Origin of the sequence: Kitasatospora sp. NPDC087271 (assembly GCF_044744605.1) — a bacterium.
Lineage (GTDB): Bacteria > Actinomycetota > Actinomycetes > Streptomycetales > Streptomycetaceae > Kitasatospora.
Genome location: NZ_JBIUYQ010000007.1, coordinates 282,043 through 362,912, shown reverse-complemented (window position 1 = coordinate 362,912; position 80,870 = coordinate 282,043). Strand labels below are relative to the sequence as shown.

Annotated in this window: 67 protein-coding genes and 2 pseudogenes (1 of these 69 running past the window's edge); 26 read left to right on the top strand and 43 right to left on the bottom strand. The window is 74.5% G+C overall.

Going from position 1 to position 80,870, the window contains the following annotated elements; all coding sequences use genetic code 11:
- The 3 genes from ACIO9K_RS15550 to ACIO9K_RS15540 form a co-directional block, all read right to left on the bottom strand.
- Positions 1-1,012, bottom strand: a 1,012-nt coding sequence (locus ACIO9K_RS15550) for a transglycosylase domain-containing protein (RefSeq protein ID WP_400330116.1), incomplete at its 3' end; no start/stop codon positions are given.
- Between the two features lie 234 nt (positions 1,013-1,246).
- Positions 1,247-2,638 carry a diaminopimelate decarboxylase gene (gene lysA, locus ACIO9K_RS15545; RefSeq protein WP_400330113.1) on the bottom strand — a complete coding sequence of 464 codons (1,392 nt, stop codon included), beginning with the start codon at positions 2,636-2,638 and terminating at the stop codon, positions 1,247-1,249.
- Positions 2,639-2,688: 50 nt separating this feature from the next.
- A complete protein-coding gene (locus tag ACIO9K_RS15540) occupies positions 2,689-2,892 on the bottom strand; it encodes a hypothetical protein (RefSeq protein WP_400330110.1) in 204 nt (67 codons plus the stop codon).
- Positions 2,893-3,271: 379 nt separating this feature from the next.
- On the opposite strand from ACIO9K_RS15540, the gene kdpB reads away from it, so the two are divergent.
- Together kdpB and ACIO9K_RS15530 are read left to right on the top strand one after the other, a co-directional pair.
- Positions 3,272-5,506, top strand: coding sequence for a potassium-transporting ATPase subunit KdpB (kdpB, locus tag ACIO9K_RS15535; protein ID WP_400330107.1), 2,235 nt, complete (start codon positions 3,272-3,274; stop codon positions 5,504-5,506).
- Positions 5,507-5,675: 169 nt separating this feature from the next.
- The gene (locus ACIO9K_RS15530) at positions 5,676-6,164 is read left to right on the top strand and encodes a universal stress protein (protein ID WP_363618480.1); all 489 of its coding nucleotides are present in this window, start codon (positions 5,676-5,678) and stop codon (positions 6,162-6,164) included.
- Positions 6,165-6,241: 77 nt separating this feature from the next.
- On the opposite strand, the gene ACIO9K_RS15525 is transcribed toward ACIO9K_RS15530, so the two are convergent.
- Positions 6,242-7,753, bottom strand: a complete 1,512-nt coding sequence (locus ACIO9K_RS15525; protein ID WP_400330103.1) for an ABC transporter ATP-binding protein — start codon at positions 7,751-7,753, stop codon at positions 6,242-6,244.
- A gap of 178 nt (positions 7,754-7,931) precedes the next feature.
- Complete coding sequence (locus ACIO9K_RS15520) at positions 7,932-9,119, bottom strand: alpha/beta hydrolase (protein ID WP_400330100.1); 1,188 nt, start codon at positions 9,117-9,119, stop codon at positions 7,932-7,934.
- A 599-nt stretch (positions 9,120-9,718) separates the two neighbouring features.
- Between ACIO9K_RS15520 and ACIO9K_RS15515 the strand changes: the two genes are divergently transcribed.
- Complete coding sequence (locus tag ACIO9K_RS15515; RefSeq protein ID WP_400330097.1) at positions 9,719-10,171, top strand: hypothetical protein; 453 nt, start codon at positions 9,719-9,721, stop codon at positions 10,169-10,171.
- 10 nt (positions 10,172-10,181) lie between these two features.
- Here ACIO9K_RS15515 and ACIO9K_RS15510 read toward each other — a convergent pair whose 3' ends face one another.
- The 4 genes from ACIO9K_RS15510 to ACIO9K_RS15495 form a co-directional block, all read right to left on the bottom strand.
- Positions 10,182-10,811, bottom strand: coding sequence for a hypothetical protein (locus tag ACIO9K_RS15510; RefSeq protein WP_400330094.1), 630 nt, complete (start codon positions 10,809-10,811; stop codon positions 10,182-10,184).
- Between the two features lie 134 nt (positions 10,812-10,945).
- Positions 10,946-11,389 (bottom strand): cupredoxin domain-containing protein, encoded by a 444-nt coding sequence (locus tag ACIO9K_RS15505; protein ID WP_400330091.1) that lies wholly within the window; start codon positions 11,387-11,389, stop codon positions 10,946-10,948.
- A gap of 20 nt (positions 11,390-11,409) precedes the next feature.
- Positions 11,410-11,895 carry a hypothetical protein gene (locus ACIO9K_RS15500; protein WP_363618470.1) on the bottom strand — a complete coding sequence of 162 codons (486 nt, stop codon included), beginning with the start codon at positions 11,893-11,895 and terminating at the stop codon, positions 11,410-11,412.
- Positions 11,896-12,196: 301 nt separating this feature from the next.
- Complete coding sequence (locus tag ACIO9K_RS15495; protein WP_400330088.1) at positions 12,197-13,819, bottom strand: purple acid phosphatase family protein; 1,623 nt, start codon at positions 13,817-13,819, stop codon at positions 12,197-12,199.
- 280 nt (positions 13,820-14,099) lie between these two features.
- Between ACIO9K_RS15495 and ACIO9K_RS15490 the strand changes: the two genes are divergently transcribed.
- Both ACIO9K_RS15490 and ACIO9K_RS15485 read left to right on the top strand, forming a co-directional pair.
- Positions 14,100-15,218 (top strand): NAD-dependent epimerase/dehydratase family protein, encoded by a 1,119-nt coding sequence (locus ACIO9K_RS15490; protein ID WP_400330085.1) that lies wholly within the window; start codon positions 14,100-14,102, stop codon positions 15,216-15,218.
- A 39-nt stretch (positions 15,219-15,257) separates the two neighbouring features.
- Positions 15,258-16,808 (top strand): AMP-binding protein, encoded by a 1,551-nt coding sequence (locus tag ACIO9K_RS15485; RefSeq protein ID WP_400330082.1) that lies wholly within the window; start codon positions 15,258-15,260, stop codon positions 16,806-16,808.
- 83 nt (positions 16,809-16,891) lie between these two features.
- On the opposite strand, the gene ACIO9K_RS15480 is transcribed toward ACIO9K_RS15485, so the two are convergent.
- Together ACIO9K_RS15480 and ACIO9K_RS15475 are read right to left on the bottom strand one after the other, a co-directional pair.
- On the bottom strand, positions 16,892-18,064 hold the full coding sequence (locus ACIO9K_RS15480; RefSeq protein WP_363618462.1) for a HAMP domain-containing sensor histidine kinase: 1,173 nt from the start codon (positions 18,062-18,064) through the stop codon (positions 16,892-16,894).
- Complete coding sequence (locus ACIO9K_RS15475) at positions 18,061-18,843, bottom strand: response regulator transcription factor (RefSeq protein WP_400330147.1); 783 nt, start codon at positions 18,841-18,843, stop codon at positions 18,061-18,063. The genes ACIO9K_RS15480 and ACIO9K_RS15475 overlap by 4 nt, the downstream gene beginning before the upstream one ends.
- Before the next feature lie 248 nt (positions 18,844-19,091).
- Here ACIO9K_RS15475 and ACIO9K_RS15470 point away from each other — a divergent pair.
- The 3 genes and pseudogenes from ACIO9K_RS15470 to ACIO9K_RS15460 all read left to right on the top strand — a co-directional run.
- Positions 19,092-19,805, top strand: a pseudogene (locus ACIO9K_RS15470) (glycosyltransferase family 2 protein); the annotation flags it as partial.
- 99 nt (positions 19,806-19,904) lie between these two features.
- Positions 19,905-20,432: a DUF2064 domain-containing protein gene (locus ACIO9K_RS15465; protein ID WP_400330144.1), complete on the top strand. Its 528-nt coding sequence runs from the start codon at positions 19,905-19,907 to the stop codon at positions 20,430-20,432.
- Entirely contained in the window at positions 20,429-21,085 is a 657-nt protein-coding gene (locus tag ACIO9K_RS15460; protein ID WP_363579898.1) for a class I SAM-dependent methyltransferase, read from the top strand. The genes ACIO9K_RS15465 and ACIO9K_RS15460 overlap by 4 nt, the downstream gene beginning before the upstream one ends.
- A gap of 115 nt (positions 21,086-21,200) precedes the next feature.
- Here ACIO9K_RS15460 and ACIO9K_RS15455 read toward each other — a convergent pair whose 3' ends face one another.
- The 4 genes from ACIO9K_RS15455 to ACIO9K_RS15440 form a co-directional block, all read right to left on the bottom strand.
- On the bottom strand, positions 21,201-22,457 hold the full coding sequence (locus ACIO9K_RS15455; protein WP_400330077.1) for an MFS transporter: 1,257 nt from the start codon (positions 22,455-22,457) through the stop codon (positions 21,201-21,203).
- Positions 22,454-22,615, bottom strand: a complete 162-nt coding sequence (locus tag ACIO9K_RS15450; RefSeq protein WP_400330074.1) for a hypothetical protein — start codon at positions 22,613-22,615, stop codon at positions 22,454-22,456. The genes ACIO9K_RS15455 and ACIO9K_RS15450 overlap by 4 nt, the downstream gene beginning before the upstream one ends.
- Positions 22,616-22,934: 319 nt before the next feature.
- Positions 22,935-23,543, bottom strand: a complete 609-nt coding sequence (locus ACIO9K_RS15445) for a cytochrome b/b6 domain-containing protein (protein WP_363579895.1) — start codon at positions 23,541-23,543, stop codon at positions 22,935-22,937.
- Positions 23,527-24,240 carry a molybdopterin-dependent oxidoreductase gene (locus ACIO9K_RS15440; RefSeq protein WP_400330071.1) on the bottom strand — a complete coding sequence of 238 codons (714 nt, stop codon included), beginning with the start codon at positions 24,238-24,240 and terminating at the stop codon, positions 23,527-23,529. Before ACIO9K_RS15440 ends, ACIO9K_RS15445 begins: the two co-directional genes overlap by 17 nt.
- Before the next feature lie 264 nt (positions 24,241-24,504).
- Here ACIO9K_RS15440 and ACIO9K_RS15435 point away from each other — a divergent pair, with 264 nt between their 5' ends.
- The 3 genes from ACIO9K_RS15435 (at position 24,505) to ACIO9K_RS15425 (ending at position 29,006) form a co-directional block, all read left to right on the top strand.
- A complete protein-coding gene (locus ACIO9K_RS15435) occupies positions 24,505-24,978 on the top strand; it encodes a hypothetical protein (RefSeq protein ID WP_363618449.1) in 474 nt (157 codons plus the stop codon).
- A 311-nt stretch (positions 24,979-25,289) separates the two neighbouring features.
- Positions 25,290-26,516: a glycosyltransferase gene (locus ACIO9K_RS15430; protein WP_400330068.1), complete on the top strand. Its 1,227-nt coding sequence runs from the start codon at positions 25,290-25,292 to the stop codon at positions 26,514-26,516.
- 90 nt (positions 26,517-26,606) lie between these two features.
- Complete coding sequence (locus ACIO9K_RS15425) at positions 26,607-29,006, top strand: HelD family protein (RefSeq protein WP_400330065.1); 2,400 nt, start codon at positions 26,607-26,609, stop codon at positions 29,004-29,006.
- Here the strand turns inward: ACIO9K_RS15425 and ACIO9K_RS15420 are convergent.
- Entirely contained in the window at positions 28,927-30,342 is a 1,416-nt protein-coding gene (locus tag ACIO9K_RS15420; RefSeq protein ID WP_400330062.1) for a glycosyltransferase 87 family protein, read from the bottom strand. The two genes, ACIO9K_RS15425 and ACIO9K_RS15420, sit on opposite strands and share 80 nt — an antisense overlap.
- A 113-nt stretch (positions 30,343-30,455) precedes the next feature.
- Here ACIO9K_RS15420 and ACIO9K_RS15415 point away from each other — a divergent pair, with 113 nt between their 5' ends.
- Positions 30,456-31,559: a molybdopterin-dependent oxidoreductase gene (locus tag ACIO9K_RS15415; RefSeq protein ID WP_400330059.1), complete on the top strand. Its 1,104-nt coding sequence runs from the start codon at positions 30,456-30,458 to the stop codon at positions 31,557-31,559.
- A complete protein-coding gene (locus ACIO9K_RS15410) occupies positions 31,559-31,981 on the top strand; it encodes a hypothetical protein (RefSeq protein WP_363579888.1) in 423 nt (140 codons plus the stop codon). Before ACIO9K_RS15415 ends, ACIO9K_RS15410 begins: the two co-directional genes overlap by 1 nt.
- Here the strand turns inward: ACIO9K_RS15410 and ACIO9K_RS15405 are convergent.
- On the bottom strand, positions 31,956-32,807 hold the full coding sequence (locus ACIO9K_RS15405; protein ID WP_363618437.1) for an S-methyl-5'-thioadenosine phosphorylase: 852 nt from the start codon (positions 32,805-32,807) through the stop codon (positions 31,956-31,958). The two genes, ACIO9K_RS15410 and ACIO9K_RS15405, sit on opposite strands and share 26 nt — an antisense overlap.
- Positions 32,808-33,050: 243 nt before the next feature.
- On the opposite strand from ACIO9K_RS15405, the gene ACIO9K_RS15400 reads away from it, so the two are divergent.
- A complete protein-coding gene (locus tag ACIO9K_RS15400; protein ID WP_400330054.1) occupies positions 33,051-33,689 on the top strand; it encodes a transglycosylase family protein in 639 nt (212 codons plus the stop codon).
- Between the two features lie 76 nt (positions 33,690-33,765).
- Here the strand turns inward: ACIO9K_RS15400 and ACIO9K_RS15395 are convergent, their stop codons facing one another.
- The 3 genes from ACIO9K_RS15395 to ACIO9K_RS15385 all read right to left on the bottom strand — a co-directional run bounded on the left by ACIO9K_RS15395 (position 33,766) and on the right by ACIO9K_RS15385 (position 38,113).
- Positions 33,766-35,769: an amino acid transporter gene (locus ACIO9K_RS15395; protein ID WP_363618433.1), complete on the bottom strand. Its 2,004-nt coding sequence runs from the start codon at positions 35,767-35,769 to the stop codon at positions 33,766-33,768.
- Positions 35,770-36,005: 236 nt separating this feature from the next.
- On the bottom strand, positions 36,006-37,604 hold the full coding sequence (locus ACIO9K_RS15390; protein ID WP_400330051.1) for a multicopper oxidase family protein: 1,599 nt from the start codon (positions 37,602-37,604) through the stop codon (positions 36,006-36,008).
- A 98-nt stretch (positions 37,605-37,702) separates the two neighbouring features.
- Complete coding sequence (locus ACIO9K_RS15385) at positions 37,703-38,113, bottom strand: DUF6153 family protein (RefSeq protein WP_400330048.1); 411 nt, start codon at positions 38,111-38,113, stop codon at positions 37,703-37,705.
- 197 nt (positions 38,114-38,310) lie between these two features.
- On the opposite strand from ACIO9K_RS15385, the gene ACIO9K_RS15380 reads away from it, so the two are divergent.
- The 4 genes from ACIO9K_RS15380 to ACIO9K_RS15365 all read left to right on the top strand — a co-directional run bounded on the left by ACIO9K_RS15380 (position 38,311) and on the right by ACIO9K_RS15365 (position 41,527).
- A complete protein-coding gene (locus ACIO9K_RS15380; protein WP_363618427.1) occupies positions 38,311-38,712 on the top strand; it encodes a hypothetical protein in 402 nt (133 codons plus the stop codon).
- Positions 38,713-38,715: 3 nt separating this feature from the next.
- Entirely contained in the window at positions 38,716-40,428 is a 1,713-nt protein-coding gene (locus ACIO9K_RS15375) for an alpha/beta hydrolase (RefSeq protein ID WP_400330045.1), read from the top strand.
- Positions 40,425-40,952 (top strand): hypothetical protein, encoded by a 528-nt coding sequence (locus ACIO9K_RS15370; protein ID WP_363618423.1) that lies wholly within the window; start codon positions 40,425-40,427, stop codon positions 40,950-40,952. Before ACIO9K_RS15375 ends, ACIO9K_RS15370 begins: the two co-directional genes overlap by 4 nt.
- A 173-nt stretch (positions 40,953-41,125) precedes the next feature.
- Complete coding sequence (locus ACIO9K_RS15365) at positions 41,126-41,527, top strand: YccF domain-containing protein (protein WP_063346584.1); 402 nt, start codon at positions 41,126-41,128, stop codon at positions 41,525-41,527.
- Positions 41,528-41,672: 145 nt separating this feature from the next.
- Here ACIO9K_RS15365 and ACIO9K_RS15360 read toward each other — a convergent pair whose 3' ends face one another.
- The 7 genes from ACIO9K_RS15360 to ACIO9K_RS15330 all read right to left on the bottom strand — a co-directional run bounded on the left by ACIO9K_RS15360 (position 41,673) and on the right by ACIO9K_RS15330 (position 52,263).
- On the bottom strand, positions 41,673-43,304 hold the full coding sequence (locus ACIO9K_RS15360) for an AMP-binding protein (protein WP_400330041.1): 1,632 nt from the start codon (positions 43,302-43,304) through the stop codon (positions 41,673-41,675).
- A gap of 139 nt (positions 43,305-43,443) precedes the next feature.
- Complete coding sequence (locus tag ACIO9K_RS15355) at positions 43,444-43,683, bottom strand: chaplin (RefSeq protein ID WP_363618419.1); 240 nt, start codon at positions 43,681-43,683, stop codon at positions 43,444-43,446.
- A 92-nt stretch (positions 43,684-43,775) separates the two neighbouring features.
- The gene (locus tag ACIO9K_RS15350; RefSeq protein WP_400330038.1) at positions 43,776-44,186 is read right to left on the bottom strand and encodes a hypothetical protein; all 411 of its coding nucleotides are present in this window, start codon (positions 44,184-44,186) and stop codon (positions 43,776-43,778) included.
- A complete protein-coding gene (locus tag ACIO9K_RS15345) occupies positions 44,183-46,750 on the bottom strand; it encodes an Hsp70 family protein (protein WP_363618415.1) in 2,568 nt (855 codons plus the stop codon). Before ACIO9K_RS15345 ends, ACIO9K_RS15350 begins: the two co-directional genes overlap by 4 nt.
- A 31-nt stretch (positions 46,751-46,781) precedes the next feature.
- Positions 46,782-47,561, bottom strand: a complete 780-nt coding sequence (gene grpE, locus ACIO9K_RS15340) for a nucleotide exchange factor GrpE (RefSeq protein WP_400330035.1) — start codon at positions 47,559-47,561, stop codon at positions 46,782-46,784.
- The gene (locus ACIO9K_RS15335; protein ID WP_350883251.1) at positions 47,558-47,983 is read right to left on the bottom strand and encodes a hypothetical protein; all 426 of its coding nucleotides are present in this window, start codon (positions 47,981-47,983) and stop codon (positions 47,558-47,560) included. Before ACIO9K_RS15335 ends, grpE begins: the two co-directional genes overlap by 4 nt.
- A gap of 128 nt (positions 47,984-48,111) precedes the next feature.
- Positions 48,112-52,263: a hypothetical protein gene (locus ACIO9K_RS15330; protein WP_400330033.1), complete on the bottom strand. Its 4,152-nt coding sequence runs from the start codon at positions 52,261-52,263 to the stop codon at positions 48,112-48,114.
- Positions 52,264-52,505: 242 nt separating this feature from the next.
- Between ACIO9K_RS15330 and ACIO9K_RS15325 the strand changes: the two genes are divergently transcribed.
- Positions 52,506-54,296, top strand: coding sequence for a protein kinase (locus ACIO9K_RS15325; RefSeq protein ID WP_400330030.1), 1,791 nt, complete (start codon positions 52,506-52,508; stop codon positions 54,294-54,296).
- A gap of 163 nt (positions 54,297-54,459) precedes the next feature.
- Here ACIO9K_RS15325 and ACIO9K_RS15320 read toward each other — a convergent pair whose 3' ends face one another.
- The 3 genes from ACIO9K_RS15320 to metF form a co-directional block, all read right to left on the bottom strand.
- Entirely contained in the window at positions 54,460-56,700 is a 2,241-nt protein-coding gene (locus ACIO9K_RS15320; protein WP_400330027.1) for a heavy metal translocating P-type ATPase, read from the bottom strand.
- Between the two features lie 210 nt (positions 56,701-56,910).
- The gene (locus ACIO9K_RS15315) at positions 56,911-58,074 is read right to left on the bottom strand and encodes a permease (RefSeq protein WP_400330024.1); all 1,164 of its coding nucleotides are present in this window, start codon (positions 58,072-58,074) and stop codon (positions 56,911-56,913) included.
- A gap of 103 nt (positions 58,075-58,177) precedes the next feature.
- The gene (gene metF / locus ACIO9K_RS15310; protein WP_363618403.1) at positions 58,178-59,116 is read right to left on the bottom strand and encodes a methylenetetrahydrofolate reductase [NAD(P)H]; all 939 of its coding nucleotides are present in this window, start codon (positions 59,114-59,116) and stop codon (positions 58,178-58,180) included.
- 251 nt (positions 59,117-59,367) lie between these two features.
- Here metF and ACIO9K_RS15305 point away from each other — a divergent pair, with 251 nt between their 5' ends.
- A complete protein-coding gene (locus ACIO9K_RS15305) occupies positions 59,368-59,700 on the top strand; it encodes a heavy-metal-associated domain-containing protein (RefSeq protein ID WP_400330021.1) in 333 nt (110 codons plus the stop codon).
- A 96-nt stretch (positions 59,701-59,796) separates the two neighbouring features.
- Here the strand turns inward: ACIO9K_RS15305 and ACIO9K_RS15300 are convergent, their stop codons facing one another.
- Positions 59,797-60,339, bottom strand: coding sequence for an MOSC domain-containing protein (locus tag ACIO9K_RS15300; protein WP_363618399.1), 543 nt, complete (start codon positions 60,337-60,339; stop codon positions 59,797-59,799).
- 64 nt (positions 60,340-60,403) lie between these two features.
- Positions 60,404-61,027, bottom strand: a complete 624-nt coding sequence (locus ACIO9K_RS15295) for a TetR/AcrR family transcriptional regulator (protein ID WP_400330017.1) — start codon at positions 61,025-61,027, stop codon at positions 60,404-60,406.
- A 105-nt stretch (positions 61,028-61,132) separates the two neighbouring features.
- Between ACIO9K_RS15295 and ACIO9K_RS15290 the strand changes: the two genes are divergently transcribed.
- Positions 61,133-62,710, top strand: coding sequence for an FAD-dependent monooxygenase (locus ACIO9K_RS15290; RefSeq protein ID WP_400330014.1), 1,578 nt, complete (start codon positions 61,133-61,135; stop codon positions 62,708-62,710).
- 149 nt (positions 62,711-62,859) lie between these two features.
- The gene (locus tag ACIO9K_RS15285; protein ID WP_400330011.1) at positions 62,860-64,089 is read left to right on the top strand and encodes a cytochrome P450; all 1,230 of its coding nucleotides are present in this window, start codon (positions 62,860-62,862) and stop codon (positions 64,087-64,089) included.
- Positions 64,090-64,165: 76 nt separating this feature from the next.
- On the opposite strand, the gene ACIO9K_RS15280 is transcribed toward ACIO9K_RS15285, so the two are convergent.
- Positions 64,166-65,374 carry a Dyp-type peroxidase gene (locus ACIO9K_RS15280; RefSeq protein WP_363585943.1) on the bottom strand — a complete coding sequence of 403 codons (1,209 nt, stop codon included), beginning with the start codon at positions 65,372-65,374 and terminating at the stop codon, positions 64,166-64,168.
- 31 nt (positions 65,375-65,405) lie between these two features.
- Between ACIO9K_RS15280 and ACIO9K_RS15275 the strand changes: the two genes are divergently transcribed.
- On the top strand, positions 65,406-66,770 hold the full coding sequence (locus tag ACIO9K_RS15275) for a right-handed parallel beta-helix repeat-containing protein (protein ID WP_363585942.1): 1,365 nt from the start codon (positions 65,406-65,408) through the stop codon (positions 66,768-66,770).
- Between the two features lie 42 nt (positions 66,771-66,812).
- Here the strand turns inward: ACIO9K_RS15275 and ACIO9K_RS15270 are convergent, their stop codons facing one another.
- On the bottom strand, positions 66,813-67,577 hold the full coding sequence (locus tag ACIO9K_RS15270; protein ID WP_363618389.1) for a hypothetical protein: 765 nt from the start codon (positions 67,575-67,577) through the stop codon (positions 66,813-66,815).
- A gap of 140 nt (positions 67,578-67,717) precedes the next feature.
- Complete coding sequence (locus ACIO9K_RS15265; protein ID WP_400330006.1) at positions 67,718-70,339, bottom strand: SdrD B-like domain-containing protein; 2,622 nt, start codon at positions 70,337-70,339, stop codon at positions 67,718-67,720.
- Positions 70,340-71,032: 693 nt separating this feature from the next.
- Between ACIO9K_RS15265 and ACIO9K_RS15260 the strand changes: the two genes are divergently transcribed.
- On the top strand, positions 71,033-71,407 hold the full coding sequence (locus ACIO9K_RS15260; RefSeq protein WP_363585965.1) for a helix-turn-helix transcriptional regulator: 375 nt from the start codon (positions 71,033-71,035) through the stop codon (positions 71,405-71,407).
- Between the two features lie 36 nt (positions 71,408-71,443).
- On the opposite strand, the gene ACIO9K_RS15255 is transcribed toward ACIO9K_RS15260, so the two are convergent.
- From ACIO9K_RS15255 to ACIO9K_RS15245, 3 genes are all read right to left on the bottom strand, one after another.
- A complete protein-coding gene (locus ACIO9K_RS15255) occupies positions 71,444-71,623 on the bottom strand; it encodes a hypothetical protein (protein ID WP_400330003.1) in 180 nt (59 codons plus the stop codon).
- A 39-nt stretch (positions 71,624-71,662) separates the two neighbouring features.
- Positions 71,663-71,959 carry a helix-turn-helix transcriptional regulator gene (locus ACIO9K_RS15250; RefSeq protein WP_363618383.1) on the bottom strand — a complete coding sequence of 99 codons (297 nt, stop codon included), beginning with the start codon at positions 71,957-71,959 and terminating at the stop codon, positions 71,663-71,665.
- 233 nt (positions 71,960-72,192) lie between these two features.
- On the bottom strand, positions 72,193-73,071 hold the full coding sequence (locus tag ACIO9K_RS15245) for a LysR substrate-binding domain-containing protein (protein WP_363618381.1): 879 nt from the start codon (positions 73,069-73,071) through the stop codon (positions 72,193-72,195).
- 124 nt (positions 73,072-73,195) lie between these two features.
- Here ACIO9K_RS15245 and ACIO9K_RS15240 point away from each other — a divergent pair, with 124 nt between their 5' ends.
- On the top strand, positions 73,196-74,248 hold the full coding sequence (locus ACIO9K_RS15240; RefSeq protein WP_400329999.1) for a bile acid:sodium symporter family protein: 1,053 nt from the start codon (positions 73,196-73,198) through the stop codon (positions 74,246-74,248).
- 308 nt (positions 74,249-74,556) lie between these two features.
- Positions 74,557-75,138 carry a hypothetical protein gene (locus ACIO9K_RS15235; RefSeq protein WP_400329996.1) on the top strand — a complete coding sequence of 194 codons (582 nt, stop codon included), beginning with the start codon at positions 74,557-74,559 and terminating at the stop codon, positions 75,136-75,138.
- Between the two features lie 224 nt (positions 75,139-75,362).
- Here ACIO9K_RS15235 and ACIO9K_RS15230 read toward each other — a convergent pair whose 3' ends face one another.
- The 5 genes and pseudogenes from ACIO9K_RS15230 to ACIO9K_RS15210 all read right to left on the bottom strand — a co-directional run.
- Positions 75,363-76,229, bottom strand: coding sequence for a DUF2079 domain-containing protein (locus tag ACIO9K_RS15230; RefSeq protein ID WP_400330140.1), 867 nt, complete (start codon positions 76,227-76,229; stop codon positions 75,363-75,365).
- A 103-nt stretch (positions 76,230-76,332) separates the two neighbouring features.
- A pseudogene (locus ACIO9K_RS15225) lies at positions 76,333-76,710 on the bottom strand (DUF2079 domain-containing protein); the annotation flags it as partial.
- A gap of 279 nt (positions 76,711-76,989) precedes the next feature.
- Complete coding sequence (locus ACIO9K_RS15220; protein WP_400329993.1) at positions 76,990-77,439, bottom strand: hypothetical protein; 450 nt, start codon at positions 77,437-77,439, stop codon at positions 76,990-76,992.
- Between the two features lie 349 nt (positions 77,440-77,788).
- Complete coding sequence (locus tag ACIO9K_RS15215) at positions 77,789-78,742, bottom strand: Gfo/Idh/MocA family protein (protein ID WP_400329990.1); 954 nt, start codon at positions 78,740-78,742, stop codon at positions 77,789-77,791.
- Positions 78,743-78,794: 52 nt separating this feature from the next.
- Positions 78,795-80,870 carry the 3' portion of a hypothetical protein gene (locus tag ACIO9K_RS15210; RefSeq protein WP_400329987.1) on the bottom strand. The gene runs 531 nt beyond the window's last position, so only the last 2,076 of its 2,607 coding nucleotides appear in the window; its start codon lies off the right edge, out of view — the gene reads right to left on this strand; the stop codon is at positions 78,795-78,797.

Genomic DNA, 80,870 nt, shown 5'->3' with positions numbered 1-80,870 from the left:
TGATGTCGCTGTGGCTCTCCACGTAGGTCCTGGCCATGTCCACCAGGTACCCGATCTGTCCGCTCAGCCCCGCCGACTTCGGCTGGGGCCTGGGCTCGGGGAACACCGTGTACTTGGCGCGCTCGGCGGCCGAGAGCTTGCCGGCCTTCACCATCCGGTCCAGGATCCAGGACCACCGGTCCTCGGCCCGCTGGTGGTTCTCCGCGCTGAGCGCCGGATCGAACTGCCCGGCCCCCTTCAACAGGGCCGCCAGGAGGGCCCCTTCACTCGGATCGAGCTGCGAGACGTCCTTGCCGTAGTACGCCGCCGCGGCACGTTCGATGCCGTAGCTGCCGCGCCCGAACCAACTGGTGTTCAGATAGCCTTCGAGGATCTCCTGCTTGCTCATCCGCTGGTCCAGCTTGATCGCGATGACCATCTCGCTGAGCTTGCGGGACATGTCCTGACGCTGGTTCAGATAGATGTTCTTGACGTACTGCTGGGTGATGGTCGAGCCGCCCTGGGTGTCACCGCCCGAAGCCATCTGGTAGACCGCGCGGCCGATGCCCGTGATCGAGATCCCCGGATCCGAGTAGAAGGTCTCGTTCTCGGCGGCCAGCACGGCCCACTGCACCGACTGCGGCACCCGGTCGAGCGGCACCTCCTGCCGGTTGGTCTGGCCGATCCGCGCCATCTCGGTGCCGTCCGCCCAGTAGTAGACGTTGTTCTGCTGGGTGGCGAAGGCGTTCAGGTCCTCCGGGACCTTGGTGGTCCGGTAGAACCAGGCCAGCCATCCCGCCAGCACCACCGCCCCCGTCCCCGCCACCAGGAGCAGCAGCCGCCAGGACGGAAGCCAACGGCGGACCCCGCGCCGCCCTCTGCGCGGGTAGTTGATCCACCGCGACGGACGCCATCGCCGACGTCCGGGCTTCTCGTCCTCGGCCCCGTCGCCTTGGTCAGCACACACAGTCCGGTCTCCGATTCGCTCGTGGGGACAGGTCCTCCGAACACTCAGACGCGATGGGGGCCGCATCACGGCAGACCGGAACGGGTGTGATCATGGTCATAAAGTCCGCGGCCCGCGACCTCAACCGAACGCCCTCGCAGAGCCGTTGACCCGGGCGCCGACACGTACGGCCGAAGGCGGGCGGTGGATCAGGCGGTGACGTGAACGACCGCGCGGATCGGGCGAACCGGGGTGTCGAGCCGGCGGGTGGTCAGTGCTGGGGGCCGGTGGCCGGGCGGAACGACGAACCGCCGCGCAGGCCTACCTCCCGACCTCACGGAGGCGGAAGTCCTCGACCGTCTCCCGGCGGATCAGCAGGCGGGCCCGGCCGTCCTTGACGGCGGCCACCGCCGGGCGGCCGACCAGGTTGTAGCCGGAAGCCATCGACAGCTGGTACGCCCCGGCCGCCGGGACGGCCAGCAGGTCCCCCGCACGCAGGTCGGCGGGCAGCACGGCGTCACGGACCAGCACGTCGCCGGCCTCGCAGTGCCGGCCCACCACGTCCACCCGGGCCGCGCCCGCCTCCGAACGGCGGCCCACCAGGCGGACGCTGTACGGCGATCCGTACAGCGCCGGGCGCGGGTTGTCGCTCATCCCGCCGTCCACGGCGGCGAAGCAGTGGCCGTCCGCGGAGTGCTTCACCGACAGCACCCGGTACACGGCGACGGCGGCCGGGCCGGCCAGCGCGCGGCCGGGCTCGACGATCAGCCGCGGCACCTCCAGGCCCGCCTCGGCGCAGCGCACCGCCAGCCGGTCGGTCACCCGGACGGCGAAGTCGGCGACGTCGAACTCGGCGTCCCCCGGCAGGTAGCGGATGCCGTGGCCGCCGCCGAGGTCCAGTTCGGGCAGTTCCACGCCGTGCTGCTCCCGGATCTCCGCGAGCAGCCGCACCAGCGCGTCCACCGCCTGGAGGTAGGGCTCGACCTCGGTGATCTGCGAGCCCAGGTGGCAGTGCAGGCCGGCCAGTTCGAGCCCGGGCTGGTCGAGCACCCGGGCGATCGCGTCGGCCGCGTCGCCGCCCTCGATCGGGAAGCCGAACTTCTGCCCGCCCACTCCCGTCTGGACCGCCGTGTGGTGCCCGGCGGCGATCCCCGGGACGACCCGGACGAGTACCCGCTGCGGGGTGTCGGCGGCCACCAGGGCGGCCAGCCGGGCGATCTCCGCCGGTCCGTCGATCACGATCCGCCCGACCCGCAGCCGCCGGGCCAGCCGCAGTTCCTCCGGGGACTTGGCGTTGCCGTGCAGCAGGATCCGCTGCGCCGGGAAGCCGGCCGAGGCGGCCAGCCACAGCTCGCCGGAGGAGCAGACGTCCAGGCCCAGGCCCTCCTCGGCCACCCAGTCGGCCATCGCGCTGCACAGGAACGCCTTGGCGGCGTACAGCACCTCGGCGTGCGGCAGCGCCCGCCGGTACGCCCGGGCGCGGTTGCGCACCTCGGCCTCGTCCAGGACGTACAGCGGGGTGCCGAACCGCTCGGCCGCCTCCGCCAGCCCCACCCCGCCGACCAGCACGTCGCCGCCGGGGCCGGGCCGCGCCGAGGCCGGCCAGGGGCCGCCGAGCGCGTCGACGGCCGGGGCGTCGGGGCGGGCGGTGGAGGTGCCGGTGGAGGGGGCGGGGACGGCGGAGGGGACGGACGGGGCGGTCAGCTGCGTCATGGCGGTACTCCTACGGGGCGGGGCGGGGGTGCGGCACGCGGTGGGCGGGGTCAGTCCTCGAACTGCATCGCGATCCGGCAGTGCGCCGGGCGGCCGCGGTCGCGGCCGACCGTGGGCGCGGGCGCCGGTTCGGGCGGCTCGGGGCTGTCCTGAAGCTCCTGCCGCTCCTGCCGGTCCTGCCGGACACCGGCGGGCACCAGGCGGACCAGGCGGCGCGGCGACTGGTCGACGGCGGTGACGATCGTGCTGCTCACGGAAGGCTCCTCGGGCTCGGGCGGGCCGCCGTGGTGCGGCCCTCGGTTCCAGTGGATGCCCACCGAACGCCGATCGCACCGGGCCTTGACGCGTGGCCTACGCTCCGCCGTGCGTCCTTGACGCCTTCCTGACATCCGCCGCCCCGGTCATCACCCGTACGGCCGCACCCGACCCCGAACGTCCGTACGACCGCCCGAATGCCCACCCGGTCCGGATGTCAGGGAGCCGTCAAGGACGGCCGCCCGCACGCCAAGCCCGCGTCAAGAGGCGCGTGGCGGGCGCGGATCCGGTGGTGGGCTGGCCGCCGTCCCCGCCGCCACCGAGTCCGCCGCCCCGTTGCCCCGCAGCCCGGGGCGGCCCGGAAGGTCTTCCGAGACGATGCGCCGTTCGGCCCTCACTCCCCCGGACACCACCACGCCCCGAACCGACTGGTTCCGCCGCCCGGAGGGCGTCCGCGAGCAACCCCCGCACGACCGACCGGACGACCGGCCGCACCAACCGCAGCACCACCCGAGCCACCACCCGAGCCACCGGCCGACCGGCCCGGACGGCGGCCGCCGCCGGCTCATCACCCGCCGCCAGCTCACCGAAGCCCTGCCCGCCGCCGTCCGCAAGCTCCACCCACGCACCATGATGCGCAACCCGGTGATGCTCGTGGTGGAGACCGGCTCCGCGCTCACCACGCTCAGCGCGGTGATCCACCCGAGCGTGTTCGCCTGGGTGATCGGCTTCTGGCTCTGGCTGACCGTGCTGTTCGCCAACCTCGCCGAGGCCGTCGCCGAGAGCCGGGGCAAGGCACAGGCCGAGTCGCTGCGCCGCACCCAGGCCGGGACCACCGCCCGGCGGCTGCTGCACTGGCGGGTCGGCACCCGCGACCACCGCCACGAGGTGATCCCCGCCGAGCAGTTGATGCTGCACGACGTGGTGCTGGTGCCGGCCGGCGAGGTCGTGCCGCAGGACGGCGAGGTGGTCGAGGGGGTGGCCTCCGTCGACGAGTCGGCGATCACCGGGGAGTCCGCGCCGGTGATCCGCGAGTCCGGCGGTGACCGCACCGGCGTCACCGGCGGCACCAGGGTGCTCTCCGACCACCTGGTCGTCCGGGTCACCTCCCGGCCCGGGCAGAGCTTCGTCGACCGCATGATCGCCCTGGTGGAGGGCGCCAACCGGCAGAAGACCCCGAACGAGATCGCGCTCAACATCCTGCTCGCCTCGCTCACCATCGTCTTCCTGCTCTCGGTGGTCTCGCTCCAGCCGATGGCGATCTACGCGCACGCGCCGCAGACCACCGTGGTACTGGTCGCCCTGATGGTCGCGCTCATCCCGACCACCATCGGCGCGCTGCTGTCCGCGATCGGCATCGCCGGGATGGACCGGCTGGTCCAGCGCAACGTCGTCGCCCTCTCCGGCCGGGCCGTCGAGGCCGCCGGGGACGTCGACGTGCTGCTGCTCGACAAGACCGGCACCATCACCCACGGCAACCGCCGGGCCGTCGCACTGCACCCGCTGCCCGGCGCGAGCACCGAACAGCTCGCCGAGGCAGCCCAGTTGGCCTCCGTCGCGGACGAGACCCCCGAGGGGCGCTCGCTCGTCGAACTGACGAACCGTCAGTACTGGGTGCCGCCCCGTGCCCCCGGCGAACTCGGCGAGCAGCGGCCCGTCCCGTTCACCGCGCACAGCCGGATGAGCGGCGTCGACCTGACCTGGCCCGACGGGACGAACTGCCTGATCCGCAAGGGCGCCGCCGGCGCCGTCGCCCGCTGGGTGGTGGAGTCCGGCGGGCGCATGCCGATGGAGGCCAAGCCGCTGGTGGACCGGATCGCCGAGGCCGGCGGCACCCCGCTGCTGGTCGCCGTCCACGACCGGCACGGCGCCCGCGCGCTGGGCGTGGTCGAACTCAAGGACGTGGTGAAGGAGGGCATCGCCGAGCGCTTCGCCGAGCTGCGCAGGATGGGCATCCGCACCGTCATGGTCACCGGCGACAACCCGCTCACCGCCCGCGCCATCGCCGCCGAGGCCGGGGTGGACGACTTCCTCGCCGAGGCCACCCCCGAGGACAAGCTCGCCCACCTGCGCCGCGAGCAGGCCGCCGGGAACATGGTCGCGATGACCGGCGACGGCACCAACGACGCCCCCGCGCTCGCCCAGGCCGACGTCGGGGTCGCGATGAACTCCGGCACCCCGGCCGCCAAGGAGGCCGGCAACATGGTCGACCTCGACTCCAACCCGGCGAAGCTGATCGACATCATCCGGGTCGGCAAGCAACTCCTCATCACCCGCGGCGCGTTGACCACCTTCTCGATCACCAACGACGTGGCCAAGTTCTTCGCGATCATCCCCGCGATGTTCGCGAACGCCTACCCCGGGCTGCACCACCTCAACATCATGGAACTGCACAGCCCGACCTCGGCGATCGCCTCCGCGATCATCTTCAACGCGCTGATCATCGTCGCCCTGATCCCGCTGGCCCTGCGCGGCGTCCGCTACCAGCCCGCCTCCGCCACCGACCTGCTCCGCCGCAACCTGCGGGTGTACGGACTGGGCGGGCTGATCCTGCCGTTCCTCGGCATCAAGGCGATCGACCTGCTGATCCAGTTCGTGCCGGGCCTCGGCTGAGGCGCACGGCGCGCCGGAGCTGTCAGAAGGCCGTCAAGAAGTGTGCGACCGGCGTCATGGAGCCATCAGCGGCGGTACGGACGGACCGGTTCCGGGGTTCACTGGAATCATCCGAACCAAGGAGTACGGAACCGGGAGTACCCGACCGGAGAAACGGAGGCGAACGGCCATGACCGGGACCACCCGAGTGATCGTCGGCCTGAGCGGATCACTGAGCAGTCTGGCCGCCCTCTACCACGCCGTCGGCGAGGCGGCCCGCAGCGAGGCCGTGCTGGTGCCGGTGGCCGCGTGGAACACGGGCGAACGCGACGGCCTGCGCCCGCTGTCCGAACTGGAGCACGCCGCCCGGCGGCGGCTGGACATCGCCTTCGAGCAGGCCTACGGCGGCTACCCGGCCGGGCTGGTCATCCACCCGCTGGTGGTCAAGGCCGAGCCCGGGCCGGCCCTGGTCGGCGCCGTCACCGGGCCGGAGGACCTGCTGGTCCTCGGCGCCGCCACCCGCCGACGGTTCGACCGGCTGCGGCACGGCTCGGTGGCCCGGCACTGCCGCCACCGCGCGGGCTGCCGGGTGGTCGAGGTGTCGCCCTCCGCGCTGCTGACCCGGCTCGAACTCCCCGCCCGCACCGGGGCACCGCTCCCGCTGCTGGGGCGCGCCTAGCTGGGGCGTGTCCCCCCGGATCTCGCCGGACAGGCCCTGACAGCAGCTCCCCCGAACCCGCCCGCCGGCTCGACGCGTCACCTCACCCACGCCGAGCCGGCGGGCGCCATCGCGCCCGGGCCCGCCGCTCCAGGCCCCTTGGTCCGAACCCGCCCCGGCGCCGCCCCCAACTGCACCACCGCGTCCGCGTGTTCGCGCACGAGCGGCAGGTCGTGGCTGATCAGCGCCAGCGCCACCCCGCGCTCGGCGCGCAGCCGGCCCAGCAGGGCCATGATGCCCGCGGCCGTGTCGGCGTCCAGCCCGGAGGTCACCTCGTCGCACAGCAGGACGTCCGGCTCGGCCGCCAACGCCCGGGCGATGGCGACGCGTTGACGCTGGCCGCCGGACAGCTCGGGCGGGTGCCGGGCGGCCAGGCCGGCGGGGAGGCCGACGGCGGCCAGTAGTTCGGCGACCCGGCCGGGGCACTGCTCGTGCGGGGTGGTGTGGTGCAGCCGCAGCGGACGGGTGAGGGTGGCGCCGACCGTCCGGGCCGGGTTGAGCGCGCCGAGCGGGTTCTGCGGGACGAGTTGGACGCGGCGGCGCTGCTCGCGGGTGCGGGCGTGGTGCGAGCCGGCCAGCGGGGCGCCGTCCAGGGTGAGGGTGCCGCCGGTGGGCGGGTGGAGCCCGGCGAGGACCCGGACGAGAGTGGTCTTGCCCGCGCCGGAGGGACCGATGATGCCGGTGCAGCTGCCGGGCGCGAGGTGCAGGTCGACCCCGGTGAGGATCCGGCGCCGCCCGCGCCCGTACCCGACGTGGGCTTCGACGCCGAGCGCGGCCAGCCCGACGGCGGTGCGCGCCGCGACCGGTCCGGACGTACGGCCGGCCCCGGCCCGGATGGCGCCGCCGTCCACCCCGGGGCGGGCCGGGGCGAGGACGAGCACCTCGTCGGCGCAGCGGGCGACGAAGGCGGCGTCGTGGCTGGCGAGCGCGACGGCGATGCCGTGCCGGCGGGCGAGTTCGCGCAGCAGGTCGGCGATCTCGTCCCGCAGGGCGGGGTCCAGGCCGGCGCCGGGTTCGTCGAGGAGCAGCAGGTCGGGGCGGCGGGCGAGGGCCCGGGAGAGGGCGACGCGGCGCTGCTGACCGCCGGAGGGGGTACCTGGGAGGGCGAGGGCGCCGGGGAGGCGGCGTTCGAGCCGCTGGTCGGCGGGCAGTCGGACCCGGGCGAGCAGGTCGCACACGGCTTCGGGGCCGCGGTCGGCGGCGGCCCCGGCGGGCGGTCCGGCGACCCGCGTCCGGGGGTTGGGGCCCGAACCCTGGTCCTGGCCGAGGAAGGCGAGCCGGTGACGGCGCAACCGGCGCAGCGCTTCGGGAGCGAGGGCGAGGACGTCCTGGCCGAGGACGGTGACCAGCCCGGTGGCCCGGGCGCCCGGGGGCAGGGCTCCGGCGAGGGCGTGCAGCAGGGTGGTCTTGCCCGCGCCCGGGGGGCCGGTGACGGCGTGCACGCGTCCGGGGCGCAGGTCGAGGCTGACCGGGGCGAGCAGCGGGGTGCCGTCCGCGAGGGCGATGGCGAGCTGGTCGACCCGGGCGGTCGGGTTCTCGGTCACAGTCATTCCGCGCGTCCTCACCCCCGAACCGAAAGCACTTAGGTTTGCCTATCCTGAAGTTGAGCCCCCGGCAACCCTCCTGCCACACAATGGCTCAGGAGTGACCACCCCGCCGACGTTCTCGGCCGCCGTCCGGCCGCCGACACCGGAACGAGCCCGGCGCGTGCCCGGCGCGCGGCCGGTGTCACTGCGGGTCGTGCAGGTGGTCGCTCAACCAGGTCAGCGACGGCGGGAGCAACCTGGTCCAGGTGGTGAAGTTGTGCCCGCCGGTCTCCACGGTGGCCTGGGCGACCACCAGCGGCGGGCGGGCGGCCGCGGCGAAGGCCACGGAGTCGGCGTAGCCGTGGCCGTCCTCCTTGCTGTCGGCGAGGAGCACGGCCAGGGCGGGCATCGGCAGGTGGGCGAGGCGCCAGTTCAGGTCGGCCTCGTCGCGCCGCTGCCGGCTGCCGCCGAAGAGGTCGCCGGTGGTCACGTCCTCGGCGGCCTTGAAGTAGCCGGACAGCGAGACCGCCACCGGGAAGGTCTCCGGGTGGACCATGCCGAGCTTGACGGCGCAGTAGCCCCCGGTGGAGTCGCCGATCACGCCGAGGCTGCCGGTGCCGTCGAGCACCCGGTAGGAGGCCCGCAGGTCGGCCGGCACGTCGGTGGTGAAGTAGCGCTGGGCCTGCGGGCCGTTCGGGACGTCCTCGCACTCGCTGTCGCGCGGCATCGACGGCGAGGGGCGCACCAGCACCAGGACGGTCGGCTTCATCACCCCCCGGCGCAGCAGGTCGAGTTCGTACGCCGGGTAGCGCAGCTTGGTGACCAGGTTGGCGGCGTCCCCCGGGAAGCCGGTCATCACCAGCGCGGCCGGGAAGTGCCGGGTCTCGGCGCCGGGCCGGAAGTACTGCGGCGGCAGGTAGACGTACCCGTCGGTGCTGAGCCCGGTGGTGCCGCCGGGCAGCCGTACCCGGTCGAGCCGCCCGATGGTGGCCGGGCCGCGGTCGGCCCCGTCCGCGCCGGTGATCTCGGCGGTGCCGAGCACCTGTACCCCGGCGGGCACCTCGGCCGGGGTGCCGCCGGGGGTGCCGCCAGGCCCTCCGGACGGAACGACGGTCGGGCTGGCGGACGGGCCGCCCACCTGGATGACGCCCGTCCCGCGGTCACGCCCGAACAGGTCGGACCAGCTGCTGTAGAACACGAAGTCGTCGTTGACGGCGAGCCCGAGGGTGGCCAGCAGGGCGAACTGGGTGACGGCGATCGTCCCGAGCCGCAGGAACACCGCGGGCCAGCTGCGGACGGCCAGCCGGGGCCAGACCCAGAGCGTGCCGAGCACCGTGCACACCGCGAACAGCGCCGCCAGCGCCAGCAGCTTGTGACTGGTGAGTCCCATCCGGCCTCCTTGGGCACGTCCGACGGCGCGACCCAGGGTAACCAGGGCGGGACCGAACGTCACTCCCGCCGGTCGGCCACCGTGTTCAGATCCACGTCGCTCCATCGCCCCCGGCCGGTCCCGTTCCTTCGGTACGGCGATTGAAGCGGCGGCGACCGGCCGGGCACGAGTAAGCCCGCAACCAGCCGCACCCGGCCCCACCTGGTCGATCGTCCAACGGCGGGCTCTCCTACCGGCGCCAACTTCGACAAGGGTGTCGAAGTTGGCGTGAGGGCCGGGCTATGCTGTCCCGAAGTCCGAGGATGACCCCCCCCTTGCCCCGTCGACGAACGCACCAGCATGGCGCGCCCGACCGGAAGGAGGCGAGACGCATGGACAGCAGCAGTGCGGGCCGCACCACCCGCCCCCACCCCCGCATGCCCCGGTCCGCCTCCGGCAGACGGTGAGCACGGTTGAGACGGTGAACACGCCCGTCGCACGGACTTCCTGACGCAACGTCAAGTCTTCTTGGCGCCACGTCCCACACGTCGGCCCTGCCGCCACCGCCGTCCGCGGCCCCTTCGCCCGCCCCGGTCTCCCCCGCCGAGGAGAGGTATCCCATGACGACGTCCCGGCCCTACCCGCGCCCCGCCGAAGCCGCGGTGCTGCTCACCGTCCTCGCCCTGCTCGTCGCCGAGGAACTCGCCCTCGGCCTGGCCGAGGAGGAGGACCGCCCGGTCATCAACGCCGTCCTGATCGGCGCCTCCGGCTCCGGCCTCCTGGCGGTCGGCGCGGTGCTGCTCGGACGCTGGCTCGACACCCGCCGCCCACTCCCGTTACCCCCGCCCGGCCCCAACGGCCGCGAGTACAGCGCCCGCGCCCTCGAAGACTTCCCGATGGACGCCGTGCGCCCGCTCCTCCTCACCCACCAGGCCCCGCAGCTGGGCCAGTTGTACTCCGCCTGGATGCTCGCCCGGGCCGGCCGCCCGGCCCCGTGGATCGCCCGCCGACTCGGCATCCCGCTCGACGCCGCCCACCTCCTCGTCGACGCCGCCCGCACCCGCCACGACTGAGCCGACGGCGTCAGCGGCGCCGGCCGGGCGCCCCCGCGCCCGCCTGCGCCAGCAGGAACGGCACCAGGCCGCGCTCCGCCAGCGCCGACCGCCAGGCGTCCCGCGCCAGCCCCAGCTCCCCCAGCACGCCGGTCTCCCCGCCGGACTCCGCCGACCTCGACCGCGAGGCCGCGCCCAGCAGTCCCAGTCCGCCCACCAGCAGGCTCAGCGCGGCCACCCCGGCCGCCACCCACCCGGCGCCGACCAGCGCGCGCCCCAGCACCTCGGCGTCGTCCGCCAGCCCCAGCGCGTACCCGAGCAGCAGGAAGATCGCGGCGGCCACCCCGGCGACGATCGGCACGATCACCCCCAGCACCCCCCACCACCCGGACACCCGCTGCCGCCCCGGCTCGTCCACCGGCAGCCGCGCCACCGCGTCCTGGTCCGCCCGCAGCGCCGCGTACCGCTCGTACTCGGGCGCCGCCGCCGCCAGCACGAACTCCGCGTTCTCCCGGGCGCTCCGCCGCAACCGCTCCACCCCCGGCCCCTCGTCCCCCACCGCCCGCAGGGCCGCCCGCACCTGCGACCCGGCCAGCGCCCTCCCCAGTTCCGTCTCGAAGTCGGCCCGATCCTGCTGCGGCAGTCGAAGCGGCCTGTCCATGCCGTGCCCCCGTTCGCTGTTCTCCTAGTTCTACAGAACTGTAGAACATGGCGGCGGATAGCAGCAGCCCCGTTCACCTGTGGGCTTGCGATTCAGGAGCGGCCGGCACCCGCGCGGCCGACGGACCGGTCGGCTCAGGACACCGTCAGGATCCCCCGCATGAAGTGGTGCAGGGTGCACAGGTACGAGGAGGCGCCCGGCCGGGCCGGCGCGGTGAAGGTCGCGGACGCGCCCGGGGCGATGGTGCCGGTGTCGAAACTGCGGTCCTGGGCGGTGAGGGTGTGGTCGACGGCGTCGGCGTTGCGGACCGTGACGACGGCGCCCGGGCGGACGGTGAAGTCGGCCGGCTCGAACGCGAAGTCCCTGATGGCCACCGCCCCCGGGGCGGGAGCGGTGGCCGAGGACGGCGAGGCGGCCGGGGTCGCCGAAACGGACCCGGTCGGCCCCGGGCCCGAGGTCGCGCCCGAGGTCGATCCCGAGGTCACTCCCGAGGTCACGCCTGAGTCCGGGCCCGAGTCCGGGCCGCCCACGCGGACGGAGCAGGCGGCGAGGGCGGCGCCGAGGAGCACGGCGGCCACGGCCCGGGCCCGCGGACGCATCAGGAGCCGAAGAGCGGGACCCGCCGGGCGTCGGAGGACGCGGGCGGGGTGGCGCCGAGGTCGGAGACCGTGGCGATCAGGACGGCGTCCGCGCCCGGGATCCAGTTGACCGTCTTGGACTGGACGACGAGCTGCCGCTGCCGCGCCGTGCCGTCGCAGATCACGTCCGCCTCGGCCGTCCGGCTGGAGCCGAAGGCCATCGAGGAGGTGTCCTCCGGGTCCCGCTGCTCGACCGAGACGGTGAGCGACCGGGCCTCCTCCGCGACCCCGCAGACGTACTCGACGTCGACCCGGACCCGGCCGGGCACCTTCGGGTCGATCCGGGCCTCACCGAGAGTGACGCCCGTGGGGGCCGCGTCCCCGTCCCGCACCCGGGCCGGGGCGGCCACCGAAGCCGCGGCCGGCGCCGGGTCGGCGGCCAGGGCGGGTACCGTGAGCCCGCCGAGGGCCGTGGTGAGGGCCGTCACAATGATCCACCGCTGCACTGCCAACCTCCCATAACTGAAACCGTGTTGCGGCCGACGCTAACCGCCCCGCCAGTGGCCCGCGCGCCGAGGCGGGCACCCGTCGCACGGACAGCCCAGCCACGGCGGCGACCCGCCGTCACCAACGGCCCAACCCGCCGCCGACCGACCGTCACCACCGGGCCGGGCCGCCGCGACGACCCTCCGTCACCACCCGCCCCGCATGGACCGGCGCCCCCTCGGCCGCCCTCCCCGGAGCCGCCTGAACGGACGAAGGGCCCGCCGCGCGGTACGCGCGACGGGCCCTCAGGGACGCGAGGCGTTACCGGCGCCCGGCGCCGACCTCGGAGCCGGTGTTCTCGTCCTCGCCCTGCTCGTCGTTCCGGTCGTCGCTCCGGTCCCGGTCGCCCCAGCCGTCGCTGCGGTCGCGGTACAGGGTGAAGCGGTCGAAGAGCACCGGCGTCGGGAACGGGTTGGCCGCGGTGGCGGACGGGGAGTGGTAGTAGCTGACGGTGATGGTGGTGCGGCCGCCCGGCAGCGGCCCGGGGTCGACGTCGAACACCGCGACGCCGTAGGGGAAGGCGGTGTCCGGGTCGGTGACCGCAGACCAGTGGGCCTTCTCCTTGGCGTCCGGGTCGGCCTTGAAGGTGAGCCGCTGGGTGCGCACGGAGGCCTGGCGGACGCCGTCCGCGTCGGCGGGCAGGTAGACGTCGTCGTGGCCGGCGGTGCCGCCGCCGCCGAGGATCAGGTGGACGGTGCCCTGCGAGGTGTCGATCCGGCGCACGTCGTCGTCGGCGACGGCCGGGGTGAGCAGGCCGCCCGGCTCGGTGCCGCGGACGGGGTGGGTGCGCTCGTAGTCGTGGTCGTGCCCGGCCAGGACGAGGTCGACGCCGTAGCGGTCGAGCAGCGGCAGCAGCTTCTCACGGATGCCCATGTCACCGCCGTGGCTGGCGGCCGAGGAGGACATCGCGAACTGGTGCAGGTTGACGACGACCCAGTCCACCGCGCGGCCGCGCCGGGCGCGCGCCAGGGTGCGTTCCAGCCAGCGGAGTTGGGCGCCCTCGCTGTAGTCGCTGATGTAGATGGACAGGCCGGTGGCCGGGTCGAGGCTGGCGTCGTCCTCGACGGCGATCTCGTTGCCGTCGAGGCTGACGAACAGCACCGAACCGACCTGGAAGCTGTACCAGTTGCCGCAGTAGTCGCGGGTGCCGTTGTCGGGCAGTTCGAAGCGCGTCAGGTAGGAGGCGTAGCCGAGGTCCCCGCCGCCGGCCTCGACCTCGTGGTTGCCGGGCGCGGGCATCCAGGGCCGGCTGGCGGCCGACTTGGCGAGGTTGTTCATGAACGCGTTCCAGCACTGCGGCTGGCGCTGCGGGTTGTTGTTGGCGTACGCGAGGTCGCCGTTGAGCAGGTGGAACAGCGGCGCGAACTGCTCGACCTGGCGGACGGCGGCGGCGCCGTGGATCGAGGACTTGCTGAACACGTTGTCGCCGGTGCCGAGATCGCCGAAGCTGGTGAAGCGGAACGCGGCCCGGCCACGCGCGGGCGCCGTGCGGAAGGTGCCGCGCACCGGGCCGGAGCCGTCGTGCAGCACCTCGTAGACGTACGTGGTGTCGGGCCGCAGGCCGTCCAGGCGGACGTGGTGGGTGTACGTCTCGACCTTGTTGAGCCCGTCGACGTAGGTGCGGGTCTCGGCGTCCACGGTGTGGCCGGCGCCGCCGCGGGGGGTGCCGATCCGCACCCGGGGGCGGCGCACGCTGGCGGCCGTCGCCCAGGAGACGGTCATCTCGCGGGACGGCTCGTTGCCCCACTGGAGGTGGATCTGCTCCGGTCCGGGGGTGCCCGCCAGGGCCGGCTGCGTCCAGAGGAGGGCGGACGCGGGCAGCGCGGCCAGCGCACCGGCCGCGGTACCCGTCCGAAGGACCGTTCTACGCGAGGGATGTGACACTGCCGCCTCCAAGGCTCCGGGAAACGCCCTGGAGAGTCCCAGCCGAACCGGGCGCCCGGGCCACCGGGGAAGGTTCTTCCGGCGAACGCCAGTTGAACGCCGGATCGGATCGGGCGGCGATCGACCGTGACACCGGCCAGGCCCGTCACACCGGTTACGCCGGTCACGCCGGTCACGCCGGTCAGGCCGGTCAGGCCGGTTACGCCGGGAGGATTACCGATCCCTGACGGCCGGTCCGTCCACGCCCGATCCGCCGCACCGCGCGGCTAGCGTCGGCGGCATGGAGATTCTGGTCACCGGCGGAGCCGGGTTCATCGGGTCGGCGGTGGTCCGCGCGCTGGTCGCGGCCGGGCACGGGGTGCGGGTGCTGGACGCGCTGCTGCCCGCCGTCCACCGCTCGGGGCGGGCCCCCGAACTGCCCGGGGGCGTGGCCTTCGAGCAGGGGGACGTCCGGGACGCCGCCGCCGTGCAGCGGGCGCTGGCCGGGGTGGACGCGGTCTGCCACCAGGCGGCGATGGTCGGCCTCGGGCTGGACCTCGACGACGCCCCCGCCTACGCGGGCTGCAACGACCTCGGCACGGCCGTCCTGCTCGCCGCGATGGCCCGCGCCGGTGTCCGCCGGCTCGTCCTGGCCGGCTCGATGGTGGTGTACGGGGAGGGCCGCTACCGCTGCCCCGCGCACGGCGACGTCGCCCCGGGCCCGCGCCGCCCGGCCGACCTGGAGGCCGGGCGCTTCGAGCCGCCCTGCCCGGCCTGCGGCCGCGCCCTGAGCCCCGGCCTGGTCGCCGAGGACGCCCCGGCCGACCCGCGCAGCGTGTACGCGGCCACCAAGCTCGCCCAGGAGCACCTGGCCTCCGTCTGGGCCCGGGCCTGCCAGGGCGCCGTCCTGACGCTCCGGTACCACAACGTGTACGGCCCGGGCATGCCGCGCGACACCCCGTACGCGGGGGTCGCCTCGCTGTTCCGCTCGGCGCTGGCCCGGGGCGAGGCCCCCCGGGTGTTCGAGGACGGCGGCCAGCGCCGGGACTTCGTCCACGTCGAGGACGTCGCCGCGGCCAACCTCACCGCGCTGGAGGCCCTTGCCGCCCGCGCGCCGGGCAGCTCCCGCGCCTACAACGTGGGCAGCGGCGAGGTCCGCACGATCAGCGAGATGGCCGGGGCGCTGGCGGCGGCGTACGGCGGCCCGGCACCGCTGGTGACCGGCGAGTACCGCCTGGGCGACGTCCGGCACATCACCGCCGACTCCTCCCGGCTGCGCGCCGAACTCGGCTGGCGCCCGCAGGTGCCGTTCCCCGCCGGGATGGCCGAGTTCGCGGCGGCACCGCGGCCCGGCGCCACACCTGACGTCCCGTCCGATATCGGCCGGAACTCACCGGTGAAGAGCGGAGGATGGGGCTAGCCTTGCAACATGGTTGCAAACTACAAGGAAGAAGTGGCCATGAACGACCAGGAATTCGTCAGCGCACCCGCCCTGATCCTCCGGTCCCTCTCCGCCGATCCGGAGCGGCGGGCCATCGTCACCGCCGACGGCGTCGAGATCACCGCCGGCGACTTCGCCACCGCCACCTACCGCCTCGCCCACGAGCTCATCGCCCGGGGCGTCACCCGCGGGGACACCGTCACCCTGCTCACCGGCAACACCGCCGAGGCGCTCGGCGCCCGCTACGCCGCGGGCCTCGCAGGTGCGCGGGTGGTCACCCTGTACGACGGCATGAGCACCCCCGTCCTGGCCGAGATCGCGGCGAGCGTCGACACCGCCGTCCTCCTCGTGGACGCCGAACGGTACGCGGAGGCCGCCGAGTTGCTGCCCCTGATCGCCGTGCCGACGGTCCTCCGCCTCGGCCCCGGACCGGACGCGATCGGCGAGGACGTGATCGCCGCCTCCGCCCACCGCCCCGCCGAGCCGCCCGCCGTCCGGATCGGCCCGGACGACGACCTCGGCATCCGCCACACCGGCGGCACCACCGGGGTCCCGAAGGGCATCCTCAGCCTGCACGGCCCCTACCGCGGCGTCTTCGACACCTCGTTCGGCTCCGCCGGCACGGCCGACGAGGCGCCCCGCTTCCTCGCCGCCACCTCGCTCGCCCACCTCGCCGGGATCTTCTCCGACCTGACGCTCCACCACGGCGGCACGGTGGTCCTCCAGCGCACCTTCGACCCCGGCGAGGTACTGGCCGCCGTCGAGCGCGAGCGCATCACCAGCCTCTGGGTGCTGCCGCCGCTGCTCTACCAGCTGCTCGACCACCCGGCGATCGGCCGCACCGACCTGTCCAGCCTGCGGCAGATCACGTACGGGGGCTGCGCCGCCTCGCCGACCCGGATCCGCGAGGCGCTCAAGGTGTTCGGGCCGGTCCTGGTGGGCGTCTACGGGATGTCCGAGGCGCAGCTGATCTCCTTCCTCACCCCGGAGGGGCACGACCGGATCGCGCAGGGCGGCCAGGTCTCGGTCGGCCGCCCCCTCCCGGGCGTCGAGGTGGTGATCCGGTCCGCCGACGGCACCGAGCTGCCCACGGGGGAGCAGGGCGAGGTCCACGTCCGATCGGCCGGGCTCATGGCCGGGTACTGGAAGCGGCCCGACCTGACCGCCGAGGTGCTGCGCGACGGCTGGCTGAACACCGGCGACGTCGGCTACTTCGACGCGGACGGCAACCTCTACCTGGCCGACCGGGTCAAGGACCTGATCATCGTGGTCGGCGGGCACGTCTACCCGTCCGAGGTGGAGGACCTCCTGCTCACCCACCCGGCGATCGCCCGCTGCGCGGTCTTCGGCGTCCGCGACGCGCAGGAGGCGGAGCACGTCCACGTCGCCGTCGTTCCCGCTCCGGGGCAGCAGCCCGAGTTGGCGGACGTCCAGGCGTTCGTCACGGCCCGCAAGGGGCGGATCTACGCGCCGGAGGCCCTGCACCTCGTGGACGAGATCCCGCTGACGTCGGTCGGCAAGCCGGACAAGAAGCGGCTGCGCGAGGCCGTGGCCGAGCGGGCCAAGTAGGCCGAGCGGGCCGAGCGGGCCAAGTAGGCCGAGCGGGCCGAGCGCGCCGCGCGTCCGAAGGGCGGACCCCGGGACCTGCCTCGTCATTCCCGCCGGGCGCGCGGCGCGGGCAGGGCGATCTCGAAGCAGCAGCCCCCGGCGACGTTGCGCACCTCCGCTCGCCCGGCGTGCGCCTCGACGATGCCGCGCACGATGGCGAGCCCGAGCCCGGCACCGCTCTCGCCGGGCTCGCCGGCGGCCCGGCCGTCGTCGCGGCGGGGCGTGCGGGCGGAGCCGCCGCGCCAGCCCGTCTCGAACACCCGGGGCAGGTCCTGTTCCGGGATGCCGCCGCAGCCGTCGGTCACCGACAGCACCACCTCGTCGGCCTCCCGCCGGGCGGCGACGGCCACCACGCCGTCCGCGGGGGTCGAGCGGATCGCGTTGACCAGCAGGTTTCCGAGCACCCGGGTGATCTCCCCGCTGTCCACCTCGACCGGCTCGGCCGCCGCCGGCTCGTCGGCCACCTGCCGCCCCTCCAGCCGGACGCCGCGCCGCCGGGCCAGCGGGTACGCCCCGGCGAGCGCGTCGTCCACCAGGTCGTACACCGAGACCCGGGTGAGCGAGAGGGCGAGCGCGCCCGCCTGGATCCGGGAGAGCTCGAACAGGTCGTCCACCATGCCGGTGAGCCGTTCGACCTCGGTGCCGATCCGCACCAGGTAGCGGTCGGGGTCCTCGGCGACGCCGTCCTCCAGCGCCTCGGCCATCGCCCGCAGGCCGGCCAGCGGGGTGCGCAGGTCGTGCGAGATCCACGCGACCAGCTCCCGACGGGAGTGCTCCAGGGCCTGCTCGCGCGCCCGGGACTCCGCCAGCCGGGCGCTGGTGGCAGCCAACTCCTCGCTCAGCGCGGCGAGTTCCGCGCCGAGCGGGTGCGCGGGCGCGGTGAACCCGGCGTCACTGCCGACCGTCCGGACGGCCTCGGTCAGCGCCCGGCTGCCGGCCACCACCTGACGGCCGAGCAGCGCGGCGGTGAGCAGCGAGACGACGGCGGCCATGCCGAGCACCGTGATGACCACGCCGAGGTCGTGGGTGGACAGGAACATCGCCTGCGCCACCGCGAACGTCCCGGAGGTCACCGCGAGGACGGTCACCACCGCCACGCAGAACAGGGACAGGGCGACGGAGCGGCGGCGCAGCAGCCGGATCGCCGCCCAGCCGAGCAGGCCGGCCCCGCCCGCGCCGAGGGCGGCGAACAGGGCGATCAGCAGCAGGTCCTTCACGCCGCACCGCCCTGCGGGTGGTGCGGCATGTCGTGAGCCGGGTCATGGGGAGCCGGGCCGTGGGGCGCCGGGTCGTAGCGGTAGCCGACGCCCCAGACGGTGCTGATCAGGGCGGGCGCGGCCGGGTCGTCCTCGATCTTCTCGCGCAGCCGCCGGACGTGGACGGTGACGGTGGAGAGGTCGCCGAAGTCCCAGCCCCACACCCGCCGCATCAGGCTCTGCCGGGAGAACACCGTGCCGGGGTGCCGGAGCAGAAACGCCAGCAGGTCGAACTCCCGCAGGGTGAGGGCGAGTTCACGCGCACCCCGGTGGGCACGGCGGGCCTTCGGGTCGAGCGTGACGTCCCCCGAGCGCAGCACCCCGTCGCCCGGCCCGCCGACCGGCCCGCCGCCCGTCCCCTCGGCGGCCCCGCTCCCCGCCCGGGCGCGGCGCAGCACCGACTGCACCCGCAGCACCAGTTCGCGCGGGCTGAACGGCTTGGTGACGTAGTCGTCCGCGCCCAGCTCCAGGCCGAGGATGCGGTCCGCCTCGTCGCCCTTGGCGGTGAGCAGCACCACCGGCAGCGCGGCGCCCCCGGCGGAGGCCCGCAGCCGGCGCAGCACCTCCAGCCCGTCGAGGCCGGGCAGCATGAGGTCCAGCACCAGCAGGTCGGGGCGGGTGCGCTCGGCGAGGTCCAGGCCCAGCGCACCGTCGGCGGCCCGGTCCACGTGGTGCCCGGCGCGGGTGAGGTAGCCGGCGACGACCTCGGCCACGGTCGGGTCGTCGTCGATCACCAGGATGTGCGAGGTGTCGTTCACCTCGCCGAGGATAGGAGGCCTCGGCGGCGGACGCGGACGGAAGCGGGCGCGCGTTCGCGTTCCGTAAGATCCGCCGCCCGCACCTCGCCCGGCCCGGACCAGCCCAGCCCAGCCGGACCAGCCCGATGCGGCCCGGCCCGATCCGCCGGACGGGTCAGCCGCCGGGGCGTCCGACTTCCGTAAGGCTGCGCCGCCGCCGCACCGCGCCGTCCCGCACTTAGCGTGGCCGGGTGACCTCACCCACCTCCCCCGTCTCCCCCGTCGACGTCGTGCTGCCCTGCCTCGACGAGGCCGCCGCGCTGCCCTGGGTGCTGGGGCGGATCCCGGACGGCTGGCGGGCCGTCGTCGTCGACAACGGCTCCCGGGACGGCTCCGCCGACCTCGCCCGCTCGCTCGGCGCGACGGTGGTCGAGGAGCCCCGGCGCGGGTTCGGCGCCGCCTGCCACGCCGGGCTGCGCGCCGCCACCGCCGACCTGGTCTGCTTCCTGGACTGCGACGGCTCCCTCGATCCCGCCCAGCTCCCCCTGGTCGCCGGTCCGGTGCTGGCCGGCTCCGCCGACCTGGTGCTGGGCCGCCGCCGCCCGGCCACGGCCGGGGCGTGGCCGCTGCACGCCCGCCTGGCCAACACCGTCCTGGCCCGACGGCTGCGCGCCCGCACCGGCGCGCCGCTGCACGACCTCGGCCCGATGCGGGCCGCCCGCCGGGAACAGCTGCTGGCCCTGGGGCTCGGCGACCGCCGGTCCGGCTACCCGCTGGAGATGGTGCTCGCCGCCTCGGCCGCCGGGCTGCGGATCACCGAGACCCCCGTCGACTACCTGCCGCGCGCGGGCCGCTCCAAGGTCACCGGCACCCTGCGCGGCACCCGCCAGGCCGTCCGCGACATGCGGGCCGTGCTGGCCGCGCCCCCGCCGACCCTGCTGGTGATCGCCAAGTCGCCCGCCCCCGGCCGGGTGAAGACCCGGCTCACCCCGCCGTACACCCCCGAACAGGCCGCCGCCCTGGCCTCGGCCGCCCTCGCCGACACCCTGCACACCCTGGGCACGATGCCGGCCGGGCGGCGCGTGCTCGTCCTGGACGGCGAACCGGGCGACTGGCTGCCGCCCGGCTGGGAGGTCGTCGCGCAGACCGGCGGCGGGCTGGACGAACGGCTGGCCGCCGCCTTCGCGCACGCGGCCCGGGTGGCCCCGCACGCCCCGGCGCTGCTGGTCGGGATGGACACCCCGCAGCTGAGCGCCGCCGCGCTGGCCGAGCCGCTGTCGGCCGCACGGCGGGCGGGCACGGACGCCTGGTACGGCCCGGCGGCCGACGGCGGCTTCTGGGCGCTGGGCCTGGCCCGGCCGACCGCCGAACTGGCCGCGCGCCTGCTGTACGGAGTGCCGATGTCCACCCCGAGGACCGGCGCGGCACTCCTGGAACGCCTCGCCGAAGCCGACTTGACGATTCGTCACCTTCCGCTGCTCACCGACGTGGACACCGCCGAGGACGCCCGCTGCGTCGCCGCCGAGGCCCCGGACAGCCGTTTCGCCGCCCAGCTGGGAACGGTCGACCTGAAGCCGGAGGTGGCGAGTTGACGACCGCCACCGCCTGGGTGGACGACCCGTTCGCCGAAGCCGTCCGCACCGGGCGCGGCCCGCTCTGGCTGCGCCGGGAGGACGGCCACCGCCTCCGGCTGGACATCGAACGCTGGTGCGCCCCGGCGGCCGGCGCCGACCACAGCCTGCTCCGGCGCTGCGCCCGCCGGGCCGCGCCCGTCCTCGACCTCGGCTGCGGGCCCGGGCGGCTGGTCGCCGCGCTGCTCGCGCTCGGCGTCCCGGCCCTCGGCGTCGACGTGACCAGGGCGGCCGTCGCCCGCACGGTCGGACTGGGTGGCCCGGCGCTCTGCCGCTCGGTCTTCGACCGGCTTCCCGCTGAGGGCCGCTGGGGCGCCGCGCTCCTCGCCGACGGCAACCTCGGCATCGGCGGCGACCCGGACGCCCTGCTCCACCGGGGCGCCGAACTCATCGCGCCGGACGGTCTGCTGCTGGTCGAGGTGGAGCCCGTGGAGTTGGACGAGCAGGTCACCGTCCAGGTCGAGGGCCCGGACGGCCGGCTCGGGCCGGCCTTCCCCTGGGCCCGGCTCGGCACGGCCGCCGCCCTACGGCGGGCCCACGCCGCCGCCGGACTGGTCGAGGCGGAGCGCTGGACCTCGCACGGCCGCCGCTTCCTCGCCCTGCACAAGCGCTGAGGCGCACAAGGCCGTTGCCCTTGACGGACGCGGCCCCACCGTCCTGACGTGTCGGCGGATCCTCGGCAACGACGGCACCCGGTCCGGCTGCCATCAGGACGGGCCCCGCAGCCCCTCAGCGGGCCCGCCCACCTGCCCGTTCCGCCGCCGCGCCCACCGACGCCGGCTCCGACGCCGACGCCGACTCCAGGCCCGGCGGCGGGGCGGACTCGTCCGTCGGCAGCACCCGGTCACGCAGCCGCAGTCCGCAGGCCAGGGCGACCAGCAGCACCCCGAGCACCGATCCCAGTACGGTGCGCAGCCCGTACGCGTCGGCGATCCGGCCGAGCAGCGGGGCGGCCAGCCCGCCCACCGACATCGCCAGGCCCAGGGTCAGTCCGCTGGCGGTGCCGGGCCGGTTGGGCAGGTAGTCCTGGGCCAGGGTCACCTGGGCGGCGAACGGCAGGAACATCGCCAACCCGAACGCGACGGTGGCGAGTTCGGCCACCGCGAAGGTGGGGGCGAAGGCCACGCCGGCCAGGGCGGGGGCGGCCAGCAGGTAGCCCAGCCGGATCGGGAGGAGCCGCCCGTACCGGTCGCCCAGCCGCCCGCCGAGCAGGGTGCCCGCCGCACCGGCCAGGGTGAGGGAGGTGAGGGCCACCGCCCCCGCGCCCGTCGAGGTGTGCAGGTCGCGCTGGAGGTGCAGGGCGAGCATCGAGGTCACCGTGACGTAGGGCACCGACCAGCAGACCGTGGCGACCACCAGCCGGCCGAAGGCCCGCCAGTCGTCGCGCTGTCCGCTCCCGGCCGCGCCGCCCGTCACCAGCGGCGGCGCGGGGGTGTGGCCCCGGCGGCGCAGCCACGGGCCCTGGGCCGCCCACAGTGCGCCCATCACCACCGCGGGGACGGCGAGCAGCCAGCTGCCGGCCAGGCCGAGCGAGCCGACCACGAGCGTCACCAGGGCCGGCGCCAGCGAGGCACCGAGTGTGCCGCCGACGGAGAACAGGCTCATCGCCTGCTGGGACTGGCCGCCCGCCGCTCTGGCCTGGTTGGTGGCGGGCGGGTGGTAGGCGGCGACGCCGATCCCGGCGAGGGCCACGCAGAGCCAGGTGAGCAGGTAGCTGTCGGCGAGTCCGGCGCAGCCGAGGCCCCCGGCGGCGGTCAGGAAGCCGGCCGGGACGAGCCAGCCGCGGTGGCGGCGGTCGACGAGCAGGCCGAAGAGCGGCTGGACCACGCTGGACAGGCCGGTGGCGGCCAGCGCGATCCCCGAGACGGCGGTGTAGCTGTAGTGCCGCTCGGACATCAGGAAGGGCAGCAGTGCCGGGACGGCGCCCTGGTAGAGGTCGTTGACGACGTGGGTGCCGGTCAGGAAGGCCAGCTGGCCGCGCTTCACGTGGTTCCTCCCTCGACCCGGAACGCGAGGCCCTGGAACGCGAGGCCCCGGTGTGCGGCGTCCCGGTGTGCGGCGTCCCGGTCGAGCACCGGCTGCGGGGTGTCCTCGGCGGCGGCCGGCCGGGCCTCGGCCAGGGTCAGTTCATGGAGTTCTGTCACGGTCACTTCCAAGTCCTCAGGTTCTCAGGTCCTCTGAGGAGTTAGCTTAGAGTGCTGGTCAGAGCTAAAGCAAGGCACGCCTAACCTGGACGTCGGCTACCCGCGGAGCCGGAGGGCCGCCCGCGATCGACAGGGCGGCGAGGAGATTGGCGCCGGGGTCCAAGGAGCCTTGCAGGATGCCGGTCGTGCACCACGCGTGCGGCTGTCGCCCAACCGCCTCTTGGCCCCACGGTCAGGGGTGCCCCGGCGGCACCCTTCGAGGCGTCCCGGCCGAGCCTGCCACACGCCCCGGGCCACGACAAGACGTCCGACCGGCCGCCTACTCCCGGCCCACCGGCCGCCACTGCGGGTGCTCGCGCTCGGCCCACCGGCGCTCCACCAGCCCGGTCCGCATCCCGAGCCGCGCCTGCGGATCCCGCCAGGCCATCCGGACGTGTCCGACCACCACCACGGCGATGGCGGCGGCCAGCCAGTCGTGGACGAAGGTCGCCCCGGTCCGCCAGGAGGGCGGGGCGAGGCGGGGCAGCCACATCAGCAGCCCGGTGCCGACGATCACCAGCATCGAGCCGAGCGTCCACTGCGCGTAGAGCTTCTGCCCGGCGTTGAACTTGCCCGCCGGCCGGTGCGGGGCGCGGCGCCGGACGGCGCGCAGCCAGTCCCAGTCCGCCGGGGTGAAGCGGCTCAGCCGGGCGGCGTCCGCGCGCAGCGCCCGCGAGGCGAGCCCGAGCAGCAGCGGCACCGGCAGCGCGAGGCCGCACCACACGTGCACCGTCACCACCAGCCGCCGGTTGCCGACCAGTTCGGCGAGCGGAGCGAGGTAGAGGCAGGCCGCCGTGGCCAGGCAGACGCCGGTCAGCGCGGCGGTCGTCCGGTGCACCCAGCGCTCGGCCCGGGTGAAGCGCAGCAGGAGTTCAGCCGGTGGGCGCATCGTCACGTCCGTTCGACCGGCCGACCCAGGCGTCGACGTCGTACCCGTCGCGCTCCCAGTAGCCCGGCTCCACCGAGCCGGTCACGGTGATCCCGGAGAGCCACTTGGCGGACTTGTAGAAGTACATCGGCGCGACGTACAGCCGCACCGGGCCGCCGTGGGTGTGGGAGATCGGGCCGTCCTGCATCCGCAGCGCGACCAGCACGTCGTCCCGTCGGGCCTGCGCCAGCGTCAGGCTCTCGGTGTACGCGCCGTCGAAGCAGCTGAACCGGACGGCCCCGGCCCCCGGCCGCACGCCCGCGGCGTCCAGCAGGTGCGCGAGCGGCACCCCCTCGAACGGGGTGTCCGGCACCCGCCACCCGGTCACGCACTGCACGTCCCGCACGAGCCGCCGCTGCGGCATCGCCCGCAGGTCCGGCAGGCGGAACGTCGCGGGCCGCTCGACCATCCCGTCGACGCTGAGCGTGTAGTCCGCCACGCCCCGCTCCGGGACGGACGACACCACCGAGTAGTACCGGAATCCGTTGTTGCCCGGCAGCAGCCCGCTCAGCCCGCTCGGGTCCCGCTCGGCCAACCCCGACTCGGCCCGTTGCAGGTACGGCCCCGCCGCCACCCCGACGGCCCCGAGCCCGAGCAGTCCGAGCACCACCCGCCGCCCCACCGGGGCGCCCCTGCCCTCTTCGCCTGTTCTGTCCACGCCCCCGATTGCACCAGCCCGAGGCCGGCCGGCGCGAGGCCCGGCACCGGTCCGTCAGCCTTTCGTCATCTCCGCCCGCAGGCTCCACGGCCGAGCGGTCGAGTGTCCGAGCGGTGGGAGATCGTTTTCCAGTCAAGTTCGACGATCTTTCGAACCCCGTATTCCCCCGGCTCCGGCCACGCCACTACGGTGCCACGCATCCCCGCTGTTCCCCCCTCCCCGGCCGGCCGCGACCGCCGGGGCTACCGATCGGACCGGTGCGCCGTGACCAGAATCCTCCGTCGACTGTGGACCCACGCGGGAAGAGCGGCGGCCGTCGTCGCCCTCCTCGCCGCCGCCCTCACCGGCACGGCGGCCGGAACCGCCACCGCCGCCGCCCCGGCCACCCCCGCGGCAACCGCCTCGGTGGGCGGCTGGACCTGCCCCGGAACGCCCGTCCCGGACGGCTACGTCATCACCATGTTCAACTCCAGCGGCTGCAACAACCACGGCGCCTGGTTCCAGGCACCCGCCCAGAACCGCCTGTGGACCTGCTCCGGCTCGCCGATCGTCTCCGGCTACGTCCTGACCAACTACAACCCCCAGGGGTGCAGCGGCGTCGGCGCCTGGTTCCACGAACTGGTCCGCAACGGCATCTGGACCTGCCCCTACTCGCCGATCCCGGCCGGCTACCGCAGCACCAGCTACGACGCCCGCGGCTGCAACGGCCTCGGCGCCTGGCTCACCATCAAGGCCTGACCCACACCCGGCGGGGCCCGACCGGAACTCCGGTCGGGCCCCGCCGGCGTCGTCGCGTCGTCATTCCGGGCGAAGAGCGCATCGCGCGCCGAACACTCCGCACACGCAGCACATGCGGCACGTGCCGCACACACCGTCTCACCAGTAGAAAAGAAGTCCGCCCGCAGCGGGCGAGAAAAAAGGCACGGGAGGAAAAACCACTCCCGGCCACTTCCAACTTATAGCGTACGGGGGGCCTTGCGGCAAGGCCCTGGTCGTGCCGCACAATCGTCGACCTGAACCGGAATCCGCGGAAATTTGGGGTCGCGAAAATGCGTGTGCTGTTGTCGACGTACGGGTCCCGCGGGGATGTCGAACCGCTGGTGGGGCTCGCGGCGCGGCTGCGGGAGTCCGGCGCGCAGGTGCGGGTGTGTGCGCCGCCGGACGAGGACTTCGCGCAGCGGTTGGCCCACATCGACGTGCCGCTGGTGCCGGTCGGTCCGTCGGCGCGGGCGCTGACGGTGGCGGCGCCGCCGCCGTCGTCCCTGCCGGAGCGCGCGGCCGCGGTGATCGCCGGGCAGTTGGAGGCGGTCACGGCGGCGGCCGAGGGCTGCGACGTGCTGGTGGCCACCGGCATGCTGCCGGCTGCGGCAGGCGCGCTGTCGGTGGCCGAGAAGCTGGGCATCCGCTCCGTGTCGGTGACCTTCCAGCAGCTCACCCTGCCCTCGCCGGGCCGCCCGCCGCTGGCGTACCCGGGCCGGCCGTTCCCGCCGGAGGTGACCGACAACCGGGTGCTGTGGGGCCTGGACGCCGAGAGCGTCAACGCGCTGTTCGGCGCGGCGCTCAACACCAACCGGGCGTCGATCGGCCTGCCGCCGGTGGACGACGTCCGCGACTACGTCATCGGCGACCGGCCGTGGCTGGCGACCGACCCGGTCCTGGACCCGTGGCAGGAGCCCGCCGACCTGGACGTCGTGCAGACCGGCGCGTGGATCCTGCCGGACCGGCGCCCGCTGCCGGCCGGGTTGGAGGCCTTCCTGGCCGACGGCGCACCGCCGGTGTACGTGGGCTTCGGCAGCATACCGACGCTCGCCTCCCAGGACGCCACCCAGGTGGCCGTCGAGGCGGTCCGCGCGCAGGGCCGTCGCGCGGTCGTGGCCCGCGGCTGGGCCGGCCCCGGACACGCCCTGGCCCCGATCGACGACCGGGACGACTGCTTCGTCGTCGGCGAGGTCAACCAGCAGGCGCTGTTCGGCCGGGTGGCCGCCGTCGTGCACCACGGCGGGGCGGGCACCACGACGACGGCCACCCGGGCCGGCTCGCCCCAGGTCGTGGTCCCGCAGACCGCGGACCAGCCGTACTGGGCCGGCCGGGTGGCCCGGCTGGGCATCGGCGTCGCACTCGACGGGCCGACCCCGACCACCGAGTCCCTGTCGGCCGCGCTCAGGACGGCCCTCGCCCCCGAGACCCGGGTGTGGGCGACCGCCGTGGCCACCATGATCCGCACCGACGGCGCGGCGCTGGCCGCACAACTGCTGCTCGACGCGGCCGGCCGCTGAGGCGTGCCGGATAATTCCCCCCGCCGCCACCCCCGATTTCCCGGCCGACCGCCCGAGGAATCGAAGAGCTCAGAACACCTGGAGCCAGGTTTGTCCCCCATCTCGTCCTCCTCGTCCTCCTCATCCGAATCCTTCTCGCCCGAATCCTCCTCACCCGAACCGAATTCACCCGCCGACGACTGGCGGACCGGCGAACTGCGGGCGGAGAACGCGTACGTCGGCAGGCTGTACGAGCGCCTCGAAGCCCAGCGCGCGCTCGCGGCCGCCCGGCTGCGCGAGGTCCACCTCCAGGACAAGGGCGGGACGATCCAGGCCCTCCTGGAGCGCGACACCATGGAGATCCACCACACCCGGCGGCTGGCGGCGCTGCACGCCGCCGAGTACGGACTGTGCTTCGGCCGCATCGACGACGCCGACGGCGAGCGGCAGTACATCGGCCGGATCGCCCTGTCGGACGACGACCACGAGCCGCTGCTCACCGACTGGCGGGCGGCGGCCGCGGAGCCGTTCTACCGGGCGACGCCCGCCGCACCGGGCGGTGTGGTGGCGCGACGGCACCTGCGGACCAAGGGCCGGACCGTCGTCGACTTCGACGACGACGCCTTCGGCGTGGGCGCCCACGCGGGCCGCGGCAACGCCGAGCTCAGCGGGGAGGGCGCCCTGCTCGCCTCGCTGACGGCGGCCCGGACGGGGCGGATGGGCGACATCGTCTCCACCATCCAGGCCGAGCAGGACCGCGTCATCCGCGACGCGCTCGGCGGCGTCCTGGTCGTGCAGGGCGGCCCGGGCACCGGCAAGACCGTCGTCGCCCTGCACCGCGCCGCGTACCTGCTCTACACCCACCGCGACCGGCTGGCCAAGCACGGCGTGCTGGTCATCGGGCCGAACACGACGTTCCTGCGCTACATCGACGAGGTGCTTCCCGCGCTCGGCGAGAGCGAGGTCGTGCTGAGCAGCATCGGCACGCTCTACCCGGGGGTGACGGGGACCGGCACCGAGACGCCCGAGGCGGCCGCCGTCAAGGGCGACGCCCGGATGGCGCAGGTCCTCGCCGCCGCGCTGGAGGGCCTGCGGCAGCTGCCCGAGGAGTCGTGGACCATCACCGTGGGCCGGACCTCGCCCTACAACCTCCAGCTCCGGATCGGCCGGGCGCTCTGCGAGCGGGCCCACGCCGCCGCGCACCGGAGCGGCAGGCCGCACAACGCGGCCCGGGCCGACCTGGTGGAGCGGCTCTCCTCGGAGCTGGCCCTGCGGATCGCCCGGGACCAGGGCGGGGAGATGGACCTGGACGCCGTGGCGGACCTCGCCGACGCGCTCGTCGACGAGCCCGAGTTCCAGGCCGTGGCCCAGAAGCTGTGGCCGCTGCTGAACCCGGAGCAGGTGCTCACGAGCCTGTTCGGCTCCCCGGAGCTGCTGGCGAGCGCGATGCCGGACTTCACCGAGGCCGAACGCGCCGCGCTGCTGCGCGAACTGCCCGGCCCGGAACGGGAGTCCGCCGCCGAGGCCGCCTCGACCGCTGCGACCGCCCGGACCACCTGGACCACCTGGACCACCGACGACGTACCGCTGCTCGACGAGGCCGCCGAACTGCTCGGCCCGCTTCCGGGCGCCGCCGTCGCCCGCCGGGCCGAGGCCGCCGCCGAGGCGGCGGAGCTGGAGTTCGCCAAGATCGTCCTCGACGACTTCGGCGTGGGGCTGGTCGAGATGGACGCGAAGATGCTGGCCCGCCAGTACCGCGGTGAGGAGTCGCTCCGGCCGCTGGCCGAGCGCGCGGCCGAGGACCGGACCTGGGGCTACGGGCACGTGATCGTGGACGAGGCCCAGGAGCTGTCCCCGATGGCCTGGCGGATGCTGGCCCGCCGCTGCCCCGGCCGTTCCATGACGATCGTCGGCGACCTGGCGCAGACCGGCGCGCCGGCCGGGCTGAGCTCCTGGGGCCAGGCCCTCGACACGTACACGGCGGGGCGCTGGCGCACGGTGGAACTCACCATCAACTACCGCACCCCGGCCGAGATCATGCAGGTCACCGAGGGCGTCCTGCGGGCGCTCGACCCCTCGCTCGCCGCCCCCACCGCGGTGCGCAGCGGCGGAACCCGCCCGTGGAGCCTGCGGATCCCCGCGGACGACCGGGCGGCGGCGCTGCGCGGCGCCGTCGAGCGGGAGCTCGCGGCGCTGGACGGCGGCCGGCTGGCGGTCATCCACGCCCCGGACGCCCCGGCCGAACTGCTCGGCGGGATCGCCGGGTTGGCAGGAATCTGCGTCAACGACGGTCCGGCGTCGCTGGATTCGCCGGCCGTCCTGCTGACGGCCGCCCAGTCCAAGGGTCTTGAGTTCGACGCCGTCCTGGTCGTGGAGCCCGCAGAGATCCTCGCGGCGCACGCCCACGGCGTGAACGACCTCTACGTCGCCCTCACCCGGGCGACGAAGTCCCTCGGGGTGCTGCACAGCCGGGACCTGCCGGAGATGCTCCAGGGCCTGGAGCCCCGCTGAGGACGGCGGCCGTTCTCCCGCGCCGCCGGGCGCCGACCGCGACGCACACCAACGCGGCGCCGTAGGCGGCCTGTTGGGCCTCGACCCCGCCCGTCAGATAGAGGTACTGCCCGGCGGCGGGGACGGCGAGCCACTCCCAGCGGCCGGTGAGGCCGACCAGGGCCACCACCAGCAGGCCGTACCAGGGGTAGGCGGGCGCGGCGAGGAGCAGGGCCGTGCCGGTGACGAACAGGGCGCCGTCCCAGGGGCGGGCGGGGTCGCCGTGCCGGAGCACCCACAGGGCGACGGCGGCCAGGACCGCCCCGGCGGCCCACGGCAGCAGGGTGTCCGGCAGGAGGAGGGCGAGCAGGCCGAAGCGGTCGAGGTGCCCCTGCTCGTACCCCTCCTCCTTCAGGTAGCCGGGCAGGTAGCCGAGCACGCCGGTGCCGGAGGCCGCGAGGTAGGGCAGGTAGGCCAGGGCGAACGCGCCGAGCGAGGCGCCCAGGAGCAGGGCGCTCTCGCGCGGGCGTCGGCGGGCCAGTGCGCCCGGCAGGGCCAGTGCGGGGATCAGCTTGACCGCCACGGCCGCGCCGAGCAGCGCGCCGGCCCGCGTCGCCTTCCGCCGGGCCGCGTACCCGAGGCCCACGACCAGCAGCAGCGCCCCGAGGGTGTCCACGTGCGCGTCGTTGACCGACCACACGGCCACGCCGGGGCACCACCCCCACAGCGCGGCCCGCCGGCTGCCCCGTCCGATCACGAGCAGCGCCCCCGTGGTCGCCACCGCGAGCAGGGCGCCGGCGGCCTGCATCCCGCGCACCCCTCCCCCGAAGGGGTGCAGGGCGAGGAACCAGGCCTCCGCGACCGGCGGGTAGATGGTGTGCACGGCGGGCCGGTTGATGCGGGTGCAGTCACCGGCGACGGTGCGCCGCTCGTCCCAGCCGTCGCAGGCGCCGCCGGCCGGCCACAGGTCGGGGGTGCGCAGCCGGGCCAGCGCCGGGTCGTCCGGGGTGTGCGCGTACGGGGAGGTGCCGGCGGCCTGGACGCGGCCGTCCCAGACGTAGCGGTAGGCGTCGTCGCTGGTGCGCGGCGGGGCGAGCAGGCCGACGGCGGCGACGGCGACGCTCCCGGCCAGGACCAGGGGCACGATCTGACGGCCGCCCACCCGGCGCAGCGCCAGCAGGGCGAGCGCGTACAGGGCGGCGTCGACGGCGTACCAGGCGTACAGCGGTGCGCGGTGGCCGAGCGTGCCGCCGCCGGTGACGGTGAGGGCGAGCGCGGCGGTCAGGGCAGCCAGCGCGAGCAGGCAGGGCAGTGCGCGGGCGGGCCGGAGGCGGGTGAGCGGGAGGCGGGTGGGCACCCGCCCACCCTGCCACCGGGCGGCGGCGCGCGACCGCAGCGGCGTGGCTCCGTTCGGATTCCGTAAGCACGTCGTACCGCCGCGAAACCGGGGCCCGGCGGTTCCATGGACGGGTGACTCCGAACCTCCTTCCGCGATTCCGCTCGGCGCTGCACGAGCCGCGCACCGCCGTGGTGCTCGGCCGCTGGCTGGGCTCCGCGCTGCTGGTGTGCTTCCTGACCGGGCTGGTCAGCCACGCCCTCCAGGACCCGCCCGGCTGGCTGACGCCGTATCTGTTGAGCCGCCCGGTGAACGGCTACCGGGTGACCCAGGGGCTGCACGTGATCAGCGGCCTGGCGGCCGTCCCGTTGCTGGGGGCGAAGCTGTGGACGGTCTACCCTCAGCTGTTCGCATGGCCGCCGGTGCGCGGCGCGGCGCACGCGCTGGAACGGCTGGGGATCTTCGTGCTGGTCGCGGCGATGCTGCTGGAGCTGTTCACCGGGCTGTTCGACACCCTGCAGTGGTATCCGTGGCCGTTCCCGTTCCGCCAGACGCACTTCTGGCTGGCCTGGCTGGCCACCGGCGGCCTGTTCGTCCACCTCGCGGCCAAGGGCCCGGTGATCGGACGGCACTGGCGCCGCCCGGCGGCCGGGCTGCCGCAGCGGCGGGCGTTCCTCGCCGCCGTGACGGCCGCGGCCGGTGTGGTCACACTCACCACGGCCGGGCAGACCGTCCCCTTCCTGCGCCGGCTGGTCCTGCTGGCCCCGCGCCGCCCCGACCTGGGCCCGCAGGGGCTGCCGGTCAACCGGACCGCCGCGCAGGCCGGGACGGTCACCGTGCCGGCCGACTGGCGGCTCCGGGTGGACGGCCCGCAGCCGTACCGGCTCTCCCTCGTCGAGCTGAACCAACTCCCGCAGTACGAGGTCGAGTTGCCGATCTCCTGCGTGGAGGGGTGGAGCTTCTCGGCGCGCTGGACCGGGGTGCGGGTGGCCGATCTGCTGGTCCGGGCGGGGGCCCCGGCCGGCTCGGGTCTGCTGATCACCTCGCTGGAGGCGGACGGCCCGTACCGCGAGATGCGGATGCCCGCCGAGTACGCCGTCGACCCGCTCACCCTGCTCGCCCTGCGGATCAACGGCGAGGTGCTGACGGCGGACCACGGCTTCCCGGCGCGGATCATCGCGCCCAACCGGCCGGGGGTCCTGCAGACCAAGTGGGTCGCGCGCCTGGAGGTGATCTGATGCCCCGGTGGCTGCGCGCGGTACTGCTGCTCGGCGGCCTCGCCCTGATCGGCTTCGGCCTGTCGGGCCTGCTCACCGACTCCTACATCACCGCCCCGCTCGACGTGCTGGTCTGGGCGGTGGGCGGGGTGCTGCTGCACGACGGGCTGTGGGTGCCGCTGCTCTGCCTGGTCGGCGCGCGACTGGCGCGCGACTGGGCGTTGCGCGGCTGGCTGGTCGTCGCGGCGGCGGTGAGCGCGATCGGGCTGCCGGCGGTGCTGCGGGACGGCGAGAACCACGGCAACTCCTCCCTCCTGCCGCTGCCGTACCTGCGCAACTGGCTGCTGGTGCTGGCCGCCACCGCCGGGCCGGTGCTGCTGTTCGCACTCGTCCGGTGGTGGCGGCGGCGCCCGCGGGTCAGACGCCCGGCAGACCCGTCGTGAGCCCGTCCAGGGCGTGCGAGCAGACGCAGTCCCGGGCGACGGGCAGGCTCTCCAGCGCCTTGAACAGCACCGTGCGCAGCCGGTCGACGTTTCCGGCGAAGACCTCCAGCACCTCGGCATGGGTGACGCCCTCGCCGCTCTCCACGCCCGCGTCGAGGTCGGTGACCAGCGCCAACGAGGTGTAGCAGAGGCCGAGTTCGCGGGCGAGGACGGCCTCCGGGTGGCCGGTCATGCCGACCACCGACCAGCCGTTCGCGGTGAACCAGCGGGACTCGGCGCGGGTGGAGAAGCGCGGGCCCTCGATCACCACCAGGGTGCCGCCGTCCACCGGCTCCCAGGCCGCGTCCCGGGCGGCGTCCAGGGCGGCGCGCCGCCCGTCCGGGCAGTACGGGTCGGCCATCGAGACGTGCACCACCTCGGGCACCGCCCCGCCGGGCAGCGGCAGGCCGTCGTAGTAGGTCTGCACCCGGCCGGAGGTGCGGTCGACGAACTGGTCGGGCACCAGCAGCGTGCCGGGCCCGTACTCCGGGCGCAGCCCGCCGACGGCGCACGGTGCGAGCACCTGGCGCACGCCCAGGGAGTGCAGCGCCCACAGGTTGGCCCGGTAGTCGATCCGGTGCGGCGGCAGGCCGTGGCCGCGCCCGTGCCGGGGGAGGAAGGCGACCCGGCGGCCGGCCACCTCGCCCAGGAACAGCGCGTCGCTGGGCGGCCCGTACGGCGTGTCGACGCGCAGTTCGGTCACGTCGTCGAGCAGCGCGTAGAGCCCTGAGCCGCCGATCACGCCCAGTTCGGCGCGCGGAGCACCGGTTCCCTGATCGATCGTCATCGTTCGTACCCTTCCTCGGGGAGGCGTCCCGGCCACTCTAGGGTCCACGCGGCGGCACGGGTCCTTACGGTTCCGGGACGGCGGGCGGGGCCGGATGGCCGCGGGCCGACGGGGTGGTCCGGGGCGGCCGAGCGGGTGACCTGCCGGACGTGTCGGCGGCGACGCGCCCCACCCGGCGTGCGTCGGTGGGTGTGCGCCGCCTCCGGGCGGTGCGCGCCCTGTTCCCGAAGCTGAGAGCCGCCGATGCCTCCCACCGTTCGTCTTCGCCGCCTCGTCCCCGCCGCCCTGTGCGTGCTCGCCGTGGCCCTCACCGCTCCCGCGGCCCAGGCCGCTCCCCCGGGCCGCGGCCCGGGCACCGACCCCGGCCGGGGGTACGACGGAGGGAGGTACGACTGGGAGAGCGTGGCGGCCTGCGAGAGCAGCGGCAACTGGCACGTCAACAGCGGCAACGGCTACTTCGGCGGCCTCCAGTTCGACACCCCCACCTGGCGCGACAACGGCGGCCTCGCCTACGCCCCGCGCGCCGACCTCGCCAGCCGCGAGGAGCAGATCGCGGTGGCCCAGCACCTCGCCGGGCGGCGCGGCCTCTCCCCCTGGCCCGCCTGCGGCGCCCGCGCCACCCGCGGCCACGACCGCGAGCGCGACGCCGCCCTTCCCCCGCCGCCCGCACCCGCGCCCGCACCCGCACCCGCCGCTGACGGCGCCGGCGCCGAGGCCGGCGACGGCGGGTGGACGGTCCGCGAGGGCGACACCCTGGGCGACATCGCCGAGACCCTGCGCGTGCCCGGCGGCTGGCCGGCCCTCTACGCGCTCAACCGCGCCGCCATCGGCGACGACCCGGACCTCATCCAGCCGGGCACCGCGCTGCGCCTGCCGTCCTGAACCCGGCTCCCGCACAGCAGTCGGCCCGCCCGGTCGCACAGGACCGGGCGGGCCGACGACGTCGTGCGGCGGAGCGTCAGCCGACGTGGACGCGCGGGCGGCGGCTGCGGTCGGGTTCGGCCTCGCGCAGCACCTCGCGGGTGACCGGGGCCACCTCGCCCTGGCCGAACAGGAAGAACCGCAGGAACTGGGCGAAGGGGTTGCCCTCGGTCCACTCGAAGTAGAGGTGCGGCTGCTGCCCGGTGCGGTCCCGGATGGTGAGGGCCAGCGCGGCGATCGCGTTCGGGATGCTGGAGCTCTCCAGCGTCAGCACCCGGTAGCGGCCGTGCAGCACCTCGCCGCGCACGGTCAGCTCGGTCTCGAAGTCGGAGGCGTCCCGGACGGTCACCTCGACGAAGACCAGGTCGTCCTCACCGGGGATGTCGTTGTCGGCGCGGATCTGGCGGATCTTGTCGCGGTACTCGGCGACGTCGCGGTGGGTCGGCTCGTTGGCGATCAGCCGCAGCGGGCGGTGCGCGTAGTCCCTGACGAAACGTTCCGCCACGTCGTCCAGCACCACGTCGGTGACGCGCAGCTCGAAGGCGCGGCGCAGCCGGGAGAGCAGCGAGACCAGGATGATGCCGGCGATGAAGCAGGCGCCGATCTTCAGGCCGTCCGGCCGCTCCAGGCAGTTCAGCACGGTGGTGTACAGGAAGATCGCCGCGATGATCGCGAAGGCGGTGGTCCAGCCCCGCTGCTTCGCCTTGTACGCGGCGATGGTGACGGCGATGGCCGCCGAACTGATCAGCACCAGCACGCCGGTCGCGTACGCGCCGCCCTGGGCGTCCACGTCGGCGTCGAACAGCCAGGTGACCAGGAAACCGATCAGGGTCAGCACGATCACCATCGGCCGCACCGCACGCGCCCAGTGCGGGGCCATGCCGTAGCGGGGCAGGTAGCGCGGCAGCAGGTTGAGCATGCCCGCCATGGCGGAGGCGCCGGCGAACCAGAGGATGGCGATGGTGGACAGGTCGTAGACGCTGCCGAAGGTGCCGCCCAGGTACTCGTGGGCCAGGTAGGCGAGGGCGCGGCCGTTCGCGTCGCCGCCGGGCTTGAACTGGTCGGCCGGGATCAGCAGGGTGGTGATGAAGCTGGTGGTGATCAGGAAGCAGCTCATGATCACGGCGGCCGTGGTGAGCAGCTTGCGGGTGCCGCGGATCCGGCCGGTGGGCTTCTCCTCGGTGTCGTCCGGGTCGCCCTCGATGTGCGGCATCACGGCGACGCCGGTCTCGAAGCCGGACAGGCCGAGCGCCAGCTTCGGGAAGACCACCAGCGCCACGCCCACCATGATCACCGGGTTGCCGTGCTGGGCGGTCAGCGCAGTGGTCCAGTCCGTGACCACGTGCGGCGCCTCGATGATCTTCCAGATGCCGACGGCCACCACGACCACGTTCAGCGCCAGGTAGACCCCGACCAGGGCCACCGCCAGGCCGATCGCCTCGCTGAAGCCCTTCAGGAACACCGCGCCGAGCAGCGCGACCAGGATCAGCGTGATCAGCACCTGCTTGCCGCCGAGGACGCTGGTCAGGTGCGGGTTCTCCACCAGGTGCGCGCTCGCGTCGGCGGCCGACAGGGTGATCGTGATGAGGAAGTCCGTCGCCGCGAAACCGAGCAGCGCCAGGACGAACAGCTTGCCCTTCCAGAACGACAACAGCCGCTCCAGCATGGCGATCGAGCCCTCACCCCGCGGGCTCTCCTGCGCGACCCGCCGGTAGACCGGCAGCGCGCCCAGCAGGGTGACGACCACCAGCACGATCGTCGCGATCGGCGACAGCACGCCCGCCGCCAGGGCGGCGATGCCCGGCTGGTAGCCGAGCGTGGAGAAGTAGTCCAGGCCGGTCAGGCACATCACCCGCCACCAGCGCTGGCCCTTGTGCGCGCCGGAGTCCCCCGCCTGCGCGCCGCCCTGCGAACCGTCCTGACCGGCCTCCCCGGTGGCCGGCTTGTCCGCCGACACGCCCTCCAGCAGCCAGCCCCGCAACCGTATTCGCGCCGACGACGGTTCCGCCGTCGCCGCCTCCGTCGAACCCGACGAAACCACCTTGCACCTCTTGTTAAAGACCCCGTAAAAGCGCCGTCGGGCGACGGCAGTGCGACAGGCTATGCGACCGGCGTTAAGGACGCGTCATCGCCCCGCGTTAAGAAAGCGTCATTGCCCCGCAGGTCGCGGCAGGTGGTGCGGCCGGTGACAGTGCGCCCGCGACGGGGCTCCGACCGGCGGCAGGGCGGCGTCGGGGCGGGGCCGCTCCCCCGCCCCGACGCCGCGTGCCGCGAAGGTCAGGCCCGGTAACCGAGGACGGTCATCATGCCCGTCTCCGCGTGGTAGACGTTGTGGCAGTGCACCATCCACAGGCCCGGATTGTCGGCGTCGAAGTCGACGGCGAGCGTCGCGCCCGGCAGCACGATCGCGGTGTCCTTGCGGGGCCCGTCACCGGGCAGCGCGAAGGTGTGGCCGTGCAGGTGGACGGGGTGCCACATGCCCGTGGTGTTGCGGAACTCCAGCCGCACCCGCTCCCCCGCCGCCACCGGGTAGCGCTGCGCCGGGTCGTACCGGCGGCCGTTGAACGCCCAGTCGGCCTTCGCCATGCCGCCGGTGAGTTCCAGCCGCACCGTCCGGTCCGGCGCCCTGGCGGGCAGTCGCACGCTCGGGTCGGCCTTGAGCTGTGCCGCGCCGAGCAGCCTGCCGTCCAGCTCCGCCGGGCGCACCGAGGCGTCCGGCGCGGCGCCGCCGCCGGTGCGCAGCAGGGCGAGTGCGGAGGCGTTCTTGCCCTCGGCGAGCGCGGTCAGCGGGAACACGCCGTCCTGGACGGTCACCAGCACGTCGTAGCGCTCGCCCATGCCGAGCAGCAGCGCCTGCGTGGTGGCCGGCTCGACCGGGAAGCCGTCGGTGTGGGTGACGGTCAGCTCGTGGCCGCCCAGCGCGACCCGGTAGGCGGTGTCGCCGCCCGCGTTGACCATCCGGATCCGGACCCGGTCGCCGGGCTTGGCGGTGAAGGTCTCGGGCGCGCCGGCGAGCCGGCCGTTGACCAGGTGGAACGGGTGGCCGACGTCGCCCGCGTCGCCGCCGAGCAGCGCGCTTCGGGCACCCATCAGCATCCGGGACGGGCCGGCGGCGGGCGGGGCGGTGCTCGGGGTGCCGGTTGGAGTGCCGCCCATGGCTGCCATGTCGTGGCCGCCCATCGCCGGGTGGTCCGTCCCCGCGTGGTCCATCCCGCCCATACCCCGGGCGAGTTCGGCGAGCACGGCGTCCGGGGTGCTGCCGTCGACCCCGTCCACCCAGTCGTCCAGGACGACGACCCACTCCTGGTCGTAGCGCAGCGGCTCCCTCGGGTCCTCGACGATCAGCGGCGCGTACAGGCCGCGATCCTGCTGGACGCCGGAGTGCGGGTGGAACCAGTACGTCCCCGGGTGGGCGAGCGCGAAGCGGTACTCGAAGCCGGCGCCCGCCCGCACCGCGTCCTGGGTGAGCCCGGGTACGCCGTCCATGTCGTTGCGCAGCGCGAGGCCGTGCCAGTGCAACGAGGTGGGCTGCGGAAGGTGGTTGGCGAGACTGACGGCGAGCGTCTCGCCGACCGTGGCGCGCACCGCCCGGCCGGGCAGGCGGTCGCCGTACGCCCAGCTGCGGACGGTGCGGCCGCCCAGGTCGAGCGTCGTCTCGGTGGCGGTGAGCGCGACCTTGCGCTCCGGCCCGGGCCCGCGCCGCGCCTCGGCGGCGGCGACCTCGGGGCCGCCGGGGGCGACGAAGCCGCCCGGGGTGGTGGGGGCGGCGCCCCCATGGTCCATGCCCTTCATCGGATCGGCGGAACAGGCGGCGAGCAGACCGGTGCCGGCGGCGAGCGCCGCGCCGAGCACGGTACGACGGGTGGGTGTGCGCATGACGGAGTGCACCTCGTGCGGTGGGTGTGGGTGAGCAGGACGTCGCGACGGCCGTCCCGCCCGCGCCGGAGCGCGGACCCGGGGCGGCCGGCGTACGCCTACTGACGCAGCACCGACAACCGGGCGAGGAGGATCCGCCCGCCTCCGGGCGGCGGCAGCGCGCGAACGGCCCGCAGCAGCCGGGCCCTCACCTCGGCGGCGGCGTCACCGCTGTGCCGCAGCAGGGGGCCGACGGCGAGGAGCAGCAACGTCCAGCCTGCAAGCACGGCCAGACACACCGTCATCGGATCCATGCCGTCGGCCGCGGCGGTGTGCACCGTCTCCCCGGCGTCCGCCGGGTGACCGGCGCTCACGGTGTGCCGCGCCGGCCCGCGGTCCGTCCCGTGCTCCACCCCGTGCCCGCCGGCGGCCGGATGGCCGAGCGTGTGCATCGTCACGATGCCGAGCAGGAGCGCCGCGAGGAGCAGCAGGCGCAGGGCCCGGGGGGCGGTCGGACACGGCTCCGCCATCGTCCACCTCCCGACCGACCTCGCCACCAGTTACCCCCGCAGGGTATCCCGGCCGCGCCCCCCGGCCGAGCCGGGGCAGGTCGCCCGGGCCACGCCCTCGCGGCCGCCGAAGATCGATCCGTTAGCATCCGTCAGCAGTTTGTCGACACGGACCCGGGCGGCGCGCCGGCCCGGGGGCTCATCAGCGGGGGAAAGACATGGCAGATCCTGATCTGGCCTTGGAGTTCAAGGTCAACCCAGCCGAACTGGACGGCTGCGGACAGAGCGCTCAGCACATCGGCGGTCTCATACCGGGCGAGACCTCGAAGATCACCGATCCGTGCAACCAGGCCGCCGGGGGCCTGAAGGGCTGGCTCACCGCCGCCGCCATCCAGAACTGCGGCACGAACTGGAAGACGCTGCTGGACAGGCTCGGCGGCGACATGGGCGACGTCGGCACCAAGCTCGCCACGTCGGCCTCCTACTACCGCCAGGTCGAGAAGGACATCCACGGGAGCATGCGGAACCCGGCCGCACCGGTCCCCGACGAACCGGACCCCTTCAGCACGACCTTCGTCCCGGGCCCCGTGAAGCCCGCCGGCGCGAAGGCGGCCGAGTAGGCGATGGACATCAAGACCCTCCACGACGCCGACCTCATCAACCTCACCACCGCGAAGACCGCCTTCGACACCCTGGCCACCGCCTTCGGCCAGCACGTGGAGAACTGGCAGCACGAGGTCGTCGACCGGCTGAACCACTCGCAGTGGACCGGGAACGCCGCCGGTCACGCCCAGGCCCGGATCCAGCTCCTGGAGAACGAACTCCAAGCCGCCCAACAGGAGATAGGCCTCGTCAGCAGGGCCTTGCACGACGCGGCCGAGGGCTTCGCCGCCGCCCAGGCGCACCTGATCAACGCCCTCGACGACGCCAAGACCCACAAGCTGACCGTCGCCGCCGACGGCGGGATCACCTGGGACAACGACCCCGGATCCGCCACCTTCGCCGGCACCGACGCCGAGTCGCAGGCCCAGCAGATCAGCAGCCGGATCACGGCCGCGCTCACCGAAGCCGCCCACGCGGACCAGACGATCAGCGCCCGGCTCGCCCACCTGGCCGGCAACGCGAGCGACGGCACCGGGCTCGACGCCGCCACGGCGAAGACCGACCTGGCCGCCGCGAACGCGCTCGAACAGGTCCCCGCCGCCGGCACCGACCCGAACAGCGTCAAGGGCTGGTGGAACGGCCTGACCGACGAGCAGCAGCACCGGATGATCCTCAACCACCCCGATCAGGTCGGCGCCCTCGACGGCGTCCCCGCACTCGCCCGGGACCAGGCCAACCGGATCAACCTCCAGCGTGGCAAGCAGGACCTCCAACACCAGCTCGACGGCCTCGGCCCGGAGCCGAAGCACTACCTGTCCGTCGCCGAGACCAACGGCGGGCCCGTCCAGAACCCCGACTACACGGTGTGGAAGCAGAAGCGCGACGACCTCGAAGACAAGCTGAAGGGCGTGACGGCCATCGAGAACCGGCTGAACACCCCGGTCAACGCCGAACACCCGCCCACCTTCCTGCTGGGCTTCGACACCAACGGCAAGGGCCACGCGATCATCGCGGCCAACAACCCCGACACCGCCGACAACGTCTCCACGTACGTACCCGGCACCGGCGCCCGGCTCGGCAGCATCGGCAGTGACATCAACCGCTCCGATCTGATGGTCAAGTCCGCCAACGACGCCAACCGCAAGGCGCAGGACCCGGGCACCACCTCGTCGATCACCTGGGTCGGCTACGACGCTCCGCAGACGATCATCCCCGAGGCCGCGGACGACAAGTACGCGAAGAACGCGGAGGACAAGCTGCACGCCTTCGAGACCGGGCTGCACGCCACGCACGAGGGGAAGCTGTCGAACAACACCGTCCTCGCCCACAGCTACGGCACCACGACCGTGGGCTACGCCATGCGCGACAAGGGCCTTCCCGTCGACAACGTCGTCCTCATCGCCAGCCCCGGCTGCGGCGTCGAAAACGCCAAGGACCTGAACATCGACCCGTCCCGCGTGTACGTGGCGCAGAGCCCGGCCGACGCGATCGGCTGGGCCGCCGCCACCGACCCCGGCGGGATGACGGACAACATCGTCGACAACGTCGCCGGCTCGTGGGGCCTCGGCGACGGTGACCACCACCTGATCCACGGCCGACAGACCACCGTCCCCCAGTTCGGCGCGCAGATCCTGCCCACCAATCCCAACGCGGGGCACTCGGACTACTGGAACGACGATTCGCCCACCCTGACCTCCATGGGCCAGATCATCGCCGGAAAGCGGGTCTCATGAGCACCACCGAGCACACCCCACTGATCAAACGGGTCACCGCCACCGCCGTACTGGCGGTCGCCGTACTGGCCCTGAACTCCTGCGGCGTGCAGACCTTGGACGAGCGGTCGAAGTCCACGATCACGCTCGACCAGGCCAAGAAGCAGATCGACGCCTACCTCGCCGACACCCTGGCCAAGCTGCCGGTCAAGCCGACCGCGAGCTCGGACGATTTCTTCGACATGGAATGCGACGCCAACGACATCGGCCCGCACGGCAGGACGCAGACCCGTCGGGGATACGACTTCGGCGACGTCCCGTCCGCGCCCAAAGCCGAGTCGGTGAACGCCTTCCGAACGTTCCTGACCGGCCAGGGCTTCCAACCGGTTCAGGATCCCCCCAATTTCCACAACGACTGGATCAGGTTGAAGAACCCCAAGGACGACTTCCTCGCCACCCTGGACGGGGTCTCCGACGCCAGCCACGACCTCACCCTCCGGGTCAGCTCCCCCTGCGTCTGGCCCGACGGCACCCCGCCGGCCTGATCCGAGCCGCCACACCGGGGCCGCACCCTCCGGAGGGTGCGGCCCCGGCACGTCCGCCCGCGCCGACCCCGGAACAAACCCCGAGGAACGTCCCCTAAGGGCGTAGACGCGCCCGGGGGCGGGCATGGCTGGATCGTGGAACCCCGAGCAGCAGCCGTGAGAAGGTGTCGGCCATGAAGGTGATCGAGTTCGTCCTCAATGTCATTTGGCTGATCTTCTGCGGTATCTGGATGGCTATTGCCTATACCGTCGCCGGAATCATCTGCTGCGTGCTGATCGTGACCATCCCGTTCGGCGTCGCGTCCTTCCGAATCGCCGGGTTCATCCTCTGGCCGTTCGGGCGGACGACCGTGGAGAAGCCGGGTGCCGGGGCGGCGTCCTGCGTCGGGAACGTCATCTGGCTGATCTTCGCGGGCTGGTGGCTGGCGATCGCGCACCTGGTGACCAGCATCCCGCTGTTCCTGTCGATCATCGGCATCCCCTTCGGCTGGGCGAACCTCAAGATGATCCCGATCTCCCTCATGCCGCTCGGCCGCGAGGTCGTCCCCACCGACCAGGCCTGGGGCGCCCGGTAGCGGCAGGAGAAGCAGCCGCAGGACGAACGGCCCCGGGCCGGCGGAAGAACCGCCGGCCCGGGGCCGTTCGGCGTGTGCGGGCGGGCTCGGACCGGGTGGCGGTAGGACGGTGGGGCGGCGGCCCGTCGACCGGTTGCGGGTCGGGTCAGAGGCCGAGCAGGCGCACGGCCTCCGCGCGCATCTCGACCTTGCGGACCTTGCCGGTGACGGTCATCGGGAACTCCTCGACCACGTGCACGTACCGCGGGATCTTGACGTGGGCGAGCCGGCCGGCGCAGTAGGTGCGGACGGTGTCGGCGGTGAGCGGCTCGGCGCCAGCGCGCATGCGGATCCACGCCATCAGCTCCTCGCCGTACCGGGCGTCGGGCACGCCGACGACCTGGACGTCGAGGACGTCGGGGTGGGTGTACAGGAACTCCTCGATCTCGCGCGGGTACAGGTTCTCGCCGCCGCGGATCACCATGTCCTTGATCCGGCCGGTGATGGCGAGGTAGCCGTCCTGGTCCATGACGGCGAGGTCGCCGGTGTGCATCCAGCGGGCGGCGTCGACGGCCTCGGCGGTGCGCTCGGGCTCGCCCCAGTAGCCGAGCATGACGGAGTAGCCGCGGGTGCAGAGTTCACCGGGCTCGCCGCGCGGGACGGTCCGGCCGGTGGCCGGGTCGACGACCTTGACCTCCAGGTGCGGGCCGACCCGGCCGACGGTGGAGACCCGGCGGTCGACCGTGTCGTCGGCGCGGGTCTGGGTGGAGACGGGCGAGGTCTCGGTCATGCCGTAGCAGATGGCGACCTCGGCCATGCCCATCCGACCTATGACGTCCTTCATCACCTCGGCCGGGCAGGAGGAGCCCGCCATGATGCCGGTGCGCAGGCTGGTGAGGTCGTGGCGCGCGAAGTCCGGGTCGGCGAGTTCGGCGATGAACATGGTGGGCACCCCGTACAGCGAGGTGCAGCGCTCGGCGGCGACGGCGGCCAGGGTGGCGCCCGGGTCGAAGGAGGGTGCGGGGATCACCGTGCAGGCGCCGTGGGAGATGGCCGCGAGGTTCGCCATCACCATGCCGAAGCAGTGGTAGAACGGCACCGGGACGCAGATCCGGTCCTGCTCGGTGTAGTTGAGCAGTTCGCCGACGAAGTAGCCGTTGTTGAGGATGTTGTGGTGCGACAGGGTCGCGCCCTTGGGAGAGCCGGTGGTCCCGGAGGTGTACTGGATGTTGATCGGGTCGTCCGGCGCCAACTCCCGCTGCCGCTGCGCGAGAAGGCCGGGGTCGGCGCGGCGCCCGGCGGCGAGCAGGGCGTCCCAGTCGGGGCCGCCGATCAGCACCCTGCGCTCCAACTCGGGGCACCGGGACCGCACTTCCTCGATCATTCCGGCGTAGTCGGAGGTCTTGAAACGCTCGGCCGCGACCAGCAGGCGGATCCCGGCCTGGTTCAGCACGTACGCCAACTCGTGCGAGCGGTAGGCCGGGTTGATGGTGACCAGGATCGCGCCGAGCTTGGCGGTGGCGTACTGGGTGAGCGTCCACTCGGCGCGGTTGGGCGCCCAGATGCCGACCCGGTCGCCCTTGGCGATGCCGAGGTCGAGCAGGCCCAGGGCCAACGCGTCGACGTCGGCGGCGAGTTCGGCGTACGTCCAGCGGCGGTCGGTGGCCCGGTCGATCAGGGCGTCCCGTTCGGGGAAGGCGCGCACCGCGCGGTCGAGGTTCTCCCCGATGGTGTCACCGAGCAGCGGCACGTCCGAGGTGCCGGAGGCGTAGCTGCGCGGGGTCGGCGTGGTCGGCACGTTCTGGCTCCTGGGTGGGCGCGTGCGGGTCGGCCCCCATGGTCTCCACCGCGCGCCCCGCGCCGCCACCCCCGAACGGGGGTGCGGACACGATGCTGGGGCCGCCCGTCGGGTTCGACGGACGGCCCCAGCAGTCGGGTCAGCCGTTGACGCAGGTGTTGCCGAAGGCCGGGTTGAGGATGCTGATGATGCCGATCGAGTTGCCGCAGACGTTGGCCTCGAGGTTGATCGGGATCTGGATCTGGTTGCCGGAGAGCACACCGGGGGAACCGAACGCGACACCGTTCGCGGTCGCGTCGCCCGCGGCGGCGGTGCCGGCACCGGCCAGGACGGCCACGGCGGCGAGTGCGGTGGCGGCGAGGGTGGTACGAATACGCATTGCGTCACTCCTTGTGAGGGCAGCGAACATCCATGTGACGAACACACTCGCACCGATCGAACTCGATGGCAGGCCGGGAACGGCCGAATTGGTCACTCAGAGGGCGTGTCGCCCTCCCGCTCCCCCGGCTCCGGCCCCGCGGACCCGGACGCGCTCACCCATTCCAGCAGGTCCCGGGCCGGTTCGAGCCCCGGTTCGGCCGCCACCGCGCGGTGCAGCAGTCCGAGCGCGAACGCCCCGTCGCCGGCCGCCAGCGCCGCCAGCGCCCGGTTGTAGTCGATCCGAGCGGCGTAACGCAGCCGGAACAGCACGCCGAGATCCTCCCGGCAGGACGGACAGCGCAGGCCCTGCGGGTCCGCCGGGACGGCGCACTGCGGGCAGAGCACCTCGATCGGCGGAACGTCGGCAGCCCGCCCGCCGATCGGGTGCACGTCGGCCGGGGACAGCTCGGACCGGTACACCCCGGACGGAGGTACCTCGGACGGAGTCACGTCGGAGTTCATCGCGGACCGGCCTCCTCCGGGCGGACCGGGCCGAGCGACTCCGCGAGCGGCTCGCTGCCCAGCTCCCGCTGCGCCTGCGCGTACAGCGCCAGCAGCGCCGAGCTGTGCTGGTTGGCGGCCTCCATGTTGGCCGACTCCACCGCCTCGTCCAGCCCGCGCAGCTCGGCCATGATCCGCTGGGCCAGCGCCGGCGAGACCATGTTCTGGTTGACGTAGACGTTGCACATGGTGAGCATCCGGAAGGTGTGCCCGAGCGAGTCGCACAGCTCGTCGGCCCGCTGGGCGGCGCGCATGGCGCCGTCCCAGTCGGCCGCCTCGCGGCGCAGCCGCAGGTCGGCGGCCACCGACCGCAGCCGGTCGAGGTCGCTCGGGTCGAGGTGCTTCTCGCAGTAGTGGATGAACAGGCTGAGGTACGCCTCTGAGCCGCGCACCCAGCGCTGGGCCTTCAGCTGGCGCTGGGCCCGCTCCAGCGCCTCGTCCACCGACTGGCCGCGGGTCTGGCCGGCGGCCAGGTCGTCCAGGCTGTCCATGAGGCGCTGCGCCTCGCGCATCTCGGCCTCGGTGAGCTCGCCGCCCCAGCGGTCGGTGAAGGTCTCGATCTGCCGCTGCTGCTCCTCGACCTGGACCTTGAGCTCGGGGTCGAGGGTGACGCGCTCCAGCTTGACGGTCTTCTCGCCGCCGCCCTGGATCCGCACCGACAGGGTGATGGTGCGGTCCCGGTCGAGACCGAAGGACACCTCCACCGGGGTGCGGCCGCCGAGCCCGGCGGGCAGTCGCAGGGTCAGGTGGCCGATCAGCTCGTTCTGCTGGGCGATCTCGTGCTCACCCTCGTAGACCGCGATCTCCAGCCGCTGGCGGCCGCTGCCGGAGACCACGAACTCGCGGCTGACCGGGGAACTGGTCGGGTAGCTGGTGTTCTTGGGGATGATGACGGCCAGTCGGCCGTCGTTGAGCTCGATGCCGAGGTTCTTCGGGGTGATGTCGAACGGGTTGGTGACCTGCATCAGCTCGCCGCAGCCCTGGCAGGCCTCGCTGCCGGGCGGGTTGACCACGCCGCAGGCCGCGCAGCGCAGGCCGACGTCCTCGGCGGCGGTCGAGGCGACCCTGGTCTGGCCGGGTGCGGCGGAGTTGAGTGCCTCGCCGCACAGTTCGCAGGCGGTGACGCCGGGGGCGGCGGGGGTGCCGCAGCGCGGGCAGTTGTCGCTGCGCACGGCGGTGGCCGCCTGGGACTGCGCCGGGATGGCCGCGCCGGCGGCCGAACCGCCCAGCTCCTGGCCGCACTTGGGGCAGGCGGCGGCCTCGGCGTCGACCGGGAGGTGGCAGCCGGTGCAGGAGACCCGGGGCCCGCCGAGCAGCGTGGTGGCGCAGTTGGCGCAGTTGGAGGCGGAGAGGTCGCCGGGGGCCCGGCACTCGGGGCACTCCACCTCGCCGACCAGCGCGGACTGCACGGCCGCGCCGAGCGCCACGCACTGCATCGGGTTGACGCCGCGCCGGATCCGGCGCGGCCCGAAGACCTCGCCGAGCCGCCGGGCCACCAGCGGGATCGCGGTGGAGCCGCCGACCAGCACCACCTCGTCGATGTCCCCGACGGTGAGGTTGGCCTGCATGATGGCCTTGTGGGTCAGCTCGATGGTGCGCTCGATCTGGGCCTCGATCAGCTCCTCGAAGCGGGCCCGTTCGAACTCCGTCTCCAGCACCAGCTGGCCGGCGCCGAGGCCGGGCAGGATCACCTCGGAGGCCTCCTGGTGGGAGAGCTCGATCTTGATGGTCTCGGCCGTGGAGGCGATCTTGGGGCGGTCCCGCAGGTCGGGCTGGTAGTCCGCGCCGTACTCCTCGCGGATGTCCTCCAGCAGTGCGGTGGTGATGGCCCGGTCGAAGTCGTCGCCGCCGAGCAGGTTGTCGCCCTCGATGCCGAGCACCGAGACCGAGCCGGGGACCAGCAGCAGGATGGAGATGTCGAAGGTGCCGCCTCCGAGGTCGTAGACCAGGACGGTCCGGCCCTCGTCGCCGGCCTCGGAGGTGATCCCGTAGGCGAGCGCGGCGGCGGTCGGCTCGTTGATGATCCGCAGCACGTGCAGGCCGGCCATCCGGCCCGCCTCCTGGGTGGCGGCGACCTGCCGTTCGCCGAAGTACGCGGGGACGGTGATGACGGCCCGGTGGAAGGGCTCGCCGAAGCGCTGCTCGGCGTCCTCCTTGAGGCGGTGCAGGATGATCGCGGAGATCTCGATCGGGGTGTAGGAGCGGCCGTTGAACCAGACGTTGACGTCGCCGTCGGTGCCTGCCGTGACCTTGTAGTCGACCTCCTTGAGGGCGGCCTGGACCTGCGGGTCCTTGAACTTGCGGCCCATGAAGCGCTTGACCGAGCGGATCACGTTGGCGCCGTCGATGGCGACCCGGCTGCGCGCCGTGGAGCCGACCAGCAGTTCGCCCTTGCGGCCGCTGCCGACCACGGAGGGCGTGGCCTCCTGGTTCTGCCGGTTGAAGATGATCTCCGGCTCGCCCCGGCGCAGGTGGGCCACCACCGAGTTGGTGGTGCCCAGGTCGATGCCGAGTGTGCGGTACATGTCGTTCCCCTCTTGCCCCTCGTGGTCCTGGCTACTTCTTCCGCTTGCGCCGGCCGCCCGCGGCCGTTCCCTTCCGGCGGGCCCGGGGCGGGGCCGCCGTGGCCCGGGCGGCGGCGTTCACCGGCGCGGCGGCTGCTTCGGGGCCGCCGTCCTCCAGCTCGGTGTCCGCGGGGTCGGCGTCCGTGGGCCCGGCGTCCGCAGGTTCGGGACCCGCCGGTGCGGGCTCCTCGGTGGGCCCGGCCTCCTCGGCCTCGGTCTCCACCGGCGCGGGCTCCAGGGCCCGCTCGACGTCCTCCGCGAGGACCGGCTCCCCCACCGGGGCGGGCTCGGGCACCGCGGCGACGACGACCTGGGCGCGGCGCAGCACCTCCTCCTCCCAGAAGAACCCGGTGACCACCGTCCGGACGACCGTCTCCGGCGCCACTCCGGAACGCGGCTCGGTGCCGACGATCTCGGTCAGCGCCGGGTCCGCCGCCAGCCCCTCCAGCCGCATCGGGCGCACCCCGGCCTTGGCGAGGCGGCCGAGCAGCCGTCGGCGGGTGGCCTCGATCCCGGTGCCGCGCCCGAGCAGCACCAGCTCCCGGTCCAGGCCGAGCGCGGCGAGGGCGTCGTCCACCTCGACCAGGATGCCCAGCAGGTCCCGCTGGGTGGCCCGGGCGGTCTGCGCCTCCTCGGCCCGCAGGCGCTGCAGGAGGGAGGCCCGGTACAGCAGTTGGCTGAACGCCTGGTCGAGGTCAACCTCCAGGGCGCGCTGCGGGACGTCCAGCGGCCGGTGGCCGGCGGGCGCGGGAGCGGTCGGCGTGTCGGTCATTCGGGTACCTCGATCTGCGGCAGCACGGACAGGTCGGCCGCGTAGCGGGCGGGGACGGGCGGTTCGGGGTCGGCGCCGCCGGGGGCGGGTTCGGCGAAGTCGGCCGCCGCCTCGGCCCGGTGCAGCACCAGGAGGGCGGCGGCGGGCGGCAGCGGCGGGCGTTCGACGACCAGCAGCGGTTCGGCGAGGGCGGGCGCCAACAGTTCGGCGGCCTGGTCGACCGGCTCCGGCGGCAGGGGCCGCTGGAGGTCCAGCTCCAGCCGCCGGTCGGGGTTGCGCAGCAGGGCGGCGGCGTCCTGGATCTGCTGGCGGCTGTAGCGGCCGGCCTTCATCGCCGGGCCGACGGCGAGGTTGATCTCCCGCACGCCGGCCGTGAGCGCAACGCCCAGGACCTCGTACGGCGACGGTTCGTGCAGTGGCATGGCGGGCGGCTTCTCTCCTCACGGCTGACGGTGACTCAGGGGTCGGTTGTGGCTCAGGGATTGGCTTCGGCTGCGGATCAGGGACGGGTGCATGGGCTACGACGACGACGACGGCGCCGCGGTTGCCGTCAGCGCAGCGCGCCGATCCTCCGTTGCAGGGCGCGCAGGTCGCGGTCGTCCGGGTTGTACTCGACGGCCTTGCCGATCAGCGAGCGGGCCTCCCGGAACTGGCGCAGGTTGGCCCGGCTGACGGCGTAGGAGCTGTAGACGACGCTGAGTTCGACGTGCAGCTTGGCGACGTCCTCCGGGGTGCGGGAGAGCGCGCGCGCCTCCTCCAGCAGCCGGATCGCGTCGGGGTATCGGTGGGCCTCGTAGTGGCCGATGGCCTCGCCGCGCCAGACGCTGACCATCAGGCGGCGGATCTCGGCCGAGTCGTCGTAGGACCGGGCCTTCTGGAGCATGGCGGCCTGGGTGGTGAACGGGCTGCCCTGGAGGTTGTCCAGCATGTGGTTGGCCAGCATCACGGCGACCCGGCGCGGGGCCTCCTCCTCGGTGTCGCCGTCCCATTCCGGGTCGGCGCGCAGGGCTTGCGCCATCCGGTCGACGGCGAGGGCGCGGTGGTCCGCGAAGGCGGCGATGCGGGAGAGGTGGCGCAGCACGAAGGCGAGGCCGAGCCGGTGGTCCGGGTCGGGGTTGAGCGCGATCAGCTCCCGCCACGCGTCGGCGGCCTCCTCCAGTTCCGCTTCGGGGGCGTCGGGGCGGCTGAGCTGGCCGGCCCGGTTGCCGAGGGCGGCCTCCAGGAAGTGGACGGCGGTCGGGTCGCCGGGGGCGAGTTCCATGCTCTTGCGCAGCAGGACCAGGGCGCGGGGGTAGTCCTTGTCCTCGTTGTTGATCTTGCGGGCCCACTGGGCGTAGGTGGCGCCGAGGTCGCCGCGCACCTCGGGGTGGTCGGGGGCCAGCGCGAGGGCCTTCTCCAGGAGTTCGGTGGCGCCCGCCTGGTCGTCGTCGCTGCTCTTGAGCAGGGCGCGGGCGGCCCGGACGCCGGACTCGGCGGCGATCGCGGGCGCGTCGGCGGGCAGGAGGGCGCCGGGCACGGCCCGGGCGCGGGTGAGGCAGTCCAGGGCCTCGCGCCAGTCCTGGTTGCGGTGGTGCTCGCGGGCCTCGCTGACCAGGCTCTCGCCGAGCAGGTCCCGCCAGCCCGTTCCGCGTTCGGCCTCGGGCACCGCGTCCAGGGCGCCGACGGCGGCGGCCTGGCGGCCCTGGAGGAGCAGGTAGCGCTGCGGGCCGAGGTCGCCGAACAGGCCGAGGGCCCTGGTCAGCGGGTGCCCGTCGGGGGTTTCCGGCCGCCGCCAGGCCCGTACGGCCTCGTCGAACCCGGCTGCCCAGGCCGCGAGTTCGGGCTCCTGGCGGAGCAGCCGGTCGAGCGCGGGGCCGAGGGCGAGGCGCCGGGCGGGGCGGCCGGGCAGGGCGATCCGGACGTCCTCCTGGGCGAAGGCTTCGGCGCTGTGCGCCTCCATGCCGAGGCGCAGGGTCCAGGCGGTGACCTCGTCGCCGGTGCGGCCGGCGGCCCGGTCCAGGGCGCGCAGGTCCTCGCGGAGGCGGTCGGTGAGCGCGCTGCGGGCGGTGGACATCCGCTGCGGTTCGGCCGGGCGGCCGGTGATCCGGGCGGACTCCGCCCACAGGTCGGGCTGGTGCAGGGCGGCGACCAGGCAGCCGAGCGTCCAGGTCCAGATCCGCTCGTCCGGCCCGGCGCCGTCCGGACTCTCCGGGGCTTCCGGGCCTGACTGGAGGGAGACCGCGAGCCGGTAGCCGGCCAGGCCGAGCGCGTGCAGCAGCCGGGGGTGGGCCGGGTCCTTGAGCAGCAGGGCGTGGTAGCCGTCCCAGGCCTCGCGGTGGCGGCCCTCGACGGCGTGCTGGTGGGCCTCGTGCTCGGCGAGCAGGACGAGCGCGGCGGCGGCCTGCGGCCGGCCCGGGGCGAGGGTGAGGGCCTGGCGCAGGTCGCCGGCCGCGCGTCCGGGCTCCCCGGCGTCGAGGGCGGCGCCGGCCCGGCGGATCAGGACGGCCCCGCGCGCGGCGGCCGCGTCCGCCGGCAGGTCGGCCAACGCCTCGTCCAGTCGGCCGAGTTCGGCCCGCAGCAGGGCGAGGTCCAGTCGTGCGGGCGCGGCGGCGGGGCTGTCGCCGAGGGCCTGCGCCCAGGCGGCGAGGACGGGTTCGGCCTGCTCGGGCACCCCGGCCCGGCGGGCGCAGTCCAGGACGGCGCGCAGTGCGGGGCCGACGCAGCGCACGCAGCGCGGCGAGGCGCCGTCGGCGGGGCGGTGCAGGTGGGCGGCGCAGACCTCCCGGCCGCAGCCGGCGCAGGTGCCGGTGGCGGGGGCGGCGGCGGGGCAGACGGCGCAGTCGGCCGTCGCGGGCGGGGGCTGCGGCGGTTCGGGGGCCTGGCCGGCGGTCAGGAAGTGGCGGTACCAGTCCAGTGCGGCGGCCCAGTTGCCGGCCCGTTCGGCGAGCAGTGCCCGCAGCCGGGCGAGGGCCGGGTCACCGGCCGGGTCGGGGGCGAGCGGGGCGAGCAGGGCGATGGTCTGGACCGGACGGCCGGTCAGCAGGGCGGCGGCGGCCAGGTGGTAGCGGTCGCGCGGCCCGGTGGTGGCGTCGAGCAGGGTGCCCAGCGGTTCGGTGGAGCCCCCGGCCAGGGCGAGGGCGGCGCGCAGCCGGGCCTGCCGGTGGGTGACGGAACCGGGCAGGGTGTCGGCGAGGGCGAGGGCGGCGGCGGCCCGCTCGCGAGGTTCGGGCCGGTCGCGGCCGGTGATCAGCAGGTGCGCGGCCTCGCGCAGGGCGGCCTCGCGCAGCGCGGCCCGGTAGCCGGGGGCGGCCGGGTGGTCGGCGGCGGCCTGCTGCCAGAGCTCCCGGGCGGCCACCGGGTCGTCGGCCAGCCGGGTGCGGGCGAGCCGGTCGCGGGCCAGGGCCTGCCGCTCGCGCAGGTCCTCGTCGTGCAGCGGCTCCCATCGGGCGAGGGCGCCGGCCGGGTCGTCGGTGCGGGCGAGGGCGAGACCGTGGTGGAAGGCGGCGATCCGGGCCCAGCGGGAGTCCGGTTCGACGTCCGCCTCGGCGCCGAGGACGGGCGCGGCCTCGGCGGCCTGCCCGGCGGCGAGCACGGCCGCGCCGAGCCGGACCCGGGCGGGGCGCCAGTCGGGGGCGAGGTCGAGGCCGGTGCGGTAGTCGGCGGCCGCCTCGGCGGCGCGCGCGGCCCGCTCGTGCACCAGGGCGAGGCCGAACCGGGCCGGGGCGAAGGAGGGTTGGACGGTCAGGGCGGCGGTGAACTGGTCCCGGGCCTGATCGTCGGCGCCGAGCAGCAGGGCGAGCCTGCCGAGGGCGTAGCGGGGGCGGGGGTCGCCGGGGGTCTCGGTGGCGGCGGCCGCGAGGTCGGACCAGGCTGCGTCGGTGGCGCCGAGCCGCTGCCGGGCCAGGCCCCGGAAGAGCAGGCTCTCGGTGCGCAGCGCCGGGCCGCGCCCCCACGCGGAGGGCTCGCCGGAGCCCCGGCGCAGCGCCTCGTCGAAGGCGGCGACGGCGGGTTCGTCCCGGTGCAGGGTGAACAGCTGGGCGCCCCAGCGGAACCAGAGTTCGCCGCTGCCGCCGGGGGCGGCCGCGGCGAGCAGGGTCTCGGCCTCGGCGGCGCGGTCGGTGCCGCGCAGCAGGGCGGCCCGGGCCAGGACCGGCCAGTCCCGGCCGGGCAGTGCGGCCAGCGACCGGGTGGTGGCGCTCTCGCGCTGCTCGGGGGAGCCCTCGCGGCAGAGCCGTTGGAGCCAGTCCGTGGCGCGGGCGGCGGCTGCGGCCTCCTCACCGGGTTCGGCGCCGTCGGCGGTGGCCTGGAGGAAGGCGAGCAGCGGCCCGAGGTCGCCCTCGGGGGCGGATATCCGCTCCTCGGCGAGGCGGTGCAGGCTCCACCGGGGCAGTTGCCGGGCCGGGTCGGCGAGCAGCGGGAAGGCCTCGCGGTGCAGGGCGAGGGTGGCCTGCTGGTCGCCGGTGGGGACGGTGGCCTCGGCCTGGCCGAGCAGGGCGAGGCCGCGTTGCGGGCGCAGTTCCTCGGGGCCGGCGGCGAGCCGTTGGGCGAGGCGCGCGTAGCGGCGACGGGCCTGCGGGGCCTTGCCGGCGGCGAGCCGTTCGGCGGCCGCGGCCAGTGCCTTGGCCACGGCCTGGGCGTCCAGGCTCCGTCGGCGGCGGGCCAGTACGACGGCTGCCGCACCGGCCAGTGCCACCACGATCAGCAGCACCGCGAGCTGCACCATGCACCGTCCCCCTGCGTTTGGAAATACGCCACTCGATGATCAACACACGGTGTGTGATCATGACTTGACGCTGTTTCGATGTTGCTCGGGCGCCCATCAGAATAGGCCCTCCACCGGACAGACGAACAGAATTGAGCACTATCCTGGGCGACGCAGCGGAAGCGGTGCGAGAACCACCGCGCGGGAACCGGCCCGAGGCCGGGTCAGGGCGAACAGGCCAACAGGGTCCAGTCGGGGGATGCGTGTCCGAGTCGCGTTGGGTGCCCGGGCTCCGGTTCGGGCCGGAGTTCGACCCCGAGCAGTACGAGCTCCTGGAATTCCACCACCGGGGCGGCGAGGCCGAGGTGTGGCGGGCGGTGCGGACCGGCCACAGCGGGCTCAAGGAACTCGTCGCCGCGAAGATCATGCTGGAGCGCGACCCCTCCGAGGTACGGCGCTGGCTCGGCCGCTGGGACGACGTCTCGCACAACGCCCACCGCCTGGGCGTGACCGACCTGGTGGTGCCCAGCTTCCTGCTCGGCCCCTCCCCGCACCGGCCCGGCGCCGCGCCCTCCGCCGGGCTGCTCGGCTACCAGATCTCCCCCTGGGTCGAGGGCGTGCCGCTGCACACCTGGGCCCGCACCCAGCGCGGCGGCCCGGCGGCGGTGGCCGAGGTGCTGGCCCGGCTCTGCCGGATCGTCGACGAACTGCACCGCAAACGCTGGGTGCACCGCGACATCTCCCCCGCCAACGTCCTGGTGGACGCCCAGAACCAGGTCAAGCTGATCGACCTGACCTTCCTGGCCCCGCTCGACCACACCCTCACCGTCGCGGTGTTCACCCCCGGGCACGTCCCGCCGGAGGCCGAGCAGGTCGGCGGCTTCCCCACCACCGCCAAGGACCTGTTCGCGGTCGGCACCCTCGCCCGCACCCTGCTGCTGCCCGACCACGGCCGGCTCGACCACCGGCTCGCCGCCGAACAGGCCCGCGCCGAACTCCTGGCCGCCGGCTACGGCGAGGACCTGGCGCGCTGGGCCTGCGAACCGCTCGCCCGCGAACCGGACCGCCGCCCCTCCCCGCTCGGCCCCTGGGTGGGCCGCGGCCGCGAACTCCTGCGCTCCCGCCGGCCGGTGGCGCGCACCGCGGGCCTGGCCGTCCTGCCCGACCGGGCCGGCCGGCCGCTGCTGGTCACCGGCGGCGCCGACGGCACCGCACTGGCCGGCCCCGGACACCACGGGCAGCGCCTGCCGGCCGGCCAGGGGCCCGGCCCGGTCAGGGAGTTGCTGGCCGGCTGGGCCGGCGGCCAGGGCGAACTGGTGGTCTGCGCCGAGGACCGCGGCGGAACGCTCTGGGTCGGCACCTCGGCCGGCTGGTGGGAGGCCGCGCGCGGCGTCAGCGGGCTCGCCGGGGCGGTCAACTCCGCCGGGGAGATGACGGTCTGGACAGCGGCCGGCGGCGCCCTGCGCTCCTACCGCTGGGCGCCCGGCCTCACCCTCACCGGCCAGGAGCTGCCCGGCTGCCCGGCCGACCGGGTGCTCGCCGCCCTGGAGGAGCGGTCCGGATCCTGGCTGGTCCTGGTCGAGCACCGGGAGCGGGTGCTGAGCTGGCGACCGGGCTCGGCGCAGGGCCCCGCCCCGCTGGGGCCGCCCGGCGCCCTGCGCGCCGGGGCGCTGGCCCGCACCTCCGCCGGCCCGCAGGCCGCGACGCTGCGCCCGGACGGCTCCGTCCAGCTGCACACCCTCGGTACGGCCGGCCCTGCCCCCGAGATCGGCGACGGCGAGCCCTCCCTCGGCGTCGCGATGGCCGGCCACCGGGGCGGCCCGACGGTGGCGCTGGCCGGCGCGGGCGGCGTCCGGCTGCGACTGCCGGCCGGCGGCGCCTCCCGGCGTCCGCGGTGGTGGCGGCCGACGCTGCGCCCGGCCACCCGGGTCGCGCTCGCGATGGGCGAGGACTGGCGGCTGTGCCTGGCCGCGGTGGTGGAGGGCGAGTTGCAGTGCTGGCAGGAGGACGCGGCGTACCGGTGGCAGGCGGTGGCGCTGCCCGAGCAGGGCTGAGCGGGGCTTCGCGGAGTGTCCGGCGACAGGCCGGGGCCCGGGATGCGCCGGGGCCCCGGAACCTGGTGCGGTTCCGGGGCGCCGGCGGCTCGGGCGGGTCCAGCAGGGTGGGCGGTTCGGCGTTCGGACGGTCGGCGTTCGGACGGTCAGTGTTCGAACGGGCTCAGCGGAAGCGGCGCAGCCGCAGGCTGTTGCCGACCACGAAGACCGAGGAGAAGGCCATCGCGGCCCCCGCGATCATCGGGTTGAGCATCCCGGCCGCGGCCAGCGGCAGGGCGGCGACGTTGTAGCCGAAGGCCCAGAACAGGTTGCTCTTGATGGTGGCCAGGGTCTTGCGGGAGAGCCGGATGGCGTCGGCTGCCGCCAGCAGGTCGCCGCGGACCAGGGTGAGGTCGCCGGCCTCGATCGCGGCGTCGGTGCCGGTGCCCATGGCCAGGCCCAGGTCGGCCTGGGCGAGGGCGGCCGCGTCGTTGACGCCGTCGCCGACCATCGCCACGACCCTGCCCTCGGCCTGGAGCCGCTTGACGGTCTCCACCTTGTCCCGCGGCATGACCTCGGCGATGACGTGCTCCGGGGCGATGCCGACCTCGGCGGCGACGGCCTCGGCGACCGCCCGGTTGTCGCCGGTCAGCAGCACCGGACGCAGGCCCAGCGCGCGCAGCCGGGTGATCGCCTCGGCGCTGGTCGGCTTGACCGCGTCCGCGACCTCCAGGACGGCCCGGGCCTCGCCGTCCCAGCCCACCGCGATCGCGGTCCGCCCGGCCGCCTCGGCAGCGCGCTTGGCCTCGCCCAGGCCCTCCGGCAGGTACTGCGACCAGTCGTTCAGCAGCGCCTCCCGACCGGCGACCACCGCGTGGCCGTCGACCACGCCCTGGACGCCCAGGCCCGGCACGTTCTCGAAGCCCTCGACCGCGGGCAGCTCACCGGCCTCGGCGGCGGCGGTGGCGATCGCCCGGGCGATCGGGTGCTCGGAGGCGTGCTCCAGGGCGCCGGCCAGGCGCAGCGCCTCGGCCTCGCCGACGCCCTCGGCGGTGTGCACCGCGAGCAGGGTCATCCGGCCGGTGGTGACGGTGCCGGTCTTGTCCAGGACGACGGTGTCGACCTTGCGGGTGGACTCCAGCACCTCCGGGCCCTTGATCAGGACGCCCAGCTGGGCGCCGCGGCCGGTCCCGACCAGCAGCGCGGTCGGGGTGGCCAGGCCCAGGGCGCACGGGCAGGCGATGATCAGCACCGCGACCGCTGCCGTGAAGGCGGCGGTCCAGCCCTCGCCGGTGCCCAGCCAGTAGCCGAGGGTGGCCACCGCCAGGACGATCACGATCGGGACGAAGACGGCGGAGATCCGGTCGGCGAGGCGCTGGGCGGCGGCCTTGCCGTTCTGGGCGTCCTCGACCAGCCGGGCCATCCGGGACAGCTGGGTGTCCGCGCCGATCCGGGTGGCCTCGACGACCAGCCGGCCGCCGGCGTTGACGGTGGCGCCGGTGACCTGGTCGCCGACGCCGACCTCGACCGGTACGGACTCGCCGGTGAGCATCGAGGCGTCCACCGCCGAGGCCCCCTCGGCCACCACGCCGTCGGTGGCGATCTTCTCGCCCGGCCGCACCACGAACCGGTCGCCCACGGCCAGACCGCCGACCGGGATCCGGACCTCGGCCCCGCCGCGCAGCACGGTGACGTCCTTGGCCCCCAGTTCCAGCAGCGCCCGGAGCGCGGCGCCCGCGGTGCGCTTGGAGCGGGCCTCGAAGTAGCGGCCGGCCAGGATGAAGGCGGTGACGCCGGCCGCCGCCTCCAGGTAGATGTTCGACGGGCCGTCGCTGCGGGCGATGGTCAGCTCGAAGCCGTGCCGCATGCCCGGCATTCCGGCGTCGCCGAGGAACAGCGCCCACAGGGACCAGAGGAACGCGGCGCCGGTGCCGAGCGAGACCAGGGTGTCCATGGTCGCGGCGCCGTGCTTGAGGTTGGTCCAGGCGGCGCGGTGGAACGGCCAGGCGGCGTAGGTGACCACCGGAGCGGCCAGCACCAGCGACAGCCACTGCCAGTTGTCGAACTGCAGGGCCGGCACCATCGCCATCGCGATCACCGGCACCGCGAGCGCCACCGCCGTGACCAGCCGCTGGCGCAGCGGGGCGAGTTCGTCGGCCGGCTCGGCCTGCCCGGCCGGGCCTTCGGCGGCCGGCGGCTTCGGCAGCGCGGCGCTGTAGCCGGTGGCCTCGACGGTGGCGATCAGGTCGGCGACGTCGACGCCCGCGGGGAAGGCGACCTTCGCCTTCTCGGTGGCGTAGTTGACGCTCGCCGAGACGCCGTCCATGCGGTTCAGCTTCTTCTCGATCCGGGCCGCGCACGAGGCGCAGGTCATGCCGCCGATCGAGAGTTCCACCTCCGTGGAGGCGGGTGCCTGGGTGGTCATCGTTGCTCCTCGTGACAGTCGTCGTTCCGGGAACGCGCTGAGCGTCTCCGGCCCGGCCTTTATACCCCAGGGGGGTATCGGTCGGCGTCGGGTTCCTTTATACCCCCCAGGGGTACCCGAGGCAAGCATGGACCGATACCCCAGGCTGGTATCTTCCGGTCCGGCGATCCGCCCGGCCCGAAACCCCCGGGAGGTACCCGCTGCCGGGCGTCAGCGCTGGTCGTGCCGGTGCCCGTCCCCGGCCGCGGGCTCGCCGCCCATCATCCGGAGCATGGCCCGGCCACCGGTGCGCAGGAAGCGGGCGAGCAGGGCGGCGGCGAGGAGCAGGAAGGCGATGTTCAGCCAGGTGGTGTAGTTCCACTCGATGCCCGCCATCGGGATCTCGGCCTCGCGCCGGTCGGGGACCAGGCCGAGCGCGCCGAAGAGGAACTCGACGGTGTAGCCGGCCACCACCATGGCCACGTAGAAGGTGCCGAGCAGGAACAGGGCCGTCCGGCGCCCGTAGTACTTCCGGTAGATGTTGAGGATCGGCAGGATCAGCAGGTCCGCGAAGATGAACGCGACGACCCCGCCGAAGCTGATCCCGCCCTTCCACAGCACCACCGCGAGCGGCACGTTGCCGATCGAGCAGACGAAGGACGCCATCGCCACCACCGGACCGACCAGCGGACCCCACAGCCGGCCGGCGAGCGGGTGGTCGGCGAAGAAGAAGGCCTGCCAGAAGGAGTCCGGCACCCAGGCGGCGATGGCACCGGCGATGAGCAGCCCGAGGACGAGGTCCTTGAGGATGGCCGCCCACTCCATCACGAACACGTGCGACACGGCCGTGACGCCCCGCCGGGACAGCAGCCGCCGGGCGAAGGAGCCCTCCCCGGCGACGGACATGTCCATCGCCGCGTGGCCCTCCATCGAGCCGGCCAGGCCGCGTTCCGCCTGGGCGCGGGCCTCGCGCAGCAGCCGGTCACGCAGCAGCAGCCGGAAGAGCAGGGCGAGGGCGAGGATCATCACCGGCCCGCCGACGAACTCGGCCGCCGTGAACTGCCAGCCGAGCAACAGGGCCAGGATGACGCCGAGTTCGACGACCAGATTGGTCGAGGCGATCTCGAAGGCCATCGCGGCGGTGAAGTCCGCGCCCTTGCGGAACAGCGAGCGGGCGAGGGCCACGGCAGCGTACGAGCAGGAGGAGGAGGCCGCACCGAGGAGCGCGGCGACGCCGAGGGTGCGGGGGCGGTCGTCGCCGAGCAGCCGGACGACGGTGGACTTGCGGACGACGGCCTGGACGACGGCGGAGAGCAGGAAGCCGAGGATCAGCGCCCAGGTGATCTCCCAGGTCATCGATCCGGCGATGGACAGCGCGTGCAGGATCGCGTGCATGGTGGGTCCGCCTTCCCTGGTGCCCCGGTTCGCCAGCGCCGAGCACCATATACCCGTACCGGGTATCACCCCTCGCACCTCGCCGGGGGGGGGCGCTCCCCCGTCAGGCCGCCGCCAGCGGGGCCGGCCGCGCCGACCGGTCCAGCCCGAGGTTGCGGTGGATCTCCAGGGCCGCGGTGGAGCGGTTCAGCGTGATGAAGTGCAGGCCGGGCGCACCCTCGCGGAGCAGACGATCGGCCATCCGGGTGGCGTGGTCGACGCCGATGCGGTGCGCGGCCGGCCGGTCGCCGCGGGCCGCCTCCAGCCGTGCGGCCAGGCCCGCCGGGAAGGAGGCGCCGCTGAGTTCGGCGAAGCGGGCGATCTGGCGGACGTCGGTGGCCGGCATGATCTCCGGGATGACCGGGGTGTCGCAGCCGGCCTCGGCGAGCCGGTCGCGCAGCCGCAGGTAGTGCTCGACGTCGAAGAACATCTGGGTGACGGCGTAGTCGGCGCCCGCCCGGCACTTGGCGACGAAGTGCCGGATGTCGTCCGCCCAGTCCGCCGAGCGCGGGTGGCGCTCCGGGAAGGCCGCCACCCCGACCGTGAACGCGCCGCAGCCCTTGACCAGTTCGACCAGTTCGGCGGCGTGCCGCAGGCCCCGGGGGTGCGGCTGCCAGACGCCGTTCGGGTTGCCGGGCGGGTCGCCGCGCAGGGCGAGGACGTCGCGGATCCCGACGTCCGCGTAGCGGCGCAGGACGGCCTGGAGCTCGGCGGTGGAGTGGCCGACGGCGGTCAGGTGGGCCACCGGCCGCAGCGTGGTCTGGGCGGCGATCCGCTCGGTGGTCTCGATGGTGCGGTCGCGCGAGGAGCCGCCGGCGCCGTAGGTGACGGAGACGAAGGTCGGCGCGACCGCCTCCACCCGCCGGATCGCGGCCCACAGGGAGCGCTCACCGGCGTCGTCCTTGGCCGGGAAGAACTCGAAGGAGTACGTCCGCTCGCCGGCCGCCAGGATCTCGCGCAGTCCGCGCGGCCCGCGCGCTCCGGGTCGGGTGGTGTGGTCCATGGGGTGTCACCTCGGGTGATGGGATCGGCCGCCTGCCGGCGCCGGCCGCCGGGATGCGGGCGGCCGCTTCCACCCTGCCGGAAGGGCGCAACGAGAGTGCCACAAGGATCGGTTGACGATCGGTCGAGTCCGTTCGCAGCCGTCGCGGGCGGCGCTCTCAATTACCCCTGGGGGGTATGGTACGTTCTCCGGGCGAAGCGGCCGGCCGCACCCGCGGGCCGGCGCCGGGCACTGATGACAGGAGCACCCCCATGTCCGAGACCACCGTCACCGTCGAGTCCCCCGCCACCGAGACCGCCGCCGGGACCACCGCCTCCTGCTGCGGCTCCTGCGGCACCGGCGCCACCGAGGCCCCCGCCACCGGGACCGCCGGGCGGGCCGTCTTCCAGGTGAAGGGCATGACCTGCGGCCACTGCGTCACCTCGGTGACCGCCGAACTGCGGAAGATCGACGGCATCACCGACGTCGCCGTGGACCTCGCCGTCGGCCAGGTCACCGTCGACAGCACCCTGCCGCTCGCCGACGAGGCCGTCGCCGCCGCCGTGGACGAGGCCGGCTACGACCTGGTCGGCCGCCTCGGCTAGGCCCTGTCGGCCGAACGCCCCCGACGGCAGGGCCGTCGGGGGCGTTCGGTGTACGGGGTGGGGGTATACCTGGCGGGATGCGGGCCGGGCAGCCGGTCAGACCCGGTCGAGCGGGCGGTGCGGGCCGGGCGGCAGCTCCACCGAGATCGCGTCGCCGGGAAGGACCGGTCCGCCCGCGCGCACGACGGTCATGATGCCGGCCCGGCGGACGACGGCGCCGTTCTCGTCACGCCCGACGACCTGCTTCAACAGCCCCTGCCGGTAGGCGTCGATCTGCCGGCACGGATTGCGCAGGCCGGTGACCTCCAGCACCGCCTCGGGGCCGATCCGCAGCACCGCGCCGACCGGCAGGCCGAGCAGGTCGAGGCCCCGGGTGGTGATGTTCTCGCCGAGCGCGCCCGGCGCCACCGCGAAGCCCGACTCGCCGAGTTCGGTGAGGAGCTCCTCGTGGATGAGGTGGACCTGGCGCAGGTTGGGCTGGTCCGGGTCCTGGGCGACCCTCGAACGGTGCTTGACCGTCACCCCGGCGTGCACGTCCCCCTCCACCCCGAGCCCGGTGAGCAGCACGATGCCGTCACGGTTCGGCTTGGTGAACGAATACTCGGCGCTGCTGCTGACCGCCACCACGCTGCCGCTCATGCGCGGACCCCTTTCGCGTACGGATGTTCGACCGGCTCCGAGCATAGGACCCCGGCCTCGCGGGTCAGCCCGCGGAGGGTGCCCTGAGCAGCGGCAGGACGACCTCGTCGAGGATCTCGTCGACGACGCGGTCGGGCGGGACGCCGCCGCCGAGCAGGGCGGCCTCGCGCAGGAGGTCGAGCGGGAGGGAGCAGGTGCGGGGGGTGAGCCGCGCGGGGTTGATCTCGCCCCGGTCGGCGGCGCGGCGCAGCATCGCCGTCAGGCCGCCCACCGGCCCCTGGGAGACCAGCCCGCGGAAGTGCTCGCGCAGTTCGGGGTCGCGCATCAGGTCGACCAGGAGGCCGTGCACGGCCTCCTGCGGCAGGTCGTCGAAGCGGTGCAGCAGCCTGCGCAGGAAGAGCGCGAGGTCGGCCCGCAGTTCGCCGGTGTCGGGCGGCTCCCGGTAGTCGGGGGCGTTGCGGCCGAGGGCGGCGACGACCAGCGCGGCGCGGTTGGGCCAGCGGCGGTAGAGCACCGGTTTGCTGGTCCGGGCGCGGGCGGCGACACCGTCCATGGTGAGCCGGTCGTAGCCGTGGTCGGCGAGTTCGGCCCAGACGGCGTCGAGGATCGCCTGTTCCAGTTCGTCGCCGCGCCGGCGGGAGGCCCTGCCGCCCGCCGGTCCGTCCTCCGTTGCGCTGCCGGTCGTCACCGAGGTCCGCACCCATCCTTGTAGATACGTTGCGTTTCTTATCGGGCCGAGTCTACAGTCGAGATTAAGAAACGCTTCGTATCTTATGTCGAGGAGGGACTCGCCATGAGCACTGCCCGTACGACCGACGTCCTCGTGGTCGGCGCCGGCCCGGTCGGACTGACGCTCGCCGTCGGACTGGCCCGCGCGGGGGTCGACTGCCGGATCATCGAACGGGACCCGGCCTTCCGCGACCGCGGCGTCCGCGGCAAGGGCGTCAACCCCCGGACGCTGGAGGTGTTCGACGACCTCGGCGTGGCCGGCGAGATCCTCGCCCGCGGCGACCTCAACCTCAAGATCCGCAGCTACCGGGGCGACCGGCTCCGCCACGAGGTCGACCCGGCACCCGCCAACGCCCCGACCCCCGACCGCCCCTACGGCGGCCTGCTGATGCTCGCCCAGCACCACACCGAGGCCGTGCTGCGCGACCGGCTCGCCGACTACGGCGTCACGGTCGAACTGGACACCGGGCTCGTCGACCACACCCAGGACGGGGACGGCGTCCTCGCCACCGTCCAGCACGGGGAGCACACCGGGGCCGCCACCGAGCGGATCGCCGCCCGCTACCTGGTCGGCTGCGACGGCGGCCGCAGCACCGTCCGCAAGCTCGCCGGCATCCCGTTCCTCGGCGAGACCTGGGAGGAGGAGCGCTTCCTGATGGCCACGATGCGCCTGGACGGGTTCGCGCCGGACGCCCTGCACGTCTGGGACGACCCCCGGTTCGGCGTCGGCGCCCTGGTACTGGTCCCGCTGCGCCAGGACGACACCTGGGCCGTCCACGCCTCCGTCACCCCCGACGGGCACGGGCGGCTGCCCGCCCCCACCCTGAACACCTTCCGGCAGCTGTTCGCCGAACGGGCCGGCCTGCCCGGCGCCCGGCTGCACGAGCCGACCTGGTCCACCGTCTGGCGGCCGACCGTACGCATGGTCGAGCGCTACCGCGACGGCCGGGTGTTCCTCGCCGGGGACTCCGCCCACTGCCAGTCCGCGGCCGGCGGCCAGGGCATGAACACCGGCATCCAGGACGCGCACAACCTCGGCTGGAAGCTGGCGGCGGCGCTGCGCGGCGCCCCCGACCCGCTCCTCGACAGCTACCAGGCCGAACGGCTGCCCGTCGCCCGCGCCGTGCTGGCCGCCTCCTCCGCCCAGCACCGGGCACTGTTCAGCGGCGACGGCGGGGCCCGGGCCCTGACCGACCAGCTCCTCAGCCTGGCCAACTCGGCCGGCGCCGACCTCACCGGGCTGTCCGTCCACTACCGGGGCGGGCCGCTCGGCCGCGACCTGGACGACGCCACCGGCATCCGCGCCGGGGACCGCGCCCCGGACGCCCCCTGCGCCACCGCCGACGGCGCCCCCACCCGCCTGTTCGACCTCTTCCGCGGCCCGCACGCCACTCTGCTGGCCTTCGGCGAGCACCCCGCCCTGACCGCCCTGCCCGAACTCCCGGGCGTGCGCCGGGCCGGCGTCCTCGACCCCGGCGGCCACGCCCGCCGCGCCTACGGGATCGACGGCGACGCCGTCGTACTGGTCCGCCCCGACGGCCACGTCGGGCTCACCGCGGGGGCGGTCGACCCGGCCGCGCTCACCGCCCACCTGCGCGACCTCGGGCTGGCCGACCGACGGACCGGCCCACTGACGGGCTGACGGGCCGGGCCCGGTGAAACCCTGACCGGGGGAGGTGAAATCGCTACCATCGGGACCAACGGGACAAGCAGCAGCGGAATCCAACGATCTACGTAAATAAGACAGTTGGATTCTCATCCCGCGCCGGACCGCCGACCCCGAAGGGACCCATGTCCACCGCCGCACCCGCCCTCCCCCCGTTGCACCGACTCCCCGTCACCCCCGCCCAGCCGCCCCACCCCACCACCCTCCCCGACGGCACCCCCGCCTGGCTGGTCACCCGCTACCACGACGTCCGCCAGACCCTCACCGACCCCCGCTTCACCCGCGGCGACCTGGCCACCGTCGGCACCCCCGGCGGCGGCGCCGACGTCTCCAGCAACCCGGCGTCGATGTTCAACCAGGACGGGCCGGAACACCGCCGGCTGCGCAGCACCGTCCAACGGGCCTTCACCGCACGCGCCATCGCCGGCTGGCAGCCCTGGGTCGCGGAGAGCGTCCAGCAGGCCGTCGACGCCCTCGCGGCCGGCGGCACCCCCGCCGACCTGGTCACCGCCTTCACCCGGCCGGTGCCCTTCGCCGTCACCAGCCGCCTGATGGGGCTCGACGGCGACGGCCCGGACCGCCTCGACGAGCAACGGCTCCGCCGCTGGACCAGGGCGATCCTCGCCGACGGCACCCCGGACGACGGCGGCACCCCGGACGACAGTGGCGACGCGGCCGACGGCGCCCTGGACCCGGCCGAGGCGCTCGCCGAATACGCCGCCTACACCGGCGAGTTGATCGCCCGCCGCCGCCACCACCCCGGCGAGGACCTGGTCAGCCGCCTCGTCCAGGCCGCCGACCAGGACGGCGGCGTCCCCGAGGAATCACTCGTCTACCTGGTCTGCGGGCTCACCGCCAGCGGCAACGAGAGCGTCACGGGCGCGCTCGGCAACGCCCTCGTCTACCTGCTCGGCGAACGCCCCGAGCAGTGGCCCCGCCTCGCCGATCCCGACACCACCGAACGCGTCACCGAACGCCTCCTCCACTTCATCCCGCTCGGCGACGACGAGGCCACCACCCGGCGCGCCACCGAACCGGTCGACCTCGGCGGCGTCCGGATCCCCGCCGGCGCCGTCCTCGCCGTCAGCCTCGGCAGCGCCAACCGCGACACCGCCGTCTTCCCCGAGGGCCTCGACACCGGCCTCGACCACCCGCTGCCCGCCCCGACCCTCGCCTTCAGCGCCGGCCCCCACTACTGCCTCGGCGCCTGGCGGATGCGCCTGGAGATGCGCGAATCCCTCCGCCGCCTCGCCACCGCCCTCCCGGGCCTGCGCCTCACCACCCCCGTCGACCGGCTCACCTGGCAACTCGGCACCACCACCCGCAGCCCCGCCCACCTGCCGGTCACCTGGTAGCCGGGGGCGCCGGGCCGCCCGCGGCGAGCAGCCCGCGACGGCCCCCGGGCCGTCGCGGGCAAGCCCCTGCTCCCCCTCAGCCCCAGAGCTGCTCGCCCAGGGTGGCGCCCTCGGGGGCGCCGGGGAGGACGTAGGCGACGGCGGAGGCCTGGTGCTGGACGAACGGGTTGAGGGCGTCACGGGTGGCGAGGCGGGTCTGGACGCGGGTGAACTGGGCGGGGTCGCGCATGAAGGCGCAGAAGAGCAGGCCGCGGTCGTCCGGGCCGTCGTCGTAGCTGTAGCCGCGGCGGAGCATGCGCGCGCCGCCGTCGAGGCGGGGGCTGCTGAGCCGGACGTGGGCGGTGGCGGGGATGACGTAGGAGCCGTCCGGGTTCTTGGCGTAGACGTCCGGTTCGTCGTGTTCGGCGCTGCCGGTGAGCGGGGCGCCGTCGCCCGCGCGGCGGCCGATGACCAGGTCGCGCCGGTCCGCGGGGAGGGCCGCGAAGGCGGCGACGTCCATCCGGATCCGCCGGTAGACCAGGACGGTGCCGTTCTCGTGCGCCCCCGCCGGGCCCCAGACCCACTGCCGGGCGGTCGGCTCGTCGGGGTTGGCGGTGCCGTCCTTGAAGCCGAACAGGTTGCGGGCGGTGGTGCCCGGGGCGGTGGCGGGCAGAAAGCCGGACTGGGTCCAGCGGGGCGTGGCCCCGGCGGCGCGGGCGGCGGTGGTGGCGAGTTCGGCGACGACGGTCAGCGTCCAGCGGTCGGCGCCGCAGAGTTGGAGGAGAACGTCGCCGCCGCCGCGCGCCGGGTCGAGGCGGTCGCCGGCGAAGGCCGGCAGGTCGGCGAGCGCGGTCGGGACGTTCAGGCCGAGCCGGGCGGCGAGGTCGGGGCCGACGCCCACCAGGCTGGTGAGCCGGGCCGGTTCGGCGCCCTGGAGCCGCAGGTCCGGCGAGCTCCCGGCGGTCGCGGCGGCCAGCAACCGGGTGAGGTCCGCGAGCAGGCCGCGCAGGGCGTCCCGGCCGCCGGCGGTGGTCGCGGGTGCGAGGTCGAAGGCCAGCAGCTGGGTGGCGGGTTGCGGCGGTGTGGTCACGCCGGCCTGGCGGGGGCCGTGGAAGAGGGGTGCCGGTCCGGGTGGCGGGGCCGCCGGGTGCGGCGCGGCGCCTTCGTGGCCGCCGTGCGCCAACGCCTGGACGCCGGCGCCGAGTCCGGCGGCGAGCACCGCTCCGGCCGCGAGCAGCGCCCTCCGCTCCACACCGGATCCGGCGGCTTCCGTCTGTTTCCGCACTTTTCCGGTTTCGGCATGCATGGGCGACATTGGAGACGATAGAACACCTCTCATGCAAATCCCGATGATGCGTCAACTCACCCACCGACCCTCACCTGCACGTGCGACGAGACCGCTGCGACGGCTGTCCGCGGCGCTGCTCGCCGCCACCCTGGCGCTGGCCGGCTGCGCGGCATCGGGCTCCTCCTCCGACGAGGCGCGCCATCCGGCCGGTACGGTCGTCCAGGTCCCGGAGGACTTCCCGACCGTGCAGCAGGCCGTGGACGTCGCGCGCGAGGGCGACACGGTGCTGGTCCACCCGGGCGTGTACCCGGAGAGCGTCCGGATCACCAAGCCGCGCATCGTCCTGCGCGGGACGGACCGCAACGGCGTCGTCCTCGACGGCGGGGTGCGGCTCGTCAACGGCATCACCGTCACCGGCGCCGGCTCGGTGGTGGAGAACCTCACCGTGCACGGCTACCTCGCCAACGGCGTCCTGTTCACCGGCGTCACCGACGAGCACCTGCAACGGCACGGCGCCGGCGGCTCCGCGTACGACCCGCTCGACACCAACCGCTTCCCGCCCGTCCAGGGCTTCCGGGCCTCCCGGGTGACGGCGTACGACAACGGCCTGTATGGCATCTACGCCTTCGACGCGCGCGGCGGCGTGATCGAGGACTCCTACGCCTCCGGGCAGGCCGACTCCGGGATCTACGTCGGCCAGTGCAAGCCCTGCGACACCCTCGTGCACGGCAACACCGTGGAGCGCAACGCGGTCGGCATCGAGCTGACCAACGCCTCCGACGGGCTCAGCATCCTCGGCAACCGGGTGGTCGGCAACCGGGTCGGCGTGACGGTGAACTCCAACGACCTGGAATCCCTCGCCCCGCAGCACGGCGCGGTGATCGCCGGGAACGTGATCGCCGACAACAACGCCGCCGACACCCCGGAGCAGGCGGACGGCGGCTTCGGCATCGGCCTCGGGATCGGCGGCGGCACCGCGAACCAGGTGCTGCGCAACCTCGTCCAGGGGAACCGCGCCGCCGGGGTCATCGTCACCGACCCGCCCGGGCACCCGGCGAGCGGCAACCGCGTCGAGGGCAACCGCGCCACGGGCAACGGCGTCGACCTCGTGCTGGCCTCCACCGACCCCGGCAACTGCTTCACCGGCAACACGCCCGACACCCAGAGCCCGGAGCAGTTGGAGGGCCTGGCGGCGTGCGGGGCGCAGGGCCGCGGCCCGCTCCCCGGCGGCCGGCCCGCCACCGTCATGGCGCCGCCCGGCGTGCCGTTCCACCAGGTGCGGGCCCCGGACGCGCAGCCCTCCCTGCCCGACCCGTCGGCGCCGGGCCGGCCGGCGACGGACCTTCCGGGGCCCGTCGACCCGGACCGCTACGCCCTGCCCACGGACACCGCCGCCGTGCCGCAACCCCGGTGAGCCCGGGCCCCGGTGAGCCGCAGCCCCGGCGGCCCCGGGGCCTCACCCGGCGGCCCACGGCGCCTCCGGCATCCGCACGCCGTCCTGCCGACCGGTGAGGTCGACGGTCGTCGGGGTGCCCAGGCCGGACATCCGCATGGTGACCCGGCGCAGCGCGCCGGCGCCGTCGACCCAGTAGGTCAGCGGCGACGGCCCGCCGTCCGGGGCGGCGCCCTGGGCACGCGGGCCCGAGAAGCGGTCGTAGTCGCGGCCGTCGATGCGGTCCCGGCCGAGCAGGCGCGCCCCGGACTGGGCGAGCAGCAGCGGGTTGTCCGGCCGGTCGGCGCCGAGGCGGACCAGCAGGCCGAGCCCGGCGTCCAGCGGGTCCGCCGTGTAGGAGCGCGGCGACCAGCCGGAGCGGGGGACGTGCTCGGCCTGCTCCCAGGCGGGGCCGGAGCCGGCCGGCTCCGGGGCCAGCCCGAGGCCGTCGCCGTCCCAGATGATCAGGCCGTGGTCGAGCTGACCCGAGGCCCCGGAGACCTGGTAGCGGCCCACTCCCCGGCGGGTGCGGTAGTCCACCACCCCCTCCACCCGGATCTGCACGCCGCCGCCCTCCGCCGCGGTGAGCGCCACCGCCGCCGGGCTGGCCTGGTACAGCGTCAGCCGGGACAGCGCCAGCCGGGACGCCTCGTCCATGGTCACCGGCCGTTCCTCCGGTTCGCCCCAGGCCGTCACCCCGAGGACCGTGGCCCCGGCGACCACCACCGCGCCGACCACCCCGACGAGCAGGCGCAACCGCGCCCTCTTCCCGATCTTCCTGCGGGCCATCTGGCAGCCCTCCTCCTTGTCATCACCGTCGTGCTCGTCGTCGCCGTCGTGCTCGTCGTCACCGTCGTGCGAACGAGCGGCGGGCGGGCCCGTGGCATGACTCGCGCCACGGGCCCGCCCCAACTCACCGCTTCCTATTCCTACTGGTGCCGCGCCCTGCGCTTACGGGCGACGAGGACCAGCGCACCGCCGGACGCCACCAGCACCGCGCCGCCGACGATCCCCAGCGGCACCAGGGCACTGGCGCCGGTGCTGGGCAGCTGTCCCCCGGGCGGGGGCAGCGGGTTCGCCGTCGACGGGCTCGGCGACTCCGTCGGCCCCGGCGGCGTGGTCCGCTCCGGCGTGCTCGGCGAACTCGACGGGCTCGGCGAGCTCGACGAGTTGGTCGGCGTCGGGGTCGGGGTCGGCGTCGGGGTGGGCAGCAGCCGGTTGACCGCCGTCACCGAGACACCGTCCGCGAGGTTGTCGGAGGTCAGCGCCAGCGGGCCGAACACGGTGGTGTCCGGAGCCGCGTAGCCGTCGGGCGGGCTGAGCTCCTGCCAGTAGTACGTCCCCGGCACCCCGGCGCCCTGGCAGAGGCCGTCGGCGCCGGTCGTGCAGGGGCCGCCCACCGCCGTGTCGGGCTTGTCACCGCCGGTCTGCAACCCGTCGGTGCCGTTGGTGTCGTGCCACAGCTGGAACTTCGCCCCCGCCAGCGGCTTGCCGTCCTGGTCGTGCTTGACCAGGCGCAACGCGCCCTCCTGCTGCCGGAACCCGAAGTCGAAGGTGTGGTCGTTCTCGCCCGGCCCGCCGGTGGTCAGCGCCCGCTCGGGGAACTTCGTACCGGGCGGCACCAGGCCCTTGGAATCGATGAAGTGGTTGTCGCCGACGTCCGCGTCGGTGGGCACCCACTGGTAGAGCGGCCCGCCCTTGGCGTAGTCCGCCGGGTTGTCGAGCCGGATCGTGTACTTGGTCCTCGGCTTGAGGCCGCCGGTGACGTTCGAGTCGTCGAAGTAGTACTCGCCGCGCTTCGTCGTCTTCGTCGTGCCGACCAGCTTGCCCGACTCGTCGTAGAGGTGGACGGTCGCGCCCTCGACGGGGCGCTGGCCCGGGTTCTGGACGCCCTTGCGCTCGGGGTCGTACCAGACCCGGTTACCGATCTGCAGCGGCGCCTGGTCGCAGAGCACCTCCAGGTCGCCCATCGAGGCGCCCTTGCCGAACGGCGCGATCGTCCCGGCCGGGTTGAGCCGGAAACCGAACTGCGGGTCCTGCTGGCCGTTCGCCCGCTGGAGGAACGACGTGCCGTACCCGAGAGCGGTGTGGTTGGGGTCGAAGGCGGAGACCGCGACGGTGCTCTCGACCTTGGACAGCGCCATGCCGGCGAACGCCGTGTTGCGGTGGCCGCCCCAGGTCGTATCGAAGAACCGGGTGCCCCGGGGGGCGAGCCCGCACCCGTTGTTGGTGTCCATCACGTACGTGCCGTTCGCCCGGCAGGCCTTGTTCAGGTCCCCGCCGGACATGACGACGGCGACGAAGCCCGGCACCGGGGCGCCCGGCGCGCGGTCGCTGAAGCGGTCGCGGAAGGCCAGCAGCATCGAGCCGTCGGTCTCGAACGTGATCTCGCCCAACTCGGGCTCGGGCTTGGCGATGGTGGCGCTGCCGCACGGGCGGCCGTTCTGCGTGGTCGGGTAGGTGCTCGTCCACGGGAACCAGCCCGCACCGTCGCACGGGCCCGAACCGACGGTGGACTGGCGCGGGTAGTCCAGCGGCTGGTCCAGCACCGGCTTGCCGAACACGCCGGTGGCGAGGTCGAAGGGCAGGACCACCGCGCGCAGGTCGGTGAGCTTGCCGGTGGACTCGCCGGAGCACACTCCGCCGAGGTAGCCGGTGCCGTCCTGGAGGCCGAGGCCGAACGGACGCCAGTCCCCCGCCGCCGGGCAGCCCGGGTCGGGGATCGGGTAGGAGGCCGTCGGGCTCCCGGCGGCCGGCAGGGTGGCGTTGTAGCGGTAGAGCCTGCGGTCGTTGAGGTTGACGACGAACAGGTCCTTGCCGTCGTCGGTGATCTTGATGCCGCCGAGGCTCTCCTTGCCCGGCGTGTCGAGGAAGGCGTCGTCGGTACCGCCGCCGTGGGCCGTCGAGCCCGCGTTCGGGACGGTGGTGAACAGCGTCGTCTTCTTCTGCGCGATGTCGGTGACGTAGACCGCCCCGGCACCGCCCGGGCCGTAGTCGGTGGTGCGCTTGGCCACCGCCGAGGAGAACAACCGCCGGTCGGCCTTGTTCCAGGCGATGCCGTACAACGTGCCGGTATCGGCGTTGGTGGCGAGGTTCGTGGCGGTCACGCCTTCGCCGTCCTGGCCGCGCGCGCTGTACGGGAAGGAGACCAGCGTGCGCTGGGCCCCGCCCTCGCGGTCCATCGGCTGGCAGGTCGTGACCAGCGGGGCGTTCTTCTGGCAGTAGTCACCGGGGTTCCAGAGCCCGGTGGTGTACGCCACGTTCTTGCCGCCCGAGAGGTCGACGAACTCCTCGTTGCTGCTCAGCTGGGTCGGCGCGCCGTCCAGCCCCTGCCGCGAGGCGAACGCCGGGAACAGCACCCCGGGCTTCGGATTCACCACCTGCACCCGGTACTTGCCCCCGGACGGCTTGGCCGTCGCCGGGGCCAGCGTGACCGTCCCGTCGGCCGCCGTCACCCCCTCGATCGCGACCCCGGCGTCATCCGTGAGCGTCACCTTCACGCCCGCGAGCCCTGGCTCCAGGGCCGGTGTCCACACTCCACTGGTGTCCACCGCCCGGATCACCCGGACGGTCACCGTCCCGTCGCCGGGTTGTGGAAAAGCCGCCGGCGCCGTCACCAGCGCTGCGGCGGACAGTCCCACCGTCAGCGCCGCGACCTGCGCGGCGCACCTCGTTCGCTTCCTCGTTCGTCCCAATGTCCCGCTCTCATCATCGACGGGTTATCACACCCGGGCCGATCAGGAGTTCATCAGCAGACCGGCAATCTAATATATCCGCAAGGGAATTGACGAAAGTTCATGTGCACGCGCGACAAGAGCGGCACACCCACTCCACCATCAGTTCGAATCCGGACCCGTTCGTCCGATACCGGCCGCTCTGCTCGAAAACAGCGCCTTCGACCGAATTCGTCCGGACGAGGCGGTGGGGTGCGGAGGCGGGGCGCGGGGACGGCGCAGGGCAGGGCAGGGCGCAGGAACGGGGGTACGGGAGCGGGGGCGCGGGACCGGACGGGGCGGGGCGCGGGGACGGCGCAGGGCAGAGCAGGGCGCAGGAACGGGGGTACGGGAACGGGGACGCGGGACCGGACGGGGCGGGGAGGCGGCCCGGGGAGGCGGCCCGGGGCAGCGGCCGGCGCACGCCTCCGCGCGACCCTGTCGGACCGGGCGGGTAGCGTGGCAGACGTGCCCCAGGTGTCCCGACTCCCCCTACCCGACCTCGCCCGGCTGCGGCGGGCCCGCGACCGGATGGACCGCGACTACGCCCAGCCACTGGACGTGCCGGCGCTGGCGCACACCGCACTGATGTCGCCGGGCCACTTCTCCCGCAGCTTCCGCGCCGCCTTCGGCGAGACCCCGTACGGCTACCTCATGACCCGCCGGATCGAGCGGGCCAAGGCACTGCTGCGGCGCGGCGACCTGAGCGTGACGGAGGTCTGCATGGCGGTCGGCTGCACCTCGCTGGGCTCGTTCAGCTCGCGGTTCACCCAGCTGGTCGGCGAGACCCCCAGCGCGTACCGGGCCCGGGACCACGACCACGCCGCCGCCCTCCCGGCCTGCGTCGCCAAGGTCCACACCCGGCCGACCAGGACCGGGGAGACGGGCGACCCCACCGGCCCTTAGCCCGGCTCCGACCGGGCTCGGCAGTGGCCCCGGCCCCTACCGCCGGCCCTGCTCGGGCCGGTCGTCCGCGTCCGGGTCCGGGGGCAGGCCCACCTCCTCGCGGTCCTCCTCGGTGCGCTCGTCGAGATCCTCCTCGTCGGGCCGCCGGGGCAGACCGCGCCCGTGCCCGGTGTCCGGGTCGCCTTCGACGTCCTTGTTGGACTTGTGGTGCGACATGGCGCCTCCTCGCCCCCGATTCCGCCGGTACCTTCCCACTCAAACGCGCGCCCCGGGCCCCCGCAAGCCGGGGCCGCGGTCACGGGGCGCCGCGCCCGGCGCGGCCTCGGGGAACGCCGCCGACTCGAACGCCGCCGACTCGAACTGCGCCCGCTGGTCGGCGTCCAGCCGCAGCACGTCCACGAGCAGCCGCACCGTCTCCCGCCGGGGCCGCAGCGCCCCGCCCCGTTCCAGGTTGCGCACCGCGCGAACACTCAGCGTGGCGAGATCGGCCAGTTGCTGCTGGGTCAGGCCCCGGTGCTTCCGGTGTCCGTGCAGCATGTCGCCAAATCGCATCTTTCCCGACCTTTCCCTGTCCGCGCCAGCCGGCTGCTCTAGCCTTCGTAACGCGACCGGGGAACCGTCGGGTTCAACGGCCAAGCGGCGTGAAGTCCGCCTCAAGTCACCGCCCTTGACTCTCTGTCACCGTCGACGGAAGGAACCCGCCGGCACGCCGCCTCGCCACGGCCGCGCGCTCGCCCACAGCCGGGGCGACCCCCGGCCGTCGCCCCCCGTCACGGCTCCGCCTGTCACGGCTCCGCCCGCTCCGGTGCGCGTTGCAGGCGGAACGCGTCCGCGAGGACCGCCTGGGCCAGCACCCGGGCCGGGCCGCGCGCCGTGGTGCGCCCCGTGGTGAGGGCGAACTCGATGGTGCCGAGGCCGGGCAGGCCCGGCTGGTCGGGCAGCACCCGCAGGCCCGACGGGATCAGGCTGCGGGCGTGCGGCACCACCCCGAGGCCGGCCAGCGCGGCGGCCCGGACCCCGGAGAGGCTGGTGCTGGTGCAGGCGATCCGCCAGGGCCGCCCGTCGCGTTCGCAGACCTCCAGGGCGCGGACCCGGGTGAAGCTGGGCGGCGGGTAGACGATCAGCGGCAGCGGCTCCGCCGGGTCCGTCCGGAAGTCCTCCGCCGCGATCCACACCAGCTTGTCCTGCCGCACCAGTTGCCCCTGTGAGCCGCCGCCGGGCGGGCGCTTGCCGAGTACCAGGTCGAGCCGTCCGTCTGCCAGTTGCTCGTAGAGCACGGCGCTGAGGCCGACGGTGAGTTCGAGGTCGACCTGGGGGTTGCTCCGCCGGAAGCTCCGCAGGATCTGCGGCAGCTCGGTGTGGGCGAAGTCCTCCGAGGCGCCGAACCGCACCCGCCCGCGCACCTGCGTCCGCGCGAAGTAGCCGAGCGCCTGCTCGTGCGCCTCCAGGATCGTCCGGGCGAAGCCGAGCATGGCCTCGCCCTCGCCGGTGAGCCGCACGGAGTGGGTGTCGCGCAGGAAGAGCTGCCGGTCGGCGGCCGTCTCCAGCCGCCGGACGTGCTGGCTGACCGTCGACTGCCGCAGCCCCAGCCGCTGGGCGGCCCGGGTGAAGCCGCCGGTCTGGGCCACCGCGAGGAAGGACCTCAACTGCACCGGATCGAACATCCGGCCATTCTATCCGCTGATATCACGGATCATGATGACAGTGAGTGCCGCCAGCGGGATTCACAATCACCCCGGCGGGCGGCAGGCTGGGGCCATCCCACCCGAACCGCCACCGCGGAGAACCATGCCTCGCCCGAACCACCCGCTCCGCTCCCACCTGCCCCGTCGCCCCGCCCGCCTCCGGGTCGACCCGTTCATCGCCGCCCTGCTGGGCACCGTGGCAGTGGCCGCCCTGCTCCCCGCCCGCGGCAGCGCCGCACCGGCCTTCTCGGACGCCGCCACCGGCGCGGTCGCCGTCCTGTTCTTCCTCTACGGCGCCCGGCTCTCCGCCCGCGAGGCCTGGGAGGGGCTCAGGCAGTGGCGGCTGCACGGCACCGTGCTCGCGGTCACCTTCGGCCTCTTCCCCCTGCTCGGGATCGCCGCCCACCTGCTGGTGCCGGCGGTGCTGTCGCCGCAGCTCTACCAGGGCCTGCTGTTCCTGACCCTGCTGCCCTCCACCGTGCAGTCCTCGATCGCCTTCACCTCCATCGCCCGCGGCAACACGGCCGCGGCGGTCTGCAGTGCGACCTTCTCCAGCCTCTTCGGCATCGTCCTGACCCCGCTGCTCGCCGCCGTGCTCCTGCACACCAAGGGCGGCGTCTCGCCGGGCACCGTGCTGGAGATCGCCGAACAACTCCTGCTCCCCTTCGCCGCCGGCCAGGTGCTGCGCCGCTGGATCGCCGCCTGGATGGCCCGCCACCGCGCCGTCCTCGGCCTGGTCGACCGCGGCTCGATCCTGCTGGTCGTCTACAGCGCCTTCAGCGCCGCCGTGGTGGGCGGGGTGTGGGGTGCCCTCTCCCTGCCCCGACTGGCGGCACTGCTGGGGGTGGAGGCGGCGCTGCTGTGGCTGGTCCTGACCGCGACGCTGCTGGTCGGCCGCCGGCTCGGGTTCGGCCGGGGCGACCTGGTCGCGATCGTCTTCTGCGGCTCCAAGAAGAGCCTGGCCAGCGGCGTCCCGATGGCCACCGTCCTCTTCCCGGGCCCGGCGGCCGGGCTGATGGTGCTGCCGCTGATGCTCTTCCACCAGCTGCAACTGATGGTCTGCGCCGTCCTGGCCCGCCGCTGGGGCGCGCAGGCCGAGGGTGCCGGGGCCACGGCACAGCCGACGGCCGCGCCGACCCTCGACCACGTGGCCTGACGGACACCGCGCGCCCTCAGCGGCCGACGACGTCGACGGCCGTTGAACCACTTCACGGTGCCGAGGTCGACCAGGGCCCGGCGCCCCTCCGTCGACCGGCCGGCCGCCACCTTCCCGGTGTCCGCCCGCCGGTGTCCGCCCACGCCGGAGGGTCGGACCGCAGCGCTGGACCATTCGAGGCGTATCGGCGGGATCCCCGGGATGGCGACAGCCGGAATTCCTCGCGCCGTGCCACCGTCCCCCTTCGGCCCGCCCCGCTCCGAGTGCGAGGGCCACACCCCCGGTCCGACGAAAGAAAGGGAATCCACGTGTCCGTACGCCGAAGCGCCGTCACCGTGTCCGCCGTTCTCGCCGCCCTGTGCACCGCCGTGACACCGGTCGCCGACGCCGCCCCGACGGCCGCCGCGGAAATCCTGAACTGCACCGTGAACGCCGCCGTCACCTTCGGCCCGCCGCTCTCGGCCGGCCCGGAGGCCACCACCGTGGCGATCGGCGGGACGGTGAGCGGCTGCCTCGACTCCCAGGGCGGCCCGACGGCCGTGACGGGCGGCACCGTCACCGCGACGCTCAAGTTCGGCACGCTCAGCTGCAACCCGCTGACGCCGCCGGCCATGGCGCTGGGTTCCACCGCGACCTTCACCTGGAACCTGAAGGACGGCACGCAGGCGAGCAGCACCATCACCGACCTCGCCGTCGTCGACGTCGACGGGGCCGGGACCCTCACCGGCACCGTCACCGGCTCCTCCACCCGTCTGGCCGGGGAGAACCTGACCACCGTCCTCAACATCGACAGCGACCAGCCGATCCTGGACAACTGCGTCGACGTCCTGCTCGGAGTCGGCCAGCCCATCGCCCAGTCGACGCTGACCGCCGACGCCGCCTTCAGCTGACACCAGGCCGACCTGCCGTCCCTCCGACCTCCGTCCCTCCGCCCCTCCGCCCCTCCGTCCCGCTGACCTGTCGTCCCTCCGACCCTCCGTCCCGCTGACCTGTCGTCCCTCCGACCCGCGCGGGGCCGCCCCGCAAGTGGCGGGCCCTGCGCGCGTCGGCGCAACCACCGCACGTTGGCGTCGAGTCGTCGCCATGCCTCCCGCCGTCCGACCACCGCCCCGGGTCAGCCCGCAGGGTCGGTGAGCCGGTAGACCGTGATGCCGGCGGCGCTCGCGACGGGGCGGTAGCCGGCGGCGGGGAGGGCGCGGAGGGCCTCGGCCTCGTCGCGGGCGGAGAGGAGCCCGTCCCGCGGGTGGTCGGCTGCCACCACCCAGTCGGGCCGCGCGCCGGGGGCGCCCGGGTAGCGGGGGAAGAGGTAGACCCGGGTGCGGCCGGTGAGTTGGGCCGCGAAGCCGTTGGCGGCGGCCACCTCGGCACCGTCCGGGATCCGGCGCAGCAGCGCGCTCACCGCGTCGACGGTCGCGTCACGCTGCCAGGTGGCGGGGCGGACCAGCTCCGCGAGGGGCTGGGTGGGCAGGGCGGCGGCCGTCACGGCGAGCCCGGCGGCCACGGAACCGCGGACCGTCCACCGCCGCAGGCCGCGCCGGGCCCGGAACCGCAGCCCAAGCCGGGACAGGGCGTCGACGAAGGCGAGGAAGACGATCGGCATCAGGACGGCGCCGTAGTGGAAGTCCGTCCCCCAGTAGGACGGGTTGGTGGACCAGAAGCGCCAGCCCAGCGTCGGCAGGGCGAGCAGGATCAGCGGGGAGCGCAGCGCCAGGAACGCGGTGGGGGCCAGAATCGTGACGACGGTGTGCCACTTCTCGCCGGGCAGGAGCAGCCTGGTCACGGGGTTGCCGGCCGGGCCGTCGACGCTGGAGAGGTAGGTGTAGGCGCCGTCCGGGTTGAGGGCCGGGATGACGACCAGCAGCACCAGGAGCAGGGTGGCGGCGGAGAGCGCGACGACGCTCGCGCCCAGTCGGCGGCGGCCGTGCCAGAACAGGTAGCAGCCGATGACGGCGACCGTCGCCGCGAGGTCCTCCTTGACCAGCAGCAGCGGCAGGGCGAAGCCGACCGCCGACCGCCGACCGCCACTGCCGGAGCATCAGCCGCTCCAGAGAGAACGTCAACAAGGGTACGGCGAAGGCGATTTCGTGGAAGTCGAAGCCGACGGCCTGTTGCAGGCCGACCGACAGCCCGTACGCCACCCCGATGCCCGCGCCCGCCCACCGGCCGACCGCCCGCACCGCGGCCCTGGTCACGGGGACGGCCGACACGGCGACCAGCGCCGCCTGGGCGACGAGCAGGGTGAGCGCGGAGGGGAAGGCCCGGTAGAGCGGTGCGAGGGTGGCCAGGATCGGGTGGAAGTGGTCCCCGAGCAGGTGGAAGCCCGGCCCCTTCAGCTCGGAGACCGGCGCGCGGCCCTCGGCGTAGCCGCGGAGGGCCTGCTCGAAGATGCCCAGGTCGAAGCCGTTCGTCCGCAGGTGCAGGTGGCGGGAGACGGACAGCGCGGTGTAGGCGGCGAACAGCACGGCGGCGAGCGCCCAGGGCAGCAGGGTCGCACCCGCCCCCTCGGCGGCGGGCCGCCGCCGTTCGGGCACGGGCCGGGTCTCGGCCGTGGCGCGGGCTGCACGGATCGGGCTCAGGGGCAACGGGGGCTCACTTGCGACGAGGCGGACGGGGGAGTGACCCCAGAAGCCTCCGACCAACCCGCTGAAGATCCGCTGAAGAAGTCTGAGCACACCTTCAGGAACCCGTGACGCCCCCGTGCCCGCGTGCGCGGGTGCGCGGGTGCGCCCGCGGGCGCGCGGTCAGGACACCGGTGCGCGGGGGGCGAAGTCCGGCAGGCGTTCCAGGCTGTCGGCGACCGCCGCGAAGCCGTAGTCGATCATCTGCCGCTCGTACCCGGCGACGGCGGTCAGCCCGGCCAGCAGCAGCTGGCGCAGCACGTGCCGGTCGACGGCGGTTCCCCCGTCCACCGCGCCGAGCCGGCGCAGCTCGCGCAACTGCTGGTCGACCACGCGCCGCTCGCCCGCCATCGGGCCCGTGACGGCCTCCAGCAGGGGGTGCAGCCGCTGCGGCAGGCACTGGCGCAGCGCGGCGCGCCCATGCTCGTTCAGGCCGATCCGGAAGCCCTGGTACCGGCTGTGCGCCCCCTCCTCCCGCTCAAGGACCCGCACCTCCACGCCGGCCCGGAGCAGCCCGTCCGCCAGGCAGAGCCCCCCGAGCCAGGCCCCGGCCACCAACACCTTCGTGCCCACTCCCCCGTCTGTCGCGTGCCCTGCGGTCACCGACCGCGATCCGCCGCGATCCGCCGTCCCGCCAGCCTCCCCCGCCGGCCTGGCACTTCGTCAGTGATCTTTGTTTCCCGAACCACATGACAACTGTCACTGCGCACGGCCCACCGGCCGGAGGCCCCGCAGGCCCCGCAGGCCCCGCAGGCCCCGCAGGCCCCACGCGCAGACCGTCCGGTGGCTGGAGGCGAACCGCCGGGCCCTGCGGCTCTCCAACCGCCACGACCGGCCCGAGGAAGGAGGCCGCCGACCAGGCCGGCGAGTTGACCCCCTGGTAGCGCCCGCGGGTGCTCGTCGCAACGTCCCGCCCCGGGGACTACTCCGCGCCGGGCGCCGCGTGATGGATCTCGGTGATCCTCGCAGCCGCGTCGAACCCGAGGACCGGGTCGGGGCGGTCGGAGAGCAGGCTCTCGTACAGCGGCCGGTAATGGGCCACCTTCCGGGCCGTCCGACCGTCCGTCCCGAAGGCGGCGAGCAGGTCACCGTCCCGGGCTGCGAAGCCGGTCATGGAGGTGTGGTCGATCCACACCTCCACGCCCGCCCGGCCGAAGACCAGACTGCTCTCCTTGCTGCTGGAGCCCGTGAGCCAGCTGCTGCGCAGTCGTGCGGTGCCCGACTCGCCCCGGGACCGGTACTCGGCGGTGCACCACGCGCTGGCGCCGCCGTCCAGCTGCCGGGCGGAGGTGAGCGCCGTGAGGTCGACCAGGCGGGTGAGCATGCTGAGCTGGTTCACCCCGGAGTCCATCCAGCTGGAGCCGTAGGACTCGTAGGCACCGCTGCCCTTGAGGACGTAGGGGTCGTAGAACGCGGAGGTGACGGCCGTGACGGGCCCCCACTCGGGGTGCTCGGCAAGCAGTTCCGCCGCCCAGCCGACCTCCGGAGAGAAGGCGAAGTGGTGCGCGGTGAACAACCGGCCCCGCACGTCGACCGCTTCGTGCAGCGCGCGGAGCCGCCCGAGCGAGGCGAGGTCGTGGACGAGGGGTTTCTCGACCAGCACCTTGGCCGTGGAGAGCCGGAGAGCCTGGGCCGCCAGCTCCGCGTGCGTGTGCGTGGGAGTGGCGAGCACGAGCAGATCGGGTCGGTGCTCCGCGAGCGCGTCGTCCAGGCCGGCGTAGTGACGCGGGGTGGTTCCACGGAACGAGGGCGGTTCCGGCCGGTTCGGATCGACCGTGAACTCGACCAGCACATCGGCCCGTTCGGCCAGGACTGCGAGATGGGTCTGTGCGATGGTGCCGACGCCGACGAGGCCGACGCTCACGAGGTCAGTCATCAAACTCTGCTTTCTCCGGACGACTCGGCCGAGGTGCGGGGGCCGGGGAGAGTCATCGACGTGTCACCACCGCTGCCCAGCGACCCAACGACGCGACGGGGCCGTCCACCCAGCCGACGGCAGGCAGGTGCTCCGCGGCGGCGAGGGAGCCGTCGATCCAGGAGGTCGCGATGGGAACCCAGTAGGTGTTGCCTCCGGACGTACGGGTGCGCGCATCGAGCTCGGATCGCGTGCGACGAGCACCCTCGTGGTCACCGGCGAGGACGCCGAGGAGGATCTCGGCCACGTCCGCCAGGTTGTGGCCGCCCCGGTAAGCGATCCCGTCCGCAAGGTGCCGGGTGTCTCCTACTGCGGACCGGGCAGCGCTGACGTCGCCGGCCATGGCGTGGGCCACCGCCTCGGCGGACCGGAGCTTGACCAGTTCGACGGGGTTGGGCACCAGGTCGAGCAGTTCCCGGGCCCGGCCCGCCGCGTCGGCGACGGCTGCCGTGTCCCCGGACCAGCAGGCGGTCTGCGCCAGGTTGGCGAGTGCCTTCGCCTCTGCGGCGGCCAGTCCCTCGCGCCGCGCCAGGCCGATCGCCTCGTGGTAGACGGAAGTCGCTTCCTCGAAGCGGGCGTTGACCCGCCAGATGTGCCCGGTCAGCCGGAGCCGTTCGCCTTCGTCCTCCGGGCCACGGACCGGTTGTTCATGCAGGGAGGCGAGAGCGGCCGCGAACCGCCCGTTGAGGTAGTCGAAGTCGCTGAGCCAGTAGCGGGCGGCCGCGTCGAACTCGCCCCCCACCAAGCCCCGGTAGATCTCCGCGGCCTGCGTGTAGTCGCCGTGGTTGCGCAGGGCGTGGGCGAGGTGGATGCGGACCAGCTGTGCCGTTCGGCCACCGTGCCGCACGCCTCCGGCCGCGCCGCCGAGCAACTCGATCGCCTCCTCGACGCGGCCGGTCCGGCGGAGCTGGACTCCTCGGATGGCGGCCCGGATCGCCCGGTACTCGGGGAGGCCCACCGGGGCGCCGGTAAGACCGGCTCCGAGCTCCGACCACTGGCCGGCCTCGACGAGTCGCTGCGTGGCCAGCGCCATCCAGTCGTCGAAGACACCGTGCTCGGCAGAGAGCTTGAGCCCGGTTTCGAGGGCTTGCGCCGTCGCCACCCGCCCGCCGGAGGCGCCCAGGCGTTCGCCCAGCCAGCTCAGCAGCCGGGCGGCGACCTCACTGCGGTCACGATCCGACCAACCGTCAGGAAGCGTCCGGTCCGCCTCGCCGATGGCCTGCCGCAACGCCACGTGCAACGCGTACGGGAACGCGTAGGCGTCGTCGTGTGTCAGGAACGGTCGGCGAAGGAACCGTGCCACGCTCCCGTCGGAGACTCCGGGTTGACCGGCGCGCAGCAGCTCCGCGCCCACCCGGTCGGTGAGCGCGGCTGTTCGGACCAGGTCGCGTTCCTCCCGGGGGAGGTCCCTGATCGACCGGGTCGCGACGGCTGTGAACGAGCCGCCGAAGTCCGCCACGGAAGGTTGCCCACCGCGTGCCAGCAGGGCGGCGCAGTGGGAGACCGACAGGTCCAGGTACAGGGGAAGCCCCTGGCCGCCGGAGATGACGCGTTCCCGGATCTCCGCCGACATCGCGGGCTCACCGTCCCGGACGAGGGCCTCACGGAGATAGCTGTCCGCGTCGGAGTCCGACAGGTACCCCACGAGGTGCTGCCGCGGTTCGGCCGTGTCGTTGCTGAAGTGCAGATGGGGCCAGCACTCCGGGCCGGTGAAGTCCAGCTCGCCGCCCGCACCCGAGTCGGCCCAGTCGATCCGGTTCCGGCCGGTGATGACGAACAGCACGTTCGGCATCAGATAGGCGCAGCGCTGGACGAACCGTTCCACTGCGCGATCGGCCTGACCGTTGACCACCTCGAAGGTGTCGAGGAAGACGCACACCCGGGGCCGCCGGCCCGGCCGACCGCCCCGGGGCTGCCGTTCCAAGTCCCAGGCCAGCAGGTACGGGAAGTACGAGAGCGTCTCGTAGTCGGCGTCCGCCTCGACCAGTTCGGCGAACAGATCGCAGTCGGCCAGCAGCCGGCCCTCCCGCACCCGGTCCCGGACAGCGCGGTACGTGACCAGCGCGGCCCGGTGGGCCAGTCCGGTCAG

What these genes read in the sequence shown, in the direction of transcription:
- lysA (WP_400330113.1), bottom strand. Translation starts at nt 2,638, where the DNA reads ATGACGCAGCTGACCGCCCCGTCCGTCCCCTCCGCCGTCCCCGCCCCC.
- kdpB (WP_400330107.1), top strand. Translation starts at nt 3,272, where the DNA reads ATGCGCCGTTCGGCCCTCACTCCCCCGGACACCACCACGCCCCGAACC.
- ACIO9K_RS15530 (WP_363618480.1), top strand. Translation starts at nt 5,676, where the DNA reads ATGACCGGGACCACCCGAGTGATCGTCGGCCTGAGCGGATCACTGAGC.
- ACIO9K_RS15525 (WP_400330103.1), bottom strand. Translation starts at nt 7,753, where the DNA reads ATGACTGTGACCGAGAACCCGACCGCCCGGGTCGACCAGCTCGCCATC.
- ACIO9K_RS15520 (WP_400330100.1), bottom strand. Translation starts at nt 9,119, where the DNA reads ATGGGACTCACCAGTCACAAGCTGCTGGCGCTGGCGGCGCTGTTCGCG.
- ACIO9K_RS15515 (WP_400330097.1), top strand. Translation starts at nt 9,719, where the DNA reads ATGACGACGTCCCGGCCCTACCCGCGCCCCGCCGAAGCCGCGGTGCTG.
- ACIO9K_RS15510 (WP_400330094.1), bottom strand. Translation starts at nt 10,811, where the DNA reads ATGGACAGGCCGCTTCGACTGCCGCAGCAGGATCGGGCCGACTTCGAG.
- ACIO9K_RS15490 (WP_400330085.1), top strand. Translation starts at nt 14,100, where the DNA reads ATGGAGATTCTGGTCACCGGCGGAGCCGGGTTCATCGGGTCGGCGGTG.
- ACIO9K_RS15485 (WP_400330082.1), top strand. Translation starts at nt 15,258, where the DNA reads ATGAACGACCAGGAATTCGTCAGCGCACCCGCCCTGATCCTCCGGTCC.
- ACIO9K_RS15465 (WP_400330144.1), top strand. Translation starts at nt 19,905, where the DNA reads ATGCCGGCCGGGCGGCGCGTGCTCGTCCTGGACGGCGAACCGGGCGAC.
- ACIO9K_RS15445 (WP_363579895.1), bottom strand. Translation starts at nt 23,543, where the DNA reads ATGCGCCCACCGGCTGAACTCCTGCTGCGCTTCACCCGGGCCGAGCGC.
- ACIO9K_RS15430 (WP_400330068.1), top strand. Translation starts at nt 25,290, where the DNA reads ATGCGTGTGCTGTTGTCGACGTACGGGTCCCGCGGGGATGTCGAACCG.
- ACIO9K_RS15410 (WP_363579888.1), top strand. Translation starts at nt 31,559, where the DNA reads ATGCCCCGGTGGCTGCGCGCGGTACTGCTGCTCGGCGGCCTCGCCCTG.
- ACIO9K_RS15405 (WP_363618437.1), bottom strand. Translation starts at nt 32,807, where the DNA reads ATGACGATCGATCAGGGAACCGGTGCTCCGCGCGCCGAACTGGGCGTG.
- ACIO9K_RS15400 (WP_400330054.1), top strand. Translation starts at nt 33,051, where the DNA reads ATGCCTCCCACCGTTCGTCTTCGCCGCCTCGTCCCCGCCGCCCTGTGC.
- ACIO9K_RS15390 (WP_400330051.1), bottom strand. Translation starts at nt 37,604, where the DNA reads ATGCGCACACCCACCCGTCGTACCGTGCTCGGCGCGGCGCTCGCCGCC.
- ACIO9K_RS15385 (WP_400330048.1), bottom strand. Translation starts at nt 38,113, where the DNA reads ATGGCGGAGCCGTGTCCGACCGCCCCCCGGGCCCTGCGCCTGCTGCTC.
- ACIO9K_RS15380 (WP_363618427.1), top strand. Translation starts at nt 38,311, where the DNA reads ATGGCAGATCCTGATCTGGCCTTGGAGTTCAAGGTCAACCCAGCCGAA.
- ACIO9K_RS15375 (WP_400330045.1), top strand. Translation starts at nt 38,716, where the DNA reads ATGGACATCAAGACCCTCCACGACGCCGACCTCATCAACCTCACCACC.
- ACIO9K_RS15370 (WP_363618423.1), top strand. Translation starts at nt 40,425, where the DNA reads ATGAGCACCACCGAGCACACCCCACTGATCAAACGGGTCACCGCCACC.
- ACIO9K_RS15365 (WP_063346584.1), top strand. Translation starts at nt 41,126, where the DNA reads ATGAAGGTGATCGAGTTCGTCCTCAATGTCATTTGGCTGATCTTCTGC.
- ACIO9K_RS15355 (WP_363618419.1), bottom strand. Translation starts at nt 43,683, where the DNA reads ATGCGTATTCGTACCACCCTCGCCGCCACCGCACTCGCCGCCGTGGCC.
- ACIO9K_RS15350 (WP_400330038.1), bottom strand. Translation starts at nt 44,186, where the DNA reads ATGAACTCCGACGTGACTCCGTCCGAGGTACCTCCGTCCGGGGTGTAC.
- ACIO9K_RS15345 (WP_363618415.1), bottom strand. Translation starts at nt 46,750, where the DNA reads ATGTACCGCACACTCGGCATCGACCTGGGCACCACCAACTCGGTGGTG.
- grpE (WP_400330035.1), bottom strand. Translation starts at nt 47,561, where the DNA reads ATGACCGACACGCCGACCGCTCCCGCGCCCGCCGGCCACCGGCCGCTG.
- ACIO9K_RS15335 (WP_350883251.1), bottom strand. Translation starts at nt 47,983, where the DNA reads ATGCCACTGCACGAACCGTCGCCGTACGAGGTCCTGGGCGTTGCGCTC.
- ACIO9K_RS15330 (WP_400330033.1), bottom strand. Translation starts at nt 52,263, where the DNA reads ATGGTGCAGCTCGCGGTGCTGCTGATCGTGGTGGCACTGGCCGGTGCG.
- ACIO9K_RS15320 (WP_400330027.1), bottom strand. Translation starts at nt 56,700, where the DNA reads ATGACCACCCAGGCACCCGCCTCCACGGAGGTGGAACTCTCGATCGGC.
- ACIO9K_RS15315 (WP_400330024.1), bottom strand. Translation starts at nt 58,074, where the DNA reads ATGCACGCGATCCTGCACGCGCTGTCCATCGCCGGATCGATGACCTGG.
- metF (WP_363618403.1), bottom strand. Translation starts at nt 59,116, where the DNA reads ATGGACCACACCACCCGACCCGGAGCGCGCGGGCCGCGCGGACTGCGC.
- ACIO9K_RS15305 (WP_400330021.1), top strand. Translation starts at nt 59,368, where the DNA reads ATGTCCGAGACCACCGTCACCGTCGAGTCCCCCGCCACCGAGACCGCC.
- ACIO9K_RS15300 (WP_363618399.1), bottom strand. Translation starts at nt 60,339, where the DNA reads ATGAGCGGCAGCGTGGTGGCGGTCAGCAGCAGCGCCGAGTATTCGTTC.
- ACIO9K_RS15290 (WP_400330014.1), top strand. Translation starts at nt 61,133, where the DNA reads ATGAGCACTGCCCGTACGACCGACGTCCTCGTGGTCGGCGCCGGCCCG.
- ACIO9K_RS15285 (WP_400330011.1), top strand. Translation starts at nt 62,860, where the DNA reads ATGTCCACCGCCGCACCCGCCCTCCCCCCGTTGCACCGACTCCCCGTC.
- ACIO9K_RS15280 (WP_363585943.1), bottom strand. Translation starts at nt 65,374, where the DNA reads ATGCATGCCGAAACCGGAAAAGTGCGGAAACAGACGGAAGCCGCCGGA.
- ACIO9K_RS15275 (WP_363585942.1), top strand. Translation starts at nt 65,406, where the DNA reads ATGCAAATCCCGATGATGCGTCAACTCACCCACCGACCCTCACCTGCA.
- ACIO9K_RS15270 (WP_363618389.1), bottom strand. Translation starts at nt 67,577, where the DNA reads ATGGCCCGCAGGAAGATCGGGAAGAGGGCGCGGTTGCGCCTGCTCGTC.
- ACIO9K_RS15260 (WP_363585965.1), top strand. Translation starts at nt 71,033, where the DNA reads ATGGACCGCGACTACGCCCAGCCACTGGACGTGCCGGCGCTGGCGCAC.
- ACIO9K_RS15255 (WP_400330003.1), bottom strand. Translation starts at nt 71,623, where the DNA reads ATGTCGCACCACAAGTCCAACAAGGACGTCGAAGGCGACCCGGACACC.
- ACIO9K_RS15250 (WP_363618383.1), bottom strand. Translation starts at nt 71,959, where the DNA reads ATGCGATTTGGCGACATGCTGCACGGACACCGGAAGCACCGGGGCCTG.
- ACIO9K_RS15245 (WP_363618381.1), bottom strand. Translation starts at nt 73,071, where the DNA reads ATGTTCGATCCGGTGCAGTTGAGGTCCTTCCTCGCGGTGGCCCAGACC.
- ACIO9K_RS15240 (WP_400329999.1), top strand. Translation starts at nt 73,196, where the DNA reads ATGCCTCGCCCGAACCACCCGCTCCGCTCCCACCTGCCCCGTCGCCCC.
- ACIO9K_RS15215 (WP_400329990.1), bottom strand. Translation starts at nt 78,742, where the DNA reads ATGACTGACCTCGTGAGCGTCGGCCTCGTCGGCGTCGGCACCATCGCA.